Genomic DNA, 115,343 nt, shown 5'->3' with positions numbered 1-115,343 from the left:
CCACTTTCGAGATGTCCAGTATGTCGTTCAGCAGGCCAAGCAGGCTTTCGCCGGCGTTCAGGGCAATTTCCATCCGGTTGCGCTGAGCCGGGTCCAGTTCGCCCTCCAGGGCCAGCCCCAGCATACCGAGAACGCCATTCAGGGGCGTGCGTATCTCGTGGCTCATGCTGGCCAGGAAGTTGGCCCTTGCCCGTGCTCGCCGAACCGCATCCTCCTTGGCTTTCACCAGGGCACGGTTACCCCGTTGCAGGGCCTCGTTCTTCTCCGAGATTTCCCGAGTACGGTCTGCCACTTCCTGTTCAAGCTGGGTGGAGTAGTTCTTCATGGCACTCTCTGCGTGCCGGAGTTGGGCAAGGCTTGAGTCAATGGTCTCAAGATGCTGGTTGATGATGCCAACCATGGTCCCGATCTCGTCTTCCCGATGGTTTGCCGGGATCGGAAGCCTGACTTTCTCGGGAGTGCTGGCCTGCACCTGGCTCAAGGCACTGATAACATTGAGCATGGGGCGGGTAAGCACAAAATAGAAGATGGCAAGCAATGCGGCCGAAAGAATCAGGCTCTTCAAGAGGCCGCTGATCAACGTGTAGCCGGCGCGCTGAAGAAACTGCGCGCCGTAGTGATAGGTATCGATGGTGACGATCAGGTGGCCGAGCGGCAAATCTTCAAGCTGTGGGACCTGCAACTCCTGTCTGAATACCCTGTCGGGGCCGAATAGCAAATCACTGACCCAGCGATAGGACGACACCGGGCTGCTTTTGCTTGCGGCGGCCATGGTCTCGTTGTCGTTGTCGGTAATCCGTGCATCAATGGTGGCGGGGTGGCGAAGCAGGCCATCGAGCAATTCTTCCGCCAGCCGGACATCAATGTTGTAGGCAATCTGTGACGCGGGGCTGTTGCTGATGTCGATCAGGGCGTGGATTTCCTTCTCCATCGACTCCTTGGCGCTGAAATAGTCCAGAGTAATCTGGATAACATTCAGCACCAGCCCAAGTGCCATGGCAACCAGTACCGTGTCCCGGGTCAGTCGATAGGAAAGTCGTTGTTTAAAGCCCTTGCTCACGGGTTTGCACTATCCCTGTTGACGGGTCTGCAATGGCGACCCGTTCGGTGCCTTCAGTCGTCGTAGTCGGCCTTTTTCTTCCACTCGTCGTCGTGGAGGAAGGTATCCCACTCGCGGTCCAGTTTGGACTCTCCCTGAGGGCTTTCCTTACCCTCTGCACTCAGCGCCTCAAGCTCCTTGATGCGGGTACGGAAACTCTTGACCGCTTTCATAGCCAAAGGGTTGTCGCGGGATTTGCCCATTTCGGTACTGGCCAGGTGATAGGCGTGGATGGCCTTGCGAAACTGGTTTTGGCGCACGTAATCCCTGGCCTGAAACACATGCAGGTCCGCGTGGGTCTTGTGGACCAGGAAGAGCACATATTTGAGGTTTTTCTTGGCAGTCGCCGCATCAATTCGGCCACTCTTGTGCATTGCTTCAATCATTTTGAACAGGTTCTGAAGCAACTCTTTGACATAGTTGGACTTTTCGGCTGAATCGATCTTGACGGGAGTGGTCCTGTCCCGCTTTTCGATGATCTCGGCTTTCAGCTCAGCGGCAGCGATCTGCCACTCCTTTACCGGCAGGTTGGACTTGAGCCCGGCAAGCTCCCCACAGGCTTCCTCCATGCGCTTGATCAAAAGCAGCTTCAGATCGGCCGTCAGATACTGGCCGGGAATTTCAGTCAGTAGTCGATTGGCCCTGTTGTAGGCGTCTTCCTGGGCTGTAATCTTGCGAGCCCGCTCAATACGGGCGCGCTCGCGCATCTGGCTGAGCACAATAATGACAATCGAGACGGTAACGATGGCCGCCAGCAGAAGGACGATCGTAGTGGTATCCATTTTGTCAGTAACGACTCCGGCTTCAGGATCAAATGATGGCGGGTCTGTAAACCGGCCTCAAAAATACCGATATTATTCAGCAAGTATCAGAAAGACTAGCAGAAATACCGCCCCAGATCCGTTTTCAAATGTGAAAGTTCGTGTTGCGGATTGATTCCGTGAATCCACTGTATCATGTATATTGTTTTCGTGAATGGTGGTGATTTCCCGTTTCTGGTGCTTCGGAGTTTTTGTGGATATTTCCCGTGTTGATCTGAATTTGCTCGTTTACCTGGATGTGTTGTTGCGCGAGCGGAATGTTACCAAGGCTGCTAACCACCTGGGTATTACCCAGCCAGCCATGAGTAATGGCCTGAGGCGGCTACGGGACCTGTTCAGCGATCCGCTGCTGGTGCGAACGAGCGAGGGCATGACGGCCACGGAGCGCGCGCGGGAGCTGCAACCGCTGGTGCGGGGTATCCTGTCGGATATTGAGCAGGCCGTGCAGGAGAAAACACCGTTCTCGGCCCTGGACAGCCAACGCGTGTTCCGGATCATGGCCAGTGATTATGCCGAGTCCTGCCTGATGCCACGGGTACTGAGGCGGATCCGTCAGGAAGCACCTCACGTTACGCTGGACGTACTTACGCCCAGTGATGTCAGCTTTCTGGATGTGGAACAGGGGCGGCTCGATATGGCAATTAACCGGTTCGACAAGATCCCGCAATCTTTTCACCAGAAGACCTTGTGGACCGAATATTTTGCCTGCCTGATGAACGCCAGAAATCCGGTACTGAAAGAACCCTTCACTCTGGATACCTATCTGGATGCCAGCCATATCTGGGTCAGCAAGACCGGTTTTGGCGTTGGCGTGGGGGTGAACCCCAAGGATGTCCAGCGTCTGGGCTGGGTAGACGAGGCACTCTCAAGAATGGGGCGCAAGCGTCAGATTTCGGTGTTCACCCGGCACTATCAGGTGGCGATGTTGCTGGCCGAGCAGCACGATTTGGTAGCAACTCTGCCATCCCGGGCGGCCTGGCTGCAAAAAGACAATCCGAACCTGGTGGTGAAGGTTCCGCCGTTCGAGATCCCGCCATTTGAATTAAAAATGGCCTGGAGTCCGCTGCTGCAGCACAATGCGGATCACCAATGGTTGCGCAAACTGATTGCCGAGGTGGCCACCGAGGTTGATACCGAGTTTGCTCCGTTCGGTGCCAGATTCGAAGCGCCGGACGCGCCCCAGGCCCATCACTCAGAGCGGTAGTTCCCGGAGTTCCAGGGAAGGGCGCGCCGCATCCCACATGCGCTGGAAATTTTCAGACAGCAGCTTCACCCGGCCGCCGTCCGAAAACTTGGCAAAGCCTTCTGGTTTGTAGAAGTCGTGCCGGTAAACCACACCTTCACGATCCGCGAGGATGAAGGGCTGGTCCTCAACCGGATAGTCCTCATTCACCAGTCTAAGCTCCATTCGGCTGGGTAGTCGGCGCATCAGCTCGACCAGGGCGTGCCGGCGTTTGACCAGAGGCTTGTCGTCATGGATAAGCAACCTGACTTCACTGAGCCGGTGCCGGCGGGCCAGGGCCGAAATCAGTTCCCGGAACCGATGCCGGTCATAAAGATCATGTTCGAGCAGGCGGTCGTACAGCCAGATCCGCTGGCTGGCCTGCCCAACCACTGAATCCATCAGGCCCAGCAGTCTCGATTCGGTATCGAATAGCCAGGAATCCGTATCGCTGCCCAGAATCATGGGGTGATCACTGGCCCCGAGAGTTCCGGCGGCAAGATCCGGCGCCAGACAGCGCATGTCGAAGTGGGGTATGCCGGCGTCGTCATAAACGCCAGAACAGACATGGAAGCCTGAGCGCTGGTAGAACGGAATGGCGTGCTCCTGGGCAGACAGTCTGAGCTCGGAAAATCGATTCGCGGATTCCGCAATCAGGTGCCTCAGCAGTGCTTCCCCAATGCTCCGGCCACGGAATTGGGGCAATATCGCCATGCGACCAATGTGGCCGGTTTCTTCCAGTGTTGAAAACAGCCGGGCTACGCCGGCCGGGGTGTTATCAGGGAGAACAGCGAGGTAATGGTCGGCAATTTCATCGGTTTCATCCCATTCCAGTTCCGATGGGACGTTCTGTTCCTCAATAAACACCTGCTGGCGAATGTCGCGGATGGACCCCGGAGCCAGTTGCCAGCTGTATTTGCGAAACCGGATGCTCATAATGCCTATTCGAAGTAAACGGAGCCCTGATTGTAGAGCGTGGTCAGAAGCCCAAGCAACGCGTCATCGTCAGCAAACCCGGCCAGGGCAGCCATATCCACGCGGGCGGCGGAACACAGTAACGGAGCGAGTGGTCGGGCGTCACCCTTGAGCAGGAACTGCTCGCCATCGACAAACAGCGCGGTTTCGCTGGCGAAGTCGTAGTAGGCGAAACGGGAGCCTTCGTTCCAGCGCAACTGCTCGCCTGCGTGAATCGCTTCCGCAACATCCTCGTTGGACGCGGGCTCGTCAGCAGGAACGACAATATCCATGCTCTTGGGTGCAGTCGAGAACTGGCCAAACCAGAGCGCCAGTTGCCGACGGTCGCCAAGCTTTTCCCGGATCACATTCTCCAGGCGATCTACCACATCAGGCTGGATGGTGCCGGGATTCTCCTGCACCTTCAGGTCCGGATCGTTCAGGTGATCCGCCGCGTCGGAGCGGCTGCAAAGGAAGTCGGTAAAGCCGGTTAGAATATCGTCAATGGTCGGCGCCCGGAATCCCACCGACAGGGTGATGCAGTCATCTTCCGCAACTCCGTGGTGCCCAATGCCCGGGGGAAGGTACAGCATGTCACCAGGTGCCAGGGTAACGGTTTCCTCGCCATCCCAACTGCTCAGAATTCGGAGCGGGGTGCCCTCCACCCTGGGTGAGGTGTGGTCGCAATGCCCACCAAATGTCCACCGACGGTGACCCTGGGCCTGAAGCAGGAATACATCGTACTGGTCGTAGTGCGGGCCGACACTGCCGCCTTTCGGGGCAAAGCTGGCCATGATGTCATCCAGGCGCCAGTTGGGAATAAAGCGGAAATGTTCGAGAAGATCGGCAATATCGGGCACCCAATGGTCCAGGCCCTGCACCAGCAGCGTCCAGTCCTGTTCAGGTAGTGAGCTGAACCGGTCCGGCGAGAAGGGGCCATTGTGGAGCTGCCAGGGCTTGCCATCGTCGTTTTCGATGACAATCCGGGACTCCACGCCTTCCTCGCAGGCAAGGCCTGCCAGTTCATCAGCGCTGACCGGGCACTGGAAGCCCGGAAATGCCTGGCGGATAACCAGCGGCTTTTTCTGCCAGTAGTCTCGCAGAAATTCAGAAGGTGTCAGTCCGCCAAGCATGTCCATGGGTGTTGCTCCCGGTTTCAGATGTTTTGTGCCTGATCGACGGCGTTACCGATATAACGACCCGGGGTCAGGGCCATCAGTTCGGCCTTGGCTTGCTCCGGAATGTCCAGGCTCTCTACGAAATTCTTGATCACTTCCGGGGTCATTGCCTTGCCGCGGGTCAAAGCCTTGAGTTTTTCATAGGGCTTTTCAATGTTGTAACGGCGCATCACGGTCTGGATCGGCTCGGCAAGCACTTCCCAGGCATGGTCCAGGTCCTCATCCAGGCGAGCCGGGTTGATTTCCAGTTTGCCGAGGCCCTTCAATGTTGCTTCGTAGGCAATCAGGCTGTGGGCAAAGCCAACGCCCAGGTTGCGTAGCACGGTGGAGTCGGTCAGGTCCCGCTGCCAGCGTGAAATGGGCAGCTTGGCGGAGAGGTGGCTGAAGAGCGCGTTGGCGATGCCAAGGTTGCCTTCGGAGTTCTCGAAATCGATGGGATTGACCTTGTGGGGCATGGTTGAGGAGCCCACTTCGCCTTCCACCGTTTTCTGCTTGAAGTAGCCGAGTGAAATATAGCCCCAGATGTCACGATCCAGATCGATCAGGATTGTGTTGAATCGGGCGATGGCATCGTACAGTTCGGCGATGTAATCATGGGGTTCGATCTGAGTGGTGTACGGATTCCAGTCGAGGCCAAGGCTCTCGATGAATTCCCGGGCATTCACAGCCCAGTCGATTTCCGGGTAGGCGGACAGGTGGGCATTGTAGTTGCCCACAGCGCCATTGATCTTGCCCAGAAGCTCGGTTTCACGGACCTGCTTTACCTGTCGACGCAACCGATGAACCACGTTGGCCAGCTCTTTGCCAACGGTGGTGGGCGAGGCAGTCTGGCCGTGGGTACGGGATAGCATGGGCTGTTCAGCATGATCATGAGCCAGCTGTGCCAGCTTGTCGACAACACGATCCATGGCCGGCAACAGGCCGTGGTCCAGGCCCTCGCGGAGCATCAGGGCATGGGACAGGTTGTTGATGTCTTCCGAGGTGCAGGCAAAGTGAACAAATTCGGTGACGGCGTGCAGTTCCGGAACGCCGGCAATTTTTTCCTTGATGAAGTACTCGACCGCTTTCACATCGTGATTGGTGGTGCGTTCGATGTCCTTGATGCGCTCGGCGTCTTGAAGGCTGAACTCACTGACCAGACTGTCCAGAACTTTGTTGGCTTCGGCGGAAAACTGGGGTACCTCAGTTACTCCGGGATGAGCGGCCAGCTTTTGCAACCAGCGGATCTCGACGGTTACCCGGTTCCTGATCAGGCCATATTCACTGAAAATTTCACGGAAGACGCTGACCTTGCTGCCATAGCGTCCATCGACCGGGGAAATGGCGGTCAGGGCGGTGAGTTCCATCGAAAACCTCTCAAGTCATCAAAGATTCGGATCAAAAGAAAATAAGGGGTGCGTATCATACACCACCGGAGGCACTGAATCAGCGCCGTCAGTGGTACAGGGAGCGATTGGCTTCCTCGGCCAGTTCGCCGGCGAGCCGGATAACTTTCTTCCGGGCAAAGATCAGCTGCCAGCGGCGGCCGCCAGTCTGGCGCCAGAGCACGGCGGACCGAATGCCCGCAAGCAGCAGGGCGCGCACTTTGGCAGCATTCTCCTCCCGCTGCAGCACCGATGGGTTGCCGCTGACCTGGATCCGCAGTCGGAAGGTGCTGATGGTATCGGCATAGACCGATGCCAGATTGCTAATCAGGTTGGGGTGGGTGTACCCGAAGTGGCTGGCGGTATGCCTGGCCTGATCGATACGACTACCAATCACGTCCAGCATGTCGGAGCGGCGATTCAGTTTGGATTCGAGCTGGATCAGATTGAGGGCGTAGCGCAGTACTTCGATGTCCTGCTGCCGGGATTGCTGGCTGAGCACCGAAGACAGGGTGACAAGGCCTTCACGGATGTCGCGAAGTTCGCCGCCATAGACATCCAGAGTTTTCGCCGGATCGGTGGCAAACAGGGAACGAATAGATGTTTCCAGGCTGGCTTCGTTGCACTGGCCATTGTGGGCAATCTGCTGGACCAGGTTCGCGGCCTGGAACACGCCGGCCAGCGCCAGCGTCTGATCCTTGAGGGAGCGGCTCATGCGGTTTCTTCCTGGTGCCGGGTTCCGGTCAGGCGGTCTGGCAAGGGTTCGCCGTCTCGCCAGGTCTCTTCTATAACGCCGCCGCCGAGACACACATCGCCGTCGTAGAAAACGACGGATTGCCCGGGCGTGACGGCGCGCTGAGCATTGTCGAAGTCCACCCGGACGCCGCCCTCGATAACCTCAACTTCGCAATCCTGGTCTGGCTGCCGGTAGCGGGTTTTGGCCTTGCAGCGGAAGGTTCCTGCCGGTGGTTCGCCGGCTACCCAGTCAATCGGCCCGGACACCAGGCCCCGGGAAAAGAGCAGGGGGTGATGCTTTCCCTGAACTGCAATAAGGACATTGCGACCGAGATCTTTCTCCGCCACGTACCAGGGCTCATCCCCGAATTCACTAAGGCCGCCGATGCCAAGCCCCTGCCGCTGGCCAATGGTGTGATACATCAGGCCCTGGTGCCGGCCAATTTTCTGGCCATCGGGTGTCTCGATATCGCCGGGCTGGGCTGGCAGATATTGCTTCAGGAAATCCTTGAACTTGCGTTCACCAATAAAGCAGATACCGGTGGAATCTTTTTTGTCGTGGGTAACGAAACCCTGCTGTTCGGCAATACGACGGACTTCCGGTTTTTCCAGCTCGCCCACCGGGAACAGTGTCCGTGCAATGCGGTCGCCGGAGACAGCATGCAGGAAGTAGCTTTGATCCTTGTTGGGATCCAGGCCCTTCAGGAGTTGGGCCTTGCCCGGGGAGCCAGCAATCGGGCGCTGACGGGCGTAGTGGCCGGTGGCAATGTAATCGGCGCCAAGAGTAATGGCGTAGTCCAGGAACGCCCGGAATTTCACTTCCTTGTTACACAGGATATCCGGATTGGGTGTCCGCCCGGCCTGGTATTCGGACAGGAAGTGTTCAAACACCCGGTCCCAGTATTCCGCCGCGAAGCTGGCGGTATGAAGCTTGATGCCGATGGCATCCGCCACGGCCTGGGCGTCTGCCAGGTCCGTCATGGCGGTGCAGTATTCGGTGCCATCGTCCTCATCCCAGTTCTTCATGAACAGGCCTTCAACCTGATAACCCTGATCCTTGAGCAGCCAGGCGGCCACGGAAGAATCCACGCCGCCGGACATGCCGACAATGATGCGGGTGTGGGTTGCGCCGTTTGAAGTATGGGTGTCGGATGCGTTGGTCATGACAGCTTTGTTACCGGTTAAAAAGCCGCAAGTTTATCATCTTTCCGGTGGCGCCGTCTGCGCATCCACCACCACGTCCAGCGGGTATCGGCGACCATTTCGGTAATCTTCTATGCATTGAAGCACAAGCGGGCTTCGCAATTGCGTGCCCAATGCGTGAATCTCGTCGATAGTCAGCCAGTGGGCGGCGATAATGCCATCGTCCAGGTGGTCTGTAAGCCGGTTTCGGGCCCTGGCCGCGTAGCAGAATCGATAGTAGGTCACTCCGTTGGCGGGCGCCTTGTAGGTATAGATGCCGAGAAAATGTAACGGCTCTATGTCCCAGCCTGTTTCTTCGAGGGTTTCCCGGCGAACCGCATCGAGAATGGCTTCGTCTTCCTCCACATGGCCTGCGGGCTGGTTGAAAACAACCTTGCCGCCGCTGACTTCTTCGACCATCAGGTAGCGGCCCGCACCATCTTCAACGATAACGGCGACGGTTGCGTGGGGTGTCCAGGTCATGATCTGCGGTTTCTCCCGGGTCGGGCGCCGGCGACTTTGCCGCGGCGGGTTGTTTTTGCTGAAGCTGGAAGATTAACGGTAACAGTCCGGTGGGCTCCTGAATCCAGGCCCTCCAGCGTCCAGTCGCCAATCCGGTACCGGATCAGCCTGAGCGTTGGAAAGCCCACGGCGGCAGTCATTCTTCGGACCTGCCGATTCTTGCCTTCGGTGATGGTCAGCTCAATCCAGCTGGTGGGAACTGTTTCTCGATGGCGCACCGGCGGAACCCTGGGCCAAACTACAGGGGCGGCTATTCCGGTGGCTTTTGCCGGTCGGGTCAGGCCATCTTTCAACTGAACTCCGGCCGCCAGATGTTTCAAGGCGTCTTCCGTAATGTCGCCTTCCACCTGCACCCAGTAGGTCTTCGGCATCTTTAGCGAAGGAGAGGCAATCCTGTGTTGCAGTGGGCCTTCAGAGGTCAGAAGAAGCAGGCCCTCGGAATCATAGTCGAGGCGACCGGCGGGGTAGATACCCGGGATTCGCAGATAGTCCGCCAGGGTGGCTCTCGGTGAGTCACCACCGGAGACGCCATCGTCGGTAAACTGGCTCAAAACCTGGAAGGGTTTGTTAAAAAGCACGAGTTCAGCCATGCGCTGCTGTATTCCCGGGGTTACGATGCGTTTGTTGACAGCAGGGTACTGCAAAGAGGGGCAGTGGCAAAGCGAAGTTGATATCGCTTAATAGGGGATGATTCTGAAAAGCAAGAAGGGATGGCCCACCAGTAGAGTACCGGTGGGTGCGAGTATTCCAATGTCGCAACCGATCAGGCGTTTACGGCACGGGGCGGATAGTTGTCGCGCCCTGATTCCTGCTGACCCGACTTGCCGGCAGATTCGCTCCCGGTACCAGCCTGCGCTTTGCTGGCGGGCAATTCGTCAGGGACGATGTTGACTGCGTGAATGCCTTTGTCACTGGGCTTTTTGTCAAAGGTTACGGCCTGGCCGGCTTTCAGGGTCTTGTAGCCGTCCATTTGCACCGAAGAGAAGTGCGCAAACAGGTCGTCACTGCAGCCATCCTCGATGATGAATCCGTACCCTTTGGCATTGTTGAACCACTTGACCTTGCCTCTTGGCATGATGAACTCCCCTGTTCTTTTGCTGTCTCTATTCTTGTTGATTCTTTGTTTGCCTATCGGTGCCGTCGCACGGTCGGTCCGAATCCTGTTACACAATCCTTGCATGGATTTACATTATTTTACAATGCAACTTAACTTTCGGCCAATCATAGCGATGAGTCAATAGTTTCTATGCCGGGAATGTGTGGTTGAACGCAGTCTGGAAGCGGTATCATGTTCGTATTGATAAATATCTCATGCCCCGCTTGAAAACCCGGGGGCGGACATCCACATTTAACAGGAGCACCGATAAACCGGTAAGGAATGATGCGGACTATCGAGAATTCTCTACTAGTATTTAATCAGGGGGAGGACGAACAACCGGGGCGACAGGATGACCTCAGCGTTGCTCCCGAGAAGCCTGCTCTCAAGCGCCCTGCGCGATACAGGGTGGTGCTTCTGAACGATGATTACACGCCCATGGATTTTGTTGTGGATGTGTTGATGAAGTTCTTCGGAATGAACGAAGAAAAGGCGACGCAGGTGATGCTGCTCGTCCATACACAGGGAAAAGCTGTATGCGGGGTATATACCCGTGACATCGCGGAAACAAAGGCGGCACAGGTGAACCAGTATTCCTCGGAATGCGAACATCCGCTCCTTTGCGAGATTGAACGTGCGGACTGAAAGACGTTGGGGTGGCCCATGCTGAGCAAAGATCTAGAAATTACGCTGAATACGGCCTTCAAAAATGCCCGGGACAAGCGTCATGAGTTCATGACTGTGGAGCATTTGTTGCTGGCCCTACTGGATAATGAATCGGCAGTGGGCGTTCTGAAGGCTTGCGGCGCCGACCTCAAGCGGCTTCAGGAAGAACTCGTCGAATTCGTGGATTCAACCACACCACTCATTCCAAGCAGTGACAGTGAGCGGGAGACTCAGCCAACGCTGGGGTTCCAGCGTGTGCTGCAACGGGCGGTTTTCCATGTGCAGTCCTCCGGCAAGAAAGAGGTAACCGGTGCCAACGTGCTGGTGGCCATTTTCAGCGAACAGGAAAGCCAGGCGGTCTATGTGCTCAAAAAGCAGAGCATTGCCCGGATTGATGTGGTGAACTTCGTTTCTCACGGCATTTCTCGTGTTCAGGGTGCGGAAGACCAGGAAAGCCATGATCAGGCGTCCCATGATGAGGCCGGTGAGGAAGGCGGGCAGTCCAAACCCCTGGAAAGCTATGCCACCAACCTGAATGAGCAGGCCCGTCAGGGCCGTATTGATCCGCTGATTGGGCGCGAACACGAAGTCGAACGGGTCGTTCAGATTCTGGTTCGTCGTCGCAAGAATAACCCGCTGCTGGTGGGGGAGGCCGGTGTCGGCAAGACTGCGATTGCAGAGGGGCTTGCGAAACGTATCGTTGATGGTCAGGTGCCCGACATTATTTCCGATGCGGTGGTTTACTCGCTGGACCTCGGGGCTCTGCTCGCCGGGACCAAGTACCGGGGCGATTTCGAGAAGCGCCTGAAAGGGTTGCTTGCCGAGCTCAAGAAAGAAAACCACGCAATCCTGTTCATTGATGAGATTCACACCATCATCGGAGCGGGTTCCGCTTCCGGTGGCGTGATGGATGCCTCCAACCTTCTCAAGCCCATGCTCAGTTCCGGGGAAATCCGGTGCATTGGTTCAACCACATTCCAGGAGTTCCGGGGTATTTTCGAGAAGGATAGCGCCCTGGCTCGCCGGTTCCAGAAGATCGATGTAAACGAGCCGAGCGTTGAGGATACCTATCAAATACTGAAGGGCCTCAAACCCAACTTTGAAAAGCACCACGATCTCAAGTACACCGACAAGGCCCTGCGCGTAGCCGCCGAACTGTCAGACCGCTACATCACTGATCGTCATTTGCCGGACAAGGCCATCGACGTGATTGATGAAGCGGGTGCCCGCCAGAGGCTGCAGCCTGAAGGCAAGCGCAAGAAAACCGTTGATGTCACCGAGATCGAGGATGTGGTTGCGAACATTGCCCGCATCCCGCCGAAGAACGTCTCTACCAGCGACAAGGATCTGCTGCGGAACCTTGAACGGGATCTGAAGATGACCGTGTTCGGCCAGGATCCGGCGATCGAATCGCTGTCTACCGCTATCAAGCTGGCACGAGCCGGGCTGAAGGCGCCCGAGAAGCCAGAGGGTGCGTTCCTGTTCGCAGGACCGACCGGTGTCGGGAAAACCGAGGTTACCAAGCAGTTGGCCAAGGTTCTTGGCATTGAGCTGGTACGGTTTGACATGTCCGAGTACATGGAGCGCCATACGGTTTCACGGCTGATCGGTGCGCCTCCGGGCTACGTTGGCTACGATCAGGGCGGCTTGTTGACCGAATCGGTCAACAAGCATCCGCACTGCGTGCTCCTGCTGGATGAGATCGAGAAGGCCCATCCGGAAGTGTTCAACCTGCTGCTGCAGGTCATGGACCATGGCACGCTGACCGATAATAACGGTCGGAAAGCGGATTTCCGCCATGTGATCCTGGTGATGACCACCAACGCCGGGGCCGAAAGCATGGCCCGCCGGTCCATTGGCTTCAGTGAGCAGGATCACAGCACGGACGGCATGGAGATCATCAGCAAGACCTTCACGCCGGAGTTCCGTAACCGTCTGGACGGCATCATCCAGTTTGGTGACTTGCAGATGGATACCATCACTCACGTGGTGGACAAGTTCCTCACCGAATTGCAGGCACAGCTGGACGAGAAGCATGTGGTTCTGCATGTGGATGACGATGCCAAAGCCTGGTTGGCCGAGAAGGGATACGACGTCACCATGGGTGCACGCCCGATGTCGCGGCTGATCCAGGACAAGATCAAGCGGCCGCTGGCCGAGCAGATCCTGTTCGGGCGTTTGTCGGAGAAGGGCGGTGATGTCTTCATCCACCTTCGTGATGATGAGCTGGTATTCGAGTACGAGGACGAGCCTGCCGAAGCGGTCTGATCTACTTGAGGAAATAAAAAACCGCTGCCCGGGCAACCGGCAGCGGTTTTTTTTAGCTACAACGAAAAAAGCCCCCGAAGGGGCTTTCAGATGTCACGTGAGCATCAACGGGCGCGGTAGACAATGCGGCCTTTGCTCAGGTCGTAGGGAGTCAGCTCAACCTTGACCTTGTCACCTGTCAGGATGCGGATGTAGTTCTTGCGCATCTTGCCGGAGATATGAGCTGTCACAACATGGCCGTTGCTGAGCTCAACGCGGAACATGGTGTTTGGAAGGGTGTCGATGATAACGCCTTCCATTTCAATGGCATCTGATTTCGGCATTCAGTAGAAACCTCGTTTGGATATGCTTTCCGTAATTTTAAATTGCGCAATTCTGCCTGATTTATCGGCGTTTGGCAAAGTTAGCCTGGGTCCAGTTCACGCCAGTGGCCGTCTCTTAGCGCCTCGATCGGGCGGAAGCGGGTTTTATAGTTCATTTTCCGGCATTGCTTGATCCAGTACCCAAGATACAGGTGGGGCAGCCCTCTGCGGCGAGCTTCCTCGATTTGCCAGAGGATTGCGTAAGTGCCAAGGCTCCTGTCATCAAGATCGGGGTCGAAAACGGTGTAAATGGCCGACAGCCCGTCGTCCAGCAGGTCCACGGCCGCCAACCCCACCAATCGCTCATCCTTGTGGATTTCCAGGAACCAGGAGTCCGTTGCCCCTTCCACCAGGAACGACGTGAACTGCTCCCGGGTCGGCGGATACATGTCGCCATCCTGGTGTCGCTGCTCAATGTAGTTGGCATACAGCTGGTAGTACCTTTCCGCAAAGGTCGCTGGCACCATCGTGCACTTCAGGTCTGAGTTCTTCTTCAGCACCCGCCGCTGGCTTCTGTCCGGGCTGAAATCGTCAACCTTGAGTCGGACCGGGATGCAGGCATTACACTGTTCGCAATGGGGGCGGTAATAATGAGAACCGCTGCGGCGAAAACCAAGAGCGGTCAGTTGGCTGTAAAGCTTTTTATCAATGTGGGCCCGCGGATCCACAAACATGGTGGTTGCCTCGCGGTCTGGCAGGTAGCTGCAATCGTGGGGCGGCGTTGCGAAGAACACCAGGGTTCTGAGATTGCTCATTCACTCCTCCGGCCCGGGCCAACGCCATCTGAAGGTCCAGTCGGTCTGATCCGGTTTCTGATCGATGCTCATCCTGAGTATAGATAAAAACTCTTCCCGTGGAATAGTCCGTGCGCCCATGGTCAGGAGGTGTCTGCTCTCCACCTGGCAATCCATGATCCGATAGCCCCAAAGCTGTAACTGGTGCGCCAGATGAACCATGAGAACCTTGGAGGCATTGGTTTCCAGGGAAAACATGGATTCTCCGAAGAAGCACCGGCCAATGGCCAGGCCATACATGCCACCGGCCAGTTCACCGCGACGGTTCCATATTTCGATGGAGTGGGCGACGCCCATGCGGTGCAGGTCGGAATAGCTGGCAATCATTTCTTCGGTAATCCAGGTGCCCTCGGCCCGGGTTGACGCACAGAGTCGGATAATCCGTCCGAAGTGTCTGTCGGCGGTCACCTCGAAGCGTTGCTGGTTCAGGGTGCGGCGCAGGCTGCGTGACACGTGGATTTCGTTCGGGAACAGGACGCATCTGGGGTTGGGTGACCACCACAGGATGGGCTGGTCGTCACTGTACCAGGGGAAAATGCCGTTGCGGTAGGCAAGGATGAGTCGTTCGGTGGACAGGTCCCCGCCGAGGGCGAGGAGGCCGTCCGGGTCGTCCAGGGCTTCGTTGGCGGGGGGGAACCAGAGTTGGTCCGGGTCTAGCCAGGGTAGTGAGGTCATCCTTCTCCGGTTTTTACTGCCTAGTTCGCGTTGGTCTTGTTGCTTACGGGCCTTGGAGTCGCGCCCGGGAGGGCCAGCCTTCTAAAACACGCTGTGAATACGTCCGTGTACGCTTGGCTCCGCCATCCCTGGCTCCGCACAGTTTTAGAAGGCTGGCCCTCCCAGCCTCGATCAGCTTCCGTATAGTCTTATAAAAGACTAGATCAATCCTGTTGATCCAGAAACTTTTCCGCATCCAGGGCCGCCATGCAACCGAAGCCGGCGGAGGTGACGGCCTGGCGGTAGACGTGGTCGGCTACGTCGCCAGCGGCGAAGACGCCGGGGATGCTGCTCTGGGTGGCCATGCCCTCAAGGCCGGAGCGGATGCGGATGTAGCCGTTTTCCATGTCCAGCTGGCCCTGGAACAGGTCGGTGTTGGGTTTGTGGCCAATGGCGATAAAGACGCCGGCCAGGTCCATCTCCCGGGTGGAGCCGTCTTTGGTGCTCTTGATGCGCATGCCGGTCACGCCGGTGCCGTCGCCGAGGACCTCGTCGAGGGTGTGGTCCCAGACGATGTTCACGTTGCCGTTTTCGGCTTTTTCAAACAGTTTGTCCTGGAGGATCTTTTCGGCGCGCAGGCTGTCGCGGCGGTGTACCAGGGTGACTTCGTCGGCGATGTTCGAAAGGTACAGCGCCTCTTCAACGGCGGTGTTGCCGCCACCGATAACGGCGACTTTCTGTTTCTTGTAGAAGAAACCGTCGCAGGTGGCGCAGGCAGATACGCCCTGGCCTTTGAATTTCTCTTCGGATTCCAGGCCCAGGTACATGGCAGAGGCGCCGGTGGCGATGATCAGGGCATCGCAGGTGTATTCACCGCCGTCGCCCTTTAGGCGGAAGGGGCGGTTGCGCAGGTCAGCCTCGTTGATGGTGTCGTAGACGATGCTGGTCTCGAAGCGTTCGGCGTGTTTGAGCATGCGCTGCATGAGCTCCGGGCCCTGAACGCCGTCGTTGTCTCCGGGCCAGTTGTCGACGTCGGTGGTGGTGGTGAGCTGGCCGCCGACTTCAATACCGGTAATCAGGGTCGGGTTCAGGTTGGCGCGGGCTGCGTAGACAGCAGCGGTGTAGCCTGCGGGGCCGGAACCAAGGATGATCAGTCGGGAATGTTTGGTGTCGCTCATTGGGAATTCTCTCACTGAAAAAGCCGTACGTTGCCAGGCCCTGTTCCGGGCCAGACGCTTCGGGGAAAGGAGCAAAGGCTAACATGAAAGGCGCGGTCTGCCATTCGTTTTGGCCAATTCCGCTTATAAAACCTTGCTATTTACTCAAGCACGGAAACGGTTGCCAGCAGCTGACGAACCCTTTCCGCACTTTTGCCGGACTCGCCCTGTTCGAGGCGGTGGGCTGCTACTGCTGGGAAAACCGCCTGAATGTCGTCGGGCAACACGTGATGCCGTCCTTCCATGAGCGCCCAGGCCTTGGCGGCCCGGACGAGTCCCAGGCCGGCGCGGGGCGAAAGCCCGTACAGAAGGCCCGGCATTCTCCGACTCTGTTCCAGCAACCGCTGCACGTAATCGAGAAGCGCCGGGCTGGCGGTTATCCTGGTTACACCTTCCTGCAGGGTTTTCAGGTCGGCCTGGGAGAGCAGGATGGGAAGCTTTTCGGTCATGGTGCGGCGGTCTTCGCCTTCCAGCAGTTCCCGTTCGGCCCGGGGGTCCGGGTAGCCCAGGTGAAGGCGCATAAGGAACCGGTCCAGTTGGGACTCAGGCAGTGGGTAGGTTCCTCCCTGCTCGATGGGGTTCTGGGTGGCAATCACAAAGAACGGGTGGGGCAGTGGACGGGTCTCGCCCTCAATGGATACCTGCCGTTCTTCCATGGCTTCCAAAAGGGCACTCTGGGTACGAGGTGATGCCCGGTTAATTTCGTCAGCCAGAACCACCTGGGCAAAGATCGGCCCAGGATGGAACACCAGGCTGCCGGCCTGCTTGTCGTACATGGAATAACCAAGCACATCCGCGGGAAGCAGGTCGTTGGTGAACTGGATTCGCTGGTAGCTCAGCCCCATCACCTTGGCCAGGGCATGGGAGAGGGTGGTCTTGCCCATGCCGGGGATGTCTTCGATCAGCAGGTGCCCTCGCGCCAGTAGCCCGCACAGGGCCAAACGCACCTGTTGCTCCTTGCCCAGAAGTATCTGGTTCAGTTCACTGACTACTGTATCAACCAGTTTTTTCATTCCGGCCTCAGTCCCTTACGCGTTTGAGGATGTCGCCATAGGCGTCGATGCGACGATCTCTCAAATACGGCCAGATCCGGCGAATCGATTCACTGCGGGTGCGATCGAGGCTTACAGACAGAATGCACTCGGAGCTGTCATCGCCCCGGGCAAGGAATTCACCCTGCGGTCCGCAGATAAAACTGTTGCCCCAGAAACGAATGCCGTCACTGTGTCCGGAGGGGTCCGGTTCTGTGCCGACCCGATTCGGCGCCACGACAGGGAGATTATTGGCAACCGCATGGCCTCTCTGGACGGTGACCCAGGCTTCCAGTTGACGCGCCTGCTCATCCGGGTCATCGGTCACATCCCAGCCGATAGCGGTGGGGTAGATGAGCATCTCCGCTCCGGCCAAGGCCATCAGGCGGGCAGCCTCGGGGTACCACTGGTCCCAGCAAACCAGCACGCCCAGCCTGCCAACAGATGTATCAATGGGCGTGAAGCCGCTCCTGCCATCATTGAACTGGGCGTCACCCGGGGTGAAGTAGAATTTCTCGTAGAATCCCGGGTCGTCCGGAATGTGCATCTTCCGGTACAGCCCTGCCATTGAGCCGTCTTTCTCAAATACGACGGCAGTGTTGTGGTAAACGCCGTTCATCCGCCGTTCAAAAATGGAGCCAACCAACACTATACCCAGTTCGCGGGCCAGATCGGAGAGGCGATTGCTGGTGGGGCCGGGAATCGGCTCGGCTAATTCGAAAACGGCCGTATCTTCAGTCTGGCAGAAGTAAAGGGTGGCGTGGAGCTCTTGCAGAATAACCAGGTCTGCGCCACTGGCTGCGGCTTCGCGAACCAGTTTTTCGGTAACGGCCAGGCTGGCTGCTTTGTCACTGCTGCAGGCCTGCTGGATGGCAGCAATGTTGATCTGGTTCTTGCGCGCTTCTCTGCTCATTAACTGACTACTCCGGCCGGGATTTGCATGGTCACACAGTGAAGGCTGCCATGCTGGTAAATCAAGGGCCGGCAATCAATCGGTATTATCTCCCTGGACGGGAAAATCTCTTGCACGACAGTAATGGCGTCTTCGTCCTGCGGCACGTCATACACCGGAAGCAATACAGCACCGTTGATGATCAAGAAATTTGCGTAGGTAGCCGGCAGGCGTTCTCCGTCTTCATCATAAATGGCATCGGGCCAGGGCAGAGCCGTCAATCGATAAGGAGAGCCGTCGGCCTGGCGAAACTCCTGGAGCTCTTCTTCCATGGCCGCCAGCGCACTGTAGTGCTCGTCGGCGACATCGGGGCAGGCTACATAACAGATATGATCCGGTGCGCAGAATCGGGCCAGGGTATCGATATGGCTGTCGGTGTCGTCGCCGGCAAGGTAGCCATGGTTAAGCCAGAGAATCCGCTGGACGCCCAATATTTCTGAGAGCAGTTGCTCTATGGCTGTCCGGTCCATGGCAGGATTTCGGGTCGGGGTCAGCAGGCATTCAGACGTTGTCAGCAAGGTGCCCTGGCCATCCGATTCAAAGGAGCCGCCCTCAAGCACGAAGTTCACCTGCTGCATCGCGGTTGTGCCGAATACACCGGCGTTGAACAGGTGAGTGTTCAGCGCATCATCTTTTTCCGACGGAAACTTTCCGCCCCAGGCGTTGAACCGGAAATCCAGCAGTGCCGGCCCATCATCGGTCAGGATGGTAATCGGCCCATGGTCTCTCGCCCAGGTATCGTTTGCTGGCGCTGGAACGGTCTTTACACGGCCAGGGAGCCCGTTCTCCTCAGCGTAGAGATTCAGCTGCTGCTCAAGCTCCTGGAGACGTATCACATGTTCGCAACTTACAACCAGATGCTCGTGTCGGAGAACGGCTTTCGCAATATTTTCGAAGACCGGCTCCACCTCTTCCATAACGCCTGCCCAGTCTGTTCCCGGATGGGGCCAGGTCAGCATCACGGCACTCTGGGGAGCCCACTCGGCGGGCAACACTCGTTTGGTTGTCACTACGTCACCTTGAATCATAAAAGACGGCATTCTAACCAACGATTGGTTGAACGTCAGGACATAAGGAAGGTATTTCCGACCCGAACAGTCCCTCGGGCCCTCAGCGATTATGTTTGAGAACGGTATGGATAACCCGGTTGCCTTCGAAATACACCACGAAGTTCTGGTAATGCCACTGGGTGATCGGTGGCTGGCCTACCGGGCCCTGAATTTCCATGGGCGCACCCCAGGAAGCGCGGACTGACGACTGGCTCATTCCCGAGCCGGGAAAGCTGGCCTGGTCACGATCGGCCTGGGAGCCAACCGGCACGCGGACTTCTTCAGCTACCGCGGACGTCATCGGAAGAAAGGCCAGTGTGGCAGTCACTGCCAGTGCGCCGAACAGGGTAGTTTGTTTTCTCATTGATGGGTCTCCATGAAAACTGGCGTCCTCAGAAGGACATGGATAAAGCGTAATATCCGAAAAAGACTAGCAAAAGTCACCCGTTTTTCCCCAGTCTACTCTTTTTGGCGCTGTCGAATCTGCCACCGCATCACATGCCGTGCGATTTGTTGGCGATCGCCGTCATCAATCCGGGAAAATTCGGTGTGGACCCTTGCCCCGCCTGAGGAATCGGGGTGTACCTCAATCACGCGGGCATGTGCCTGTGGTTGGAAAAGTTCGGGCGGGAGGGTCATCCGGACAGCAAGCCGGTCTCCGGGATGCCAGGCAGGGGTGCTGCTGAAGAATGACAGGCCGCCTTCGCTCAGGGTTACATCCTGCCAGTCCTCAGGTTGCAACGGATTTTGCTCAAAGGCCATAATGCGCGCAAGCGTGTCCAGCTTGCCGTTCAGGGATTTGATCAGTCCGGTAAGCAGTCGGTCTTTTTCGGCAAGACTGGCAAGCTGGGATTTTACGTCCTGGTCCAGCCGCCTGAATTCCGCTTTCAGGCTTTCAAGATGGTCGCCATCGAAGGCATTCCCGTCCAGTGGGGTGCCAGGGGCCAGCTTGCGGATCTCCAGGCCGATCCGGTCTTCAATGCGGTAAAAGTCCCGGCGTTCGGGGGAATAGTCCACCGGTTCGTTTGGAATGTCGGACGACTGCATCGCGGCTCCGGAAAACTGAATTTTTATTGGTACATAACAGTTTAGCAGTTTCCCTCCGTGCTGGAAGACAGAAGGTACCCGGGAAAACCAGACCACGACAGACCGGAAGGTAGCAACAGGCACCTCTTCATGTTCAGACCCTTATCATTTTACATTGGCTTGCGATACACGGCCGCCAAGCGCCGCAATCACTTCATATCCTTTATTTCACTGACTTCGATGATCGGGCTGATGCTTGGAGTGGCCGTGCTGATCATTGTGCTGTCCGTCATGAATGGCTTCGACCGGGAGCTCAAGCAGAGAATTCTCGGGATGGTGCCCCACGCCACCATACAGGGCGCCGGTCCTCTGGATGATTGGCAGTCGGTGGATGCGCGCGTGCAGCAGCATCCCAGGGTGCTGGCCGCGGCCCCTTTTATTCAGGGGCAGGGGATGGTGACCGGTGGCGGTAATGTTCGTGGCGTTATGCTCAATGGTGTTCTTCCAGAAGAAGAGCGCACGGTGTCCATCATTGAGAACCATATGATCGAGGGAGGGCTGGACGATCTGGTCTCCGGCGAGTTTGGCATCATTATCGGTCGCTTGATGGCGGCCAGCCTTCGGCTGCAGGTGGGTGACAAGGTGACTGTCGTGCTGCCGGAAGCCTCGGTGACCCCGGCGGGAGTGCTGCCAAGGCTCAAGCGATTTACGGTGAAGGGCATTTTCAGTGTCGGTGCTGAACTGGATGGCAACTACACGCTGATTCATATGGATGACGCAGCCAAGCTTATGCGAACCGGGGGCAAGGCGGAGGGCGTTCGTCTGCTGGTGGATGATCTGTTCGCAGCACCCAAGGTTTCGCAGCAGGCGGCTGAGGCGTTGGGCGGCCGCTATTACGTATCTGACTGGACCCGCACCCACGGCAATCTTTTCCAGGCCATCCGCATGGAGAAAACCATGATCGGTCTGCTGCTGATGTTTATCGTTGCCGTAGCGGCCTTCAATATCGTCTCCACACTGGTCATGGTGGTCACTGACAAAACCGGAGACATCGCGATCCTCAGGACCATGGGAGCAACGCCGGGTCGGATTATGCGCATTTTTATCGTCCAGGGGGCGGTCATCGGTATCTTCGGAACCATCGTTGGTACAGCGCTTGGAGTTTTTGGTGCACTTAATATCAGTGCCTTTATCTCCTGGCTGGAGGGGGCGCTGGGCCACCAGTTCCTGAGTGCGGACGTTTACTTCATCAGCTACCTGCCATCCCAGTTGCAATGGCAGGATGTTTTCATAATCAGCGGCGCCGGACTTGCCATGAGCCTTTTGGCAACCATATACCCGGCCTGGCGGGCCTCGAGGGTGGATCCGGCGGAGGCGCTTCGCTATGAGTAAGGAACATGCCGCTATGGCGCATTCTGCACCGGTGATCGATTGTCGTCAGGTAACCCGGACCTATAACGAGGGCCCCGGAAAGCTGACCATTTTTTCAGATATTTCGCTGGAAGTTGCCCAGGGCGAGACCGTAGCCATCGTTGGCAGCAGCGGTGCCGGTAAGACAACCTTGCTAAATCTCCTGGGCGGGCTCGACAAGCCGTCGTCCGGCCAGATTGCTATCTGCGGTGAGGACATCCATCGGCTATCTGAAGCTCGGCGGGCAAGGTTCCGCAACGCCCATCTGGGGTTTGTCTATCAGTTTCATCACCTGTTGCCGGAATTTACCGCGCTTGAAAACGTCATGATGCCGTGCGCATTGGGTGGCATGGCCGTCTCGAAATCTCGGGACAAGGCAAGCAGTTTGCTGGAACGGGTGGGTCTTGCAGAACGGCTGGATCACAAACCCGGCGAGCTCTCCGGTGGCGAACGCCAACGGGTGGCCATTGCACGGGCACTGGTAAATGAGCCGGACTGCGTGTTGATGGATGAGCCAACGGGAAACCTCGATGAGCATACCGGCGAGGGGGTCCAGGCCCTGATCGAGTCCCTGAGGGATCAGCTGGGCATTGCCTTTGTCATGGTAACCCATGACATGAAAATGGCCCGGAGTCTGGGGCGGGTCATGCGCCTGGAGCAGGGCCGGCTGATTCAGGAAGCTTGATCAGCAGCCCGGCGGCGTCGCAATCTTGCGGTTCGGCGCACTTGCCAGTCCGAGCGGATTTTCCTGCGCCAGAGATACTGGATGATCAAATAGGCAAGGCAGGCTGATATGGTTGCGACCACCAGTGAGCCGAGGTAGAGCGGAATGCCGATATCCAGCAGCCGCTCGCTGATCCAGGACCAGGACAGTTCAAACTCAAAGCTGAGTACAGGTCGGTCCAGGGCCCAGGCGCCGATTTTGTAGTTGAAATAGAACATCGGCGGCATGGTCACCGGGTTGCTGATCCAGACCAGAACCACCGACAGTGGCAGATTGGCATTGAACCAGATAGCGAAGAAGGCTGCGGCGAGCATCTGGAAGGGCATGGGAATAAAGCAGAACCAGATACCGACCAGAAACGCCCTGGCAACACTGTGCCGGTTGATGTGCCAGAGGTTTGGTTCATGAAGAATATCGCCCAGAAAGCTCAGCGACTGCATCGCTTGCACCTTCTCTGGTGAGGGCAGATAGCGTTTCATGAACTTCTTTGGCATTGGAAGTTCTGCCTTTAAACGGAGTTAGTATACCGGCACATCGGATGTCGCCGGTGTTTATGACAAACAGGAGGACAAGGATTGTCCGGAAGTCTCAACCGACCGGTATGCTCGTATGGCAAGTCCGGTTCCGCAGTAGTGGGCGTTGTCGCCTTCTCTTGTGGCGTTATCTTACTGTATTGGTTGTCGATACTGCCACCTTCCGAGTGGTTGCTCGCCGCGATATTTCTGCTCGCCGTTGCCCTGTCCTGTTCTCTTTCGACGCTTGCCTCTCGGCTAACAGTGTTCGCCCTTGGTCTTTTCCTGGGGCTGTTCTGGGCCTCCTGGCATGCCGGAGACCGTCTTTCGACCGTCCTCCCGGCCAGCCTGGAAGGGGAGCGCCTCTCGGTTTCGGGATACCTGTGCGACATTCCTTCTCCCGGAAGCTTTAACAGTTTACGTTTCAGTCTTTGTGTCACCCACTGGCACAACCTTCCCATCGAAGCCGGGCAGGAAGCAAGGATGCCGGACCTGCTCAGGCTGGCCTGGTATGGTCGCGGCAACCAACACCTTCCCGGCGCCCGGCTGCGGTTGGACGTTGCTCTCAAGCGTCCCCACGGCACGCTGAATCCTGCCGGTTTCCGCTATGAGGACTGGCTCTTCCGGAAAGGGTATCGTGCCACGGGAAGCGTCCGGAATGTTCGGTTGGACACGACGGTAGACTGTTCGCTGCACTGCCAGTACCGGCGCCTGCATCTTTCGCTTGAACGCTGGACGAGGGAGCAGTTTGGCAGCGCCACGCACTTTCCGCTGGTTGCCTCGCTGTTGATTGGCCATCGCGGGCACATGGAGCAGAACCACTGGGATGTGCTCACGGCGACCGGCACCATTCACCTGGTGGCGATTTCGGGCCTACACCTCGGTCTGGTGGCCCTGGGTGCCGGTTTTGTATGCTGGCGGCTGTTACTGGTATGGCCGGCGCGATGGGTCAGCGATGAGGCGAGACGCGGGATCGCATTCACCTCGATTGTGCTTTGTTGTCTGGTTTATGCGCTGGCCGCCGGCTTTACCGTGCCCACCCGACGCGCCCTCATCATGGTTATCGCAGGTGGGTGGCTGATTCTGCTCAGTCGTCAGACGCCGGTGTGGCAGGCGTTTCTGGCTGCTCTTACAGCCGTTCTTGTACTGGATCCCTTTGCGCCCCTGGATCAAGGGTTCTGGTTGTCATTCATCGCTGTCGCCGTGTTGATAGCTGTGTTCTCGGCGCGGCTGGCGGGAACGGGACCGGTGACCGGGCTCGTTGTTGCGCAGCTCGCCGTCTTCGGCGGTTTATGGCCAATCCTCGAAGTGTTCGGCCAGGGTCAGCCTCTGGTTGGTCTGCTGACCAATCTGGTGGCCATTCCGTGGGTATCTCTTGTGGTCATGCCGGTGCTAGTGACCGGAGGGCTGGTTACTGCCTTGGTCCCGGGCGCTGCCCAGGTGTTTGTGCCAGTGTTCGATTGGGCACTGGGCGTGCTCTGGAACGTTCTGACATGGTTCTCGGAGTGGCAGTCGCCGGACATTGAGGCCAGCCTTGCCGAGGTAGTTGGCTGGGGGTTGCTGGCCGTTACGCTGGTATTCGTGCCGTTTACCGGATTCCGGTTGGTTGCCGCTCTGTTGGCGGTGTTCTGGTTAATGGTTCCGGGCCAAGCCTTGATGAAGAACCCCTATCTGCGCACACCGGAAATACGGGTCTGGGATGTGGGGCAGGGCCTGTCGGTACTTATCCGTGATGGCCATGAAGCCCTGGTGTACGACACCGGTCCCGCCGTTCCGGGTGTGTTTTCGGCTGTTGAATCAACCCTGCTACCGAATCTGGCGGCTGAAGGCATACGTCGGATCCACACCCTCCTAATCAGCCACGCAGACAGTGATCATGCCGGCGGGGTAGCCGAACTCACCCAGAAGATCGAAGTCGGGCAAGTTATCGCTGGCGAGCCGGTGGCCGTCAGACAGCAGGTCGCCGATCGGCCTGTTTCGGGCTGCAAGCGCTCAAACCAGAAGCTGGGCGGCCTGGTTCTGGAGTTCTGGCAGGGAGAGGTTGCGAGAGAAGGTAACGATGCGTCCTGTGTGCTGCGGATTTACCATCCAGAATCAGGCACCGAATGGCTGCTGCCGGGGGATATTACCGACCACATGGAAGCCCGGTATCTGGCTTATCTTGCTGATCGAGAGGATTTTCAGGCGCCGGTTACCCGGGTGCTTGTGGCACCACATCATGGCAGCAAAACGTCATCCTCAGAAGCCTGGGTTCGGGCGTTGAAGCCGGATCAGGTTATCTACACTGCCGGGTATCGCCACCGGTACGGCCATCCTCACCCGACGGTAACCGCTCGCTATGCCGCGATCGGAGCCGTTTCGTTCAATACAGCCTGTTCTGGCAGCATAGTGATGACCATCGAGGATAACCGGTTGGTGTTGAAGGAAATGCGCCATGGGACGCCATTCTGGATTGGCGGCCCGGGACTCGCCCGGGACCAATGTAAAATACCGTGACATTGCAGGTGTGGCCTCCACCGGTAGCTATGCTAAAGTAGCGCGGCTTGCAAACAATGAGGGAGACCAAGCGTGTTCGAGCTGTTGAAAGCCGGTGGCATTCTGATGGTGCCAATTGTTGCCTGTTCCATTCTGGCGCTGGCCATCATTCTGGAGCGTATCTGGACTCTTCGCGCTTCCAGGGTAGCGCCTCCCCAGACCATTAACGAATTATGGCGCTGGATCAAGAAAAAAGAACTCAATGGCCGGAAGCTGAAAGCCCTGCAGGGTTCCTCGCCCCTGGGTCGGATTCTGGCCGGTGGCCTGCTCAACGCAAAGCATGGCCGCGAAATCATGAAAGAGAGCATCGAGCACGAGGCCAGCCAGGTCATTCATGATCTCGAGCGCTTCCTGAACCCTCTGGGTACTGTGGCAACCATTACCCCTCTGCTGGGTCTTCTGGGCACCGTTATTGGCATGATCAAGGTGTTTGCCGAGATCCAGCTGGCCGGGGTCGGCAACGCGGGTAACCTGGCGGGCGGTATCTCCGAGGCGCTGATCACCACGGCTGCCGGTCTGAGCGTGGCCATTCCGGCGCTGATCTGCCATCGCTATTTCATCCGCCGGGTGGATGAGCTGGTTGTCGGTATGGAGCAGGAAGCCATCAAGCTGGTTGAGGTAGTACACGGAGACCGCGAAATCGACGTGGAAGGAGCCTGAACGCCGTGAAGTTCAAGCGCCAGAGAAGCCAGGAAGTCGGGGTAGACCTGACACCATTGATTGACGTGGTGTTCCTGCTGCTGATTTTCTTCATGGTTTCCACAACCTTTACACGGGAAAGCCATTTGCAGGTGGAGCTTCCCGAGGCCAGTGGCGAGCCCGCGCCGGCGTCGGAAGTCCAGCAGATTGACGTGGTGATCAATGCCGAGGGGCAATACATCCTGAATGACCGGACGCTGGTCAACAATCGGCGCGAGACCCTTGAGCGGGGTGTGCGTGAGCTGGCTGAGGGCAACAATTCGCTCCCGTTCATTATCACCGCCGATGCCCGCACTCCCCACGAGTTTGTGGTTCGGGCCATGGATGTCGCCGGGCGGCTGGGATTCGCCAAGCTCAGCATTACCACTGAGCGGGAGGCTGAGAGCCCGTGAAGGTAACCGAGCCTCTGCCCGACCCCTCGGCCGGGTTACCGGCAGGTAGTTGGGAAACCTACAAGCGCCTGCTTGCCTATGTTAAGCCGTTCCTCCTGGCGTTCTCCCTGGCGGTACTCGGCAACATCATCTATGCCGCCGCCTCAACCGGCATGGCGGCTGCGATGGAATACGTCATTGCCGCCATCGAGAACCCCACCGACCAGAACCGCCTGATGCTCACCCTGGTCATAGTAGGGGTGTTTGCATTCCGGGGCCTGGGCACCTTCCTGAGCCAGTATTTCATCAGCTATGTCGGTCGCCAGGTCATCAATGCACTACGCAACGATGTATTTGATCGCCTGATGACCTTGCCCTCCCGCTACTTTGACGACAATGCAGCCGGGCGCCTGGTCTCCAAGCTTACCTTCAACGTGGAGCAGGTGGCGGAGGCCACGACCAACGCTGTGACCATCACGCTTCGCGAAGGCCTGACCATCGTTGGTCTGCTGGGCTACATGTTCTACACCAACTGGAAACTCACGCTGATTTTCCTGGCAGTAGGGCCACTTATTGCCGCCGTTGTCAGCTATGCCAGCAAGCGTTTTCGCAAGATCAGCAAGCGCATCCAGGGGTCCATGGGCGACATCACCCACGTGGCCTCGGAATCGATTACTGGCTACCGGGTTGTTCGGACTTTTGGTGGCGAGGATTACGAACGTCAGCGTTTTCAGGAGGTTAATGAAAAGAACCTCAAGCAAAGTCTGAAGATGGCATCGACTCAGGCGATCAGTGTTCCGGTGATTCAGGTGCTGGTGGCCATTGCCATTGCCGGTCTGGTCTGGATGATGCTGGCGCCGGAAATCCGTGGCGAAATGACCACGGGGCAACTGGTTGCTTTTATTACGGCTGCGACCACCATGGCAAAGCCCATCCGGCAGGTGACCTCGGTCCACGCAAAGATTCAGAAGGGTGTTGCTGCGGCCTACGATGTCTTCGAAACCATTGATGAATCCCCGGAGCAGGATCCGGGCACTTACGCACCGGATCGCGTTGATGGCGATATCGAGTTTGATAACGTCGCGTTCAGTTACCGTGATCAGTTGGACAATGTTCTGGAAGGCATCTCATTGAGCATTCCGGCAGGGCAGAGCGTGGCTCTGGTCGGTCGCTCCGGGAGCGGAAAGTCCACGCTGGTGAGTCTGTTGCCGAGGTTCTACGAGTATACCGGCGGCGACATCCGGATCGACGGCCATTCGCTCCGTGATTTTTCCCTGAAAGCCCTGCGGAAACAGATCGCGCTGGTCACCCAGAACGTTGTTCTGTTCAACGACACCATCGCTGCCAACATCGCCTATGGTGCGCTGAGAGATTGCAGCCCCGAGGAAATTCGGGAAGCCGCCGCCAAGGCCCATGCTCTCGAGTTCATCGACCGCATGCCCGAAGGCCTGGACACCATGATCGGCGATAACGGTGTAATGCTCTCGGGTGGGCAGCGGCAGAGGCTGGCCATCGCCCGGGCACTGCTGAAGAATGCACCGATTCTGATCCTTGATGAGGCCACTTCGGCGCTGGATACTGAATCTGAACGCCATATCCAGGAGGCGCTGGAAACGGTGATGCAGGGCCGTACCACACTGGTCATCGCCCATCGCCTTTCCACTATCGAGAAAGCCGACAGGATTCTGGTGATGGATAACGGACGCATTGCAGAGTCCGGGCGCCATGACGAACTCCTTGCGGCTGGCGGCGCTTACGCGCAACTTCACCAGATGCAGTTCAGCGAGCAGCCATGAGTGGGGTGAAATCCGCCCTGAGTTCGCTGGTTGAACGTCTCTGGTATGGCAGCAAACGGCCCTTGTTTTTTCTGACGCCGTTGTCCTGGCTGTACCGAAGCATCGCCGAGGCTCGTCGCCGCGCGGCCTGGGAAGCACGGGATGCCTCACTGCCCGTTCCGGTGATTGTGGTTGGCAATATCACCGCAGGCGGAACCGGGAAGTCGCCGCTCACCGCCTGGCTGGTCTCTGAACTGGCATCTGCTGGCTGGCGGCCAGTGATCCTCAGTAGGGGGTATGGCGGTGATGCGGGCCAATACCCTCTTGAAGTCACGGCGGATACCAGCCCCGTCAAAGCCGGTGATGAGCCGGTCATGCTGGCGCTCAGCACCGGTTGCCCGGTCGTGGTTGATCCTCGCCGGCGACGCGCAGCCGATTACGCTCTCGAGAACAACCTCGGTGATGTGCTGATCTGCGACGATGGGCTCCAGCATTACAAACTGCCCAGGGATCTTGAGCTATCGGTATTTGATGGGCAGCGTGGCATCGGCAACGGCGCCCTGATCCCGGTTGGTCCCCTGCGAGAGCCGGTTTCCCGGCTCGCTTCCGTGGATTTTGTTATCGTAAATGACAAGCAGCTCCCGGAGCAGGCTCTGGAGAGCTTTGCCGGCGTTGACCATCCGGCCATCTATTCCATGGTTCTGGAGCCGACGACCTTGGTCCACCTCAAATCGGGGGCGTCCAGAGCTGTGGGCGACCTGAAGGGAAAAACGGTTAAGGCGGTTGCGGGTATCGGCAATCCGGCCCGGTTTTTCGATACGCTCAGGGCGCTGGGTGCTTCGGTGACCGAGTCGGCTTTTCCGGATCATCACCGGTTCCGCCCGGAGGATCTGACAACCGAGACCGATGAATGGATTGTCATGACGGCAAAGGATGCGGTGAAATGCCGGGAGTTCGCGCCCGAGAATGCGTGGAGCCTGGTGGTCGAGGCCAGGTTGCCGGGGCCGTTCCGGGATGCGTTTCTGGCCCGGGTTCGTCTGTGTTCCGAGCCTATAACTTCGTGATTTCAAGTGAGTAAGCAAGATGGATAAGAAACTGTTGGCAATGCTGGCCTGTCCAGTGTGCAAGGGCGATCTGAAGCTCAACGAGGACAGAACCGAGCTGGTCTGTTACCAGGACGCCATGGCATTCCCGATCCGTGAGGGAATTCCTGTAATGCTGGCCACAGAGGCCCGGACCCTGTCCACCGATGAGCGTCTGCACAAGCGCTAAACCCAAGTCCACCGGGGTAGTTACGTCATGTCTTTTACCGTTGTGATTCCGGCTCGCTATGCCTCCAGTCGTCTGCCAGGAAAGCCGCTGGCGGACATTGCCGGAAAGCCCATGATCCAGCACGTTTGTGAGCGTGCTGCGGAAAGCCGGGCAGACCGGGTGGTTGTGGCCACCGACGATGAACGAATCCGCTCCGCTTGCGAAGGCTTCGGTGCCGAGGTGGTCATGACATCCCCCCATCACGCCAGTGGCACTGACCGCCTCGAAGAAGTCGCTCGGGAACTCGGGTTTGCAGCCGACCACCGGGTAGTCAACGTTCAGGGCGACGAGCCACTGATTCCACCGGAACTGATCAATCAGGTGGCAGACAACCTTGAGTTTCATCCGGAAGCCGCAATTGCAACCCTGTGTGAACGAATCCATGACCCGGAGCAGGTCTTCAATCCCAACATTGTAAAGGTGGTGTTTGATCACCAGGGGATGGCGCACTATTTCAGCCGCGCGCCGATTCCGTGGGCCCGGGACCAGTGGCAGGAAGGAACACCGTTGACGGGCGTCGACAGGTCTCTGCCAGACAACATCGGGTATTTCCGGCACATTGGCATTTACGGCTATCGCGCGTCGGTTCTTGGTGAGTTTGTGAGCTGGGCGCCAGCCCCTACAGAGGTTACCGAATCACTGGAACAGTTGCGGGCGCTATACAATGGCGCCAGGATCCATGTGGATGTGGCCGCCGTGAACCCGCAGGGTGGCATTGATACAGAGGCTGATCTGCAAAGGGTGCGCCACTGGCTGGAAAGGAGAGAGATCGACCATGGCTGAACCGGTAAAGGTGCTTTTTGTTTGTCTGGGGAACATCTGTCGCTCGCCCACTGCCGAGGGTGTGTTTCGTTCCCTGGTCGCGCAAGCCGGACTCGCGGATCAGATATACATCGACTCGTGTGGCACCGGACACTGGCATATTGGCAAGAGCCCGGATACCCGCGCCCAGGAGGCTGCCCTGCGCCGGGGTATCGATATCAGCGGATTGCGGGCACGTCAGTTCAGTCCGGAGGATCTCGATACCTTTGACTACGTACTAGTCATGGATCGCCAGAATCTTGCCGACATCAAGGATGTCTGGCACCAGAACGGCGGCACCCGGCCAGCGCTATTTCTGGAGTATGGCCGCTCGGCCCATCACGAAGTGCCAGATCCCTATTACGGCGGTGAGGAAGGGTTCGAAACCGTGTTGGATCTGATAAACGAGGCTGGCGAAGGCCTGCTGGCGGATATCCGGGGGCGCCTGGCTTGAAGCAGCGGCCGGAAATCCAGGAAAACGTCGAGCTGGAGGCACTGAACACCCTACATGTGCCCGCCAGGGCTCGTTTTTATGTGAAGGTTCACACCTCCGATGAGCTGGTCCAGTCTCTAAACTGGGCTGCCTCCGAAGACCTGGAAGTGCTGATTCTCGGTGGTGGAAGCAACCTAGTATTCGCGGGTGATTTTTCGGGGCTGGTGGTTCGCCTGGCCATTCGTGGTCGCCGCTGGGAGCACATTGAAGATCACAAGGCTACCCTGGTTCTCGGCGCAGGTGAGAACTGGCATGAGGCGGTCCTATATGCCACCCGTGCCGGTTATCGCGGCATTGAAAATCTTGCGCTGATTCCCGGAACGGCGGGTGCCGCTCCGGTCCAGAATATTGGTGCTTACGGGGTCGAACTCTGCGATTGTCTTGAATCGGTTACAGCCCTGGACCGCAAGACTGGTGAGCTGGTCGTTCTCGAGAACGCGGAGTGCCGGTTCGCTTACCGCGACAGCCTGTTCAAACAGACTCCGGGCCGTTACGTCATCACTGAAATTCGTCTGGCTCTGTCGCGCACGCGGCCCCTTGTGCTCGGGTATCGGGATCTGGAGGAATACCTTGCTGATACGGCGGAAACCGCTCTTGGCCCGTTGCACGTGGCGGAGGCTGTGATGGCAATCCGTCGCCGCAAGCTGCCGGATCCAGACATCATTCCTAACGCCGGAAGTTTCTTCAAAAACCCGGTGGTGGATAGCGCAACGTTTGAATCTCTCAGGGAACGTAACCCCGATATTGTGGCTTATCCTCAGGAGCAGGGCGTCAAACTGGCGGCGGCCTGGCTCATTGATCAAAGTGGCTGGAAGGGTTTCCGCAATGCCCGGGTGGGCGTTCATAACCGGCAGGCTCTGGTTTTGATTAACCATTCGGGCGGCACTGGGGCCGACATACTCAAGCTTGCTGAGAAAATTCGTCAATCCGTGGCGGGGCGGTTCGGAGTCACTTTGGAACTTGAACCGGGAATCGTGGGTGGTACGGGAAAAGAAAACCCCTGACAGCACCCTTGCAGCCGGGTGCCGTCAGAGGTTCGCCCGCCGGCGGCGGGCATGTGGTTAAAGCCCTTTGCGAGGCGAGGCGTTTACCAGGAAGGGCAGCGCTTCAGCCACCGGCACATCCTGTTTCTCCGCATCCCTCCGGCCTTTGTACTCAAGCGTACCGGCAGCCAGACCGCGTTCGGACACCACGAACCGGTGCGGGATACCGATGAGTTCCATATCGGCAAACTTCACACCCGGACGCTCTTTCCGGTCATCCAGAAGCACGTCGTAGCCGGCCTGGCGCAGCTGCTCGTAAAGCTTTTCGCCGGCTTCGGCAACCGTGGGTGATTTGTGGGCGTTCAGTGTGACGATGGCCACCTGGAAAGGCGCAATGGCGTCCGGCCAGATGATGCCGTTTTCGTCGTGGTTCTGTTCAATGGCTGCAGCAACAACCCGGGAAACGCCGAGGCCGTAGCAACCCATCTCCATGGTCACGGTCTTGCCGTTCTCATCCAGAACCGTGGCGTTCATGGCGGTACTGTATTTGTTGCCGAGTTTGAAGATATGCCCGACCTCAATCCCGCGCCGGATCTCCAGAGTGCCCTTGCCATCCGGGCTGGGGTCGCCCTCAACCACATTGCGCAGGTCCTCCACGCGATCAAGCGCCACGTCTCGCTCCCAGTTCACGCCAGTCAGATGGAAACCTTCACGGTTGGCGCCGCAGACAAAGTCGGCCAGGTGAGCCGCACTGCGGTCAACAATGACCGGTAAGTTGAGCTTTACCGGGCCGATAGACCCGGCCTTGCAGCCCACGGCCTGTTCGATTTCCTCATCGGTGGCCATGGTCAGAGGCTCGGCGACGCCGGCCAGGTTTTCGGCCTTGATTTCGTTGAGGGTGTGATCCCCTCGGAGAACCAGTGCAACCAGGCCGGAATTGCCGTCTTCGTCCGCCTCGGCCTTCACCAGCAGAGTCTTGACCGTGCGAGTGGGATCAATGCCCAGCAACGCTGACACCGCCTCGATGGTTTTCTGGTCCGGCGTGGCAACTTCCTTCATCTCTTCGGCCGGCGCAGGGCGGGTACCGCTCGGAGCTACCGCCTCGGCTTTCTCGATGTTGGCCGCGTAATCACTGTCTGTGCTGAACACGATGTCATCTTCGCCGGAAGACGCGAGCACATGGAACTCGTGGGACGCACTGCCGCCAATGGCGCCAGAGTCCGCCTGAACCGCACGGTAATCCAGACCGAAACGGTCGAAGATGGCGCAGTAGGTGTGATGCATCAGCTGATAGGTTTCGTTCAGCGATTCTGGGTTAAGGTGGAACGAGTAGGCATCCTTCATCAGGAATTCCCTGGCCCGCATCACGCCGAACCGGGGGCGTCGCTCGTCCCGGAACTTGGTTTGGACCTGGTAGAAGTTGGCCGGCAGCTCTTTGTAGCTGCTGATCTCATTCCGGATCAGGTCAGTAATTACCTCTTCATGGGTCGGCCCGAAGCAGAAATCCCGGCCATGACGATCTTTCATCCGCAGCAGTTCGCCGCCGTACTGGGTCCAGCGCCCAGACTCCTCCCAGAGCTCTGCCGGTTGGACCGCCGGCATCAACACTTCCTGGGCACCACTCTTATCCATTTCTTCACGAACAATCCGCTCAACCTTACGCAGAGTACGCAGGCCCATGGGCAACCAGGTGTACAGCCCGGCGGCCAGTTTTCGGATCATGCCGGCGCGCAACATCAACTGGTGACTGATGATCTCGGCGTCAGCGGGGGTCTCTTTCTGGGTGGCAATCAGGTAACGGCTTGCTCGCATCGTGTCTTCCGTTTGTAAAAAATCTGAAGTGTTAGACTAATGGACAGGCGGCGGTTGGCCCGCCGGAGCCTTTATTTGTCGTAAAGTGGCCATTATTGTACGGAGCCTGTTGCACAAGGTACAGATGATGACCGACGAATCTATTGATGTGGCCCCGCGGCGCCGGCCGGTACAGGCGCGCAGCCGGGAGCGCGTCAACGCCATCCTTCGCCATGCCGCCATGATTTTTCACGAGACCGGCGTTGACGCAGTCAGTATGTCAGCCATTGCCCGGCAGTCCGGAATGTCCCTCGCTTCGCTGTACCGGTATTTCCCCAACAAGGCGGCCATCGTTCATGCCATTGCTGAGCAGCATGTGGAGAAGATGGAGCGCGCCCTGAGAGAGCGTCTGCAGGAACTGAGTCTGGTCGATGCGGTAGATGTTCTCATCGATCAGTTCTACGAGTTCTACCGTCATGAGCCCGCCTACTCAGCTATCTGGAGTGGTGTTGAGGCGATGCCGGAACTCAGGGAGCTGGACCTCAGAGAGCTTTATACCAACGCCCGCGACCTGGATGAGAAGCTCCGAGCGGAATGCCCCCAGATTCCGGAAGACCGGCGCTGGACTGCGAGCCTGCTACTGCCAAGGTCTGCGGGCACTGTGCTTCGGCTGGCCGTGACCCTGCCGGAGGCGCAGGGCCGGCAATTGGTGGAAGAGCTCAAGTGCATGGCCCGGGCGTATGTTCGCGAGCTTGTAGCCTGAATCAGGAGAGATAACCCAGGGGCAGGGCGGTACTGTCGATCACTCTCCGGAGCACAAAGCTCGAATGCACGCCGCTGACCCCCTGAATGCGGGTGATGCGGTTCAGCAGGAAATGGTGGTAGTGGTCCATGTCCGGTACTACCACCTTGAGCATGTAATCGGCGTCCTGGCCGGTGATCAGGTAGCACTCCTGCACTTCCGGGTATTCGGCTACCTGCTCTTCAAACGCTGCAAAACGTTCGGGGGTGTGTCGATCCATCCCGATCAGGATGATTGCCGTCAGCGAGAGGCCGAGTTTCTTGTGGTCGAGAATCGTGACGGTTCTGACAATGATACCGGCATCCTCAAGAGCCCGGACTCGCCGAAGGCAGGGGGAGGGCGACAACCCGACTTTTTCTGCCAGTTCCTGGTTGGTCAGGGAACCATCCTGCTGGATGTGTTCGAGGATTCGACGGTCCATCTTGTCGATTTTGACGAGGGTTTTCTGATTTTCAGCCATAAAATTCTACAAATGATGTTTGGCGAGCAATTTATAAATTACAAAGTACCCATTCGCATCGAAGTTCGCAATCAAATTCCAGCTTTATCGCGTTAACCTGTACACATTGAAAATTTCACTCCGGAAACCGCAAGGAATCACACGCATGGCTTTCGATCATCGCAAATACGTTGCGTTCAAACCTGTTGCCAAAACCGACCGTCGCTGGCCGGACAAGGTCATCGAGACGGCGCCCACCTGGTGTGCCGTGGATCTCCGGGATGGCAATCAGGCGTTGGTAAAGCCCATGTCTGTTGCCCAGAAAACGCGGATGTTCGAGTTGCTGGTCAAGCTGGGCTTCAAGGAAATCGAGATCGGTTTTCCCGCTGCCAGCCAGCCGGATTTCGATTTCTGCCGCAAGCTGATCGAAGAAGATCGCATCCCCGAGGATGTGAAGATACAGGTGCTGACCCAGGCCCGCCCTGAGTTGATCGAACGCACATATGAAGCCTTGGCTGGTGCCCGTAAAGCAATCGTGCATGTCTACAACTCTACCTCCACAGTTCAGCGGGAGCAGGTGTTTGGCCTGGATAGGGATGGCATCAGGGATATTGCCGTCAATGGTGCCAAACTGGTTCGCGACATCGCCGCGCGTCACCCGGAGACCGAGTGGACCTTCCAGTATTCGCCAGAAAGCTTCACTGGTACCGAGCTGGATTTCGCTGCGGAAGTGATTGATGCCGTGAGCGAGGTGTGGCGTCCGGAAGAGGGGCAGCCGATGATCATCAACCTGCCTGCCACCGTTGAAATGGCGACACCGAATGTGTTCGCCGACCAGATTGAGTGGATCTGCGACAACATTAAGCGCCGTGAACACATCAGCATCAGTGTGCATACCCACAACGATCGAGGTTGCGCCGTGGCCGCGGCCGAGCTGGCGGTGATGGCGGGAGCCGACCGGGTCGAAGGTACCCTGATGGGTAACGGCGAGCGTACCGGCAACATGGACCTGGTGACCATGGCCATGAACCTTTACTCCCAGGGCATTGATCCCACACTGGATCTGTCTGGCATGGCGGAGATCACCGAGGTGGTTGAGGCCTGCACCGAGATTTCCACCCATCCGCGGCACCCTTATGCCGGCGAACTGGTGTTCACCGCCTTCTCCGGCAGTCATCAGGATGCCATCCGGAAGTGTCTGGCCCGCCGCAAGGATGGCGAGATCTGGAATGTCGCTTATCTGCCCATCGACCCGTTCGATGTTGGTCGCCGCTACGAGGAAGTGGTGCGCATCAACAGTCAGTCTGGCAAGGGCGGTGTGGCTTATGTGCTGGAGCGGGATTACAACATCAGCCTGCCGCGCTGGCTGCAGATCGAGTTCAGCAAGGTGGTCCAGAGAGAAGCGGAAACCAACGGCGGAGAGATCGACTCCCTGACCATTCATCGTCTGTTCGAGGATCGTTATCTGAAGGTCCATGCCGACTGGGCGCTGCGGTCCTACGACCTGCATCGGGATGAAGAGGGTGTGCATGCCGAGGTGTCGGTGGGTCGCGATGCGTCGCCGGTTCGTCTGGATGGCCACGGGCTGGGCGCGGTGGAAGCCGTATCGGAGGCGCTGGAGAAGCGCTTTGGTATCTCCATTGCTGTCGAGGCTTACGACGAGTTTGCGTTGGGTGAGGGCACCAATGCCAATGCGCTGGCCTGTATTCGCTTGACCGCAAGCGGCAGGCATTGCAGCGCGGCGGCTCTTGCGGAAGACACGACATCCGCCACCCTGCAGGCTTTGTTTTCGGCGGTAGCCCAGGCCGTGGGTGTTGATATGCCCAAGAAAGAAGTGGAAGTTGAAACGGCGGGCGCCTGATAACCCGGTGCCCTGACGACACAAGCCGGCACGAATGCCGGCTTGTTGGTTTTCCGATGCCCGTGAGGGGCAAAGGACGGAGCGTAGTCCCTCAGACCGGGGTTACGTTTTCCGCCTGCGGGCCCTTGGGGCCCTGTGTTACGGTGAACTGCACCTGCTGGCCTTCGGTCAGGGTGCGGAAACCGCTTGCGTTGATTGCGCTGTAGTGAACAAACACGTCGCTGCCACCGTCCTGAGCGATGAAGCCAAAGCCTTTGGACTCGTTAAACCACTTAACGTGGCCGGTTTTAGTATCGGACATTGATCTTTCCTGTCTTCCTGTAATTTGCCCTCACGGGACCTTCAAAATTCCACATGGAATCGGTGCTGAGAAATCCAGAGAGTACTGAGGAAGGGGCAACGAAGAGCACTTCGGCAGGACGTTGAAACGCATTCACCAAATACCGCTGTATTTTCACAGCAATTTCAGTATAGACCGACTTTATGGGGCGTCAACGAAATTTTGCAGCTTTCATGCAGGTTTTATTGTCGGCAAAAACAATGGCTTGGGGTTTGATTGAACAAAAAATGCCCGCTCCCCGTAAAGCGGGGGCGGGCAGGTGATGAACGCCTTTGTCAGTGGCGGAACTGCTGGCTGATTTCTTCAAGAATGGCGGGATCATCAATGGTGCTTGGCACTGTGTACTCCTCACCATCGGCGATTTGACGGATAACCCGTCTCAGGATCTTGCCGGAACGAGTCTTTGGCAGGCGATCCACTACCAGAGCGCGGCGGAAACAGGCTATGGCGCCAATCTTGTCGCGAACCATCTCCACCAGTTCGTCTTCGAGTTCGTCGTGGTCGATGGTTGCGCCGTCCTTGATCAGAACCAGTCCGATGGGGATCTGTCCTTTCATATCGTCGTGCGCACCGACTACGCAGCACTCGGCGATGGCCGGGTGGGAAGCAACCACTTCTTCCATCTCACCGGTGGAAAGACGGTGGCCGGCCACATTGATCACATCATCGGTACGGCCCATCACGAACACATAGCCGTCATCGTCAATAAAACCACCGTCGCCGGAACTGTAGAATCCCGGAATCGGCTCCAGATAGGTTTTTCGGAACCGCTCGTCATCACCCCAGACCGTCATCATGCAGCCTGGCGGCAGCGGCAGTTTCACCGCAATCTGCCCCTGCTCTCCTGCAGGCATCTGGCCGCCGTTCATATCCACGACCTGGACGTTGTAGCCCGGGGAGGGCACAGTCGCCGATCCGGGTTTAGTGGCCATTAATTCGATACCCACCGGGTTGCAGCAGATGGCCCAGCCGGTTTCGGTCTGCCACCAGTGGTCAAGCACTGGCAGACCGGTATGTTCCTTCAGCCATTCATAGGTGGCCGGATCCAGGCGTTCGCCAGCCAGGAACAGGCGTTTTAGCGAGCTGATGTCATAGCGTGACAACTGATCCGCTTCCGGGTCTTCCTTCCGGACGGCTCGGAATGCGGTGGGCGCGGTAAACAGCATATTCACTTTGTGGTCCTGAACTACCCGCCAGAAGGCACCGGCATCCGGCGTTTTCACCGGCTTACCCTCGTAAAGGATGGTTGTGCAGCCGGCAAACAGGGGGGCGTACACAATGTAGCTATGGCCGACCACCCAGCCAACGTCAGAGGCGGCCCAGTAGACGTCACCGGGTTTCGCGTCGTAGACCAGCTTCATGCTGTAGTTCAGCGCGACCGCGTGACCACCATTGTCGCGCACCACACCCTTAGGCTTACCGGTGGTGCCGGAGGTGTAAAGGATATAGAGGGGGTCGGTTGACTTGACGGGCACAGGGTCGGCCGCCTTGGCCGTTTTCATCAGCTCGTTCCAGTCGTGGTCACGGCCATCCTGAAGATCCGCCTGCACCTGAGGGCGCTGGTAAACAATGCAGGTTTCGGGTTTGTGGCTGGCCTGGTCGATGGCTTTGTTGACCAGAGGCTTGTACTCGATCACCCGGGCAACTTCGATGCCGCAGGAGGCGGTAATGACTGCCTTGGGTTTGGCGTCGTCAATGCGAACCGCAAGTTCGTGGGCTGCAAATCCGCCAAAGACCACCGAATGAATGGCGCCAATCCGCGCGCAGCCCAGCATGGCAATGACAGCTTCTGGAATCATTGGCATGTAAATGATGACCCGGTCGCCCTTGGTGATGCCGCGATCTTTCAGGGCACCAGCAAACCGGGCCACTTCATCGGTCAGTTCGTTGTACGTGTAGGAGCGCTGGGTATCGGTAACCGGAGAATCGTAGATCAGTGCTTTCTGCTCGCCGCGCCCCGCGCGGATGTTGGCATCCAGCGCGACATCGCAGGTGTTCAGGGTGCCGTCGGGAAACCATTGCCCATGGCCATTGTCGGTTGGCTGCCAGATGATTTTCGGCGGCTCAATCCAGTCAATTTTGTCCGCCTGCTCACGCCAGAAGTCGTCCGGTTTGTCGATCGACCGCCGGAACTCCGAGTGGTAGTCCATACATTCCACCTCATCGTGCCTGTTGTTGTTTTAGTATGTTTCCTGACAACTTTAGGCCGTTTGAAATCATGGACTAGTAGACCATTGGCTTAGTCTGGGGGCGCTAGGGGCCAGTTTCTTCTGAAGATTTGACCGAAGTCACCTTCGCGGTCATTTCGCCCCGTGCAACTCGGGCTGAGATGGTGTCGCCCGGATTAACGTTTGAGGCATCCCGAAGAATGTTTCCGTTGTTGTCGCGCACGATGGCATAGCCCCGGCCCAGCGTAGCGAGGGGGCTGACAACATTCAGGGTCTGGGCCGCATGTTCCAGGTTGGCGCGGCTCTGTTTCAGATTTTGCTGAATAACGGAAGCCAATCGCTCGCTCACGCGCTGCAGGGCTTCCTGGCCCTCCGTGAGCTGGCGGCGGGGTGATTGCATGGCCAGTCTCTGGCGCAGGTGGTCATTGCGAACGCTAACGGTCGACAGGCGTTGCTGAATGACCTTCTTCAGCCGCAACTCCAGTTCGTCCATGCGCTGGGCCTTTTCCAGAAGCTCCCTTCTTGGGTCCCGCAACCGCGCTCCCAGATGCCCGAGCTGGGTGCTCAGGCGCTTGAGAGCGAGGCCGATGGCGTTGGATAGCCGGGCTTCACGCTCCCCAAGCTGTCTGAGCCAGTCAGACTGATCCGGTGAGATCTTTTCAGCTGCCGCCGAGGGCGTTGGCGCTCGCAGATCCGCCACGAAATCCGCAATGGTGACATCCACTTCGTGGCCGACAGCGCTGACGGTGGGAATCTGGCAGGCGGCAATGGCGCGGGCTACCGATTCTTCGTTGAAGCACCAGAGATCTTCCAGAGAACCTCCGCCGCGACCGATGATCAGCACGTCGGCAACGCCGTGGCTCTGGGCGGCCTCAATGGCGCGGACAATGTCGGCCGTGGCCGCTTTGCCTTGTACGGCCGTCGGATAAAGCGTGATCGGAATGGCGGGGCAGCGACGGGCAAGAACAGTCAGTATGTCGTGTATTGCGGCGCCAGTGGGTGAGGTGACCACCCCGATGTGTCTCGGCAATGAGGGCAGCGGTTTTTTGCGGGCCTGGTCAAACAGGCCCTCGGCCAACAGCTTGCGTTTGAGTTCCTCGAAGGCTTGTTGCAGGGCACCGAGGCCTGCCGGCTCGATGTGCTCAACGATAATCTGGAAATCACCGCGGTTCTCATAGAGTGTAACCTTGCCGCGGATTCGTACCTGATCTCCCTCCTTTGGCAATGTCCGGATACGCTGGTTCATTCCCCGGAACATGGCGCAGCGAACCTGGCATTTCCGGTCTTTCAGGGAAAAATACCAGTGACCGGATGAAGGGCGTGAAAATCCGGACAGTTCGCCTTCCACCCAAACCTGCATGAAGCTGGATTCCAGCAAGTGTCTGGCCTGGTGGTTCAGTTCACTGACGCTCAGTGCCCGGGGGCGGGTGTCCTGGAGGTGCGGCGTTGCCGGTGCTGATCCGTCGTTATACATACGCAATAGCCGAAAAAGGGGAGGGTAAAAATAGCGAAATTTCAAAAAGATGCAATCGAACCTTAAAAACGGGCCGGTTTACTGTCCCCGAGAGCGCCATTATAATAGATCGATTAAGGATTTTGCTTTGCTGTACCGCCGCGGGTACAGCACGGAAATTCCCAACTTAGCACGATCAAAAGGCGGATCCCAATGCTGCGAATTGCCGAAGAAGCCCTCACATTTGATGACGTTCTGCTGGTTCCCGGATATTCAGAAGTTCTGCCCCACGAGGTCAGCCTGCAGACCCAACTGACCAAGGGTATCACCCTCAATATTCCTCTTCTGTCATCCGCAATGGATACCGTTACTGAGGCGGAGTTGGCTATCGCCATGGCCCAGGAAGGCGGTATCGGCATCATGCACAAGAACATGACCGTTGAGCAACAGGCGGCGGCAGTCCGCAAGGTCAAGAAATTTGAAAGCGGTGTTGTGAAGGATCCGATCACCGTATCGCCAGAGACCACCGTTCGCGAGTTGGTCGATATCACCATGGCGAACAGTATTTCCGGACTTCCGGTGGTGGACGGCCACGACCTGATCGGTATTGTCACTGGCCGCGATATACGGTTCGAAAGCCGCATGGATACGCTGGTTCGGGACATCATGACACCCAAGGACAAACTGGTAACGGTCAAGGAAGGGGCCAGTCTGGATGATGTTAAAGAGCTGCTGCATCGTCACCGGATCGAAAAGGTTCTGGTTGTTAACGACAACTTTGAGCTGCGCGGGCTGATCACCGTCAAGGATATCCAGAAGGCGAAAGACTATCCGCTGGCTTGCAAGGACGATCAGGGTCGTCTGCGGGTAGGTGCTGCCGTCAGTACCGGTGGCGACACCGAAGCGCGAATTACGGCACTGGCCGAGGCCGGCGTTGATGTCATCGTGGTGGATACGGCTCACGGGCATTCCCGTGGCGTTATCGAGCGTGTTCGCTGGATCAAGAAGAATTTCCCGGATGTGCAGGTAATCGGCGGTAACATTGCCACGTCTCACGCAGCCATCGCCCTGGCAGATGCCGGCGCAGATGCTGTAAAGGTGGGAATCGGTCCTGGTTCCATCTGCACCACACGGATTGTTGCCGGTATTGGTGTTCCCCAGATTTCTGCGGTTTCCAACGTCGCCGCAGCTCTTAAAGACCGTGGCGTGCCACTGATTGCCGATGGTGGCATCCGGTTCTCCGGTGATATCGCCAAGGCGATCGCCGCTGGCGCCCACAGCGTTATGATTGGCAGCCTGCTGGCTGGTACGGATGAAGCGCCGGGCGAAGTTGAGCTGTTCCAGGGGCGGAGCTACAAGGCTTATCGGGGCATGGGCTCGATCGGAGCCATGGGGCAGGGTTCCAGCGACCGTTACTTCCAGGATGCCAGCAAAGGCATCGAGAAGCTGGTACCGGAAGGCATCGAAGGTCGCGTTGCCTGCAAGGGGCCGATGCGCAACATCGTGCACCAACTGATTGGTGGTCTTCGAGCCTCCATGGGCTACACCGGTAGTGCCACCATGGAAGAAATGCGCACCAAGCCGGAATTCGTGCGGATCACCAATGCCGGCATGCGCGAGAGCCACGTCCATGACGTAACCATTACCAAAGAAGCGCCAAACTACCGTATCGGTTAATCATTGCCTTACCAGACGCGGCCCCCAGAGGGCCGCGTTGTTTATTCAGCTCCGAGGACTCCATGGCCCAGAACATTCACGACCACCGCATCCTGATTCTCGATTTCGGTTCCCAGTACACCCAGCTGATTGCCCGCCGTGTGCGGGAGATCGGCGTTTACTGTGAGATCAAGGCGTTTGATATCACCGATGAAGAGCTCAATGAGTTCAATCCCAAAGGGATTATTCTTGCGGGTGGTCCGGAGTCGGTTACTCAACTGGGCGGTCCCCGTGCCCCGGAAGGGCTGTTTGATCGCGGCATTCCGATTCTCGGCATCTGCTACGGCATGCAGACCATGGCAGAGCAGCTCGGAGGTCGCGTGGCCAGCTCCGAGAAGCGTGAGTTTGGTTATGCCCAGGTGAAGGTGCGCGCCAAGGGCCCGCTGTTGGCGGATATCACCGATCATCTGACGCCTGCTGGCGAGTCCCTGCTGGACGTTTGGATGAGCCATGGCGACAAGGTTGTGGCGATGCCGGAAGGTTTTGAGCTTCTGGCCTCCACTGAGAGCGCGCCAATTTCTGCGATGCAGGATCTCAGCCGGAATCTGTACGGTGTTCAGTTTCACCCCGAAGTAACCCACACTCTTCAGGGCAAGCGGATACTCGAGCACTTCGTCCTCAATATCTGTAACTGTGAGGCTCTTTGGACACCGGCCAAGATCGTGGATGATGCGGTTCAGCAGATTCGTGAGCAGGTCGGCAGTGACAAGGTGCTGCTTGGCTTGTCAGGTGGCGTCGACTCGTCGGTAACAGCTGCGCTGCTGCATAGGGCAATCGGTGATCAGCTGACCTGCGTGTTCGTGGACAATGGCCTCCTGCGTCTTCACGAGGGCGACCAGGTGATGGACATGTTCGCCAGCAACATGGGCGTGAAAGTGATTCGGGTTGATGCCGAAGACCTGTTCCTGTCTAAGCTCAAGGGCGTCAGTGATCCCGAGCAGAAGCGCAAGATCATCGGAAACACCTTCATTGATGTGTTCGACGACGAGGCTGCCAATATCAAGGACGTGAACTGGCTGGCTCAGGGCACGATCTATCCGGATGTGATCGAATCTGCCGCTTCCAAGACCGGAAAGGCCCATGTGATCAAGTCTCACCACAATGTGGGCGGCCTGCCTGAAACCATGAAAATGAAGCTGGTTGAGCCCTTGCGGGAGTTGTTCAAGGACGAGGTGCGCCGGATCGGTCTGGAGCTCGGCTTGCCGTACGACATGGTATATCGTCACCCGTTCCCGGGGCCGGGCCTGGGTGTTCGCATCCTGGGTGAAGTGAAAAAGGAATACGCCGATATCCTGCGCCGGGCGGATGCCATTTTCCTGGAAGAGCTGCACCGGGCGGATTTTTACCACAAGACCAGCCAGGCTTTTGCAGTATTTCTGCCGGTCAAGTCGGTGGGCGTGGTCGGGGATGCACGCCGCTATGAATACGTGGTGGCACTGCGTGCCGTTGAAACCATCGATTTCATGACCGCCCGTTGGGCGCACCTGCCTTACGATCTCCTTGAGACCGTTTCCAACCGGATCATCAATGAGATTACCGGTGTATCCCGGGTGACCTACGATGTCTCGTCCAAGCCGCCGGCAACCATTGAGTGGGAATAAGCGTCAGATGACTGGGTCCGATGTCTGAGGTGGCAGCGGAAGACGAATACTGGATGAGCCGCGCACTGCAACTGGCAGGTGAGGCGTCAGCAAAAGGCGAAGTGCCTGTTGGTGCTGTGGTGGTTCTGGATGGTAAAGAGATCGGTGCCGGATTCAATGCGCCGATTTCCGGATGCGATCCCACGGCTCACGCGGAAATCCGGGCCCTGCGCGATGCTGCTGCCCGAGTCGGCAATTACCGGCTGCCCGATGCCACGCTTTACGTTACTCTTGAGCCCTGTACTATGTGCGTGGGCGCGATCGTTCATGGCCGCATAAGTCGGCTAGTATATGGCGCAGCCGAGCCCAAGGCCGGAGCGATAGAGTCCGCACGCCGAACGCTTGAAGAGCCCCATCTGAACTGGGACGTGACTGCCGTTGGCGGTGTGCTATCCGATCAGTGCAGCCGGGTGATCAGTGAGTTTTTCAGCCGGCGGCGGGCAGAGATCCGGCGTCTGCGCAAACAGAATTCAGGGAAGGAGTAGTTCTCGCCTATGAAAGTCCTCGTTACCGGCGGAGCCGGGTATATTGGCAGTCATGTGGTTCGCCAGCTGGGCCAGGCCGGTCACGACATCGTGGTGTTCGATAACCTCTCCACAGGCTACCGCTGGGCGGTGACTGCTGGCGAACTAGTGGTTGGAGATCTGGCCGATGAAGCGGCAGTGGAGGATCTGTTTTCCCGTCACCGGTTTGAAGCGGTTCTGCATTTTGCGGCCAATATTGTGGTGCCCGAGTCTGTTGCCAACCCATTGAAGTACTACAGCAACAACACCCGCAATACCCTGAACCTCCTGAAAGCGGTCGAAAAACACGACGTACCGTACATGGTGTTTTCCTCTACTGCGGCCGTCTATGGCATGCCTGAGCAAGCGGTGCTCACCGAGGACCTGCCGCTGGCTCCGATCAACCCCTACGGCGCGTCCAAGATGATGAGCGAGCGGATGATTATGGATCTGGCTGCAGCCTCCAGGCTCAACTACGTGATTCTCCGTTACTTCAATGTTGCGGGTGCCAATCCGGAAGGCTTGCTGGGGCAGGCGACACCTGAAGCGACCCACCTGATAAAGGTGGCCTGCGAGTGCGTGACCGGCCAGCGTGACGGAATGAGTATTTTCGGTACCGACTACGATACCCGGGATGGCACCTGCATTCGCGACTACATCCATGTGGAAGATCTGGCCAAGGCCCACGTGATGGCGCTGGACTATATGGCCAATGGTGGTCACTCGAAGGTCATGAACTGCGGTTATGGTCGCGGCTTTACGGTTCGGGAAGTGATTGATGTGGTCAAGGCGCAATCCGGCGTTGACTTCCCGGTTACCGAAACCGACCGGCGCGCCGGCGATCCGGCAGGGCTGATGGCGGACAACACCTTGATTCGCCAGACCCTGGGCTGGCAGCCAGACTACGACAATCTGGATACCATTGTCGGCACCGCTTTGGCGTGGGAAGCGATCTGGCAGAAGAAAAAAGCCGACGACACCGAATAACCTTTCAGTACTTGTATCGGGATTTAAAGGATGAAAATAACGATTTTTGGAACAGGCTACGTGGGCCTTGTAACTGGTGCGTGCCTGGCGGATGTTGGTCATAACGTTCTTTGTATGGACGTGGACCGGGGCAAGATCGAAAAGCTCAAGAATGGCCAGATTCCCATCTATGAGCCAGGCCTGGACAACATCGTCAAACATACGGTGGAAGCGGGTCGCCTGTCCTTCACAACCGATACAGAAGAAGCGGTTCGCCACGGTACCTTGCAGTTTATTGCCGTGGGTACGCCTCCGGACGAAGATGGCTCTGCGGACCTCCAGTACGTGACCGCGGTTGCGCGCTCCATTGGCGAGCATATGGAGGACTACAAGGTGGTGGTCGACAAGTCGACCGTACCCGTTGGCACCGGCGACAAGGTTCGGGCTGCGGTTCGCGCCCAGCTGGATCGGCGTGGTCTGGAGCTGGATTTCGATGTGGTGTCCAACCCTGAGTTTCTCAAGGAAGGCGCTGCGATAAACGATTTCATGAAGCCTGATCGTATTGTTGTTGGTACCGACAGCGAGAGGGCGGCGGAGCTTCTGCGGGAAGTCTACTACCCGTTTAACCGCAATCATGATCGCATGATTTTTATGGATCTGCGGTCTGCGGAACTCACCAAATACGCGGCCAACTCGATGCTGGCCACCAAGATCAGCTTCATGAACGAAATAGCCAATCTGGCAGAGCGGTTGGGTGCCGATATCGAAGCCGTACGCCGGGGTATTGGTTCCGACCCGCGGATCGGTTACCACTTCATCTATCCGGGGTGTGGCTACGGCGGGTCCTGTTTCCCGAAGGATGTTCAGGCCCTGGCCCGAACCGCCAGTGACTGTGGTTATGAAGCCCGCCTGCTGAATGCTGTGGAAGGGGTGAATTACGCCCAGAAACACGTCCTGTTTGACAAGATCAGTCACTATTTTGGTGGCAAGCTGGAGGGCAAGGTCGTTGCGCTCTGGGGGTTGGCGTTCAAGCCCAATACCGATGATATGCGTGAAGCTTCCTCCCGCACCTTGATGGAAGATCTCTGGAAAGCTGGTGCCAGGGTGCAGGCCTTTGATCCCGAGGCGATGGAAGAAACCCAGCGAATCTATGGTGACCAGGATGGCCTGACTCTTTGCGGCACCAAAGAGCAGGCGCTCAAGGGCGCAGACGTGCTGGCGATTTGCACCGAGTGGAAGGAATTCCGTTCGCCGGACTTTGAATCCATTGCTGCGACCATTCGCGAGCCTGTGGTCTTTGACGGCCGCAATCTCTACGAGCCAGAGATGCTGGAACGTTACGGCCTTATCTACTACGCCATCGGCCGTGGCCGCACGCAGTTCCACTCGGAGTAAATCCAGATAATGGGGAGGGAATCATGAGTGAACCGGCGGTTTTCCGGTTACATGAGCGACTGGAGGCCGACACGATGGGCCTTGGAAGCACCTCGCTGTGTGAAATCCGGTTGATGAACGACAGTACCTGGCCGTGGGTTCTGTTGGTTCCGGCGGTTGCCGGGATCCGGGAGATTTACCAGTTATCGGCGGATCAGCAGCACCAGCTGGTCCGCGAGTCCTCGACTCTCAGTGAAGCGATGATGGAGGTTTTTGGCGGTGACAAGATGAACGTTGCGGCCCTCGGCAACATGGTGCCCCAGCTTCATCTTCATCATATCGTGCGATTCGAGGGCGATCCGGCCTGGCCGGGTCCGATCTGGGGCAAGCAGGCGCCGGTACCTTATACCGATGAGGAACTGGAGCAGGTTCGGCAACGGCTGGCGCCGGTGCTGGCGGAACTGAAATCGGGCGTTTAAAGCTCGCTCAGATTACGGGCGCTTTGCCAGAGTCTGGGAGCCGACCAGAATCATCCTGAGCTCGGTTTTCAGCTTGGCCTTAAGCTCTTCGCGTTCTTTCGACGTCGCGTCCAGTGCCTCGGCGCCCTGGTTGAACACCAGTGTCACCATGGCCTCGGCGACCAGCCTTGCCTCGGAAAGCGGTCTGTTCTGCTCATCGGCGATCCGCCGGAGGTCATCCGCCAGTTCCGTGACAAAATGATCGATCTCGGCCTTCACCGCCGTCCGGAACGGCTTGGATACCCCGGTTCTCTCCCGGAGCATCAGCCGGAACAGGTTCGCGTTGTTGCCCAGATACTCCATGAAGGTTTCCACGGAGGTCGAAATGGCGCTGCCACCGTCCCGGGCAATCCGCTTGCGGGCCTGACGCATCAGTTGCCTGAGCGCTACACCGCCCTCATCCACCAACGCCAGCCCAAGTTCATCAAGCTCCGCAAAGTGCCGGTAGAAGGACGTCGGGGCGATGCCCGCCTCCCGGGCGACTTCCCGCAAGCTCAGGCTCCCAAAGCCCCGATCCGCACTCAGTTGCGAAAGCGCCGCATCCATCAGTGCCCGCCGGGTTTTCAGTTTCTGCTCCGCTCTGGTTGCCAAGGTGAGACTCCATCCCTATGCCGTTAAAAATCAGCATTCTAGCCCTCTAAAACTCGGCAGTCATCCTGCCTTCCAATTTACGCTCCAGGGGCGCCTGATTTTCAGCGTCATTGTGTTTATAATGGGCGGCTTTTCGAGTAAGGTCGCGATCTAATTTTTGCGATCCAGACATGCTGCAAGCAAGCTGGTGGCGATGGCTTTCCGAAACACGCTGTGAATACATCCATGTACGTTCGGCTCCGCCATCCATGGCTCCGCACGGTTTCGGAAAGCCATCGCCACCAGCTTGCCCAGACATCTGTGATAAACGAACACATTAAACGTAACGGGAACCGGTATGCGCAGTCATTATTGCGGTGGGATTAACGAATCCCACATCGATCAGGAAGTCACACTTTGCGGATGGGTCCACCGCCGCCGTGACCACGGTGGGGTTATCTTCCTGGATCTGCGGGATCGGGATGGTATGTCTCAGGTGGTTGTTGATCCTGATACCCCTGAGAGCTTTGCGCTTGCGGAAAAAGTCCGTAGCGAGTTCGTGATCAAGGTAACCGGTCGGGTGCGTCGCCGTCCTGCTGGCACAGAAAACAACAACATGCCGACCGGGCAGGTTGAGCTTCTGGGCAAGGAGCTGAGCATTCTGAACGCCGCAGCGACCCCGCCGTTCCCGCTGGATGAGCATGTCGACGTTGGCGAGGACGTGCGTCTGCGCTACCGGTTTGTAGACCTGCGTCGCCCGGAAATGATCAACCGCCTGCGTTTCCGTTCCCGGGTAACCAGCTACATCCGTAACTATCTGGACAGCAACGGCTTCATGGATGTGGAAACGCCCATCCTGACCCGTGCTACGCCGGAAGGTGCGCGGGATTACCTGGTGCCGAGCCGTACCCATGAGGGTTCTTTTTTCGCACTGCCGCAGTCGCCGCAGCTGTTCAAGCAGCTGCTGATGGTGTCTGGTGTCGACCGTTACTACCAGATTGCCAAGTGTTTCCGGGATGAAGACCTGCGTGCGGATCGTCAGCCGGAGTTTACCCAGGTGGACATTGAGGCCTCTTTTATTGACGAAGAGACCCTGATGAAGTTGAACGAGGACATGATCCGTTCGCTGTTCAAGGATGTTCTGGATGTAGAGCTTCCGTCCTTCCCGCAGATGCCTTATGCCGAGGCCATGCAGCGTTATGGCAGCGACAAGCCGGATCTGCGCATCCCGCTTGAGTTGCTGGATGTGAACGATCTGGTTGAAGGCGTGGACTTCAAGGTATTCGCCGGCCCAGCCAAAGATCCGAAAGGCCGTGTAGCCGCTTTGCGTGTACCGAAAGGTGGCGAGCTGACTCGCAAGCAGATTGACGACTACACCAAGTTTGTAGGCATCTACGGTGCCAAAGGGCTGGCTTACATCAAGGTCAATGACCTCTCCAAGGGCGTAGAAGGCCTGCAATCCCCGATCATCAAGTTCCTGGGTGATGACGTTGCGCTCGCTATCATGGAGCGCGTGGGTGCCGAAGACGGTGACATCGTGTTCTTCGGCGCGGACAAGACCAATGTGGTCAACGAGGCCCTGGGCGCACTGCGCATCAAGATCGGTCACGATCTGGACATGCTGACGTCCGAGTGGGCACCGCTCTGGGTTGTGGATTTCCCGATGTTCGAGGAGACTCCGGACGGCGGCCTCACCGCGATTCACCACCCGTTCACCGCGCCCTCCTGCAGCCCGGAAGAGCTGTCTGCAGACCCGGCCAACGCGCTCTCTCGTGCCTATGATATGGTTTTGAACGGCACCGAATTGGGTGGCGGTTCCATCCGTATTCACGATGAGAAAATGCAGGAAGCGGTGTTCCGGATCCTGGGAATCGGTGAAGAAGAAGCCCGCGCCAAGTTCGGTTTCCTGTTGGATGCCCTTAAGTTCGGCTGCCCGCCCCATGGTGGTCTGGCGTTCGGCCTGGACCGTCTGGTCATGTTGATGACCGGCGCTACGTCCATCCGTGACGTCATCGCATTCCCGAAAACCCAGAGCGCCACCTGCCTGATGACTCAGGCGCCGGGCGAAGTGGACGAGAAGCAGCTGCGTGAGTTGCATATCCGTCTGCGCAAGCCGTCAAAGCCGGTTGAAGGCAACAAGGCGGAAGCCGGCGAGGGCAATCAGTAAGTCAATGATTTAAGAGAGGAGCTGTATGGCGGGTCACAGTAAGTGGGCCAACATCAAGCACCGCAAGGCGGCACAGGATGCCAAGCGGGGCAAGATCTTCACCAAAATCATTCGTGAGCTGACCGTAGCTGCGCGCCAGGGCGGGGGTAATCCTGATGATAACCCCCGCCTGCGCGCGGTCATCGACAAGGCGCTCACCGCCAATATGAAAAAAGACACCATCGAGCGCGCGGTAGAACGTGGCGCCGGTGGTGGCGATGATGACAACTACGAAGAGCTGACCTACGAAGGCTATGGCCCGGGTGGTGTGGCGATATTCGTGGAAGTCATGACAGATAATAAAAACCGGTCTGTTGCCGAGATACGCCACGCGTTCAACAAGATGGGTGGCAACCTCGGGACCGACGGATCGGTAGCCTACCTGTTCACCAAACAGGGCATCATCAGCTACGGTCCGGAGTGGGAAGAGGACAGGCTGGTGGAAGCCGTTCTCAATGCTGGCGCCGAAGACCTCGCAGGCCAGGACGACGGATCCTGGGAAATTGTCACCACACCCGAACAGTTTCTGGACGTCAAGGAATCGCTGGTCAATGCCGGGCTGGTACCGGACAATGCCGAAGTAACCATGGTTCCGTCCACGCGGGTTGAGCTGGACCGGGACGGCGCAGAAACCATCCTGAAGCTCATTGATATGCTCGAAGATCTGGACGATGTTCAGAATGTCTACCACAACGCGGATATTTCCGGCGAGATCATGGAATCGCTTTGACCAGTCAGGGGCATTGATGTGGCGATAATTCTGGGCGTTGATCCGGGGTCACGAATTACCGGTTACGGCGTCATTCGGGCGGATGGTCGCCATATCGAGTACATCGATAGCGGGTGTATCCGGGTGGGGGAAAAGCCGATGGCTGAGCGCCTCCAGACCATCTTCCAGAGCCTTGCCACTCTAATCGGTGAGTATCGGCCGGAAGAATTCGCCATCGAGCAGGTGTTCATGGCCCGGAACCCGGACTCTGCACTGAAACTCGGCCAGGCCCGCGGCGCAGCCATCGTCAGTGCCGCCAACAGCGGGTTGGCGGTTCACGAATACTCGGCGAGGCAGGTCAAACAGGCGGTGGTCGGCAAGGGTGGCGCTGACAAATCCCAGGTTCAGCACATGGTTCAGGTGTTACTCTCGCTCTCACGCAAACCCCAGGCCGACGCGGCCGATGCACTGGCCATTGCCCTGTGCCATGCCCACATGAGCCAGAGTATTCTGCGGGTCGCCAGTGGCGCCGGAAAGGTCCGAAGCGGTCGCGTGCGACAACAATAAACCGCTCCCAGGAGCGACAGGAGATTCAGCTTGATTGGTCGTATCCGAGGTATTCTGGTTGAAAAGTCTCCGGGCCAGGCGCTGGTTGAATGCGCGGGTCTGGGCTACGAAGTCGACATTCCCTACACCACCTTCTTTCATCTGCCGGAAACCGGCGATGAAGTGACCCTCCACACCCATTTTGCCGTCCGGGAAGACGCCCAGAGTCTTTATGGCTTTGCCTCAAGCCTGGACCGGGACCTGTTCCGCCTCCTGATCAAGGTTAACGGGGTTGGCCCGAAACTGGCGGTTGGCATTCTTTCCGGTCTGGACGCCCAGCAGTTTATACGATGCGTCGAAAATCGCGATTCCGCCTCACTGGTCAAGCTGCCTGGTGTTGGCAAAAAAACCGCAGAACGGCTTCTTATTGAAATGGCAGACCGGATAGGGCAACTTGAAGGGCAATTTGTGCCAACGTCGCCGGAGACGACAGGATTGGGGCAAGTGGGCGGACAGGGTCCGGTTGGCGGCCCGGCGGCCACCGAGGAAGCGGAAGCCGCATTGATTGCTCTGGGTTACAAGCCACAGGAGGCCGCAAAGGCCATCAGCAAGGTCGCCGAAGAGGGCATGAGCAGCGAAACCCTCATCAGACTGGCCCTACGAAACATGATACCGGCCTGATCGCGAAAACCTGTCGTGAACCTGTAGAGAGCGTAACGTGACACCTGCAAACCCCTTTGTACAATTGGGGCTGCGCTGGAATAGCGGGCAAACGTGAGGCACGATGTTGATTCCCACACTATGGGTGATGCCATGATCGAATCCGACCGGTTGATCTCGGCCCGGGCCGGTGAATACGAGGAAGTACAGGACAGGGCCATTCGCCCGACCCTGCTGGCTGAATACGTTGGCCAGCCCACGGTCCGTGAACAGATGGATATTTTCATATCCGCCGCCCGTGGCCGCCAGGAAGCCCTGGACCACGTACTGATTTTTGGGCCCCCTGGTCTGGGTAAGACCACGCTGGCCAATATCATCGCCAACGAAATGGGCGTGTCCATCAAGACAACCTCTGGTCCGGTGCTCGAAAAAGCCGGTGACCTGGCGGCCATGCTGACCAACCTTGAAGAAGGTGACGTTCTCTTCATCGATGAGATCCACCGTCTTAGCGCCGCCGTCGAAGAAGTCCTTTATCCGGCGATGGAAGATTACCAGCTCGATATCATGATTGGTGAGGGCCCGGCTGCCCGATCCATCAAGCTGGATCTGCCTCCGTTCACCCTTGTCGGGGCTACGACCCGGGCTGGCTTGCTGACGTCGCCGCTGCGCGACCGCTTCGGCATCGTCCAACGGCTGGAGTTCTACAACACAGAAGATCTCACCAGCATCATTCTGCGCTCCGCGCGTCTGTCGTCGGTAGCCGTTGATGAAGCAGGCGCGTTTGAAATTGCGCGACGGTCCCGGGGAACTCCGCGTATCGCCAACCGTCTGTTGCGTCGAGTCCGCGATTTTGCGGAGGTTCGCTCCGACGGTCGCATTACTTCTGACATTGCCGATCAGGCCCTGAACATGCTTAAAGTGGATAATCAGGGCTTCGACCACATGGACCGCCGGCTGCTGTTGGCCATGATTGAAAAGTTCGATGGTGGCCCGGTAGGTGTCGAGAGCCTTGCTGCAGCTATCAGCGAGGAGCGCGGCACCATTGAGGATGTGCTTGAACCTTTCCTGATCCAGCAGGGCTACATGGTCCGGACGCCGAGGGGCAGGATGGTAACCTCCAACGCCTATCAGCATTTTGGTGTCATTCCGCCGAAGTCGGGCAGGGAGGACGATCTTTTTGGTTGAGCAGGCGCCAGAGGCAGGATTCGAGCTGCCGATCCGGGTCTACATCGAGGACACCGACGCGGGCGGCATCGTATTTCACGCCAAATATCTCCATTACATGGAACGGGCCCGCACCGAGTGGGTACGAAGCTGTGGGGTAGGTCTCAGGGCGGGTCTGGCAGACAATATCAGTTACGTCGTCCAGCGGCTGGATATTCACTATGCTGTTGCTGCCAAGCTTGATGACGAGTTGCTTGTCACCGCCGAACCGGTGGCTTTCGGCCGGGTATGGATGGACTTTCGGCAGCGGGTCCTGCGGGCCACCGACCGCAAGCTTTTGAGTGACAGTAATGTCCGGGTCGCCTGCGTTGCGCTGGATACCGGACGCCCGCGGCGTTTGCCCGAAAACATGCAGGAATTGCTGGCCAAGAATGTCCAGCCTAATGAAACGATAAACAGAACGAGCCAGGAGTAAGAAGTGGATTCAGAACTTTCAGTCTGGTACCTCATTGCGAATGCCGGTGTCTTGGTACAGCTGGTCATGCTTTTGCTGGCCCTGGCGTCGATCATGTCCTGGGCACTCATATTCCAGCGCTTGCAGGTATTCCGCAAGGCCAAACGGGCGCAACTGGCGTTTGAAGAGCGTTTCTGGTCCGGTATGGATCTGGGGCAGCTTTATCGGGAGGTGAATGCCGACCCGACGCCGTTTTCCGGCATGGAATCCCTGTTCAGGGCCGGTTTCAAGGAGTTTTCCCGGTTGCGTCAGCAGAGCCGGGACGCCGATGCGGTTATGGAGGGCACCCAGCGGGCGATGCGTGTAGCGTTCTCGCGGGAGCACGAGCGGCTTGAGACAAGCCTGCCGTTTCTGGCTACGGTGGGCTCCACCAGCCCGTACATCGGTCTGTTTGGTACTGTATGGGGCATCATGAATTCTTTCCGCGGCCTTGCTCAGGTTCAGCAGGCAACGCTGGCCACGGTAGCGCCCGGTATTTCCGAGGCCCTGATTGCGACTGCCATGGGCCTGTTTGCCGCAATACCGGCGGTTATCGCCTACAACCGTTTCTCGGCCATGTCCGATGCCCTGTTGAAAAACTATGAAACCTTCGCCGATGAATTTTCCAGCATTCTTCATCGCCGGGTGCACCAGAGCGAAAAGGGCGCCGCATGATGGCACCGAAATTCATGGGAGTAGATCAGCTTAGGAGCGCTGCTTTATGAAAGGCATGGGAATGATGCCGGAAAACAAGCGCAAACCAATGTCGGAGATCAACGTGGTTCCGTACATTGACGTAATGCTGGTGCTCCTGATCATTTTCATGGTCACCGCGCCGATGCTGACCCAGGGGGTCAAGGTGGATCTGCCTCAGACAACCTCGGACCCGATCCAGGCAGATAAGGATGTTGAGTCCATCATTGTTTCCGTGGATGCAAACGGTGCCTATTACGTCGAAATCGGTGATGAGGGCAGCGACCCCATGACACTGGGGGATTTACGGGAACAGATCTCCAAGATTCTTTCGCAGCGCGCTTCAAGTGAGATTCTGGTTCGCGGTGATGAAAACGTTCCCTATGGCACCGTTGTCAGATTGATGGCGGAATTACAGGGTGCCGGGGCGAGCAGTATCGGCCTGATCACCGAATCACCTCGGGACGACAACTGACAGTGGTGCGGGCAGGAGTGTTGTGAGAGATCACGAGCGGGACGTAACCACAACCGGCATGGCACCGTGGAAATCACCGGTGGCGCTCTCGGTCACGCTGCATGCGTTGATTCTGGGTATCGCGCTGGCGGGTTGGTCGTGGACCAGTACCGACCACGAGCCGCCACCCCGAAGCATATCGGCACGTTTGATTACCCAACAGGAGCCGGAGCCCAGCCCGGTTGTTGAACCAGACGATCAACAGAAGCGCGACGAGGAGCGTCGGGCCGAGGAACAGCGACGTCGGGAAGAGGCTGAGCGGCAGAGGCAAGAGGAAAAAGCCCGTCGTATCGCCGAGCAGAAGCGCCAGGAAGAGCAGAAGCGACTGCAGCAGCAGAAGGAGCAGGAACGCCAGGAAGCCGAGGCGAGGGAACGGGAAGCCCGGAAAGCGCGTGAAGAGGAAGCGGCGCGGAAAAAGGCAGAGGCGGAAGCCAAGGAACGGGCGCGACAGAAAGCCGAGGAAGAGAAGCGTCGTCAGGAAGAGGCCCAGCGAAAAGCGGAAGAAGAGAAGCGGCGGCTGGAAGAGCAACGGAAACGCGAAGAGGCTGAGCGCAAGCGCCAGGAAGAACTGGCACGCCAGGAAGCCGAGCGCAAACGTCTTGAGGCGGAGCGCAAGCTTCGCGAACAGCAGTTGGAGGCCCAGGCGCAGGCGGCCCAAAGAGCTCGGGAAGAAGAGGCGCGTCGCCAGCAGGAGGCGGCTGCCGCAAAAGCCCGGGAAGCCCAGATGTTGTCGGAGAGCGAGAAGTACCAGGCATTGATCCGGGAGCGATTGAGTCAGGCGTGGTATCCGCCATCCTCGGCAACGGAAGATATGACCGCGCGGCTGCAGATTACCCTGTTGCCAACCGGCGAGCTCGCCGGGGTGCGTCTGGTCAGTAGCAGTGGTAACACTGCGTTTGATAATTCCGCTCTGGGAGCCGTGCGCTCGCTGAGCCGTTACCCGATACCGAATGATCGGGATACCTTTGAACGGTATTTCCGACAGTTTACGATTGAATTCAACCCACGTCGGTTGAGATAAGGATGCGGATAACACCATGACACATCGGATTTGGCACAAACCGTCCAGAATGCTACTTGTCGCCTTCGCCCTGATCTTTGCCGCAGTTTCAGGAGCCCGTGCCGAGCTGTTGATCCGGATTACCGAGGGGGCGGATTCCGCCATTCCCGTGGCAGTGGTGCCCTTCGCCGAATCCGGGCAGATGCCCGCTGGAGACAAGGTTGGCAGCATTGTCCAGGCCGATCTGACCATGACGGGCGAGTTCCGTACTCTGCCTCCAGAAAAGATGCTGAGCCTGCCGTCCCGGCGGGAAGAAGTGTATTTCCGGGATTGGCGTCTGCTCGGTCAGCGCTATGTACTGGTCGGCTCGCTCACCCGAAGCGGCGACCGTGTGGAGGCGCGGTATGAACTGTTCGATGTGAACCGCGAGGAGCGGATTCTCGGGGAGACGGCGGCGGCGCCTGCTTCCAACACACGTTCTCTGGCCCATTACATCGCCGACAAAGTGTATGAGGCGATCACCGGTGTACCCGGTGCCTTTTCCACAAAGCTTGCTTACGTGACGCTGGATACCGCTAACGGCAAGCCCCGGTACCGGCTGCAGGTGAGCGATGTTGATGGAAAACGTGCCCGTATACGCCTTGAAAGCCAGGAGCCCATTCTGTCCCCCGCCTGGTCCCCGGACGGTAAAAAATTGGCTTATGTCTCTTTTGAAACCGGAAAGCCGGTAATCTTCGTGCATGAACTTGCAACCGGCCAGCGCACCAAGGTGGCTGATTTTCCGGGCCTGAATTCGGCCCCAGCCTGGTCCGACGACGGCAGGTCTCTGCTGATGACCCTTTCGAAGGACGGTAACGCCGAAATCTACCGGATGAATCTCGATAGTCGGCAACTGACCAAGTTGACCAACCACTGGGCCATTGATACCGAACCGAGCTACGACGCCAGTGGCAAGGGTATTTTCTTCACTTCGGATCGCTCAGGCGGGCCCCAGATTTACCATATGGAAACACCGGGTGCTGAGCCCCGTCGTATCACCTTTGGCAGCCGCTACAATGCCCGGCCCAGGCCCGATAACGAAGGCAAATACGTCTATTACGTGCACCAGCGGGATCGGGCGTTCCACATCGCCCGTACCGAACTGAAAACCGGAGAGGAAACGATCCTCACCCGTACGGAATCTGATGAGTCTCCCAGCGTTGCACCCAACGGCAGGATGCTGATCTATGCCACGCGGCAGAATGGAAGTAACGTGCTCACGGTTATATCCGCGGATGGCGGGGCAGCCTACAGCTTGCCGGCATCCGAAGGCGATGTCCGTGAGCCGGCCTGGGGACCTTTAGTTCGCTGATCGCCGGGCTTTATCGGCGTTGGCAATTTTCAAACTGATCACATGACCTAACTGAAAGGAAGAAACTATGAATTTCTCGGCTCAATCAAAAGCATTCGCACTGTTGTTGTCCGTTGGCCTGGTAGCTGGCTGTAGCTCCACCGGTGGCACCTCTGAGGAAGGCGGTGAGTACGGTTCCGATGTCGCTGCTGTTGATCAGGAAGGTGGTTCCACGGTTTATGGTGGTGATGACCAGGGTGGTGTTTCCTCTTCAGCCATGACCGAGGAAGAGCGAATGGCCGCCCGTGAACAGGCTGAGCAGCAGGCGCTTCGCGAAATTACTGTGTTTTACTTTGATTTCGACACTGCTGAAATCAAACAGGAAGCCCGTGACGTGCTGGTAGCCCATGCCCGCTTCCTCGCCAATAACCCGGGTCAAAATGTGCGTATCGAGGGTCACGCCGATGAGCGCGGCACCAAGGAATACAACCTGGCTCTGGGCGAGCGTCGTGCCAACGCGGTACAGCGCTTCCTGATCGTCAATGGCGCTTCACGTGGCCAGCTCGAAACCGTAAGCTATGGTGAAGAGAAGCCGGCAGTGATGGGTTCCAGCGAGAGCGCGTGGGCCCAGAACCGTCGTGTGGAACTCGTATTTGAGTAATCACACAGGAAGGACCATGAGACAATTCCTCATGGCGACAGTGGTTCTCCCGCTTGCCCTTGGGCAGGCGGGGGTTACCCTGGCGCAATCAGCTCAGGACACTCAGCGAAACGCGAATAACAGTCAGGCGACGGCTGAGCTCTTCTACATGATCCAGCAGCTTCAGGGCGAAGTCAGGCGGCTTCAGGGTGAAGTGGAGGAGCAGAGACACCAGATCGAACGCCTGCAGCAGCAGGGGCGCGATCGTTACATTGATCTGGACCAGCGTATTCTGGACCTGTCGGAAAAGATTGCATCGCAGCCGGCGCCGGAAGCCAGCAGTCCTGGTTCGACAGCGTCTGCTCCGGAGGCCAGGGATTATCGTCAGCCGAGCGCTGAAGAGCGAAAGGCCTACGAACAGATTCAGGACCTGATCCGTAACCAGAAGAAATACGATGAGGCCATCAGCCGGATATACGAGTTTATCGATGAGTATCCGGAGGGCGATCTCACGGTAAACGCCTATTACTGGTTGGGTGAGGTATATCTGGTCAAGCCTCAACTCGAGCAGGCAAAACAGGCGTTCACCATTGTTGCCACCCGTTTCGCTGATCACCGCAAGGCACCGGATGCTGTCTACAAGCTGGGCGTGACTCACGATCGTCTGGGGGAAAAAGAGCAGGCACGGCGCAGCATGCAAACGGTGATCGGGGATTACCCGTCCAGCAGCGCTGCGGACCTGGCCCGGAAGTTTCTGGAGTCCCGGAACAGCTGATTGCCGAGTGTGGCAAAAATGTTGAGAAACCTGAGAAAAAGGGGTTGATCAACGGCCAAAAATCATTACTATATGCGCCTCGTTTGGGTCGTTAGCTCAGTTGGTAGAGCAGTTGGCTTTTAACCAATTGGTCGAAGGTTCGAATCCTTCACGACCCACCAAATACGAAATACCGGGTGGGCTGAGTCATTCGGTATGGATTGGAGCTCAGGCTTCAGTCGCAGTTCAGGGTCGTTAGCTCAGTTGGTAGAGCAGTTGGCTTTTAACCAATTGGTCGAAGGTTCGAATCCTTCACGACCCACCAAATAACAGAAACCTGCGGGTTTTTGTGAAAAAAGAGCCTCCGGGCTCTTTTTTTTTGCGTATACGTTCCTACCTAGGTAAACAGGTGACAGAAAACGAAATCACAACTTTGTGATAGCCCTGTTTCAGAAATATTAAGGCCGGGTTCGAATGCTATAATGCCCCGGTTAACGCAACACAGAGACGCAGTAATGACATACGCCGAAGACCGTATCCTCGTTCAAGAACACCTGGCCCATGCCGCCGAGCCGAAGCCGCTCAGCGAGGACGAAAAGTCCGAACTGGAAGCTCGTATCAAGTCGGCCCTGCGGGAGCAGGATGCGGTGCTCGTAGCTCATTACTATACCGATCCGGATATCCAGCGTCTTGCCGAGGAAACCGGTGGCTGTGTTGCGGATTCCCTCGAAATGGCCCGGTTTGGCAATCAGCACCCAGCTTCGACCATCGTGGTTGCTGGCGTACGTTTCATGGGTGAGACGGCGAAAATACTGAACCCGGAGAAGCGTGTTCTGATGCCAACCCTTGAGGCTACCTGCTCTCTGGACGTGGGTTGTCCTGCCGACGAATTCGCCGAGTTTTGCGATCAGCACCCGGACCGTACGGTTGTGGTCTACGCCAACACATCGGCGGCGGTGAAGGCGAGGGCAGACTGGGTGGTTACTTCAAGCTGTGCCCAGGCAATTGTTGAAGACCTCGACACCCGCGGCGAGAAAATTCTCTGGGCGCCGGACAAGCACCTGGGGCACTACGTTCAGAAAACCACGGGCGCTGATATGCTGCTCTGGGATGGTTCCTGCATCGTCCATGAAGAGTTCAAGTATCGCGGGCTTGAGGATCTCAAGGCCCTGTATCCCGATGCAGCGGTGCTGGTCCACCCGGAATCCCCGGATGCCGTCGTTGAGATGGCGGATGTCGTAGGATCAACCTCGCAGCTGATTCACGCAGTGCAGACGTTACCCAATGAAAAGTTCATTGTTGCCACAGACAACGGCATCTTCTACAAGATGCAGCAGCTTGCTCCGAACAAAACGCTCATTGAAGCGCCTACCGCAGGCAATGGCGCTACCTGTCGGAGCTGCGCCCATTGCCCCTGGATGGCCATGAATGGCCTGCAGAATCTGCTGCACGTACTGGAGCAGGGTGATCAGGAAGTGCTTGTGGACCCTGGCTTGCGGGAAAAAGCGCTGCAGCCGCTTCAGCGTATGCTGGATTTTACCGCCAACATGAATCTCAAGGCGGCAGGTAACGCCTGATCAGCTGTTGGCCCGGGCGTGCAGGCGGCTGGTGATTTCGGCCAGCCGCTCAGTCACAACCTGTCGCTGAGGTGCCCCTGCTGGCAACTTCTCCTGTGCCTGCCGGAGCTGACGCTGGGCAGACTCCAGATCACCCATCAAGACATCGTACTCCGCCCGTGCGCGATGCACGCCGACGATGTTTCTTGCCATACCCTCTGCCTCGGCCAGTTTAAGCCACAGATGTTCCTGCGCCGGGAATTGGCGAGTCAGCTGTTTGAGGTACTCAGCCGCTGCGGCACCATTGCTGTCAGCTATTTCGGTGCGTGCCAGGGTATGGGTGATCGGGTAGTTACCCGGATTTCTTGCCAGCGCGTCTTTCAGTAGAGCCCGCGCATCGTCCATACGATTCTGCGCCAGCCTTACTTCTGCCAGAGTCACCTGGAAGGTGATCCGGCCGGGATTCCTGGCCAGAAGGTCTTCCAGTATATCCACCGCCTTGTCGTACTGCCTGTTCTCAAGATAGGCCACGGACAAGCCGTACCGGATAGCGTCATTCCTCTGAACATCCGTTCTATCCAGGTAGGCTTCGAAGGTTTCCACCGCGACATCGGCTGAGGGTGCGTAGTGCACCTGTAGCCGACTGCGCATCAGGTGATATTCCTGGCCATCACGGATCTTTTCGTCCGGATACTGTTCGGCTCGGCTGCGGGTGTCGGCCACACGGCTCTGGGTCAACGGGTGCGTCGACAGATATTCAGGTAGGCGATTTCCCTGCATCCGGTTCTGCCTCATCATGATTTCGAACATTTCCGGCATGCCGCGGGGATCCATGCCGGCACTGGCCAGAATGTCGAGGCCGACCCGGTCGGCTTCCTGCTCATGGGCCCGGCTATAAGCCAGCATGTTCTGGGCCGCCAGAGCCTGGGTTCCTGCAATGGCCGCAAAACCGATATCCGACTGGGTGACCGCCGACAACACAATGCCGGCAATCATGCCTGCCAGTGTGAGCGGCGCACTGGTTTCCTGCTGTTCCATGCGCCGGGCAAAGTGCCGCTGGCTAAGATGGGCAAGCTCGTGCGCCAGTACCGAGGCAAACTGTTGCTCGGTAGCGGCATTCAGGAACAAACCCCCGTTGACGCCAACAATGCCACCGGGCACGGCGAAGGCGTTGATTGCCGGGCTATCTATCAGCGCCAGGGTCAGGTCCCGATTCTGCAGGGGCGCCGAGGGAACCAGGCGATAGGTGATAGCGCTGAGGTAGTCATAAACCAGGGGGTCGCTTATCCGGGGTGCTGATCGGCGGATAGACACCATGACCTGCTGGCCGATATCCGATTCCTGCTGGCCTGCAATCAGGCCTCCGCCACTGCCACCTATGCTAGGTAGTCTGCTTTCCTGGGCATGGCCCGGTAATGCAGCAAACAACAGTGCCAGAAAGGCGGTTACCGCCAGTCCCGCTAGCGTTCGGGGTCGGGGTTGATTAACAATCATGTAGTGCCGGGTGCCTGTGGTCTGAGTCGCCGGTTTGACAGCGGTTTACGATAAAAAGTTCTGATCCCCTGCTTGAAGAGGATTGTGATGCAATACATTATCACTGTCGGCATAATGCCCGCTTGTTAAATCCGCTTATAATTTTCGCGAGAGTGTATCGCTAGTATGGTTGATCGAACGCTTGACGCCTCCGGGTTGCGCTGCCCGATGCCTTTGCTGAAAACAAAACTGGAGCTTAACAGCATGGCGCCCGGTGAAGAACTCGAGGTGATCGCAACAGACGCGGGTTCCGCACGGGATATTCCGGCCTTTCTGCAACTGTCTGATCACAAGCTAATGAGCAGTTCCGAAACCGCCGGGCAGTACCGGTTTGTGATAAAGTGCGGCGGTTAAGAATTCGGAGCTGTAAATGATCAGGACATTACGCGGTCTCGCGCACAAATACTTCTCGGATGAAGAAGCGGTCATCCTGTTCCTGATACTGGTGACAGGAACCGTTTTTGTTATCTGGTTCGGTGCCATGCTTGCGCCGGCCATTGCCTCGCTCATTGTCGCCTTTATTCTGCAGGGCCTGGTTACCAAGCTCAACAAGCTCGGCGTGCCGGAGACGGTTTCGATCATTGGCGTGTTCCTGGTTTTCCTCGGCGTACTGGTCGGCTTCCTGTTTGGCCTGCTTCCGCTGATCTGGACGCAGCTGAGTAACCTGGCAGGTGAAGCACCGCGTATCATCCGGGAGCTCCAATCCTATCTTGAGCTGCTGCCGGAACAATACCCCCACCTGATCTCTGGAGAGGCTGTCAGCACCGTATACAGTCAGGTTAGCACCGAAGTGGGGCACATGACCCAATGGTTGGTGTCGTTCTCGCTGTCCAGCATTCCGGACCTTGTGGCGCTACTGATTTACATGGTGCTGGTACCGATTCTGGTGTTCTTCTTCCTGAAGGACAGGGCAGTGCTGCTGAATTCCATTGCCCGGCTTTTGCCACCCCAGCGTCCGATGATGCTGCAGATTTGGCACGAGGTGAACCTCCAGTGTGCCAATTACGTGCGCGGCAAGGCGGTTGAGATCCTGATCGTGGGGGGCGCCACCTACATTGCCTTCAAGTTACTGGGCATGCCCTACGCTGCGTTGCTTTCCCTGCTGGTGGGGCTGAGCGTGGTCATTCCCTACATTGGCGCCGCTGTTGTCACCATCCCTGTTGCGGTCATTGCACTGTTCGCCTTCGGCTGGGGCAGCCAGTTTATCTGGGTGATGGTAGTGTACGGTGTTATTCAGGCGCTGGATGGTAACGTCCTGGTTCCGATTCTCTTCTCTGAAGTAAACAATCTGCACCCGGTCGCCATTATCGTTGCAGTATTGTTCTTCGGAGGCATCTGGGGCTTGTGGGGTGTTTTCTTTGCTATTCCGCTGGCAACCATGCTCAAGGCCGTATTTGCCGCCTGGCCGGTGAAGGAGTCTGCGCCGCTGGCCGAAACCAGCGATACCTGACAGGCGCCTAAAGCGCCTGTACGGCCTCCAGAACCTCGTCCGCATGGCCTTTGACCTTCACGCCACGCCATTCCGCCCTCAACACGCCGTCCTTATCAATCAGGAAGGTGCTGCGGTCGACGCCCATGTACTCCTTGCCGTAGAGCTTTTTCAGCTTGATCACGTTAAAGAGGTTGCAGAGGGCTTCGTCCTTGTCTGAAATCAGGTGGAAGGGAAACTCATGCTTGGCCCGGAAGTTCTCGTGGGCTTTCAGGCCGTCCCTGGATACTCCAAGAATAACCGTGTCCAGCTCTTCGAACTGTTTCATCCGATCCCGGAAGTCCTGGCCCTCGGTGGTGCAGCCAGGGGTGTTGTCCTTCGGATAGAAGTAAATTACCACATTCTGACCCTTCAGATTGTCCAGCCTTATGGTCTGATCTCCGGTAGCCGGCGCTTCAAAATCCGGAACGGGTTTGTTTAACTCAACGGATGGCATGACATCTCCTTTAATTCCCTTGTGTCAGTTCGTGCCCAACATTACCATATCGGTTTTATTCGGACGGAGCTTTTATGATTACGGGTAGCCTTGTCGCACTGGTCACGCCCATGCATCCAAACGGTGATATTCACTGGGAGGATCTGGACAAGCTGGTAGACTTTCATATTGAAAACGGCACGCACGGCATTGTGGCTGTGGGCACCACTGGCGAATCCGCAACGCTCGACCCGGAAGAGCATTGCCAGACCATTGGCCACATCATCAAACGCGTTAATGGTCGCATCCCGGTTATTGCGGGCACGGGCGGTAACAGTACCCGTGAGGCCATTGAACTGACGGCCGAAGCCCATAAGCTTGGCGCCGATGCCTGTCTGCTCGTTGTTCCCTACTACAACAAGCCGACCCAGGAAGGCCTGTACCAGCATTTCAAAGCCATCGCCGAAGCCGTCCCCGACATGAACCAGATGCTGTACAACGTGCCCGGCCGGACTGCCTGCGACATGCTGAACGAGACCGTGCTGCGGCTTGCTGATATCCCGAACATCGTGGGTATCAAGGACGCCACGGGCAATATTCCCCGCGGTGCTGAACTGATCGAAGCCTTGAATGGCCGTCTTGCGGTTTACTCCGGTGATGATGCCACCGCGGCTGAGTTGATGCTCGCGGGTGCCAAAGGCAACGTCTCTGTGACTGCCAACGTAGCTCCGAAAGCCATGGCCCAGCTCTGCGAAGCTGCCGTAGCAGGAAACCGCGAAGAGACCGAGCGTCTGAACGAACTGCTCATGCCGCTCAACCGGAAGCTGTTCCTTGAGGCGAACCCGATTCCGGTTAAATGGGCGCTTCACCGAATGGGAATGATCGGGGAGGGCATCCGCCTGCCGCTGACACCGCTCAGCGAAAAGTTCCATAGCGAAGTGGAAGATGCCCTCAAGGCCTCAGGTGTACTCTGAGTTTGCTTAAATCATCCCAGCCCCGGAGTAACCTGATGCAGGTTCTAAAAGGAACCGGTAGTAACCTGATGTTGAAACCCGCTGTTATGGTATCCGGGCTGCTGCTTCTCGCAGCAGCTTCAGGATGCAGCTTCGTTGAAGATCGTTCCGAGCGCTACGTAAATGCGACGGAAGGGAAGCCGCTGGAACTGCCTCCAACCGCCGACGATTCCCGTTTCAGCCAGACCATGCCAATCCGTGATGTCCAGCCGGCCGATGCCAGCAAGATGTACCCGTCCGATATACCGCGTCCGCCGGACATGACCTCGGACATCCTGGATGAAAACTATGTGATTGAAGAGCTCGATGGCCGGCTTTGGCTATTGGTGAACGATGTGCCCGGACGAATCTGGCCCGCGGTGAACAGCTACCTGTCGGACCGTGGCCTGGGCGTTGGTTTTGACAGCCCCCAGCTCGGCCTCCTGCAGACTGAGCTTGCCAACTTCAGCAAGCGCGCCAGGGAACTGGTGGAGCTTTCCGATAATCCGTCTGCTGGCGAACAGAAAGTCGTCCTCCAGCTGCGTATGGCTCCCGGCGTTCGTCGTAAGACCACCGAAGTGCAGGTGCGCAAACTGGAAGTGGCGGATCAGCCAGACGAACTGATCCCCTGGAGCGGTGTGTCCGACCCCTCGGAGCAGGCGTTGGAGCTTCAGCGACGCCTGTTGTCAGACCTGGGAGATTTTCTCAGGGCCCGGGAGGAAACCAAGTCCTTTTCCCGAGCAGCATCCGGCATGGTTAGCGATCCGCTTGTTCGCCTGATCTCGGAAAACGATGAGGCGGTCTCGATCCGCATGGAGCTTGATTATGGTCGTTCCTGGGCTGAAGTAAGCCGGGCGCTGACAGACTCGGGCATTCCTGTTGTTGATCTGAACCGCAGTGAGGGTTGGTTCCATGTCGATTTCCGGACCGAAGACGAGCGGGATCCGGGTTGGTTCAGCTGGTTCAGTGATAAAGAGGCGCCGCAGCATACCCACACTGTAAACCTCAGCCAGCAGAGCGACGCCATTGTCATCTCCGCCGACGAGGTTCCGGACTACACTGGCAGCCGCACGACGGCGGATCTGCTCGCGCAACTATTCGATTACCTATACTGATTCAGGAAGAGGCCGCTCAGGGCGGCCGCTTTTCGGAGACCCCCAATGGAAAAACGCGAAGAACTGTACGCCGGCAAGGCTAAATCCGTCTACCGTACCGACGACCCCGAGCGGTTCGTGCTGGTGTTCCGTGACGACACATCCGCCTTCGACGGCGAGAAAAAGGAACAGCTTAATCGCAAGGGCATGGTGAACAACAAGTTCAATGCGTTCATTATGGAAAAACTCGAGGCGGCGGGCGTACCGACCCATTTCGAGGGACTCTTGTCGTCGACCGAATCGCTCGTGAAGAAACTGGACATGATCCCGGTTGAATGCGTGGTCCGCAACGTCTCGGCAGGCAGCCTCTGCCGTCGGCTTGGCGTCGAAGAAGGGCAGGAGCTGAATCCGCCCACGTACGAACTGTTTTTGAAGAACGATGCGCTCCACGATCCCATGGTCAACGAATCCCTGGCCGTCAGCTTTGGTTGGGCCTCAGCCGACGAACTGGAGCAGATGAAAGCCCTGACCTACCGGGTAAATGACGTGCTCAAGGCCCTGTTCGATGACGCCGGCATGCTGCTGGTGGACTACAAGCTGGAGTTTGGTCGCAGCGAAGGCAAGATCGTGCTGGGCGATGAATTCAGCCCGGACGGTTGCCGGATCTGGGACAAGGAAACCCGCAAGAAAATGGATAAGGATCGTTTCCGCCAGGGGCTTGGCGAAGTGATCGAAACTTACGAAGAAGTCGGGCGCCGTCTGGGAATCCAGTTCGACTGATAGAAACAGACAACAAATAGAAGGTGTGTCATGCGTAAACTGATGCTTGCTGTAGGTGGTTCACTGATCCTGGTGGCGCCTCTGTCACAGGCAGATGTGGTTGGTCTGGGTGCCAGCGTAAGTTACTGGGATTCGGATCTTTCCGGTAAGGCTGCCACCAACAATGACGTTGTGGATGTTGAAAACGATCTGAATCTCGACAGCGACTCCAACGCCAATGCTTCGTTGTATCTGGAGCATCCGGTGCCGCTATTGCCTAATGTTCGACTCAATTACACGTTGGTTGAACAAAGTGGCCGTGGCGATGTCGGTCTCGCCGGCTTCGACGGCGTCTCGGGCGAGGTGCAGTCCAATCTGGATCTGGAACAGCTGGATCTGACCCTCTATTACGAAGTTCTGGATAACTGGGTAAATCTCGATCTTGGTCTGACCGCTCGCGATTTTTCCGGCGATCTGATCGTGCAGCAAGCGAATGGGTTGGCATCAAGCGAGACCAGCGTCGACGCAGTTATCCCGATGGGCTATCTGGCAGCACGATTTGATCTGCCGTTGACTGGCCTGTCCGTGGGTGCCGAAGGCAACTTCATCAGCTTCGACGGCGATTCGCTGCACGATTTCAACGCCTACGGTCAGTACGAGATATCGCTGATCCAGTTCCGTGCAGGCTATCGCCAGATGTCCATTGATTACGAGGACGACAGCGACCGCCTGGATGTCGAGATTGGCGGGCCGTTCGTGAGCGCCGGCGTATCCTTCTGAGTCCGGCATTCATTTCAGGGAGAGACACGTGAAGATTCTTGTTACCGGCACGGCCGGCTTTATCGGTTCACACCTGGCTCATCGCCTGCTTGACCGGGGGGATGAAGTCATTGGGGTTGATAACGTCAACGACTACTACGATGTGAACCTGAAGGAAGCGCGGCTGAAACGCCTGACCGACAAAGCCGGTTTTACCGAAGTCCGCCAGGATGTAGCAGATCGGGCCGCCATGGAGGCGCTTTTCGCCGAGCATAAACCGGAGCGGGTGGTGCACCTCGCTGCCCAGGCAGGCGTGCGGTATTCCATTGAGAATCCTCACGCCTATGTGGATGCCAACCTTGTTGGCTTCATGAATATCCTTGAAGGTTGCCGGCATAATAAGGTGAAGCATCTGGTATACGCCTCCAGCAGCTCGGTATACGGCGCCAACGAGACCATGCCTTTCTCGATTCACGACAACGTGGATCACCCTCTGAGCCTCTATGCCGCCTCCAAGAAGGCGAATGAGCTCATGGCCCACACATACAGCCACCTGTATAACCTGCCCACCACTGGCCTCAGATTCTTCACGGTCTATGGTCCCTGGGGCCGGCCGGATATGGCGTTGTTTATCTTCACCAAGAAGATCCTCGCCGGCGAACCCATCGACGTCTTCAACCATGGCCGCCATCGCCGGGATTTCACCTACATCGACGACATCGTGGAGGGCGTGATCCGCACCCTCGACCATGTTGCTGAACCCAACGGCGAGTGGAGCGGCGAGAACCCGGATCCAGGCACCAGCAAGGCGCCATACCGGTTGTATAACATCGGGAGTAACAACCCGGTTGAGCTCTCCCGGTTTATCGAGATTATCGAGGAGCGGGTTGGCAAGAAAGCCGAGAAAAACCTGCTGCCACTGCAGCCCGGGGACGTACCCGCCACCTACGCCAATGTCGATGATCTGATCGAAGACGTCGGCTATAAACCGGCCACGCCCGTAGAGGAGGGCATTGCCAGGTTTGTAGACTGGTATCGGGACTTCTACAAAGTATGAAACAAGGGCCAGCAACTGCTGGCCCTTGTCGTTTCTGATATTCGAAAACGGAGCGTTCGAGATGATAGCCGTTGTCAAAAGATGGTCCTTGCTAGTCGGGCTTATTGCTGTCGATGGCTGTACCGGTCTTCCCGAGGACATTGAGCCGGTCACCGGTTTCGAGAGTGACCGGGCACAACAGGGACTATCTCTGGTTCCTCTCACGTACGCCGGAAGTCAGCGAAAAGGCGATAGAGTCACTCAAGGATCGGGCCAGGGCAGAAGGGTTTGATTTGGAGGAGCTGATAGTCGTCGAACAGGAAAAGCACCGTTCGCAGCGGTGAGAGTGTCTGAGAGGTTATTTCGGGCACAAAAAAAGCCAGTTCTTACGAGGCACGTAAGCAACTGACTTTCTTGCAGAATTGGTAGGACCACCCAGATTCGAACTGGGGACCTCTACCATGTCAAGGTAGCGCTCTAACCAACTGAGCTATGGTCCTGTGTCCTGCAACGGGGACGAAATATACTGATTCAGCCGATGCCGGTCAACCTCTTTTATGCGGTTTTCCGATTCCGTAGTTTCTCTTTGATCAGTTTGCTCAAAACTGCCCAGCGGTTGACGATCAATGCGGCGAAGATCAGGCCACAGCCGGCCAGTTGAATGCTGGTCATGGTCTCGCCAAACCAACCTGCCGCGAAAAGAGCAACCCACACTGGTTCCAGCACCAGAATCACGACGCCATGGCTGTTTGCCGACAGGCTCTGGGCCAGTGTCTGAAGCAGGAAGCGGCCGGCCGTTCCAATCACGGCACTGGCCACCACCCACCATACCAGCATTGGTGAGAGGTTATTCAGGGTAGGCCGCCAGGGTTCCATAATCATGGATTCGATCAGCGTCAGCATACCTACTGTGAGCAGGGCAATGGCTGTCAGGGGCAGGGCTGGCACTCGATGTTTCTCTACAGTCTTGCCCTGCCGGTTGATCACCGTTCTCTGATTGGCCGCCCGGGTATTGAGATTGAAATACAGGGCGAAGATCGTCGCGGCTATAACAAAGAAGATCTGGCCCGCTTCGGGGCGAAATCCGTTTTCGAGGGATAGAAATGCAAGCCCGGCAACGGCAATAGGAATGGCCAGCCAGGTACTCGGAGGCTGGGCCTCCTTGAACACCAAACGGGCGATGATGGGAACAATGACAACCCCCAGACTGGTCAGAAAAGCTCCTTCGCCCAGACTGGTAATATGAACCAGTCCCATCACCCAGCAGGTCATGGCCGTGCCAAACACAAGGCCGACCCCCACGCTTCTGCGGAGTTGATCCAGGCTCAGCTTCATCAGCGCGCGCCGGGCGAAAAAAGCCAGGACCGTGCCAGCAATCAGAAACCTGGCGGCCATGAACATCAGCGGGGGCATCAGCAGCACGGCTTCTTTGGAGAACATCCAGCTGATGGCAGCGAACAGGGTGACAATAACCAGAAGAAGATCAGATTTGTGAGTGTCAGACATCGGTTATGGCTTGCCGGCAATGAGTGAATCAAACGGGGAAAGCGAACCAATGTATAGTTTGCGAACTAAAAAGGAAAGATGGGTAGAATTACCGAGGCGGGATAAGGCTCTTCCCTGAGCCTTTGGTTTGATCTGTCCAGGAGCAGTCAGTTGTTCAGGGTGGTGTAAACCAGACTGGACATATCCGTCTGGTCCGAACCCGGCACTTCGATGTATCGGTCACCGGAACCCCACCACTGCCACCATGCACGCTTGTTATAGGTGCGGCTGGCGAAATCAACCTGCAGGCCGCCAAGGGTGGTGTTGTTGACCACCGGCACGGAGATGTTGCCTGTCTCGGAACCGAGCACACCGCTGTGGGTGACACCCTCGTTCATCAGTACCGGGTAGTGATTGAAGTACAGAGCACTTGGGCCATTCTGGCTGGTTACCTTCCCCGCGAGGCTGATACTTGAGGAGCAGGAATCAATTCCGGATGCGGAGGTTGCACCGCAGGCAGAATGGGTGGGGACCACGCCATCGTCGGTACCAGCAATGAACGGCTTGGTGATTCCGCCGTAGGACGATCCACCGGCCACAAAGCGCAACCTGGGGATCGAATTCGGGCTCACCGCCAGGTTGCGCGCTGCATTGGTCTGAAGGTCGTTTACCACGCCCAGTTTTCCTGGTTCCGGCTCAATGCCTGTGAACGCTTCGACCGCCGCCCTGAGGGGCCAATTGTACCAGCTGTCGTTGTAGGCAAGGCTCAAGGCCAGGTTGGCCAGTTCTGTGCCCCCGCCTGCGCCGGAGTAGTCGAGGGACGCCAGGATTTTCAGCGGTTGAAGGCCCTCAGACTGAAGCCAGCGAGCCTGGTTTTCCAGCAGATAGCGCGTAACCAGATCACCGGTGGAGTGGGAAACGACAATGCAGTAGTCATTGCACAGCCCTTGCTGACTGATCTGCCGCATCTGTTCATAGGCCTGCTGGGCAATGCCACCCTCAACGCGCCCGTCACTGCCCCAGTCGATGCGGGCCTCCGCACGGGAGAGCCAGAAGGTGCGCCAGTAGTCCTCACCGGCGCTCTTCACTTCCTGAAGGTTGGCGGGAGGGTTGGCCAGGTCTTCCTGTTGGAAGCCGTGCACCAGGATCACATTGTGCCCGGCCAGTTGGGCCTGGGCGGTTCCGGCAAAGAGGCTGCCGGTGATGGCGACCGCCAGGGCGGCCTTACAGGCACTTCCGATCTTTGTTGTTTTCATAGTTGCTCCGTCTTTGCTGAGTTATTGTTGTCACAAGACGTTTCTCCGCCACTCTGTGGCGGTACAGCCCGGCGTCAGCCGGCGCAAAGCTCACGCTCTGCCATCAGAACTTGTCGGCAAGCTGCCTGAGCAGCGCCGCCCGTTGTTCCGATTCGGGGTCCACCGCCGGGGTATCGGTCAGGCTCTCGAGGTCCGGCGGTGTGAATGAGTAGCCCTCGTCGGGGCCGAAAGCGTAGTTGGTTCTGTCACCTGGCCTGGCTGGGAGCTGGCGAATCTGCAGGTTCTTCAGCTGAAGTTGACCGTCCACGGTCTGGTTCGCCAACACTGTGCCGTGGGCCCTGAGGTTGATGGTGTCCGAAGTGCTGTCCAGCCGTTTCTCCACCTGCAGCTGGGCAACCGGACGCTGGCCGACGTAAAGCTGGGCCGAGAGCGCATAAAAGCCGGGATCTTCCGGAGAGAACCGAACGGGGATAATCAGGTTGTTGCCGCTGACCCGGGCATTGCCCAACCCCTCAAAGTCCCCCAGGTAGGGCTCGACGGTCAGCGTTGAGGCGTGGCGAACTGGTTTGCCGTCGAGCCGGGCTTCGACGATCAGGCGGTATTCCCCCGGTGACTCATTGGCGGCCAGAACGCCCTCGAAGTAACCCGGCGAACCGGCTTGCTCCAGTGTGGTGCTGGCGACGGCATCACGGCTTTCGGGTCTCTCCAGGGTTGCGGAAAGAGAGCGGTCAACTACCTGAGGGCTTTGAATGGCCGCAGCAACAAGAATCTGTTCGCCTTCTGTAAACCGGTATTTTTCAAGCGTGACTGTGAATTGCCCGTTACCCTCCAGAGGCAGGCTGACAGGCTCGTAGTGATTGCCACGGTAGGCGCGGGCCTGTTCCGGGCTTAGAGGCACCGACCAGGCTGGATATCGTGTGGCTTCAGCGTACTGATCGGCAACACTGGCCAGCATAAAGCCAAGGGCGTTGTCCGATGGTGGCTCGGGTTGATGCACGGGATCGGGTGACGGCTGGACTGTCTCAATTGGGCTCTGAGAAGAAGCGGACCCGATGTCGCTGGCCGGCTTCGTGAACCAACTGAATCGGGTGTGGTTGTCGGCGGAAAGCAGATACCCCGTGCCAACCACAACGGCAGTTATGATTGTGAAAAGAATAATAGCCTTACCGGGCATGCGGCAGGTCCCTTGATTATTGTTGTAGTTCTAAACATAACGGGCTTTGCGCCGCAGCCCAAAAATCCGGCCCGATCCTGTAACAGAATGTGTCCGCGTTGTGCAGCGGGTCACATTATCGCCACTGACAAATCAGAACATGCCGGACTCACGTATCGCCTCGAAACCGAAATGCAATTTGACCTCATCGCCGACCATTTCACCATCCAGACCATAGGTCATACCCCATTCACTGCGTTTCAGTGTGGTGGAAGCGCTGATCCCCAGCGTGTATTCCTCGTGGCCAAAGGGGTAAACGTCGGATTTGTTCAGGGTTACATCCAATACCACGGGCCGTGTCTGGCCAAGTAGCTCCAGATCTCCCGTTACTTTGCCAGTGTTTTCGCCGGTTGTTTCAAAGTCGGTAACAGTGAAAGTGATCTCGGGGTATTCGTCAGAGTCGAGAAAGTCCTCGTTGCGAACGTGTTCATCACGCTTCTTGTGATTGGTGAACACACTGTCGCTCTGGAATACCAGTTGGCCCGACTTCAGCTCCATGGTTTCCTCGTCGTAAACGAACTGGCCCTCCACTTCTCGGAACATGCCCATGACCGGGGCGTAACCAATGTGCATGATCTCGAAGAACATAGAGAAGTGTTCGTCGTCGACGATGAAATCTTGCGGCTCGGCCGAGGCTGCAGGGCTCAATGCGAGGACCGCAGGCAAGGCAAGGGCAGAACGGGTAATGGTTTTCCGGTTATTGAACATCATGGTGATGTCTCCTTTGATAAAGCCAGTGAATATCCACGAAAAACGACCACACCAGCAGAGCAAGTGCGGTTGCCAGGGTGGTGCTGGCAAACAGCGAATTGATTGGCGGAAGTACCGCCACGAGCAGGGTAACGATCTGCCAAACGCAAATCGTCTTCCGTCGGAAACTGTCTGGCAGTGGCGCATTCAGCCAATCCGCAAAGTGGCCAGCGGCAACGAAAGCGTAGCGAATCAGGCCGAGGGCAAGCACCCAGATGCCTGCCTTTCCCAACGCCAGCACGGCAATACTGAGCCCGAGGATGAACAGGGCATCCATCTCCATATCGAATCTGGCGCCAAAGTCGCTCTCGGAGCCGGTTGCCCTGGCAACTTTTCCGTCCACGCCATCCAGAATGAGTGCCAACAGTGCCATCCAGCCATACAACCAGAGGTTGTCAGTCAGATGTTCTGCAAAGGGAGCCAAGGCGAAGAGGACAATCACGAGGCAACCCCTCAACAGGGTTGCCCGGTTCGCCCAGCCGAAGTCGCGGTTTTCGGGCCAGGCCCGGGAAACCAGGCCGCAGACGCAAAGGTAGAGTGCGACTGTCAGCAGATAGAAAAGAACGGGAGGCCCGGCCAGCCAGCCTGTAGCCAGACATAAGAGGGTTACAAGGACAAAACCCCAGGCGAGGTCCAGCGGGAGGGCGACCCAATGTGAAGCTGAACGGCCGTTAGAATCCATCACTGAACTCCAGCGTATAGGTTTGCAGGCATCAAACACCCCGGGCGCACTGTACACTGACTATAGTTGATATGTATGAGTGTGCTTACGAGCATTGACCGCGTTCAGACCTGATGGTTCAGGCAGGAAAGGCCGTTTCCAATGCCGCGCAAAACAACGCCAGGAAAGGAGCTCCCTTTGCAACGTGATCCAGAGAATTCCAATACAGAGACCGTCGCCCGGGCCTGGTGGGTAACCGGCGCTGGAAAGGGCGAAATTCTGGAAACGCCTCTGGAGCCGGCGGGTGATGGGGAGGCAGGAGAGACTGTCACGGTCCAGGCCCTCTATTCGGGGATAAGTCGGGGCACCGAATCACTGGTCTTTCACGGTCGTGTTCCCAGAAGCGAATACACCGCAATGCGGGCACCCTTCCAGGCCGGTGAATTCCCCTGGCCGGTGAAGTACGGCTATGCCAACGTAGGAAAGGTGATTGAAGGGCCCGTGGAACTGGTCGGTCAAACGGTGTTTTGCCTGTACCCGCACCAGGATTATTATCGGGTGCCGGCGTCGGCCGTCACCCCCTTACCGAAAGACCTGCCCGCCGAGCGAGCGATTCTTGCTGCCAATATGGAAACCGCCGTCAACGGTCTCTGGGATGGATCGCCAGCGGTCGGCGATCGAATCGCGGTGGTTGGTCTTGGAGTGGTTGGTCTGCTTGTCGCCTGGCTGGCCAGTCGCATTCCGGGCACCCGGGTTACCGCTATCGATACAAACCCGGAGAGACAGACCGTTGCCGAACAACTGGGGCTGACCTTTAGTGCCGAACCTACCGCCGACGATCACGACCTTGTGATACATGCCAGCGGCCACCCATCGGGCCTGGAAACGGCTCTGGGGCTGGCGGGGCAGGAGGCGACACTGATTGAAATGAGCTGGTACGGGGATCAGTTGGTCTCCGCACCATTGGGTGCTGCATTTCATCCGCGTCGTCTGACCCTGAAATCCAGTCAGGTCGGGCAGATTGCGCCCTCCCGGGTTCCCAGGTGGGACTATCGCAAGCGCCTGGCGCTGGCGTTGGAACTACTGAGTGAGGATGCCCTGGATGCGCTGATTACCGGTGAGTGCCGGTTCGAGGACCTGCCAAAGTCCATGGCACGGATTCTGATCGATGGCCGGGAAACACTCTGCCATCGCGTTGTTTACTGATAATTCATAATGATCTGCTAAGGAGAGTTTATGTTCGGCTTGACGGTCCGGGACCATATGATGATTGCCCACAGTTTCGATGGAGAGATCTTTGGCCCAGCGCAGAAAGTGCATGGTGCCACTTATGTGGTGGATGTGACCTTCGAGCGTCACCAGTTGGACAAGGACGACCTGATCGTGGATATCGGCCTGGCCTCCGACCTTCTCAAGAATGTTCTCTCAGAGTTCAACATGCAGAACCTCGACGAGCTACCGGAACTGCGAGGCCGGAACACCACTACGGAGTTTATGGCGAAGCTGGTGTTCGACCGGATGGCGGCGGCCATTCATGGGGGCCGATTGGGGGAGACGGGAAAGGGTATTGTCAGCCTGAAAGTTACCCTCTCTGAATCTCACATTGCCTGGGCCAGCTACCATGCCGGAATCTGACGTACCGGGAGTGGTCGAGTTTCTCGTTCCGGGCGACCCGGAACAGAACACCGGCGGTTACCGGTATGTTCGTAAGTTGGTAGAAGCACTTTGCAAAGACGGTTGCACGGCCCGGGTGAGCGGTTTGGCCGGGCAGTTTCCGCGTCCGGACAGTGTCGCCTGCGAAGCGATGGATCAGAAACTCGCGAGTTTGCCCGCTGGCACGTCTGTGGTCCTTGATGGCCTTACCATGGGCGGGCTGCCGGAGATCGTGGAAAAGCATTCCCGACGTTTAACTCTGTTTGGGCTGGTTCATCATCCGCTTGCTGACGAGACCGGCCTCAGCGAGGCAGACAGGCAATGGTTTCTGGAATCCGAAAAGCGGGCCCTCGGCTTCGTGGAAGGCGTTATTACCACCAGTCAACACACGGCCGCCCGCCTTGCGGATTACGAGGTTCTGCCGGAGGCCATTCGAGTAGCTGAGCCGGGTGTGGCCAGGGCTGAAACAACGCGAGTCCGGAGCAAGCCCGCTGAAAGCAGTGGCCCTCACATTCTATGCGTCGCCCATCTGTCCCCGAGAAAGGCCCAACATCAGTTGGTGGAAGCGCTGGGAAAACTGAAGGCTCTACCGTGGCGCTGCACACTGGCCGGGTCTGACAGCCGTGATCCGGGGTACAGCCACCAGGTCCGTCGGGCGGTTGCCGCGGCCGGCCTTGAAGACAGGATTGTCCTGGTCGGTGAAGTGGACGACTCAGGGCTTGCCGATCTCTACACTCAGGCCGACTTTTTTGTCATGCCTTCGCTCTATGAGGGCTACGGCATGGTGATCGACGAGGCGTTGGCGGAAGCACTGCCGATTATTTCCTCCGATGGCGGCGCCCTGGCGCAAACCTCCGCCAGACCGGGCGTGGTGCAGTATTGTGCCGGGGATATCAGGGCTCTCGAGGCCCGACTCAGGAACTGGCTGGTGGATCCGGACCAGCTCGAACATGCGCGCAAACTGGCTGCGAGGGAATCCAGGCGGGTTCGATCATGGGCCGATACCGCCCGGGATTTTTGCGAGGCATTAGCATACTTCAGGGGATTTCCTGCAAACCCGCACCAGCATTCAGAATTCGAGAGCGAATGGCTGGCAGCCCGGGAACCGGCAGATCATCGGGCTCGCTCGATAGAACTGACCGCGGAACTGAACCGGTGGCTGCTCGACCGTTACGATAGCCTGCCGCCTGAAATTCATTGCCCCATGCAGATTGTCGACATTGGCACCGGCCGTGGTTCCAACGCCCTGTTTCTGGTGCCTGCACTTCAGGTACCTCAAGCCTGGCTGGCCCTGGATCAGGACGCGGCGCTGCTGCGCGAGGCCCGGCAACGGGTAAATGTGCTGGATGTACCCTTTGAAACGCGCGCGGTGCAATTGTCACCGGAGAATATTGAGCAGCACCTGCCCCCCGAGGTGTCCCTGATCACGGCGTCAGCACTGATTGATCTTGTTTCCGAGACTTGGTTGAAAGCCCTCAGTCAGGCGGCGTGGCGCAGGAATTCAGCAATACTGATCGCGCTGAGCTACGCAGGGCAATTTGAACTGTCCCCCGGTCATCCCGATGATGAGCTGATTCGAACTCTGGTGAACCAGCATCAGCATGGGGACAAAGGCACCGGTACGGCGCTTGGGCCAGAGGCCCCCATTACGCTGAAGCAGCTGCTTGACGCAGACGGTTACCAGGTGAAATTGGCGGAATCGCCCTGGACCCTGGGCAGCGAGGATCAGGCGTTGGCCCGGATGCTGATGGAGGGATGGACCGAGGCGGCGATCGAGCAATCTCCGGGAGACAGGGACCGCCTTAACCTCTGGCTGGAAACGCGGAACCATCAGTTGTCTGAGGGCAGCCTGAACGTCGTCGTACGGCATCTCGACCTTTTGGCTCTGCCAACCGGGCAGCTGGCTTGAGGGAGGTGCGTCAAAAGCGGGTTCGGTTGGTGGCCCGGTGGTTGATCACGGTTTTGGTCATTGGATTCGTGATTCGCTCTGTCGATACCAGCGCGCTCTGGCAGGAGCTTGTCCGCTTTTCTCCTTTTGTTCTGATACCCGCGCTGGTACTCACCGTAGTGCAGGTGCTGCTCTCTGCCTGGCGTTGGCGCTTCACCTCAAAGAGGCTTGGATTGTCCCTGGACTATGGCGTTGCCGTGCGAGAGTACTATCTGGCGACATTCCTGAACCAGGTTCTGCCCGGTGGCGTCCTTGGTGATGTTAACCGGGCATGGCGCCACGGTGAGGGTGCCGGTAAACGTCTCGCGGCTGTCCACGGGGTCGCCATCGAGCGGCTCTCGGGCCAGTTGGTGCTGGCGTTGGTTGTCGCAGTTTCCATCGCGTGGCTGTTTGGTTCGGGGCAGCTTACTGCCGGCTTTTGGAATGGCTGGGCGTGGCTTGGAGTTGGCATTCTCTTTGTTGCCATAGCCCCATGGCTAGCACGGAAAGCGGGCCTTGCCGATTACCTGCAGCGCCTTCGGCGTGATCTGTATCTGTCGTTGTTGGATTGCTCAGTATTGCCGGTTCAGATCGGTTCTTCACTGGTGGTGTTGTCGAGCTATCTGGGGGTGTTTCTCTGCCTGGCCTGGGGTGCGGGTTACGTTGATACCTGGGCGGAGGCAGGGTTGATTGTCGGCCTGGGCAGTATTCTGCTTCTGAGCATGGTCATACCTCTGACGGTTGCCGGCTGGGGAATCAGGGAGGGCGCCGCAGCGCTGATCTGGCCCATGGCCGGATTGCCAGCGGAGCAGGGGGTAGCGCTCAGTGTGGGGTACGGGGCGCTGGTGCTGGTTTCGAGCTTGCCCGGGGTTGTGTTTTTGTTCACCAGTCGCTAAATCGGCCTATGCCTCTCGGGAGAAATCCAGGGCGAAGAGCATATCGCTTCCAAGGTTGACCAGCTGCGCTCTTGGCCGCAGCGCATCGTCCAGAAAATCGATTTCCGGGAGCGAAAAGGCGGGTCTGCCGCTGCCGATGATCATGGGGGCGACCATTACGTGAAGCCGATCCAGCAAGCCGGCGTTGAGGAATGATGAGACGGTGACGCCGCCACCTTCCACGAACACCTTTTTTAGCCCGAAATCCGACAGTACCTGAAGAATCAGCTTCGGATCGACGGGGGCTTTGGCGTCCGCATCTCCAAGACAGGGGATTTCGCTAACAGCGGATTCAATAGACGGATTCCTGTCTTTGTCATAGCGACCGGCCACCAATCGTAGGGTAGGGGCCGCACCATCGGTAAACAGGTGATGGCTGTCCGGCACGCGGTGATGACGATCAATAACCACGCGTACCGGGTTGCGACCGTTGGTGCGCCGTACGGTCAAACGGGGGTTGTCGGTGGCGGCGGTGCCGGCACCAACGATCACGGCATCGGATACCGCACGGATCCGGTGCAGGTGCGTAATCCCATCGTCGCCGTTGATGAAGCGCGAGCGTCCCGTCACCGTCGCAATTCGCCCATCGAGGCTTTGGCCGAGCTGGCCGATAACTTTGGGGCGACCATCCGCTGGCACCGGCCGACACAGGGGAAGAAACACCGAGAGCAGATCCTTCGCTTCACCCGTGGCCGGTTGCATCAGGTGCCAAGCGCCGTGTCCATTGAGTTTTACTGCTTCTTTGTCGGTTCCCGGCAACGGCAGTGTCACATTGCTGCGGTTTACTGCGCTAAGCACCAACTCCCATGCCGAGTCGATATCCAGTGTTCTTGCCGCCATAAATAGCCTGTTGGTTGTTGCCCAGGAGCTGCGAAGACTCCTTTAGTATAGGCAGATTGTGTGCAAAGCTATATGTACGTTACATTTCCGGATTGATTCACTTCGCAGGGCATTATCGGGACAGGTTTCCCGGTTTGGATGACGAGGTAAGTGGCCATGCAACATGCGCAACCCATGCAGCATTGGGAGCCAGAGAAGCCCGAGGACCACGGGCAACTTGAACTTCCCGGTATTGCCCTGGATAAGAGTGATGAGCTTTTGGCATCGGTGGCCGAGCTGGAAGAAGTACTTGAGAAGGTACAACTGACCGGAGAAGAGGTGGAGCTGCTTCGCCGGTTCCGCAGGACAAGCGCGGAAAACCGGCGAATGATTCTTCAGATCCTGGGCAACTGATACCGCCCCGGATTCCTTACTTGCCTTTCTTGTAGATGTTCTCGTAAACGTAGTTGGTGGCTTCCACAAAGCCATCAATACTGCCGCAATCAAACCGGCGTCCCTTGAACTGGTAAGCCAGTACGCAGCCGTTTTTCGCCTGTTCGAGTAGGGCGTCGGTAATCTGGACTTCACCGTTCTTACCGGCGGGAGTCCGCTCGATAATGTCGAAGATGTCCGGCGTGAGAATATAGCGGCCGATGATTGCCAGATTACTCGGGGCGTCTTCCGGGGCCGGCTTTTCCACCATATCGGTAATCCGGTAAAGCCCGTCCTTCATGGATTCACCGGCAATCACACCGTATTTGTGGGTTTCGTCGGCCGGAACCTCTTCGATCGCAACAATGGAGCAACGGAACTGGTTATACAGTTTCACCATTTGCGCCAGTACGCCGTCTTCACCTTCCGGGCCAATGCAGAAGTCATCGGCCAGCACAACCGCGAAGGGACTATCGCCTACGAGGTTGCGACCGGTGAGAATAGCGTGGCCGAGCCCTTTCATTTCATTTTGCCGGGTAAAAGCGAAACTGTTGTGGTCGATCAGATCACGGATGGAGGTCAGCAGGTCTTCCTTGCCGGAGCCCGCAATCTGGTGTTCAAGCTCGTAGCTGATGTCGAAATGGTCCTCGATAGCCCGCTTACCCCGGCCGGTAACAAAACCAAATTCATGGATACCGGCTTCCGCGGCTTCTTCAACGCCATACTGAACCAGTGGTTTGTTCACCACTGGCAGGATTTCCTTCGGCATCGCCTTGGTGGCCGGGAGAAAGCGAGTGCCGTAGCCGGCAACGGGAAACAGGCATTTTCTGATCATATCATTCGTCCTTTAATGGTCGTTTTCACGCCCTCGAGTCTGCTCAACGCCTCTGCGCAAGCCTATGAACGGTTGTACTTTCACAAAGTGTGCCGAGTTTACCCAAGTTAATACCACAAATGCAGGGGGCTACATGGATTTGTTGCCTACTATGAGCCAAGGCGTGCTTTTGCCGTAACTTATATCAAGGCTTCGTAGTCTTGAAATTGGAGATCTCGTCTAATGTTTAGCTGGAGCGTGGTTCAGATAATGCACCAGATTGGTGCGAAGGTGGTCAGGCATAGGCAAGAGAAACGATGATAGCGCGAAGAACACTGCTAAAGGTGTTGCTCTCTGCGTTCGGTGTGGGTGCTCTGCCTTTATCAGCTTTCGGTTCCGGAATCTCCCGTGCGGCAGGCGGCTCTATGCCGGGGTTCAGCTATGCCTGGCTAAAGGGCCGAGCTCGGGCGCTGGCAGGCGAGGCTCATGTTTCCATCGAAGGCCAGTTGCCTCGAACCCTTAAAAACATTTCCTGGGACGATTACCAGGCCATCGCTTTCCGAGCCGACCAGGCCCTTTGGCGTGGCGATAATACTGCTTTCCAGATTCAGCTGTTTCATCTTGGGCTGTACTTTCAGCAGCCGGTCAGAATTTATGAAGTCGTCGAGGGAGAGGCCAATGAACTGGCCTATCGACAGGAGCTTTTTCGATACAGGGGAGAACAGCCTCTGGGCGATCTGCCCGAGGATCTTGGTTACGCGGGCTTTCGGGTTCACTACCACAACAACTTTGCCCTGGATCTGGCTGCCTTCCTGGGCGCCAGCTATTTCCGGGCAGTGGGCTCGGAGATGCAGTATGGTCTTTCTGCCCGGGGATTGGCGATAGATACCGGCATGAACCGGAAGGAGGAATTCCCTCGTTTCTCGGAGTTCTGGCTGGAGAAGCCGGCACCGGATAGCCAGCTGCTGCGGGTCTGGGCCTTGTTGGATTCACCGAGCACCACCGGTGCCTACGCGTTTGTGCTGGACCCCGGACGGAACATGGTTATGGATGTCGATGTGGCGCTGTACCCGAGAACCGAAATCACCCGGGCCGGCATCGCGCCGCTGACCAGCATGTACCAGGTGGGCGAAAATGACGATCGCATGGGCTACGACTGGCGCCCGGAAATACACGATTCCGACGGCCTGGCCATGCGCAACGGCAACGGTGAATGGTTGTGGCGACCACTGGTGAACCCCGCCAACCTCCGGTTCAACAGTTTCGAGGATAACAATCCCGCAGGCTTTGGCTTGATGCAACGGGACAGGAATTTTGACCACTACCAGGATGACGGTGTGTTCTACGATCGGCGTCCCAGCCTCTGGGTGGAGCCTCGAGGAGATTGGGGACGTGGCAGTGTTGACCTGGTGGAAATTCCCACCGTGGATGAAACCTTCGATAACATCGTTGCTTTCTGGCACCCCGAAGAGCCTCTGTTGCCAGGCAGGGAGTACCTCTACAGTTACCGCTTGCACTGGGGGGAGCAGGCGCCGGTGCGGCCCTATGAGTTGGCCACGGTGCAGGCAACCCGGACCGGGCTGGGCGGTGTAGTGGGCCAGGAGCGCACCTATTTTTCAAGGCGTTTTGCGGTTGATTTTGCTGGCGGTGCCCTGGAGATGCTCAGCAAGGGCGCGGATGTGGAGCCGGTTATCAGTGTGAGCCGCGGAGAGGTTGAAATCACGTCCGCCAGACCATTGTCTGCAATCGACGGTTACCGGGCCATGTTTGACCTGGTGCCGGATGACTCGGTTGAACCCGTCAATATTCGCCTGTACCTCAGGCTGGGCACCGAGGCGCTTACCGAAACCTGGCTTTATCAGTACACCCCGCCACCTGTCGCTGAGCGAAAGCTCTATTGATTGATTGGATCTATTGTAAACAATCAGAGGCTCAATTTAGCCAATATTGTTGACAATATGGCCGCTCAGGCGTAGCTTTTCTCAAAATCAATCAGGTTTTGTTGACAAACTATGTCTGAGTTACTGTCTCCTACCTACACCCGCGCCGATGAGGCCTTCGATTGTCTGCAAACGGCAATCGTGAAAGGCGAGCTGGCCCCGGGCGAAAAGATCGGTGAACTGGAGCTTTGTTCCCGGTTCGATCTCACCCGCGGCCCGCTCCGGGAAGCCCTGGGCCGCCTTGAGTCCCGCGGCCTTCTGGTGCGCCGCCCCCATGCCGGCGTCAAGGTGGTTTCCGTCAGCGCCTCCGAGCTGATGGAGCTCTACCGCATACGTGAAGTCATGGAAGGACTGGCCGCGCGCCAGGCAGCCGAGCGCATGACCGATCAGGAAATCGCCGACCTCCAGGCGACACTCGACACCCACGAACGCATGATCGACGAAGCCCAGGGCCAGGCCTATTACCAGGCCGAAGGCGACTACGACTTCCACCACCGGATCGCCACCGGGAGCCGCAACACCAAACTGGCCCAGATGCTGTTGGGTGATCTTTACTACATGGTGCGCATGTACCGTTACCGGCTAAGCACCTCCACCGGGCGTCCGAAACGGGCACTCGGCGAACACCGGCGAATCGTGGAAGCCATCGCCCAGCGCGACGGCGAGCTGGCGGAGTTCCTGATGAAGCGACATATCAATGCCGCCAGACAAAACATCGAAAAGAAAATCCAGGAAGGCGAAATCACCATCTAACGTAGGTCGGATTAGCCAAAGTCATAATCCGACAACAAGAATCCAAAAGAGAAGAGGCCAACACCATGACCAACAAACTCAGCCCCGGCGCCCGCTTCCGCAAGGCGCTCAAAGACAACCAGCCCCTGCAGATTGTCGGCACCATCAACGCTTATGCCGCCATGATGGCCGACAAAGTGGGCCACCAGGCCATTTACCTGTCTGGCGGCGGTGTCGCCAACGCCTCCTACGGCCTGCCGGATCTGGGCATGACCACCATGAACGATGTGGTCGAGGATGTTCGCCGTATTACCGCAGCTACCGACGTACCGCTGCTGGTCGACATTGATACCGGCTGGGGTGGCGCCTTTAACATCGCCCGTACCATTCGAGAGATGGAACGTGCCGGTGCAGCCGCTGTCCATATTGAGGACCAGGTTGCCCAGAAGCGCTGTGGCCACCGTCCGAACAAGGAAATCGTATCCCAGGAAGAAATGGTCGACCGCATCAAGGCCGCTGTGGATGCCCGTGAAGACAAAGACTTCTTCATCATGGCCCGCACCGACGCCTTCCAGAAAGAGGGCCTCGAAGCTGCCATTGAGCGTGCCAAGGCCTGCATCGAAGCTGGCGCTGACGGCATCTTTGCCGAAGCAGTCACCGAGCTTGAGCACTATAAAGCCTTCTCTGAAGCCCTGGACGTGCCCATCCTGGCCAACATTACCGAATTCGGTGCCACGCCTTTATACAACCGTAAGGAACTGGCTGAAGCCGGCGCAGATATGGTTCTGTATCCGCTCAGCGCCTTCCGAGCGATGAACAAGGCCGCTCTCACTGTTTACCAGAACATCCTGGAAAAGGGCGACCAGAAAGACGTGGTTGACCTGATGCAGACCCGCATGGAGTTGTACGATTTCCTGAACTACCACGATTTCGAGCAGAAGCTGGACCAACTGTTTCAGCAGAGTAAAGGTTAATCCGACAGACACCCCAAACAAGATAACGATGGGAGACAACAATGGCTGAAGCAAAACAACTGAGCGGCGCAGGCCTCCGAGGCCAGGTAGCTGGCGAAACTGCACTTTGTACGGTAGGCAAAAGCGGCGCCGGCCTGACATACCGCGGCTACGACATTGCCGATCTGGCTGAAAAAGCCCAGTTTGAGGAAATCGCCTACCTGCTGCTGCGCGGCAAACTGCCCAACCGCCAGGAACTGGACGCCTACACCAAAAAACTTCAAAGCCTGCGCGGCCTGCCGGCTGCCCTGAAAACCGTGCTTGAGCAGATCCCCAAAGACGCCCATCCGATGGATGTAATGCGTACCGGCTGCTCCATGCTGGGCAACCTGGAAACCGAAGAAGATTTCAGCGAGCAGGACGACAAGATCGACCGCATGCTGGCGGTGTTCCCGTCCATCATTACGTACTGGTACCGCTTCGCCCACGAAGGCGTTCGTATCGAAACTGAAAGTGATGTGGACTCCATCGGCGGCCATTTCCTCGAGCTGCTGCACGGCAAGAAGCCCAGCGAACTGCACGAGCGCGTCATGAACGTGTCGCTGATCCTGTACGCAGAGCACGAATTCAACGCTTCCACCTTCACCGCCCGCGTGTGTGCCTCCACGCTGTCTGATATCCACAGCTGTGTGACCGGCGCCATCGGTTCGCTGCGCGGGCCTCTGCACGGCGGCGCCAACGAGGCGGCCATGGCCCTGATCCAGAAGTTCAAGACGCCGGAAGAGGCCGAAGAAGGCCTGATGGGCATGCTGGAGCGCAAAGAGAAGATCATGGGTTTCGGCCACGCGATCTACAAAGAGTCCGACCCGCGCAACGCCATTATCAAGCAGTGGTCCAAGAAGCTGGCGGACGAAGTGGGCGATACCGTGCTGTATCCGGTCTCCGAGCGTTGTGAAGAAGTCATGTGGCGCGAGAAGAAGCTGTTCTGTAACGCCGACTTCTTCCACGCATCCGCTTATCACTTCATGGGCATTCCGACCGAACTGTTCACCCCGATCTTTGTGATGTCCCGGGTTTCCGGCTGGACCGCCCACGTGAAAGAGCAGCGCGCCAACAACCGCATCATCCGCCCAAGTGCCGATTACACAGGCCCGGCGGATGCCAAGTGGGTACCGATTGAGGAGCGCCCATGAACACCGAATATCGTAAACCGTTACCAGGCACCGACCTGGATTATTTCGACACCCGCCAGGCCGTGGAAGACATCCAGGCCGGCGCGTACGAAAAGCTTCCGTACACCTCCAAGATCCTGGCGGAGCAACTGGTTCGCCGTTGCGATCCGGAGATGCTCACGGACTCTCTCAAGCAGCTGATCGAGCGCAAGCGCGACCTGGACTTTCCCTGGTACCCCGCTCGCGTTGTGTGCCACGACATCCTCGGCCAGACCGCCCTGGTGGACCTGGCCGGCCTGCGTGATGCCATCGCAGAGAAGGGTGGTGATCCTGCGAAGGTCAACCCGGTAGTGCCGACCCAGTTGATCGTGGATCACTCCCTGGCCGTCGAACACGCCGGTTTCGAAAAAGACGCGTTCGAGAAGAACCGCCAGATCGAAGACCGCCGCAACGACGACCGTTTCCACTTCATCAACTGGACCAAGACCGCGTTCATGAACGTAGACGTGATTCCTCCCGGCAATGGCATCATGCACCAGATCAACCTGGAGAAAATGTCCCCGGTGGTTCAGAACCGCGATGGTGTTGCTTTCCCGGATACCTGTGTCGGCACTGACAGCCATACGCCGATGGTTGACGCCCTGGGCGTTATTTCCGTTGGTGTAGGCGGCCTGGAAGCCGAGAGCGTTATGCTTGGCCGGGCTTCCATGATGCGCCTGCCGGATATCGTGGGCGTTGAACTGACGGGCAAGCTGCAGCCTGGCATTACCGGTACCGATATGGTGCTGGCCATCACGGAGTTCCTGCGTAAGGAGCGCGTAGTTGGCGCCTACCTGGAGTTCTTCGGTGAAGGCGCTGACAGCCTTACCGTTGGCGACCGTGCCACCATATCGAATATGACTCCGGAATACGGCGCCACCGCCGCGATGTTCTACATCGACGGCCAGACCATCGATTACCTGAAGCTGACCGGTCGTGAAGACGAGCAGGTCGCTCTGGTAGAGAAGTACGCCAAGGAAACCGGTCTCTGGGCCGACAGCATGAAGAACGCTGAATACGAGCGCGTGCTGAAGTTCGACCTGTCCAAAGTGACCCGTACCCTGGCTGGCCCCTCCAACCCCCATGCGCATCTGCCAACATCCGAATTGGCAGAACGCGGCATCGCCGGTGAATGGGAGCAGGAAGAGGGCAAGATGCCGGATGGCGCGTGTATCATCGCTGCTATCACCAGCTGTACCAACACCAGTAACCCCCGCAACATGGTGGCTGCAGGCCTGATCGCCCGTAACGCCAACAAGCTGGGGCTGACCCGCAAGCCATGGGTGAAGACCTCCCTGGCGCCGGGCTCCAAAACGGTCAAGATGTACCTGGAAGAAGCCAAACTGCTGCCGGAACTTGAGCAACTGGGCTTCGGTGTGGTGGCCTTCGCCTGTACCACCTGCAACGGCATGAGTGGTGCCCTGGACCCGAAAATCCAGCAGGAAATCATCGACCGAGACCTGTATTCCGTGGCGGTGCTCTCCGGTAACCGGAACTTCGACGGCCGGATTCACCCCTATGCCAAGCAGGCGTTCCTGGCCTCACCCCCGCTGGTGGTTGCCTACGCGATCGCGGGCACGATCCGTTTTGATATCGAGAAAGATGCGCTGGGCTACGACCAGGATGGCAATCCTGTCACCCTTAAGGACATCTGGCCGGACGATGCGGAAATCGATGCCATCGTGAAATCCAGCGTCAAGCCGGAGCAGTTCCGCAGCACCTACATCCCGATGTTCGACATCACCCGGGATGCCCAGGCCAACACCAACCCGCTGTATGAGTGGCGTCCGCAGAGCACTTACATCCGTCGCCCGCCGTATTGGGAAGGCGGTATGGTAGGTGAGAAGACCCTCAAGGGCATGCGCCCTCTGGCGGTGTTGCCGGACAACATCACCACCGACCATCTGTCGCCCTCCAACGCGATCCTGATGAATAGCGCAGCCGGTGAATACCTCCACAAGATGGGTGTGCCTGAGGAAGACTTTAACTCCTATGCGACACACCGTGGCGATCACCTGACCGCCCAGCGCGCCACCTTCGCTAACCCGAAACTGTTCAATGAAATGGTCCGGGACGAAAACGGCAATGTGAAGCAGGGTTCCCTGGCGCGGATCGAGCCGGAAGGCAAGGTCACCCGCATGTGGGAAGCCATCGAGACCTACATGGAGCGCAAGCAACCGCTGATCATCATCGCCGGCGCCGACTACGGGCAGGGCTCCTCCCGCGATTGGGCCGCCAAAGGCGTTGCCCTGGCGGGTGTAGAAGCGATTGTCGCCGAAGGCTTTGAGCGGATTCACCGTACCAACCTGATCGGTATGGGCGTGATGCCGCTTCAGTTTGAGGAGGGTACTACCCGCAAGACACTCGGCATCGACGGCACCGAAACCTACGACGTGGAAGGCACCCCGGCGCCCCGCGCGGAGCTTACGCTGGTTATCCATCGGAAGAACGGTAGCACTGAGCGCATTCCGGTTATCTGCCGCCTGGATACTGCTGAAGAAGTGTCCATCTACAGCGCGGGCGGTGTGTTGCAGCGGTTTGCCGAGGACTTCCTGCAATCGGAAGGTGCGGCATGACACACCAGCCACAAATCAAAATCCCCGCCACGTATATGCGTGGCGGCACCAGCAAGGGCGTCTTTTTCCGGCTGAAAGATCTGCCGGAGGCGTGCCAAACCCCGGGCGAAGCCCGGGATAAACTCCTGCTGCGAGTCATCGGCAGCCCGGACCCCTACCAGAAGCAAATCGACGGCATGGGCGGCGCTACCTCCAGCACCAGCAAAACGGTGATCCTGGCCGATCCCACGCAGCCGGATCACGATGTGGACTACCTGTTCGGCCAGGTCTCCATCGACAAGCCGTTTGTGGACTGGAGCGGTAACTGCGGCAACCTTACTGCGGCTGTCGGCGCTTTCGCCATCAACAGCGGTTTTGTTGCCAAAGAGCGGATTCCGGAGAACGGCACGTGCACTGTCCGCATCTGGCAGGCCAATATCCAGAAAACCATCGTTGCCCACGTTCCCATCACCAACGGTGAAGTGCAGGAAACCGGCGATTTCGAGTTGGACGGCGTGACCTTCCCGGCCGCCGAAGTGCAGGTGGAATTCATGGACCCCGCCGATGGCGAAGGCTCCATGTTCCCCACCGGCAACCTGGTGGACGACCTGGAAGTGCCCGGTGTGGGCATCCTGAAAGCCACCATGATCAACGCCGGAATCCCGACCATTTTCGTGAACGCTGAAGACATCGGGTACAAGGGCACCGAGCTGCAGGACGACATCAACTCCGATCCCAAAGCCCTGGCAAGGTTCGAAACCATCCGGGCCCACGGTGCGGTGAAAATGGGGCTGATCCAGAATATCGAGGAAGCGGCCAACCGCCAGCACACGCCGAAAGTCGCCTTCGTGGCGAAGCCTTCGGATTACTTATCCTCAAGCGGCAAGAACATCGGGGCAGGGGACGTAGACGTTCTGGTTCGCGCGCTCTCCATGGGCAAGCTCCATCACGCCATGATGGGCACGGCTGCAGTGGCTATTGCAACCGCTTCGGCGGTTCCTGGAACCCTGGTGAACCTGGCTGCGGGCGGTGGCGACCGAACCCATGTGACCTTCGGGCATCCCTCCGGCACATTGCGCGTTGGCGCGGAAGCGAAGGAAGTGGATGGCCAATGGACCGCAACCAAAGCCATTATGAGCCGCAGTGCGCGGGTTTTGATGGAAGGTTGGGTGCGGGTGCCTGGCGATAGCTTCTGACCGAATCTATAGTGGGGGCAAGGAGGCCCCCTATGTCTGCAACATTTGATCTCAACGAACGTCCCGATTACGACGAAGTTCTGCAACAAATTGCGGACTACGTTCTCACCTATGAAATAACCAGTGAAGAAGCCTGGAGCACCGCCCGCTATTGCCTGATGGACACCCTGGGATGTGGCCTTCTGGCTCTCCGCTTTCCCGAATGTACCAAACACCTCGGCCCAATCGTCGAAGGTACAGTGGTCCCTCATGGTGCCCGTGTGCCCGGAACGCCATTTCGCTTGGACCCGGTGAAGGCCGCCTGGGACATCGGTTGCATCGTTCGCTGGCTTGACTACAACGACACATGGCTGGCGGCTGAATGGGGGCATCCATCGGACAACCTGGGCGCTATCCTGGCTGTTGCAGACCACCTTTCGCAGAAACGGGTTGCTGAGGGCAAAGAACCGTTAACCATGCGAACCGTTCTGGAGGCCATGATCATGGCCCATGAAATCCAGGGTGTTCTGGCCTTGGATAACTCCTTTAATCGTGTCGGCCTGGACCATGTGGTGCTTGTCAAAGTGGCCTCAACGGCGGTGGCTTGCCGGTTAATGGGCGCGGACCGAGAGCAGCTGCTTTCTGCGCTGTCCCATGCCTGGGTAGACGGACAATCCCTGAGGACTTACCGCCATGCCCCCAACGCCGGCTCGCGGAAGTCCTGGGCAGCGGGTGATGCCACGTCACGGGCGGTCCGACTGGCGGATATTGCGATGCGAGGTGAAATGGGGGTTCCGGGAGTGCTGACAGCACCTCAATGGGGTTTTTACGACGTTCTGTTCAGTAAAACCAATAAAGACCAGAAGTTAAAGCCCGAAAATAAGCGCCAGTTCTCGCTCCCCCAGGATTTTGGATCCTACGTAATGGAAAATATTCTGTTCAAGATATCGTTCCCGGCAGAGTTTCATGCTCAAACCGCAGCAGAAGCGGCTGTTATCTTACATTCGGAAGTTAAAGACCGACTGAACGAAATCAATAAGATCGTGATCACCACTCATGAATCTGCGATCCGAATCATTTCCAAGGTCGGGAAGCTTGCAAACGCCGCAGATCGTGATCATTGCCTGCAATATATGGCTGCCGTGCCACTCGCCTTTGGTAGTCTCACCGCGGAGCATTATGAAGACGGCTTCCATCTAGCTAATCCGATAATCGATGAACTTCGGGACAAAATGGAAGTTGTGGAGGACGAGAGGTATACCCGCGAATATCTGGAACCTGACAAACGCTCCATCGCTAATGCCATTCAGGTGTTTTTCAATGATGGTTCGAGCACGGACAATATTGCTGTCGAATATCCGATAGGTCATCGTCGTCGCCGGAAGGAGGGTATGCCGCTTTTGGAAGAAAAGTTCCGCTCCAATCTCGAGACGAGATTTCCGGCTCGGAGGTGTAACACTATCGTCAGTCTATGCAAGGAGCAGGAAAAACTGGAAAGCACACCTGTTCATGAGTTCATGAATTTAATGTTGATTTGACGGTCTTCGGGGCAGATTAGGAAAACCTCTATTTTCGCCCCGGAGCCAGCGGCTTCACATTGCTTGAGGTGCTATAGCGGTCCTCATTGTCCTTTGGGTCTGACGTCATCTGCGAAAGCCTTCTGTCTATACTCTCCAGAGCTTCAGCGATTCTCAAAAGTACCTGAGACGAGTCAGCTTCTGCCTCGTTTTGATGCCGCTTACGCTGCCTAGTCTCCACCATGTCTTTCTTAGGTCGCTGACGGCTTGGTTTTTGATCAGCTAGCTCATCGGTATCGTCCTCACCAAGTAGGTCCTTTCGGATACCTTTCAGGTCGAAAGGATCTATGAACGGCCGATCTTCCGAGTAAGCGCACATCATCATTCCGTCACAGAGTTTATTAATCAGTCGAGGAATGCCATGGCTGAGCTTGTGAATATCACGAACTGTGTCGTCATCAAACAGCTTGTTACCGCCGTGCCCCGAAACAAGTAGTCTGTAATCAATGTATTCAGCCGTTTCCGCAGCTGTCAGCCCCTCCAGGTGAAAGAACAGTTTTACACGCTGGGAGAGCTGCGGGATTGCAGACACTGCAGTCTTTAGCTCTGGCTGTCCCAGAAGTATTACACGCATTGAAGGTCCGCCCATACTCTCCATGCCGGTCAGCATTCGAATGTCTTCAAGGTTTTCTCGGGTAAGGTTCTGGGCTTCATCAATCGTCAGAACTACGGGCGTTCCCGCTGCCGCCATTCGCTCCAGGTACTCTGTGATCTGAAAGAGCATGGCGACCTTGCTGTCATCCTCGACTTTCAAGCCTGCTTTGCGAAGGATTAATCCAAACAGATCTTTCGACTCAAGATTGGTGTAGGAAATATTGAGTAGCTTCAGATCACCCTCGAGGTTTCTGATAGTTTTCTTGAGTAAGGTAGTTTTTCCGGAGCCTATCTCACCGCTAATTACGACAAAACCTTCTGAGCTCCAGATAGCCGAAGACATATAGACATATGCACGGGAGTGCTGCTGACTCATGTAAATAAAATCGTCTTCCGGAGTAATTCGAAAGGGGTGCCTGTGCAGTCCAAAAAATTCAAGATACATGGCTAACGACGTCCTTTGCCCGGCTAAGCCAGGCGCACCATTTGGGAGTTTCGAGTCAGAGATTCGTCAGGATCGTAGGCATTGTAACTTTCACTGACCGTGCCAAATCGGAAGTCCTGTAGGAGCGTTTCCAGGCGACCATAACACTGGTCAAGGTTCGTGTAGTGCCTGAACCTTGAGAACCAACTGGCATTGTTGTATCTCGGTTGGTCAGGATCTATCTCCCAAGGATGCAGGTAAAACATTTGCGGGCGCGTTCCGAAGCCGGATGCGTTACGGAAAAGGTAGCGGAACAATGGATAGGGGAACTGCCTGAAGTAACCTCCGCCTGCAGCGGGAACCGAGAGGCCAAATACCTTGGCCGTGGTCAGTGGGAACTCCCTGATAACGTTGCCACTCTCCGTTTGAATCGAATAGGGCGCTTTTGGCGAATCTGGAATTCCATAGCGATCATGTCGGATCGGAAAGATGCTTGAGTCCCAATTGAAGCCGGCCTCACAGAGAATGTCGAGGGCCCAAAGTGACTCCCTTGTGATCGAGTAACTGGCCGCTCGGTAGCCGTGAACGGGATTACCGGTAATGTCTTCGAGGAGTTTTTTGGACCGGATGGTTTCCTCCCGGAAAATTTCCCGAGATTGATTGTAGATCAGTTGGTGGCTATATCCGTGGGAAGCAATCTCATGGCCGTCGTCAGAAAGTTTTCTGATGAGGTCTGGAAAGCGTTCTGCAACCCAGCCGAGAACAAAAAATGTTGACTTGACGTCATACTGTTTGAACAGTTCTAGCAGCCTTTCGGTATTTTGGACCACTCGACTGGGCAGGCTGTCCCACTGGCTGGGTTTTATTACGTGAGAGAGAGCGGCAACGTGAAAGTAATCTTCCACATCAATACTCATTGCATGAAGCGGTGATCTTGCGTCCGGGCTCGGCATGGGTACTCCTTCCCAACTAACACCAATGGTCTGATTTTCTCCCAGATAGTTGCCGATTACAATCAGTCTTCACTCGGAAACCGTGGGAGGCATAAAACAATGTAAAAGTATGTTACATAAAGATACAATCTGTTGAGATTGCGCCGTGTTCAGCGCAGAATGCCTCCTGAGAGGTCGTGGCTGGTAGCAAAGGGCAGAAGGCTGCCAGAATAATTTGATGTTAGTCTGTCGCTGATTGTCGAGCAGACGACAAGGAAGTTCAGCGTGTCGTATATACGGTTTCGCAAGCATTACATACACATACCGCACTTGGTACTCGGCATTCTGGAGTTCGTGGTCCTTTTTGCCGTTTTCTCTTTGCTGACCCTGATTCTTTCACTTGTAGGGGTCAATCATGCACCCTTCCATACCGACATCTTGTCTGCGTTTCTGTTTGCACTTGTCCTGAGTTGCGGAACGCTGGCTATGGGTGGATACCTGGTTATGGTGCAGGAAAGTATCTCTTCTCTTTTTTTCAGAACTTTGGTTGCCTACTGTTTTGTAGGAGGCATTGGGCTGACCATTCTTTATGTCATTGTTCCCTCTGCGGACCCCGGAAGCTCCAATCTTTTTTGGGCGGTAATGCTGGCTTCGCTCGTCGTTGTTCTCATGAGATTGATCTTCCTCAGGATCGTGGACTCTGAGCAACTGGTTCGCCGGGTGGTGATTTTGGGGGCTGGAGATTTCGCTAGAGGTTTGCTGGCGGAGTACGAACAGAATATGCGGGCGCTGGGAGTCCGGATTGTAGGATGTATTTCCGATAGCCCAGAGCCTACCGTGGCAAAAGAGAAGCTTCTTTCCACGCCTTACGACTTCTATGAGTTTTGCCTTAAGAATCGAATTTCGGAAATAGTCGTCGCGCAGCAAGAACGCCGCAAAGCCGAGGGTGGTTGGCTGCCTGTACCAGATCTAATGGAATGCAAGCTACGCGGAGTTGAAGTAACAAGCGCTCTGGACTTTTATGAGCGGGAATTAAAGAAAGCAAAGCTCGCTATGGTGCACCCATCCTGGATTGTTTTTTCTGAAGGCTTTAAAGCGTCCAGGAGCAGAGCCTTTGCCAAGCGCTTCCTGGACCTCGCTATCAGCCTGACTTTGCTGGTGCTTATGTTGCCGTTCATCGTCCTAACAGCACTGGCGGTCTTTCTGGAGACTGGAAAACCGATTCTGTATAGCCAGAAACGTGTAGGCATGCTTGGCCGCGAGTTCAGGATCTACAAATTCCGTAGTATGCGGCAAGATGCTGAAAAAGACGGCAAAGCTCAGTGGGCTTCTGCCAACGATAGCAGAGTGACCAAAGTTGGCGCTTTTATCCGAAATACTCGCCTGGATGAACTTCCTCAAATCTACAATGTTCTCAAAGGGGAAATGAGCATCGTTGGCCCTCGGCCTGAGCGCCCTGAATTTGTCTCTGAATTGAAAGAGAAAATTCCGTTTTACGACACGAGGCATTACGTAAAGCCTGGATTAATGGGGTGGGCACAACTTAAATACCCCTACGGCGCATCTATTGAGGACGCGAAAGGCAAACTTGAGTACGACTTATACTATTCTAAGAATCATAGCCTGATGATGGATGTCTTGATCATGATACAGACCGTTGAGGTCGTGTTGCTTGGTAAGGGTGTTCGCTAGAAGCTGCTAAGAATAAACTGAATCTGGAGAAAGCTCATGGGAAACGCGCAGTTGTTTAAGGGAGTCCTTCTTGTCGCTTTGGTTTCGTTTTTGGCAGCCTGCTCGGGGCTTCCGTCCACGAAGTCAATGCCTACCGCCACTGAACCGCAATCAGAGCCCTATGAAATAGGTGTAGGAGATACAGTATCGGTTCATGTTTGGCGCAATCCCGAGCTTTCACAAACCATCGTTGTCCGCCCTGATGGAAATATTTCGATGCCATTGACTGGTGATGTCATTGCAGAGGGCAAACGTCCCGAGGAGCTGGCCTCAGAGATACGAGTGGCACTGAGTGAACTGGTGCGAAGCCCGGAAGTTACTGTAATGGTTGTTAATCCCGCCAGCAAGGAGTATCGCAATCGGGTCAGGATTACAGGCCAGGTGGAAGCGCCGCAGTCGGTTGCATTTCAGCCGGGCATGACGGTTCTGGATTTGGTTCTTTTGGCTGGCGGATTGACAGATTTCGCCGCTGATGGTCGGGCGACGCTGAATCGCCAAGTAGATGGCGAGTATAAAACCTTTGGCCTTGATCTCGGCGAACTGATTTCCGAAGGGAATATGGACTTCAATCATGTCCTCCAGCCAGGAGACGTGATCAGTGTTCCCAGAAAACAGATCTTCAGAGGTGAGCTATAAATGGATCTGCAGTTTATCCTCGATACCCTTCGAGCAATAAAGCGAGAGTTGTACCGATACCGAGTTTCGGCCGCTATCGTATTCATGCTTGCTACTGCCGGTGTATTGGGTTGGGGATACGTAACTCCAAAGACTTACACATCAGAGGCTCTGCTTTACGCCGATCAATCAAACATCCTTGAGCCACTTCTTCGCGGGCAGGCCGAAGTTACGCAGATTGATCGGATTAATGAAGCGCGTGAGTTAGTTGAGAGTCGCTCGTTCCTTGAACAGATAGCGCTCGATAGCGAGCTTCTCACCGGGGCAGAGAGCGATCAGCAAAAGAATGTTGCTATATCGAGTCTCCGCAAGCAGATATCTCTTAGGGTGTCCAATCGAAATTTTCTTGAGCTTTCCTATTCGAGCAAGGATCCGAATCAGTCTTTTACCGTTCTGAGTTCCGTACTCGACAGGTTTATTGAGCGAACGATTAACAAAAAGCAGGGGGAAAGTCAGGCGGCCTTTGAATTTATTGATTCACAGGTCAAGTCCTATCAGCGCCAACTCGAAGAGGCTGAACAGAAACTAAAAGTCTTTAAATCGAATAATCAGGATGGTACCGAAGGTAATGTACGTGGCCGTATTGAAAACCTCCGAGCTGAGATAGAAAACCTCAAGCTTCAGATCCAGCAGACCGAATCAGAAGTCAGGCTTACTCAGCAGCAGTTAGCTCAAGAGGAGCCAGTTCGGCGGGTTACCGTTGATCCGGGCCGATCCGCTGCCGAAAGACGGCTGGTGGCATTGAGACAGGAGTTGGATGAGTTGCTCCTGCGTTACCATGAGCGTCATCCCGATGTGGTGAGTATCAAAGGGCAAATTGAAGATCTTGAACAACAGGTGTCAACCCAGAGCGATGATTCACGCGAAGGCAGTGTAACTGAAGTTCTTGAGAATCCTGTCTATGAAAACCTCAAGTTACGTTTGTCCGAAGGCCGCACCGACCTTGAGGTTCAAAAGAATCGTCTGGCCTCTTTGGAACGTTTGCTGGAGGAAGCCTTCGCCCGGGCTGAGCGTGTCGCGGAGAATCAGGCCCAGTTGTCTGAACTGACTCGCGATTACGACGTAACTCGTGATGTATATGAGGACATGCTGCAGCGGCGCGAGCGCGCCAGGCTTTCCATGACTCTGGATGTTCAGGGTGAGGGCGTGAGCTATAAGATTCAGGAACCTGCAACATTCCCAACCCAGTGGGACGGGCTTCAGCTCTACCAGATTGGACTTGCCGGACCATTCCTTGGTAGTGCTTTGGTGCTTGGCCTGATAACAGCACTCGTTATGTTTGACCAACGAATTCGTTCGCCTCGGGAGCTCCATCTGGCGCTTCCCGAGTCGATTCCGGTTATTGGCACGATCCCCCACTATCGGAGTACCTGGAAAGATAGGCTTTTGCGAAAAGACGTCCTGCTACTGCTCAGTGCCCTCGGTGTTTTTATTGCAGCATATCTCGCCATTCTGGTTTTCAGCGTGATGGGTATCAGCCCGGAACGGATAATGTCTAAATTGGCAGAGATATTTGGGGCGGGAGTAGGGAATGGACGATAATAAACTCTACAACGCACTTCTTAAAAGCCAGCAACAGCGCAAAGAGGGCAAGTACGGCGACGGCGAGGCTAATCCAGATGATCAGTTCAGGAAGGAACGGCCATTTGCGGGAGAGCGCCTGCAACCGCCCAACTGGACGCGAGTCGAGACGGAAACCGATGGATATCCACCCTCTGTCTACGACTCGTCTGTTTCATTGGGGCTGATATCAAATCCCCGGCCCTGGACGAAGGTAGAGTTGCGGGCTCGCAAGATCGTATTTCCCGGCATGGCAGATAAAGCGGTTCTGGATGCTTACCGCGAGATTCGCATTCAATTGCGCAACAATGCTAACAACAGACCCAGTTTTACAGTTCTTTATTCCTGTATTGGCAAGTCAGAGTGTCCTGTAAGAACGGCGTTTAACCTGGCGGCTGCGTTTGCTTCGGATTCTGGCACTTCCGCGCTATTGGTTGATTGTGATCCTCACAACAGTGGGTTATCCGAGTTGGTTTCCGTGCCGATGGATGAAGGGGTGACGGACTATATTCTCGATCCCAAGTTGCCGATCAAAAAGATTATCTATCCAAGCGGCGTCGACAGGCTCAGTGTTATTCCGGCAGGGAACCACCCAGCTTCAGCTGTGGAGCTCTTTTCCTCAATAAGGATGCGAGACCTCATCGAAGAATTAGAAGGGCGCTATCCGGATCGTTGCATCATTATCAACTCGCCACCATTCCAGGAGAGTACTGAGGCCAGGATTCTTGAGAGGTTTTCCGATCAGGTCATATTAGGAGTACCTTTCGGTCGTTTAACAGAGGATGAAATTCTGGAGTCCGTGGAATCCTTTGATGCCACCAAATTCTCAGGCTTGGTCTTTCAGGAATGAAACTGTCAACGTTCAGTGGTGGAATCATGGATCGCTTCACCGGAGTTTTGGGGTTTCTTGCTCTGATAACGCCTATTGGTCCGGCCTTTGCTCAGGCCCTTGAGGAAGACTTGGCCCGTTTTGAGGGAGATGCGTCTGTTTTTACCGCGTTGACTCAAAATCGCGCGGATACGGCTGCGGGTACGGACAGTGAGACGGAAGGTCGGCTCGGATTGGAAGGCGGGCTTGCGGGCGAGTGGGTCAGTGGAAGTAACAGTGCATTGCTGGACTATTCAGCCAGAGTCGAGACATCACGGAATTCAGATATAGGTAGTGGCGGAGACAATAGTTCAATAACCGGGTTGTCTCGGTTTGCCCACGCGGACCCCTCCAACCCATTCGAATTCAATGCAGGCCACACCGTACGGACAGTGCGGAACAACACCGGCTTTCTCATCGACCCGACGAATTATGATACTCAGAACATAGTCAACGCCGGGGCGGGTCTGAGGTTGACCCCTGGCGCTTTGACCACTGTCAGGGTCTCGGCAGATGGAGCACGGGCTTATGGCGATTCAGATGAAGGCGATACGGACTCCTACACTGCAAGGGTCAATCTTGAGAGAAGGCTATCCCAGAGGTCCTTTGGACTTGTGAATGGCAGCCGGAGTTGGTCCGATGAAGGTGACACAGAGGTAACGATTGATGCTTACCAGGTTGGGTACCGCACCGCTGATGATTTTGGCACTTTTTCCATTGGCGGCGGTGTCAGTGAGGCCGAGACCGAGCTACCTTCGGGACTCGTCACAGAGAGTGACGGCGTAACTGCTTTCCTGACAAAGGATTGGGTAACGACAGATTGGACGACCTCTTTCTCCTATAATCGCACGCTGTCTGATAGCGCCATCGATCTAGTCTTGAATCCGCAATCACCCGATGACTTTTCAGAGAACGTTCGGCTGACTGAAGTGGTCTTGTCTGATCGGTTTGATTTACGCCACACCCGTCGAACTTTGTGCGATGTTTGTGATTTTTCGGTTCAGGTATCCGGAGAAATCCGAGAGTCCCAGGAAAGCGGCGAGACGACCCACGAGCTCGGCGCCGGATTTGACCTCGGAGTTCAAATGTCGAATCTACAACGCTTGGAGTTTCGTTATCTGTGGCAAGCAGAAACTGAGGAAAATGCCTCAGAAGTGCAGGAACAGGTGCACCGATTCAACTCGCGCTGGGTTCGCCAGCTCGCTGAGTTCACGTCATTTGCAGTGGAATTTAACCAAGCCTATTTGAGAAGTAAGCGCCAGCGGCCTGATGAAGAGGAGTTTGAACTCCGGCTGGTTTTATCTCATGGATTTTCTCTCATTGGCCAGGGCCGTTAGTCAGATATCTGCTGTCAGGAAAGGATTCAATGTTCAAAGACTGCAAGGAAATCAGATTGCCGGCGGATTCTCCACCTTATCTGGTCGTGGTCGTCGACGCCGAAGAAGAGTTTGATTGGAGTGCGGCACCGGATTCTCGAGAGAATTCTGTTTCCGCCATGGAGTACATCGGCAGGGCCCAGGCGATCTTCAGGGAATACGGAATAACTCCTTGCTATGTAATAGATTATCCAGTTGCAAGCCAAAAGGAAGGGTTCGGCCTTCTCAAACAATACTATGACCGCGGTGAGTGTGATATTGGGGCTCAGTTGCATCCCTGGGTGAATCCGCCCTTCAAGGAAGCTCTTACCCGATCCAATATGTATCCCGGAAATCTGCCCAGAGATCTGGAGAAAGAAAAGCTCAGTAATCTCAAGGATCGGATCGCCGAATCTTTCGGCTTTCAGCCCACTATCTACAAGGCTGGGCGTTATGGTTTTGGGGAGAATACCCAGGAAATTCTTGCTGAACTGGGGTTCACTATAGACCTTTCGGTCTGTCCCCCGATGGATGGCAGCGAGGATGGTGGCCCTGACTATTCGCACTTTGGGCCAAATCCTTTCTGGTTTGGAGATCCGGACCGGCCGCTGCTGGAAATTCCCTGTACTGGTGCATTTTTGGGGTGGGCTGCTTCGTTTGGCAGACCTCTGCATAACGTAGCGTGGTCGTTGCGACAATTCCGGTTGCCAGGGGTGCTGGCTCGTCTCGGAGCGGTTGATCGTTTAATGCTTTCTCCCGAGGGGTACTCTTCAAACGAGCATTTAAGGCTAACCAAATCTTTGTTGGGACGCGGCACCCGGGTTTTCACCTGGAGCTTTCACAGTCCCAGTGTCGTTCCAGGCAATACCACTTATGTTCGAAACGAGGCTCAACTGGGGGAGTTTTTGGAGCGTTTCCGGCGCTTCTTTGATTTCTTCTTTAACGAAATGGGTGGCAAAGCGATTTCGCCGACGCAACTGCGTTTGCTGGCGGAGCAGGCTGAATGCTAGCCGAGAATATTTCTGTAGCAGTAAACATGGTCACTTTCTCCCAGGCGAATATCGAGTCACTGGAAGAAAAGTGGCAGAGGTTATATGCGAATTCAGATGCCTGCTTTTTTCTATCATGGCGGTGGATAGGGAACTGGCTAACAACATACAAACCAAATCTGCTCGTCCTTGAAGCAGTGAAGTCAGGTCACTTGATTGGCCTTGGGTTGCTTTCGATGACGGAAGAGCGTCGGCATGGATTCGTGATCTCTAATTGCATGAGGCTTCACCAAACCGGTGAGCCATATGAAGATCAAATCTGGATAGAGTACAACGATTTTCTGATAAAACGGGGCGAGGAACAGGCAGTGAGCAAAGCCTTTCTGGACGCACTCAAACGGAATGAAATCCAATGGGATGAACTCATTGTGAGTGGGATTGACGTTGGTCGAGCCTCCGAATTATCCAGGGCTAGTGGTATGCGTGCTTTGATTCGATGGCAAACGCCTTGTGTGGGTGTCGATCTGGGTAAAGTCCGACGTTCTGCGTCCAGCTACTTGCAAACGCTGTCCTCCAACGCTCGCCATCAGATAAATCGTTCCACTCGCTTGTATTCAGGGTTTGGAAATGTGGCGGTGCACCGCCCATTGAATGTTTTAGAGGCCCTCGAGTGGTTCAATGGATTCGGCGAGCAGCATATTAGAAAGTGGGGGAGGCTGCCGGGACAAAGTGGGTATGCCAACCATGAGTTTGTTCGTTTTCATCATGGTCTGATTCGATCCGGATGGGAAAAAGGTGAGGTGGATATCGCTGTTGTGAAAGCCGGTGAAGAACTACTCGCGGGTTTCTACAACTTCATCCAGGGGAAGCGAGTTTACTTCTATCTGGGAATAACCAGCGAAACCAATGATAACCGCCTGAAACCGGGGCTGGTTGGGCACTCCATGATGATTCAGGATTACATAGAGAGAGGCCAGGATTTCTATGACTTTATGGGTGGTGAAGATCGCTACAAGAAGAGTCTTGGGCGTGAACATGGAAGCATTGTAAAAATGGTGTTGCAGCGTCCACGGCTTACCCTATTTGTCGAAAATGCGCTCCGGTCGGCTCGCAACCTTTTGTCCCGCGGAGTTCAATAATGTCATTAGAGATTCGCGCCTTCAGACTGGCTCAGTGTCCGAGGGAAGAGCTTGACAGCTATCTGAAGGAATCTGGAGAAGCGGGTCCATATCATTACATGGAGTGGTTGGAGGCGGTCGAAAAGGCCTATCAACACGAGGGCAGGGTTATCGTCGCCTATCGAAACAACGAAGTTTGTGGAGTATTGCCTCTCGTGAGGATCAAGCCTCCCTTCCTTGCTCCTCAATTGATTTCTCTGCCCTTTTGCGATTACGGCGGCCCTGTTGCGGACGATAACAGGATTCGGGAGCAACTTCTCTCGACCGCAAAAGATTTGAAAACCAGAGAAGGCATGAACTCCGTCGAGATTCGTGTCAGAGACCCGGCCGTAGAATCAGACAACTGGATCACTGGCGAGAAGGTTCGCATGATTCTCTCTCTGCCGGGCAGCAGTCAGGCTTTGTTTACGAGTTTCAAACCAAAACTTCGAAGCCAAATTCGCAAGGCTGAAAAGAACGGACTTGTTTGCAGTGTTGGAATGGAAGAGGAGCTTCTCAGGCGATTCTATAGCGTCTTTTGCGACAATATGAGGCGGTTGGGTTCGCCGGTTCACAGTTTGTCTTTTTTCCAGGCATTGAGAGAAGCCTATGGCCCGAGGATGGTGGTCGCTGTTGTCGATCTGGATGGCTTGCCTGTTGGGGCAGGTATCGTTCTCTTGGGCAACAAGGAAGCTTGCATTCCCTGGGCATCCACGCTGTCGGAATATAATCACCTTGCACCGAACATGCTCCTTTACTGGCGATTGCTTGAGTGGGTAAGCGATAGGGGCACGAAAACTTTCGATTTTGGTCGTTCTTCCTTCGGCGAAGGCACATTTCGCTTTAAAAAGCAGTGGGGGGCCGAGCCAGCGGCGCTCGGGTGGTACCGTTTAGGGGATGCTCCCGATTTTGACAACCCCTGGGTTGTTCCCACCGACCTAAAATCAAGGATTAGGCAATGGATAGTCGCCGGCTGGCAATGCTTGCCCCTTGATTTGGCCAATTGGCTTGGTCCGAAGATAAGACGATATATCAGCCTATGAGCGCGATTCTGATTGCAACCCTTATATGTTTCCTGGTTCCGGCCTACGTCTATGTCGGGTACCCGCTCGTGCTTTGGGTACTGTCGTCATTGAAAAGCTTGGAAGAAGTGGCGATGCAGCCCGATGACAAACTCCCAACGGTGACACTCGTTGTTTCCTGTTTTAATGAGGCCGATGTGATTGAAGAGAAACTCAACAACGTGATGGAGCTCGATTACCCAGAGGATCGACTTTCCGTTTTGGTGGTGTCTGATGGTTCAACCGACGGCACAGACGAGATTGTTGAGCGATTCGCAGGGCAAGGGGTTCAACTGATCCGGCAGGAGGGGCGTCTTGGGAAAACCATGGGGTTGAACCTCGCCATGGAGTCTGTGCGCTCGGATATTACGGTGTTTAGCGACGCCAATGCCATGTATGCGCCAGATGCCGTACGTCAGTTGGTTCGCCACTTCCAGAGACCAGATGTGGGCTATGTGGTTGGTGCGGCCCTCTATACGGATGGAGAGGCCGGAGCCAGTGCTCAGAATGAAGGGCTCTATTGGAGATATGAACTGGCAATCAAAACCATGGAATCGCGCCTTTCGTCGGTTGTCGGAGGTGATGGCGCTATTTACGCCATAAGAAGTGCTTTGTGGCAGCCTCTGGATCAAAAAGACATCAACGATTTTGTGAATCCCCTTCAAATTGTGCTTAAGGGCTACCGCGGCGTTTTCGAGCCGAAAGCTCAGTGTTTTGAGGAGACTGCCGGAGAGTTTGATAAGGAAATCGCCCGCAAAGAACGCATTGTAAATCGGAGCATTCGAGGGCTTTTCCGGGTTCGGGGTGTTATGAATCCTTTTAAAACCGGGCTTTTTTCCTTCATGGTGATTTCTCACAAACTGTTGCGTTGGTTGATCCCTCTTTTCCTCGCTTTGGGTGGTTTCGGGAGTCTGGCACTTTCTCTTTTTGGTTTGACCGTGTTCAAATTGATTGCGCTCGGCGGTGTGCTAACCCTTGGGTTGGCTGCCATTGGTCATTTTTCTTCCCACAAGAACGCCCTTCCAATCTGGATTTCCTTTCCCTACTACTTCGTCGCAGTGAATTGGTATGCCGTTCGAGGCATTCTCAGGGCGATTCAGGGTGAAACCCAAGTGACCTGGGACAGCGCAAGGCAGGGGAGGGAAGGTCGTTAGATGTCGAAATTTGCGCTTCTTTTCCTGCTGGTGTTTTTTGGTGGCGTTGTTGCTGCCCTTGCATACAGCGGTACCGCCGCATTTGTGGTTTACCAGATGGTTTATTTTTTTAACCCAGACAATCGCTGGTGGGCCAGCAGTATTCCCGGGTTGCGCTATTCGTTAATCGCCTCCCTGCTGATGCTATCCGTTCTTGCAGCAAAATACCGTCATTACTCAGAAATGAGCCCTTGGGGAGAGATGGCGCCGTTCAAGTGGATGCTTGCAGTTCTTGGTATGTATTACGTTGCTTACATCTTTGCCCTTGACCTCCCAAACCATAAACGCTTTACGTTCGAATTCCTCAAGCTGATTATTATTGTTTTGGTTGCTTACAAGCTTATTTATTCGGAGAAAGCACTCAAAGTATGCCTGTGGGTATACATCATGGGGTGCGCTTACATCGGTTATCTCGCCCATGTGACAGGTCGGAATGCGCAAGGGAGGGTGGAGGGAATCGGAATGGTGGATTCCCTTGATGCCAATGATACAGCGGCGGCTCTAGTCCCTTCGGCAGTCCTGTTGCTTTATTTCGCCTGGATGGGTGACAAAAAAATCCGGGTTCTCTCTGTTGTGTGTGGTGCGCTGATTGCCAACGGCCTCGTTCTGATCAACAGCCGGGGGGCGTTTCTTGCCTGCGTAGTCAGTTTGGGCATTTTTATACTGTTCATGATTTTTTCCAGCCAGCAGCGCAAAGGACAGCGATTCACGGCTGTGCTCATCGTTGTTGTCGGGCTCTCGGGCGCGATCTACGTCACCGATGACTTGTTCTGGGAACGTATGGGAACGCTGAAAGAAATCGAAGACAAGGAATCCAGTGGCTCCAGTCGTATGGTGTTCTGGTGGACAACGTTTGACATGCTTGAAGATCATCCGATGGGGATGGGGATCAACGGATATAACAGGCTCGCCCCTATATACATGGACGATGATACCCGCGGAGGAGTGGAGCATCGCTCTGTCCACTCAATGTGGTTCCAGGGTTTGTCGGAGCTGGGCTGGCTTGGCTTTGGTTTCTTCTGCTGCATGTTGCTGTCGTTGTATCGTCTGTCTCGCAAAGCCAAGAAATATGTTATGTCCCTGGATAACGCCAAAGCGTATTTTCAGATACTGGCGCTGGAGTGTGCGTTCATCGGATATCTTGCCGCGGGCACTTTCATAAACAGATTCCGGGCCGAAATCCTTTATTGGATGATTCTTTTTCTGGCTGTTGCGATCAAGGTCTATTACTTGCAGGCCAAGAAAGCAAATGCTGATGCCGCCGGAGAAGGCGACGCAGCATCGTACAAACAGGCCAAATTTACACGCAAAAGCAGGGACGTATATACGTGAGTCAGATCAAGGTGCTTCAGTTTATCTCACCTTCGGGTTTTTACGGGGCCGAAAGATGGGTACTGGCATTTGCCAACAACATTGATCCGCAGCGAATGCGATGCGATCTGGCGGTAACGAGGGAAAGCCCGAACCAAGACCTGCGCGTAGCAGATTTCCACCCCGACTCGGCTGGCCAGGTCCATTACGTTGATATGGCTGGTCGATTCGATATCAGAAGCGTAAAAACGCTGGTGAACATTATCCGGGAGCGGGAAATCGATGTCATTCTGACCCATGGCTATAAATCCGACATTCTGGGCCTGATCGCCGGCAGGATTGCAGGCATCCGTTGCGTGAGCACACCCCACGGCTTCTCCGGCAATGTCGGCTTTAAACTTAAAATGTTTATCAGGCTTGGAACCTCAATCCTCAGGTACTTTGATGCTGTAGCCCCCTTGTCCGAGGAATTGATAGAGGACATGCACCGTTTCAGGGTGCCGTCATCAAAGATTCGCTTTATCCGGAATGGTGTCGATATCAAGGACATAGACGCCACACTCGCAAATCCCAGTATCCGGGAAAAGGAGGTAGCCGGTATCCGGCCAATCGGATTTATTGGACAACTTATTCCCCGCAAAGGACTACTGGACTTATTGAGCGCGTTTGAGGGGCTGCACGAACATCACCAAGGCCTGGAGCTACAGCTCATAGGTGAGGGACGGCAACGTCCACAATTGGAGGAAACGTGCACCCTCATGAAAGCAGGGCGGGCTGTCAGATTTCTGGGCTTTCGCGAAGATCGCCTGGAGCTGCTTTCCAAGTTTGAGATGTTCGTGATGACCTCTTCGTTGGAGGGGATTCCCAGGTGCTTGATGGAATCGATGGCTGTCGGTGTTCCGGTCGTTGCCTACGATATTCCTGGGGTAGATCAACTGATTGAAGATGGAGTTACTGGGTTATTGGTGCCACACGGCGATGTCGGTGCATTAGTTAAAGCCTGCAATAAACTGCTTGATGACCCTGAACTCAAGGCCACACTGACTGCGAATGCCAGGACCCGAGTAGAAGAAGTCTATTCGGCGCGACGAATGGCTGATGAGTATCTTGAACTCTTTCAGCAGCTTATGTCCTCCCGTAATTCAACGGTAACCGGGGGGGCCGACTAATCATGTGTGGCATCGCAGGATTTTTGCGCACCGGTACGTTGCCGGATCGAGAACACCACCACCTATGGGCCCAACGGATGGGGCAGGCCATTGCTCATCGAGGTCCGGACGCGAACGGCGTCCACATCGATCAGGACGTCGCTCTTGTTCATCAGCGCCTGAGCATCCTGGATTTATCATCCGCCGGTAACCAGCCGATGGCATCGTCGTGCGGGCGGTACATTATCGTTTTCAATGGCGAAATCTATAATTTTCGCTCTCTTCGCGAGGGCTTGGAGCAAGACGGTTTTTCGTTCAAAACCCAGACAGACACGGAAGTGCTTCTCGCTCTGTACGCCAGGCATGGTGAATCCTGCCTAAGGCAGCTGAACGGGATGTTCGCATTCGCCATTTGGGATGCCAAGGCCAAGACACTTTTCATCGGACGGGATCGGCTCGGTAAAAAGCCTCTTTATTACACCGACACGGATGGACAGTTCCTCTTTGGTTCTGAAATTAAAGCGTTATTCGCTACACCCGTTGTGCGCCCCGCGCTGAGGCCGGATGCGATCAAGGACTTCTTCGTCTATCAATACATCCCTGACCCCAAGACGATCTATACGAACGTACACAAACTACCGCCTGGGCATTGTATGGAAGTTTGCGAGGGTCGTATTTCCGTAAGGAGATACTGGGATCTTTCCTTCAGGCCGGTAGAGGGTCGGACGGTAAGTGATATAAAAGCCGGACTCTACGATGTCATTGACGAAGCGGTACGCTTGAGAATGATCAGTGATGTTCCCTTGGGCGCTTTTTTGAGCGGTGGTATCGACTCGAGCGCTGTTGTAGGTCTTATGGCGGGCCGGTCTTCTCAGCCCGTTACTACCTGCACTATCGGATTTGATGACGAAAAGTTCGATGAAATTAAGTACGCGGACCATGTCGCCAGGCAATTCAAGACAGACCATCACGTATTCACGGTCAAAGAGACGGTCGCGGATAACCTCGTTGGTATTAGTCGATTCTTTGATGAGCCCTTTGCAGATCCTTCTTTTGTGCCCACGTTTTTCGTTTCACAGCTTGCGCGCACCCAGGTTACTGTTGCGCTCGCCGGGGACGGAGGCGATGAGAATTTTGCGGGTTACTCCAAGTATCGGACAGATGCCATTGAAAACCGAATCCGGTCTTTGTTCCCCCCGGCACTGCGGCATTCTCTTTTTCCCGGGTTATCCCGACTGGCAGGCCGTATCCCGGGCCAGTTGGGCAAAAAGGCGTCGTCGCTTTTCGGGACCGTAGCACTCGATCCAGATCGCGGGTTCTTCACGAGCAACTGCTTTTTTAATCCCAGGGTTTGGAAAAGAATTGTCTCCCCTGAGTTTGCCGCGCTAACTGATGATTACGATCCTGCTGAGATTACCCGGCATCACTATCAGGAGGCACCTGCGGAAGATCATCTTTCCCGCATTCTCTATACGGATATCAAGACCTATTTACCGGGGGACATCCTGGTGAAGGTTGATCGAATGAGCATGGCGAATTCCCTGGAAACCCGTGCTCCGCTCCTTGATTACCGGGTAGTGGAGTATGCCGCTGGCATTCCTTCTGCGCTGAAGCTGAAAGGCAAGAGTAAGAAGCACGTTCTAAAGGAATGTTTCTCTGATTTGCTTGATGAAGACATACTCTACCGGAAGAAAATGGGGTTCTCGGTGCCGCTCGCCCAATGGTTGAGATCAGAGATTCGGGGTATTGCTGAACCGCTTTTGACGGGGCCCGATAGCGGTTTGTCCCGTTATTTCAGAATGGAGCAGGTTAGGGCGCTATGGCAGGCACACCTTTCAGGTGATAACCGTTTCACTCAGGAGCTCTGGAGCATGGTGGTCTTCGCCCTCTGGTATCAGCACTACAAAGATTTCATACGATGACAGCCCGCTCAATCAAAGTACTCCATGTCACCTTCAATATGGCTATAGGTGGCACGGAACAGGTAATCAATCAGCTGGTGCGGCACTCCAGATCACGCGAGGTCCACCATGAGATCGCGTGCATCGATAGTTTTATCGGGGAAATCGGTCAGGCCCTGGAAAATGAAGGTTTGCCGGTGTTTTGCCTGAATCGCCAGCCAGGCTTTGATCTGGCGTTGGTCAAATCACTGAGAAAACGGATTCGGCAGGGACAGTTTGATATTGTTCACTGCCACCAGTATACGCCCTATGTTTACGGGTGGCTGGCATCTTTTGGCACCGGTACCAGAGTGGTCTTCACTGAACATGGACGGTTTTTTCCCGACAGGTACCGTTATAAGGCCCTAATGATTAATCCTTTGATGGCTCTGATGACGCCTGCGATTATCGCCATCTCAGAGGCGACCCGAGAGGCGCTTTCGCGACACGAGTTTATCCCTAAAGCCAGGATAAAAGTGATCTATAACGGTATTCATCCCCTTGAACGTGATGAGGAACAATTTTCAAAGATACGCTCAGAACTGGGCATTTCAGAAAAGGCTCCGGTTCTCGGTACAGTTTCCCGACTCGATAAGGTCAAGAATCAGAGAATGATGATTGATGCTTTCGCAGAATTGTTGGAAGCCCATCCTGCTGCCGTTCTTCTTATGGTCGGCGATGGCCCGGAAAGACCGGCACTGGAAAAGAGAGTGGCTGCCCTGAATATTGCAGAATCGGTCAGGTTTACAGGGTTTATCAACAGGCCCGCCCAGTATCTGGGTTTGATGAATGTCTTCCTGTTGTCGTCTTTCACGGAAGGAACATCAATGACTCTGCTAGAAGCCATGAGTCTCGGAATTCCCGCAGTTGCGACCCACGTTGGGGGAAATCCTGAAATCGTCGTAGATGGTCAGACGGGGTTTCTGACCGAGAACAACAATAAAAAGGCATTTCTGTCAGCGATGTTAAAACTTATTGAAAACCCGGGGCTTTGGCAGTCGTGCTCAAGGTTGTCCAGAGAACGCTTCAATGAAAATTATTCGATAAACCATATGGCAAGTCAGTACACCGCCATTTATCACCAGTGCAGAGGCAACTGAGCCACCCATGTCAAAAGTTCGCCGTGCGCTGCTGTTTTCTTTTCTGACCCGATATGGAGGGATGCTAATAGGCTTGGCGTCCACGATGATTGTGGCTCGCCTCCTTACGCCGGACCAGATTGGCACCTTTGCGATTGCCAGCGCCATTGTAATGGTGATAAGTGAATTCCGCTTGTTGGGCGCGGGGATGTATCTGGTCAGAGAGTCCGAGATGACCGAGGAAAAGGTCAGGGCAGCTCTTGGTCTCACTATGCTGATCTCCTGGGGCATGGGTATCGGGATCTGGCTTTCCGCGATTCCAGTTTCTGAGCTTTACGACCTACCGCCAGTTGCAACAATCTTCACGATTCTGTCGGTCAGCTTTTTTCTTGCCCCGTTCATCAGCATTCCTGCAGCGATGTTAACGAGAGAATTCCGGTTCCGCGAGCTCTTCTTCATTCGCCTGGGTACGTCACTTTCGAATCTGATTTCTACTGTCGTGCTCATTCACATGGGCTACACCTATTACGCATTGGCGTGGGGTTATACATTCTCTGTTGTCGTCGAATTTCTGATAATTTTGACGTTTATGCCGGCCCGTATCCGTTGGCAGCCCTCGTTCAGAAACTTGAAGCCGATAGCGAGCTTCGGAATCTACAACTCACTTGCCGGCTTTTTCAGGCGGGGCGTGGTCACGGCCCCGGATATGATCATTGGCAAGCTCGGCACAACGGCTCAAGTTGGTCTGTTTTCACGGGGCCTTGGGTTCATTGAATTCATGTCACAAATTCTCCTCATGGGGGTAAAGCCAGTGGTTTTGCCTTTCTTGTCTGAAGTACAGCGGACCGGCAAGGACGTTAACCAGGCTTACATTGGTGCTACTGTATTGCTCGGCGGGTTCGTTTGGCCGGTTCTTGCCGTAGCGAGCGTTGTCAGCCTACCCGTCATCCGCCTTTTTTTTGGAGATCAATGGGACGCAGCAGCTCCGTTTGCGACCATGTTGGCCTATTGGGCCATGTTCCGAACGGTTCATTGGTTTTCGAGTGACCTGCTTGTGGCCCGTGGAAAGGAACGGCTGATGGTGTTAAAAGAAGGCGTGATGTTTGTCCTGTATTGTATTGGGATAGTAGCAGCTTATCCCCACGGCTTGGTTTACGTAGCAGGAAGCTTTGCGGTTGTGGGTTTCCTTGATTTCATGTTCACAACAATTTTGCTGGGAACTTTCCTTAATCTGGAGATCATTGCGTTCTTCCATGCCTGGATAGGTAATACTCTGATCACGGGAGTGTGTTGGTCTTCCGCTTGGGGAATCTATCAGATTGGTAAACAATGGTTTGATGGAACCGCTATTCCCTTTTTGGCCGTTGCTTGCCTTTTGCCCCTGATCTGGGTAAGCAGCATCTTCCTTATAAGGCACCCTCTTAAAAATGAAGTTGTTAACGGTTGGATGTGGTTTATCAACAAGTTTCGATCGGGAGCCTTTTAGAACCGCACCCTATTTGTGTGGCTTTTTAATTGCCAATCATTACATCGTTTGCGTGGCGTGATTCAGTACCTGTGACGATACTGACTATTCGAGACTAAACACTCCTTTCTCAGGTATTGGAGTCTGCCATGGCAACTGGAAAGTTTGTTCCGTTAACCTTGACTGCCCTTTTCCTATCAGGATGTCAGTCCTGGACCATGAGAGGTGTTGATTCACTACCTCCAACCGCTGCCCTCCCAGAGTCCAGCGAAGCAGGTTGGGCTGAGCTTCGTTATTTCGACGGAGTGTCTGGGAATTCACTAGCGCAGCTAACCAGTCTGAGCCGGTACCCGGATAATCCGGATCAAGTTCTGGAACTAACGCGCTTGTCGGTTAGCCCTAATCGCGCAGACAACTATGGCAGCCTGGTTCGTGGTTTTATCGAGGCCCCAGCGAGCGGGCTTTACAAGTTCTATGTGTCTGGTGATGATGAAACTCAGTTCTTGCTAAGCCCAAGTCAGAATGCTTCGGATGCAAGGGTTATCGCCTCTGTTACCGGCTGGACATCTGCAAGAGACTACTCAAAGTACAGTTCCCAGGTGTCTGCAGTTCAGGAATTGACGGCAGGCAAGCGTTACTATTTTGAACTGAGACACAAAGAAGGCGGCGGAGGTGATCATTTCAGCGTGGCCTGGGAGGGACCGGGTTTTGGAAGATCCGTTATTGACTCCCAGTACCTTTATTCTCCTCGGCAAGAAAGCCAGTTGTATCCTGATACTGCAGACGCCAGGCGGGGCTTCTCAGCAGGGTACCGCGTGGGCTTTTTCGACGGTGAGCATAATCTGCCTTTCAATGATGCATACCCGCCTCTTGATGAAGATCAGGACGGTCTGTATGACAACTGGGAGGTACAGGCAGGCCTGAATCCGGCCGATCCGGAGGATGCTAATGCAGACCCGGACAATGATCTGTTAACAACTGCGGATGAATATCAGCTATGGATTGATCCCACATCTGCAGATACGGACGGCGACTCCATACCCGATGGAGCAGAATTCGCGTACGGGCTAGATCCTGCAGACCCGCTTGACGCTGAAAGGGACGCGGACGGGGACGGTTATTCCAACCTCAGGGAATACAACGAAGGAACGGATCCGAGCAATCCTGACGACAAGCCTGTTGAGCCAGAGGCTCCAGTGGATGTGCCGTATACCCAGGGTCTGGTGGGCCAGTATTTTTCCGGAAGGAACTTCGAAACCTTCGATTTCGCACGCCTGGATGAAAGCCCCACGAATAGCTGGGGTGGTGGTTCACCGGGTGGGAACCTCCCTAATGATCGATTTAGCGTTCGTTGGTACAGCACTCTGGTTCCAGCATTTGATTCTGGGCAACGAAATTATGAATTTCGTATTAGTCGCGATGACGGTGCGAGGCTTTACGTTGGTGGCGATTTAATAATTGATGCATGGACCGGGATGAACAGTACGACATACCGGGGCCAAAAAGTACTTCTTTCTGGAGAATCCTATCCAGTTACTGTCGAATATAATGAAGGCTATGGAGGAGCCAGCATCACACTCCAAGTGGTCGATTTAAGTAGCGGTCAAACTCTGACTCCATCAGATATTTTCAGGGTCACTCCTCTGGATTCGAGTATTTCCGCAGACACAGATGGAGACAGTATTCCGGATACGTGGGAGATGAAGTACGGATCAGATCCTTGGGAAGATGATAGCAACCAAGTGCTAAATAATGAGGGATTGTCGGTCTTGGAAGCCTTCAATAGTGGCGTTAGCCCCCGTGCCCCTGATCAGCCGGCAGCTTGGGAGGGCGCCATCGTCAGTAGTGATGACTCCACAACCAGTGAGCCATCTGCTCCTGAGCCGGAGCCAGAACCCACGCCTTCACCGATTGTTACATTAAGCTGGACTGCTCCGGGAACACGGATAGACGGAAGTTCAATCGCCTTGAGCGAAATTGCTTCCTATCGGATTAATTACGGGCAGAGCGAGACAAACCCCGAAAATGTAGTGACAGTACCCAGCGAACAAACGTCATTCGAATTCAAGGACCTTGGTTCAGGTGTGTGGTATTTTTATTTGAGGACCGTAGATCAGAACGGATTGTTAAGTCCTCCCTCGAATACGGTGCAGTATCGAATTCAGTGAGGACAAGTAAGGCCCGACAATGAGTGTCGGGCCTCATCATTCTTCAGCGAAAAGAGTCTCAATATGTTGAGATAGAACTTCAGAAATTCGAGTAATTTCAAATTCGTCTTTGTTTTTGTAGCCAGAAAATGATCTAAAATTGAAATCGTTAGCATATTTTATAAGAATCTCGACCAGTTGCTCCTCCTGATTGAAATCAACTAAATCTCCCAGCCCTTTCCGAGTTACCAACTTTCCTAAGGCACCATCCGGCGATGTGATATTCAGTATAGGTTTATTAATTGCGAGGTAATCGTAAAGCTTGGAAGGTATTTGCGTTCGAGTACCCGGCTGTACATTAACAACTACATCGGCAGACGAAAGCGCAGACAGGCATTCTCGGTATGGTCGAGTCGCGTCGAGAATCAGACTCCCATCATCTAACAAATCTTTAAACCGCTCACTCAGATCATAGGCTAAATTTACATTCCCAATTTGGCGGAACACAATTTTCGTTCCTGCCTCGTTTAGTTGTATGTTCGCTGCTCTAATAGCTCTAAGCAAAATGTCTGGATCGCGTACACCGTATAGAAATCCAGCATGACAAAGTAATATAGTTTTATCGTCCCCCGCTCTTGGTTCAGCTTCGATATCATAAAATTCATTGGAATCGAAGCCGTTAGGCATCACGAAAAATTTGTCGTGTGGTTGATCAGGGTAACGGTCCAGGAATTCCGAGAGAAGGGGGTCAGTATTCAGGGATACTGCAGACGCCTTTTCAACTACGCGGCGTTCAAGACGTGAATTCCAGGAATCAAGAAGCTTACCTTTGGATTGATGAAATGGGTTGTTCATCCAAGGGTCTCTAAAATCTACTATTAGCGGTTTCTTGGTTATAGCACTGATGAGGTATCCAACGACCAATCCGGACCAAGGTGACCCTGTGGCAAAAACAATGTCAATGTTGTTTTTCTTAACTAGCCGAACTCCTCTGATGGTTGCTGGTATTAACCACGGACCGGCTTGATCTGGGAAATAGCATAGGTCATAGATGAAATCTTTTATTTTTTGAGAAATCCCACGATAGTGACGGGCTTTAAAAGCGCTATCATTTAAAACAGTCTTAACAGTATTTTTCGAAGTTCGTTTATCCTTTGATATGAGGGCATTTTTGACCTTTTTTCGGATGCCAAGTAAAATTCGAAAAAAGTCCAGGCTCGGTGTTTCTTCAATCGTTTCGTTGTTTACTGGAAGCTTTAAATGTTTAAGAGCATTATCGTTATCAGTGGGCTTTTTCTTGGAGGTTAAAACTATGCTAGATCCAGCTGGAAAAGATCGCACAAACTTTACAGTGCGCATTGCGCCGGGAACACCAGTGCTTTCAATCGGCGGGTAAAAGAATGCGACAAAAAGTATTTTTCGATTAAAATTCTGTATTGAGTTAAGGTTCATCGGCAAAACCAATATCTATATTTTAGTTCGGTGTGGGGGTTCACGAACCGCTATTTTATCTTTTTAAGTGAAACTAACCTAAAATTCCAAAATCTTTTTTTATTTTACGCGGAGAACCTTGGGTTTTTATCAGCATCTTGATTGTCTTTTTAAGTTTCCTGTCCCAAGTATTGCAATAAGCTGCATTGCTAATGTTTTCGCCATTGTCTCTGACATACATGACTAATCGTTCTTCAGGAGTTGCAATAGACAGCCCTTGTTTTTCCATATGTTTCTTCATGTTCACATGCGAAACATCACCAAAAGGGGTTGCTCTAAAGGACTGTCCCTCAATGCTTTTGGGGATATCAAATGTGCTGGATGAAATTACAGCGCTCGAGCCGCAGTAGGCGCTAAACGAGTCAGATTTGTTGATTATCCCGGTATTTTTGAAGAAGAAATAACCTCTGTCGAAAATTATGCCATCTCTTTCTGATAAATCTGAACAGCTTTTAACAAAATCTTTATGTATCAAGTCATCTGCATCAAGTGCATACCAGTGCGTAATTGGATAAAGGTTGTTAAGGTGTACAATACCCTCTAAAATTTTAGTGCATCGATCCGCCTCATATTTAAGCTGGTTCTCAGATTCATTATTACCCACTTCGGGCGGAGGCATCGTTGTGAACTGATAAAATTCAATCTGTTCTGAAGCTTTGTCGAAAAAGGGCGGCTTATCGTGCCCCACCACTACGCACCTAAAATTTCGGTCTGTTTGGTTAACAATGCTGGTGAGGGTCGCATCAAGGTTTTGGCAAGTAGTAGTCCAGTTCTTGGACACTGATCTTGCTTTTAGAGGTATGACTATTCCAAGTGCATGTTTCTCTTTCAGATTTTTCACATTTTAGCCTTCTTAGACATTCCAGTTTGTCTTTACTGCTCGTCGCATTATTTTAAAAAAAATCTTTCCGGTCAATAGGGGAGGGCGTCGGAAAGTCCTTGTTCGAAATAACTTTTTCGAAAATGGAGGCGCCAGCTATGAGTAATCAGTGCTGCACAACCGTAGGGTTGAGACGGCTATGTTATCTTAAAAAATTATTAAACGATTTCTTTTGGTTCAGAAAGAGATATCGATGCTGAAATTTCACAGTTGAAAGAATTAAATCTGTGAAATTGATATTCTTTCTAATGTTAGAACTACGGTACAATTGGAGATTGTATGATCTGAGTCGAGGTGAATCATGAATTCGTTTACATCCCGGTGGGCGGCTGGTTTGTTTGCCGCATTCATTCCGCTTACGTCAGCTCCGCTAGGTGCAGAAGTTATTTTCAAAGAAAACTTCGATGACCAGCCAGACTGGCACAGCGGTTTACCAGAAAACAATACCGGCGCTTTCCCGGTAAATGGTGCCGGGCCCGACCGCGAGCAGCGTCGGGATACGCATATCGTTCCGGAGGATTGGGATAGCGTTTACCAAGATCCGCTTTTCGCTCCGTCTGTAGGTTTTCCCAATTTTCATGAGACGATAGAAATTTTGGCGGCCAATGCCGACAAAGCGAGAGGCGGGACGGGTAAAAGCTTTGTGCAGCGCCGCGATGCGAAGTCGGAAACAAGTAGTTGGACTTCCGATGGCCAACTACTCAAGCTTCTGGGTAACGGCTACGATTCGATCTATGTCGAGTTTTATATTTCGTTCGATCCCGATTGGACTTACGCACCCAGCAATGATCAATCGAAAATTCTCAGAATTGGTAGCTGGTCAGGGATTGGTAGCGAGTTTCAAGCTTTCGGGGGTGGGGAGCAAGGCCCGCTGTATCTGTTTGACTGGAAACGAGACAGCTACGGGGTCCGCAATCTGTTTACCGTACGTGGCGGACCTCATGGGGATAATTATATTCTCAGTAA

110 protein-coding genes and 3 tRNA genes (2 of these 113 only partly in view) are annotated in these 115,343 nt (G+C 55.9%); 73 read left to right on the top strand and 40 right to left on the bottom strand.

The window, feature by feature from the left end; all coding sequences use genetic code 11:
• Together GJU83_RS01600 and GJU83_RS01595 are read right to left on the bottom strand one after the other, a co-directional pair.
• Window positions 1-1,060 carry the beginning of a hybrid sensor histidine kinase/response regulator gene (locus GJU83_RS01600; RefSeq protein ID WP_174804999.1) on the bottom strand. It extends 1,289 nt beyond the left edge of the window, so 1,060 of the gene's 2,349 nt are visible here — the first part of the coding sequence; the start codon lies at window positions 1,058-1,060; its stop codon lies off the left edge, out of view.
• A gap of 53 nt (window positions 1,061-1,113) precedes the next feature.
• Entirely contained in the window at window positions 1,114-1,881 is a 768-nt protein-coding gene (locus GJU83_RS01595; RefSeq protein ID WP_153633531.1) for a hypothetical protein, read from the bottom strand.
• A gap of 232 nt (window positions 1,882-2,113) precedes the next feature.
• Here GJU83_RS01595 and GJU83_RS01590 point away from each other — a divergent pair, with 232 nt between their 5' ends.
• Window positions 2,114-3,124, top strand: a complete 1,011-nt coding sequence (locus GJU83_RS01590) for a LysR family transcriptional regulator (RefSeq protein WP_069183377.1) — start codon at window positions 2,114-2,116, stop codon at window positions 3,122-3,124.
• On the opposite strand, the gene GJU83_RS01585 is transcribed toward GJU83_RS01590, so the two are convergent.
• The 8 genes from GJU83_RS01585 to GJU83_RS19150 form a co-directional block, all read right to left on the bottom strand.
• Window positions 3,113-4,078, bottom strand: a complete 966-nt coding sequence (locus tag GJU83_RS01585) for a GNAT family N-acetyltransferase (RefSeq protein ID WP_153633530.1) — start codon at window positions 4,076-4,078, stop codon at window positions 3,113-3,115. The two genes, GJU83_RS01590 and GJU83_RS01585, sit on opposite strands and share 12 nt — an antisense overlap.
• Window positions 4,079-4,083: 5 nt before the next feature.
• Window positions 4,084-5,235: a ribosomal protein uL16 3-hydroxylase gene (locus GJU83_RS01580; protein WP_153633529.1), complete on the bottom strand. Its 1,152-nt coding sequence runs from the start codon at window positions 5,233-5,235 to the stop codon at window positions 4,084-4,086.
• A 17-nt stretch (window positions 5,236-5,252) separates the two neighbouring features.
• Window positions 5,253-6,620: an adenylosuccinate lyase gene (gene purB, locus GJU83_RS01575; protein ID WP_153633528.1), complete on the bottom strand. Its 1,368-nt coding sequence runs from the start codon at window positions 6,618-6,620 to the stop codon at window positions 5,253-5,255.
• Between the two features lie 88 nt (window positions 6,621-6,708).
• Window positions 6,709-7,353 carry a high frequency lysogenization protein HflD gene (hflD, locus tag GJU83_RS01570; protein ID WP_153633527.1) on the bottom strand — a complete coding sequence of 215 codons (645 nt, stop codon included), beginning with the start codon at window positions 7,351-7,353 and terminating at the stop codon, window positions 6,709-6,711.
• On the bottom strand, window positions 7,350-8,537 hold the full coding sequence (mnmA, locus tag GJU83_RS01565; RefSeq protein ID WP_153633526.1) for a tRNA 2-thiouridine(34) synthase MnmA: 1,188 nt from the start codon (window positions 8,535-8,537) through the stop codon (window positions 7,350-7,352). Before mnmA ends, hflD begins: the two co-directional genes overlap by 4 nt.
• 36 nt (window positions 8,538-8,573) lie before the next feature.
• Window positions 8,574-9,038: an NUDIX hydrolase gene (locus tag GJU83_RS01560; protein WP_069183383.1), complete on the bottom strand. Its 465-nt coding sequence runs from the start codon at window positions 9,036-9,038 to the stop codon at window positions 8,574-8,576.
• The gene (locus GJU83_RS01555; protein ID WP_153633525.1) at window positions 9,035-9,667 is read right to left on the bottom strand and encodes a pseudouridine synthase; all 633 of its coding nucleotides are present in this window, start codon (window positions 9,665-9,667) and stop codon (window positions 9,035-9,037) included. The genes GJU83_RS01560 and GJU83_RS01555 overlap by 4 nt, the downstream gene beginning before the upstream one ends.
• A gap of 173 nt (window positions 9,668-9,840) precedes the next feature.
• The gene (locus GJU83_RS19150) at window positions 9,841-10,152 is read right to left on the bottom strand and encodes a cold shock domain-containing protein (RefSeq protein ID WP_153633524.1); all 312 of its coding nucleotides are present in this window, start codon (window positions 10,150-10,152) and stop codon (window positions 9,841-9,843) included.
• A gap of 306 nt (window positions 10,153-10,458) precedes the next feature.
• Here GJU83_RS19150 and clpS point away from each other — a divergent pair, with 306 nt between their 5' ends.
• Entirely contained in the window at window positions 10,459-10,818 is a 360-nt protein-coding gene (clpS, locus tag GJU83_RS01545; protein WP_008169202.1) for an ATP-dependent Clp protease adapter ClpS, read from the top strand.
• An 18-nt stretch (window positions 10,819-10,836) separates the two neighbouring features.
• Window positions 10,837-13,107, top strand: a complete 2,271-nt coding sequence (clpA, locus tag GJU83_RS01540; protein WP_136631785.1) for an ATP-dependent Clp protease ATP-binding subunit ClpA — start codon at window positions 10,837-10,839, stop codon at window positions 13,105-13,107.
• Window positions 13,108-13,211: 104 nt separating this feature from the next.
• Here the strand turns inward: clpA and infA are convergent, their stop codons facing one another.
• The 9 genes from infA to GJU83_RS01495 all read right to left on the bottom strand — a co-directional run bounded on the left by infA (window position 13,212) and on the right by GJU83_RS01495 (window position 20,213).
• On the bottom strand, window positions 13,212-13,430 hold the full coding sequence (gene infA, locus GJU83_RS01535) for a translation initiation factor IF-1 (protein WP_008169200.1): 219 nt from the start codon (window positions 13,428-13,430) through the stop codon (window positions 13,212-13,214).
• A gap of 80 nt (window positions 13,431-13,510) precedes the next feature.
• Window positions 13,511-14,224 (bottom strand): arginyltransferase, encoded by a 714-nt coding sequence (locus GJU83_RS01530; RefSeq protein ID WP_136631784.1) that lies wholly within the window; start codon window positions 14,222-14,224, stop codon window positions 13,511-13,513.
• Entirely contained in the window at window positions 14,225-14,938 is a 714-nt protein-coding gene (aat, locus tag GJU83_RS01525; protein WP_153633523.1) for a leucyl/phenylalanyl-tRNA--protein transferase, read from the bottom strand.
• A 203-nt stretch (window positions 14,939-15,141) separates the two neighbouring features.
• Window positions 15,142-16,095, bottom strand: a complete 954-nt coding sequence (trxB, locus tag GJU83_RS01520) for a thioredoxin-disulfide reductase (protein ID WP_069183389.1) — start codon at window positions 16,093-16,095, stop codon at window positions 15,142-15,144.
• 140 nt (window positions 16,096-16,235) lie between these two features.
• The gene (locus tag GJU83_RS01515; RefSeq protein WP_153633522.1) at window positions 16,236-17,147 is read right to left on the bottom strand and encodes an AAA family ATPase; all 912 of its coding nucleotides are present in this window, start codon (window positions 17,145-17,147) and stop codon (window positions 16,236-16,238) included.
• Between the two features lie 7 nt (window positions 17,148-17,154).
• Entirely contained in the window at window positions 17,155-18,078 is a 924-nt protein-coding gene (locus GJU83_RS01510; RefSeq protein WP_153633521.1) for a carbon-nitrogen hydrolase, read from the bottom strand.
• The gene (locus GJU83_RS01505; RefSeq protein WP_228715139.1) at window positions 18,078-19,127 is read right to left on the bottom strand and encodes an agmatine deiminase family protein; all 1,050 of its coding nucleotides are present in this window, start codon (window positions 19,125-19,127) and stop codon (window positions 18,078-18,080) included. The genes GJU83_RS01510 and GJU83_RS01505 overlap by 1 nt, the downstream gene beginning before the upstream one ends.
• Before the next feature lie 100 nt (window positions 19,128-19,227).
• On the bottom strand, window positions 19,228-19,530 hold the full coding sequence (locus GJU83_RS01500) for a hypothetical protein (protein WP_069183393.1): 303 nt from the start codon (window positions 19,528-19,530) through the stop codon (window positions 19,228-19,230).
• 95 nt (window positions 19,531-19,625) lie between these two features.
• Window positions 19,626-20,213 carry a PilZ domain-containing protein gene (locus tag GJU83_RS01495; protein WP_069183394.1) on the bottom strand — a complete coding sequence of 196 codons (588 nt, stop codon included), beginning with the start codon at window positions 20,211-20,213 and terminating at the stop codon, window positions 19,626-19,628.
• A gap of 129 nt (window positions 20,214-20,342) precedes the next feature.
• On the opposite strand from GJU83_RS01495, the gene GJU83_RS01490 reads away from it, so the two are divergent.
• Window positions 20,343-21,584 carry a lipoprotein-releasing ABC transporter permease subunit gene (locus GJU83_RS01490; RefSeq protein WP_069183395.1) on the top strand — a complete coding sequence of 414 codons (1,242 nt, stop codon included), beginning with the start codon at window positions 20,343-20,345 and terminating at the stop codon, window positions 21,582-21,584.
• Between the two features lie 13 nt (window positions 21,585-21,597).
• On the top strand, window positions 21,598-22,287 hold the full coding sequence (lolD, locus tag GJU83_RS01485) for a lipoprotein-releasing ABC transporter ATP-binding protein LolD (protein WP_069183396.1): 690 nt from the start codon (window positions 21,598-21,600) through the stop codon (window positions 22,285-22,287).
• Here the strand turns inward: lolD and GJU83_RS01480 are convergent.
• Window positions 22,275-22,820 (bottom strand): DUF2062 domain-containing protein, encoded by a 546-nt coding sequence (locus GJU83_RS01480; protein WP_069183397.1) that lies wholly within the window; start codon window positions 22,818-22,820, stop codon window positions 22,275-22,277. The two genes, lolD and GJU83_RS01480, sit on opposite strands and share 13 nt — an antisense overlap.
• Before the next feature lie 81 nt (window positions 22,821-22,901).
• On the opposite strand from GJU83_RS01480, the gene GJU83_RS01475 reads away from it, so the two are divergent.
• The 9 genes from GJU83_RS01475 (at window position 22,902) to murB (ending at window position 31,827) form a co-directional block, all read left to right on the top strand.
• Window positions 22,902-25,334: a DNA internalization-related competence protein ComEC/Rec2 gene (locus tag GJU83_RS01475; RefSeq protein ID WP_069183398.1), complete on the top strand. Its 2,433-nt coding sequence runs from the start codon at window positions 22,902-22,904 to the stop codon at window positions 25,332-25,334.
• A 72-nt stretch (window positions 25,335-25,406) separates the two neighbouring features.
• On the top strand, window positions 25,407-26,033 hold the full coding sequence (locus tag GJU83_RS01470; protein ID WP_069183399.1) for a flagellar polar localization protein PocA: 627 nt from the start codon (window positions 25,407-25,409) through the stop codon (window positions 26,031-26,033).
• A gap of 5 nt (window positions 26,034-26,038) precedes the next feature.
• Window positions 26,039-26,464, top strand: a complete 426-nt coding sequence (locus GJU83_RS01465) for an ExbD/TolR family protein (RefSeq protein ID WP_069183400.1) — start codon at window positions 26,039-26,041, stop codon at window positions 26,462-26,464.
• The gene (gene msbA, locus GJU83_RS01460) at window positions 26,461-28,239 is read left to right on the top strand and encodes a lipid A export permease/ATP-binding protein MsbA (protein WP_083231777.1); all 1,779 of its coding nucleotides are present in this window, start codon (window positions 26,461-26,463) and stop codon (window positions 28,237-28,239) included. Before GJU83_RS01465 ends, msbA begins: the two co-directional genes overlap by 4 nt.
• On the top strand, window positions 28,236-29,282 hold the full coding sequence (lpxK, locus tag GJU83_RS01455) for a tetraacyldisaccharide 4'-kinase (protein ID WP_069183401.1): 1,047 nt from the start codon (window positions 28,236-28,238) through the stop codon (window positions 29,280-29,282). Before msbA ends, lpxK begins: the two co-directional genes overlap by 4 nt.
• Before the next feature lie 19 nt (window positions 29,283-29,301).
• Window positions 29,302-29,490, top strand: a complete 189-nt coding sequence (locus GJU83_RS01450) for a Trm112 family protein (protein WP_064230163.1) — start codon at window positions 29,302-29,304, stop codon at window positions 29,488-29,490.
• A gap of 27 nt (window positions 29,491-29,517) precedes the next feature.
• Window positions 29,518-30,312, top strand: coding sequence for a 3-deoxy-manno-octulosonate cytidylyltransferase (gene kdsB, locus GJU83_RS01445; RefSeq protein ID WP_069183402.1), 795 nt, complete (start codon window positions 29,518-29,520; stop codon window positions 30,310-30,312).
• On the top strand, window positions 30,305-30,784 hold the full coding sequence (locus tag GJU83_RS01440; protein ID WP_069183403.1) for a low molecular weight protein-tyrosine-phosphatase: 480 nt from the start codon (window positions 30,305-30,307) through the stop codon (window positions 30,782-30,784). The genes kdsB and GJU83_RS01440 overlap by 8 nt, the downstream gene beginning before the upstream one ends.
• Window positions 30,781-31,827: a UDP-N-acetylmuramate dehydrogenase gene (murB, locus tag GJU83_RS01435; RefSeq protein ID WP_069183404.1), complete on the top strand. Its 1,047-nt coding sequence runs from the start codon at window positions 30,781-30,783 to the stop codon at window positions 31,825-31,827. The genes GJU83_RS01440 and murB overlap by 4 nt, the downstream gene beginning before the upstream one ends.
• A 57-nt stretch (window positions 31,828-31,884) precedes the next feature.
• Here the strand turns inward: murB and GJU83_RS01430 are convergent, their stop codons facing one another.
• On the bottom strand, window positions 31,885-33,618 hold the full coding sequence (locus GJU83_RS01430; RefSeq protein WP_069183405.1) for a proline--tRNA ligase: 1,734 nt from the start codon (window positions 33,616-33,618) through the stop codon (window positions 31,885-31,887).
• Window positions 33,619-33,745: 127 nt separating this feature from the next.
• Between GJU83_RS01430 and GJU83_RS01425 the strand changes: the two genes are divergently transcribed.
• Complete coding sequence (locus tag GJU83_RS01425; RefSeq protein ID WP_069183694.1) at window positions 33,746-34,360, top strand: TetR/AcrR family transcriptional regulator; 615 nt, start codon at window positions 33,746-33,748, stop codon at window positions 34,358-34,360.
• A gap of 1 nt (window position 34,361) precedes the next feature.
• Here the strand turns inward: GJU83_RS01425 and GJU83_RS01420 are convergent, their stop codons facing one another.
• A complete protein-coding gene (locus GJU83_RS01420) occupies window positions 34,362-34,859 on the bottom strand; it encodes an Lrp/AsnC family transcriptional regulator (protein WP_069183406.1) in 498 nt (165 codons plus the stop codon).
• Window positions 34,860-35,004: 145 nt separating this feature from the next.
• On the opposite strand from GJU83_RS01420, the gene leuA reads away from it, so the two are divergent.
• Complete coding sequence (gene leuA / locus GJU83_RS01415; RefSeq protein ID WP_069183407.1) at window positions 35,005-36,699, top strand: 2-isopropylmalate synthase; 1,695 nt, start codon at window positions 35,005-35,007, stop codon at window positions 36,697-36,699.
• 91 nt (window positions 36,700-36,790) lie between these two features.
• On the opposite strand, the gene GJU83_RS01410 is transcribed toward leuA, so the two are convergent.
• The 3 genes from GJU83_RS01410 to xseA all read right to left on the bottom strand — a co-directional run bounded on the left by GJU83_RS01410 (window position 36,791) and on the right by xseA (window position 40,681).
• The gene (locus tag GJU83_RS01410) at window positions 36,791-37,000 is read right to left on the bottom strand and encodes a cold-shock protein (RefSeq protein WP_008169155.1); all 210 of its coding nucleotides are present in this window, start codon (window positions 36,998-37,000) and stop codon (window positions 36,791-36,793) included.
• Window positions 37,001-37,314: 314 nt separating this feature from the next.
• Window positions 37,315-39,189, bottom strand: coding sequence for a propionyl-CoA synthetase (locus GJU83_RS01405; protein ID WP_069183408.1), 1,875 nt, complete (start codon window positions 39,187-39,189; stop codon window positions 37,315-37,317).
• A 103-nt stretch (window positions 39,190-39,292) separates the two neighbouring features.
• Window positions 39,293-40,681 (bottom strand): exodeoxyribonuclease VII large subunit, encoded by a 1,389-nt coding sequence (gene xseA / locus GJU83_RS01400; RefSeq protein WP_069183409.1) that lies wholly within the window; start codon window positions 40,679-40,681, stop codon window positions 39,293-39,295.
• A 192-nt stretch (window positions 40,682-40,873) separates the two neighbouring features.
• Between xseA and guaB the strand changes: the two genes are divergently transcribed.
• The 6 genes from guaB (at window position 40,874) to GJU83_RS01370 (ending at window position 47,338) form a co-directional block, all read left to right on the top strand.
• Window positions 40,874-42,337, top strand: coding sequence for an IMP dehydrogenase (guaB, locus tag GJU83_RS01395; RefSeq protein ID WP_069183410.1), 1,464 nt, complete (start codon window positions 40,874-40,876; stop codon window positions 42,335-42,337).
• A gap of 62 nt (window positions 42,338-42,399) precedes the next feature.
• Entirely contained in the window at window positions 42,400-43,977 is a 1,578-nt protein-coding gene (gene guaA / locus GJU83_RS01390) for a glutamine-hydrolyzing GMP synthase (protein ID WP_069183411.1), read from the top strand.
• A gap of 20 nt (window positions 43,978-43,997) precedes the next feature.
• Window positions 43,998-44,501: a tRNA adenosine(34) deaminase TadA gene (gene tadA / locus GJU83_RS01385; protein WP_069183412.1), complete on the top strand. Its 504-nt coding sequence runs from the start codon at window positions 43,998-44,000 to the stop codon at window positions 44,499-44,501.
• 9 nt (window positions 44,502-44,510) lie between these two features.
• On the top strand, window positions 44,511-45,506 hold the full coding sequence (gene galE / locus GJU83_RS01380) for a UDP-glucose 4-epimerase GalE (RefSeq protein ID WP_069183413.1): 996 nt from the start codon (window positions 44,511-44,513) through the stop codon (window positions 45,504-45,506).
• 30 nt (window positions 45,507-45,536) lie between these two features.
• Window positions 45,537-46,880, top strand: a complete 1,344-nt coding sequence (locus GJU83_RS01375; RefSeq protein WP_069183414.1) for a UDP-glucose dehydrogenase family protein — start codon at window positions 45,537-45,539, stop codon at window positions 46,878-46,880.
• Between the two features lie 23 nt (window positions 46,881-46,903).
• Complete coding sequence (locus tag GJU83_RS01370; protein WP_069183415.1) at window positions 46,904-47,338, top strand: HIT domain-containing protein; 435 nt, start codon at window positions 46,904-46,906, stop codon at window positions 47,336-47,338.
• A gap of 12 nt (window positions 47,339-47,350) precedes the next feature.
• On the opposite strand, the gene fabR is transcribed toward GJU83_RS01370, so the two are convergent.
• The gene (fabR, locus tag GJU83_RS01365; RefSeq protein WP_069183416.1) at window positions 47,351-47,968 is read right to left on the bottom strand and encodes an HTH-type transcriptional repressor FabR; all 618 of its coding nucleotides are present in this window, start codon (window positions 47,966-47,968) and stop codon (window positions 47,351-47,353) included.
• Between the two features lie 337 nt (window positions 47,969-48,305).
• On the opposite strand from fabR, the gene aspS reads away from it, so the two are divergent.
• From aspS to nadA, 15 genes are all read left to right on the top strand, one after another.
• Complete coding sequence (aspS, locus tag GJU83_RS01360; protein WP_069183417.1) at window positions 48,306-50,114, top strand: aspartate--tRNA ligase; 1,809 nt, start codon at window positions 48,306-48,308, stop codon at window positions 50,112-50,114.
• A gap of 25 nt (window positions 50,115-50,139) precedes the next feature.
• A complete protein-coding gene (locus GJU83_RS01355) occupies window positions 50,140-50,883 on the top strand; it encodes a YebC/PmpR family DNA-binding transcriptional regulator (RefSeq protein ID WP_069183418.1) in 744 nt (247 codons plus the stop codon).
• 18 nt (window positions 50,884-50,901) lie between these two features.
• Complete coding sequence (gene ruvC / locus GJU83_RS01350) at window positions 50,902-51,429, top strand: crossover junction endodeoxyribonuclease RuvC (RefSeq protein ID WP_069183419.1); 528 nt, start codon at window positions 50,902-50,904, stop codon at window positions 51,427-51,429.
• 30 nt (window positions 51,430-51,459) lie between these two features.
• The gene (gene ruvA, locus GJU83_RS01345; protein WP_069183420.1) at window positions 51,460-52,089 is read left to right on the top strand and encodes a Holliday junction branch migration protein RuvA; all 630 of its coding nucleotides are present in this window, start codon (window positions 51,460-51,462) and stop codon (window positions 52,087-52,089) included.
• 132 nt (window positions 52,090-52,221) lie between these two features.
• Entirely contained in the window at window positions 52,222-53,253 is a 1,032-nt protein-coding gene (ruvB, locus tag GJU83_RS01340) for a Holliday junction branch migration DNA helicase RuvB (RefSeq protein WP_008169131.1), read from the top strand.
• Complete coding sequence (locus GJU83_RS01335) at window positions 53,246-53,707, top strand: YbgC/FadM family acyl-CoA thioesterase (protein WP_069183421.1); 462 nt, start codon at window positions 53,246-53,248, stop codon at window positions 53,705-53,707. The genes ruvB and GJU83_RS01335 overlap by 8 nt, the downstream gene beginning before the upstream one ends.
• A 3-nt stretch (window positions 53,708-53,710) precedes the next feature.
• Window positions 53,711-54,400 (top strand): protein TolQ, encoded by a 690-nt coding sequence (gene tolQ / locus GJU83_RS01330; RefSeq protein WP_069183422.1) that lies wholly within the window; start codon window positions 53,711-53,713, stop codon window positions 54,398-54,400.
• 46 nt (window positions 54,401-54,446) lie between these two features.
• Entirely contained in the window at window positions 54,447-54,893 is a 447-nt protein-coding gene (tolR, locus tag GJU83_RS01325; protein WP_069183423.1) for a protein TolR, read from the top strand.
• A gap of 79 nt (window positions 54,894-54,972) precedes the next feature.
• Entirely contained in the window at window positions 54,973-55,953 is a 981-nt protein-coding gene (gene tolA, locus GJU83_RS01320; protein WP_069183695.1) for a cell envelope integrity protein TolA, read from the top strand.
• 49 nt (window positions 55,954-56,002) lie between these two features.
• The gene (gene tolB / locus GJU83_RS01315) at window positions 56,003-57,283 is read left to right on the top strand and encodes a Tol-Pal system beta propeller repeat protein TolB (protein ID WP_069183696.1); all 1,281 of its coding nucleotides are present in this window, start codon (window positions 56,003-56,005) and stop codon (window positions 57,281-57,283) included.
• Window positions 57,284-57,350: 67 nt separating this feature from the next.
• Window positions 57,351-57,923 (top strand): peptidoglycan-associated lipoprotein Pal, encoded by a 573-nt coding sequence (pal, locus tag GJU83_RS01310; protein WP_069183424.1) that lies wholly within the window; start codon window positions 57,351-57,353, stop codon window positions 57,921-57,923.
• 16 nt (window positions 57,924-57,939) lie between these two features.
• Window positions 57,940-58,677, top strand: coding sequence for a tol-pal system protein YbgF (gene ybgF, locus GJU83_RS01305; protein WP_069183425.1), 738 nt, complete (start codon window positions 57,940-57,942; stop codon window positions 58,675-58,677).
• Window positions 58,678-58,762: 85 nt separating this feature from the next.
• Window positions 58,763-58,838 (top strand) — tRNA-Lys (locus GJU83_RS01300).
• A 67-nt stretch (window positions 58,839-58,905) separates the two neighbouring features.
• Window positions 58,906-58,981: transfer RNA gene (locus tag GJU83_RS01295), tRNA-Lys, on the top strand.
• A 190-nt stretch (window positions 58,982-59,171) separates the two neighbouring features.
• The gene (gene nadA / locus GJU83_RS01290; protein WP_153633519.1) at window positions 59,172-60,233 is read left to right on the top strand and encodes a quinolinate synthase NadA; all 1,062 of its coding nucleotides are present in this window, start codon (window positions 59,172-59,174) and stop codon (window positions 60,231-60,233) included.
• On the opposite strand, the gene GJU83_RS01285 is transcribed toward nadA, so the two are convergent.
• Entirely contained in the window at window positions 60,234-61,706 is a 1,473-nt protein-coding gene (locus tag GJU83_RS01285) for a M48 family metalloprotease (protein WP_069183427.1), read from the bottom strand.
• A 165-nt stretch (window positions 61,707-61,871) separates the two neighbouring features.
• Here GJU83_RS01285 and GJU83_RS01280 point away from each other — a divergent pair, with 165 nt between their 5' ends.
• Both GJU83_RS01280 and GJU83_RS01275 read left to right on the top strand, forming a co-directional pair.
• Window positions 61,872-62,099 carry a sulfurtransferase TusA family protein gene (locus GJU83_RS01280; protein ID WP_069183428.1) on the top strand — a complete coding sequence of 76 codons (228 nt, stop codon included), beginning with the start codon at window positions 61,872-61,874 and terminating at the stop codon, window positions 62,097-62,099.
• 16 nt (window positions 62,100-62,115) lie between these two features.
• On the top strand, window positions 62,116-63,195 hold the full coding sequence (locus GJU83_RS01275; protein WP_069183429.1) for an AI-2E family transporter: 1,080 nt from the start codon (window positions 62,116-62,118) through the stop codon (window positions 63,193-63,195).
• Between the two features lie 7 nt (window positions 63,196-63,202).
• Here GJU83_RS01275 and GJU83_RS01270 read toward each other — a convergent pair whose 3' ends face one another.
• Window positions 63,203-63,670, bottom strand: a complete 468-nt coding sequence (locus tag GJU83_RS01270) for a peroxiredoxin (protein ID WP_069183430.1) — start codon at window positions 63,668-63,670, stop codon at window positions 63,203-63,205.
• A 74-nt stretch (window positions 63,671-63,744) separates the two neighbouring features.
• Between GJU83_RS01270 and dapA the strand changes: the two genes are divergently transcribed.
• The 6 genes from dapA (at window position 63,745) to GJU83_RS18935 (ending at window position 68,633) form a co-directional block, all read left to right on the top strand.
• Entirely contained in the window at window positions 63,745-64,623 is an 879-nt protein-coding gene (dapA, locus tag GJU83_RS01265; RefSeq protein ID WP_069183431.1) for a 4-hydroxy-tetrahydrodipicolinate synthase, read from the top strand.
• Between the two features lie 35 nt (window positions 64,624-64,658).
• Entirely contained in the window at window positions 64,659-65,756 is a 1,098-nt protein-coding gene (gene bamC / locus GJU83_RS01260) for an NlpB/DapX family lipoprotein (protein WP_069183432.1), read from the top strand.
• Window positions 65,757-65,801: 45 nt separating this feature from the next.
• Window positions 65,802-66,515, top strand: coding sequence for a phosphoribosylaminoimidazolesuccinocarboxamide synthase (gene purC / locus GJU83_RS01255; RefSeq protein WP_069183433.1), 714 nt, complete (start codon window positions 65,802-65,804; stop codon window positions 66,513-66,515).
• Window positions 66,516-66,545: 30 nt separating this feature from the next.
• Window positions 66,546-67,274 (top strand): TIGR04219 family outer membrane beta-barrel protein, encoded by a 729-nt coding sequence (locus tag GJU83_RS01250; protein ID WP_069183434.1) that lies wholly within the window; start codon window positions 66,546-66,548, stop codon window positions 67,272-67,274.
• A gap of 28 nt (window positions 67,275-67,302) precedes the next feature.
• Window positions 67,303-68,310, top strand: coding sequence for an NAD-dependent epimerase (locus tag GJU83_RS01245; protein ID WP_069183435.1), 1,008 nt, complete (start codon window positions 67,303-67,305; stop codon window positions 68,308-68,310).
• Window positions 68,311-68,474: 164 nt separating this feature from the next.
• Window positions 68,475-68,633, top strand: a complete 159-nt coding sequence (locus GJU83_RS18935) for a lipocalin family protein (protein WP_167352694.1) — start codon at window positions 68,475-68,477, stop codon at window positions 68,631-68,633.
• Between the two features lie 79 nt (window positions 68,634-68,712).
• On the opposite strand, the gene GJU83_RS01235 is transcribed toward GJU83_RS18935, so the two are convergent.
• The 6 genes from GJU83_RS01235 to GJU83_RS01210 form a co-directional block, all read right to left on the bottom strand.
• A tRNA-Val gene (locus tag GJU83_RS01235) sits at window positions 68,713-68,789 on the bottom strand.
• Between the two features lie 55 nt (window positions 68,790-68,844).
• The gene (locus tag GJU83_RS01230) at window positions 68,845-69,795 is read right to left on the bottom strand and encodes a DMT family transporter (RefSeq protein WP_069183437.1); all 951 of its coding nucleotides are present in this window, start codon (window positions 69,793-69,795) and stop codon (window positions 68,845-68,847) included.
• 146 nt (window positions 69,796-69,941) lie between these two features.
• Window positions 69,942-71,030, bottom strand: a complete 1,089-nt coding sequence (locus GJU83_RS01225; protein ID WP_069183438.1) for a hypothetical protein — start codon at window positions 71,028-71,030, stop codon at window positions 69,942-69,944.
• A gap of 103 nt (window positions 71,031-71,133) precedes the next feature.
• Complete coding sequence (locus GJU83_RS01220; protein WP_153633518.1) at window positions 71,134-72,204, bottom strand: AsmA family protein; 1,071 nt, start codon at window positions 72,202-72,204, stop codon at window positions 71,134-71,136.
• Between the two features lie 132 nt (window positions 72,205-72,336).
• Window positions 72,337-72,954, bottom strand: coding sequence for a YceI family protein (locus tag GJU83_RS01215; RefSeq protein WP_153633517.1), 618 nt, complete (start codon window positions 72,952-72,954; stop codon window positions 72,337-72,339).
• The gene (locus tag GJU83_RS01210; protein WP_069183440.1) at window positions 72,941-73,675 is read right to left on the bottom strand and encodes a CDP-alcohol phosphatidyltransferase family protein; all 735 of its coding nucleotides are present in this window, start codon (window positions 73,673-73,675) and stop codon (window positions 72,941-72,943) included. Before GJU83_RS01210 ends, GJU83_RS01215 begins: the two co-directional genes overlap by 14 nt.
• Before the next feature lie 177 nt (window positions 73,676-73,852).
• On the opposite strand from GJU83_RS01210, the gene GJU83_RS01205 reads away from it, so the two are divergent.
• The 4 genes from GJU83_RS01205 to GJU83_RS01190 are packed head-to-tail and all read left to right on the top strand — an operon-like array spanning window position 73,853 to window position 78,130.
• Window positions 73,853-74,860: a zinc-dependent alcohol dehydrogenase gene (locus GJU83_RS01205; RefSeq protein WP_069183441.1), complete on the top strand. Its 1,008-nt coding sequence runs from the start codon at window positions 73,853-73,855 to the stop codon at window positions 74,858-74,860.
• Window positions 74,861-74,890: 30 nt separating this feature from the next.
• Window positions 74,891-75,289 carry a 6-pyruvoyl trahydropterin synthase family protein gene (locus tag GJU83_RS01200; protein WP_069183442.1) on the top strand — a complete coding sequence of 133 codons (399 nt, stop codon included), beginning with the start codon at window positions 74,891-74,893 and terminating at the stop codon, window positions 75,287-75,289.
• On the top strand, window positions 75,276-77,216 hold the full coding sequence (locus GJU83_RS01195) for a glycosyltransferase family 4 protein (RefSeq protein ID WP_069183443.1): 1,941 nt from the start codon (window positions 75,276-75,278) through the stop codon (window positions 77,214-77,216). The genes GJU83_RS01200 and GJU83_RS01195 overlap by 14 nt, the downstream gene beginning before the upstream one ends.
• Before the next feature lie 29 nt (window positions 77,217-77,245).
• Window positions 77,246-78,130: a lysylphosphatidylglycerol synthase transmembrane domain-containing protein gene (locus tag GJU83_RS01190; RefSeq protein WP_227514494.1), complete on the top strand. Its 885-nt coding sequence runs from the start codon at window positions 77,246-77,248 to the stop codon at window positions 78,128-78,130.
• A gap of 6 nt (window positions 78,131-78,136) precedes the next feature.
• On the opposite strand, the gene GJU83_RS01185 is transcribed toward GJU83_RS01190, so the two are convergent.
• Window positions 78,137-79,009, bottom strand: a complete 873-nt coding sequence (locus tag GJU83_RS01185; RefSeq protein WP_069183445.1) for a RibD family protein — start codon at window positions 79,007-79,009, stop codon at window positions 78,137-78,139.
• A 156-nt stretch (window positions 79,010-79,165) separates the two neighbouring features.
• Between GJU83_RS01185 and GJU83_RS01180 the strand changes: the two genes are divergently transcribed.
• Window positions 79,166-79,402, top strand: a complete 237-nt coding sequence (locus GJU83_RS01180) for a hypothetical protein (RefSeq protein WP_069183446.1) — start codon at window positions 79,166-79,168, stop codon at window positions 79,400-79,402.
• 16 nt (window positions 79,403-79,418) lie between these two features.
• Here the strand turns inward: GJU83_RS01180 and galU are convergent, their stop codons facing one another.
• Window positions 79,419-80,255 carry a UTP--glucose-1-phosphate uridylyltransferase GalU gene (gene galU / locus GJU83_RS01175; RefSeq protein ID WP_064228337.1) on the bottom strand — a complete coding sequence of 279 codons (837 nt, stop codon included), beginning with the start codon at window positions 80,253-80,255 and terminating at the stop codon, window positions 79,419-79,421.
• A gap of 299 nt (window positions 80,256-80,554) precedes the next feature.
• On the opposite strand from galU, the gene GJU83_RS01170 reads away from it, so the two are divergent.
• The 7 genes from GJU83_RS01170 to prpD all read left to right on the top strand — a co-directional run bounded on the left by GJU83_RS01170 (window position 80,555) and on the right by prpD (window position 90,338).
• Complete coding sequence (locus GJU83_RS01170; protein WP_205632658.1) at window positions 80,555-82,135, top strand: OpgD/OpgG family glucan biosynthesis protein; 1,581 nt, start codon at window positions 80,555-80,557, stop codon at window positions 82,133-82,135.
• 111 nt (window positions 82,136-82,246) lie between these two features.
• Window positions 82,247-82,927 (top strand): GntR family transcriptional regulator, encoded by a 681-nt coding sequence (locus GJU83_RS01165; protein ID WP_069183448.1) that lies wholly within the window; start codon window positions 82,247-82,249, stop codon window positions 82,925-82,927.
• A gap of 65 nt (window positions 82,928-82,992) precedes the next feature.
• The gene (gene prpB / locus GJU83_RS01160; RefSeq protein ID WP_069183449.1) at window positions 82,993-83,880 is read left to right on the top strand and encodes a methylisocitrate lyase; all 888 of its coding nucleotides are present in this window, start codon (window positions 82,993-82,995) and stop codon (window positions 83,878-83,880) included.
• Window positions 83,881-83,921: 41 nt separating this feature from the next.
• Window positions 83,922-85,052, top strand: a complete 1,131-nt coding sequence (prpC, locus tag GJU83_RS01155; RefSeq protein WP_069183450.1) for a bifunctional 2-methylcitrate synthase/citrate synthase — start codon at window positions 83,922-83,924, stop codon at window positions 85,050-85,052.
• Window positions 85,049-87,646, top strand: coding sequence for a Fe/S-dependent 2-methylisocitrate dehydratase AcnD (gene acnD, locus GJU83_RS01150; RefSeq protein WP_069183451.1), 2,598 nt, complete (start codon window positions 85,049-85,051; stop codon window positions 87,644-87,646). The genes prpC and acnD overlap by 4 nt, the downstream gene beginning before the upstream one ends.
• Complete coding sequence (gene prpF, locus GJU83_RS01145) at window positions 87,643-88,821, top strand: 2-methylaconitate cis-trans isomerase PrpF (RefSeq protein ID WP_069183452.1); 1,179 nt, start codon at window positions 87,643-87,645, stop codon at window positions 88,819-88,821. The genes acnD and prpF overlap by 4 nt, the downstream gene beginning before the upstream one ends.
• Window positions 88,822-88,853: 32 nt before the next feature.
• On the top strand, window positions 88,854-90,338 hold the full coding sequence (gene prpD, locus GJU83_RS01140) for a 2-methylcitrate dehydratase (RefSeq protein ID WP_069183453.1): 1,485 nt from the start codon (window positions 88,854-88,856) through the stop codon (window positions 90,336-90,338).
• Window positions 90,339-90,366: 28 nt separating this feature from the next.
• On the opposite strand, the gene GJU83_RS01135 is transcribed toward prpD, so the two are convergent.
• Window positions 90,367-91,416, bottom strand: coding sequence for an ExeA family protein (locus GJU83_RS01135; RefSeq protein WP_069183454.1), 1,050 nt, complete (start codon window positions 91,414-91,416; stop codon window positions 90,367-90,369).
• A 23-nt stretch (window positions 91,417-91,439) separates the two neighbouring features.
• A complete protein-coding gene (locus GJU83_RS01130; protein ID WP_069183455.1) occupies window positions 91,440-92,348 on the bottom strand; it encodes an XrtA system polysaccharide deacetylase in 909 nt (302 codons plus the stop codon).
• A 264-nt stretch (window positions 92,349-92,612) separates the two neighbouring features.
• On the opposite strand from GJU83_RS01130, the gene GJU83_RS01125 reads away from it, so the two are divergent.
• The 15 genes from GJU83_RS01125 (at window position 92,613) to GJU83_RS01055 (ending at window position 112,027) form a co-directional block, all read left to right on the top strand.
• Complete coding sequence (locus GJU83_RS01125) at window positions 92,613-94,019, top strand: TIGR03013 family XrtA/PEP-CTERM system glycosyltransferase (protein WP_069183456.1); 1,407 nt, start codon at window positions 92,613-92,615, stop codon at window positions 94,017-94,019.
• 36 nt (window positions 94,020-94,055) lie between these two features.
• Window positions 94,056-94,694: an XrtA/PEP-CTERM system exopolysaccharide export protein gene (locus GJU83_RS01120; RefSeq protein ID WP_069183457.1), complete on the top strand. Its 639-nt coding sequence runs from the start codon at window positions 94,056-94,058 to the stop codon at window positions 94,692-94,694.
• Window positions 94,695-96,275 (top strand): XrtA system polysaccharide chain length determinant, encoded by a 1,581-nt coding sequence (locus GJU83_RS01115; RefSeq protein WP_069183458.1) that lies wholly within the window; start codon window positions 94,695-94,697, stop codon window positions 96,273-96,275. It begins immediately after the preceding gene.
• Window positions 96,265-97,143: a P-loop NTPase family protein gene (locus GJU83_RS01110; protein ID WP_069183459.1), complete on the top strand. Its 879-nt coding sequence runs from the start codon at window positions 96,265-96,267 to the stop codon at window positions 97,141-97,143. The genes GJU83_RS01115 and GJU83_RS01110 overlap by 11 nt, the downstream gene beginning before the upstream one ends.
• Window positions 97,144-97,169: 26 nt before the next feature.
• Complete coding sequence (locus GJU83_RS01105; RefSeq protein ID WP_083231780.1) at window positions 97,170-98,498, top strand: hypothetical protein; 1,329 nt, start codon at window positions 97,170-97,172, stop codon at window positions 98,496-98,498.
• Between the two features lie 29 nt (window positions 98,499-98,527).
• On the top strand, window positions 98,528-99,526 hold the full coding sequence (locus tag GJU83_RS01100; protein WP_069183461.1) for a polysaccharide deacetylase family protein: 999 nt from the start codon (window positions 98,528-98,530) through the stop codon (window positions 99,524-99,526).
• A complete protein-coding gene (locus GJU83_RS01095; protein WP_083231781.1) occupies window positions 99,520-100,644 on the top strand; it encodes a GNAT family N-acetyltransferase in 1,125 nt (374 codons plus the stop codon). The genes GJU83_RS01100 and GJU83_RS01095 overlap by 7 nt, the downstream gene beginning before the upstream one ends.
• Complete coding sequence (locus tag GJU83_RS01090; RefSeq protein ID WP_069183462.1) at window positions 100,644-101,705, top strand: FemAB family XrtA/PEP-CTERM system-associated protein; 1,062 nt, start codon at window positions 100,644-100,646, stop codon at window positions 101,703-101,705. Before GJU83_RS01095 ends, GJU83_RS01090 begins: the two co-directional genes overlap by 1 nt.
• Window positions 101,702-102,877 (top strand): glycosyltransferase family 2 protein, encoded by a 1,176-nt coding sequence (locus GJU83_RS01085; protein WP_069183463.1) that lies wholly within the window; start codon window positions 101,702-101,704, stop codon window positions 102,875-102,877. The genes GJU83_RS01090 and GJU83_RS01085 overlap by 4 nt, the downstream gene beginning before the upstream one ends.
• A complete protein-coding gene (locus GJU83_RS01080; RefSeq protein ID WP_069183464.1) occupies window positions 102,878-104,248 on the top strand; it encodes an O-antigen ligase family protein in 1,371 nt (456 codons plus the stop codon). It abuts the gene before it with no gap.
• Complete coding sequence (locus tag GJU83_RS01075; RefSeq protein ID WP_069183465.1) at window positions 104,245-105,396, top strand: glycosyltransferase; 1,152 nt, start codon at window positions 104,245-104,247, stop codon at window positions 105,394-105,396. Before GJU83_RS01080 ends, GJU83_RS01075 begins: the two co-directional genes overlap by 4 nt.
• 2 nt (window positions 105,397-105,398) lie before the next feature.
• Complete coding sequence (gene asnB, locus GJU83_RS01070; RefSeq protein WP_069183466.1) at window positions 105,399-107,297, top strand: asparagine synthase (glutamine-hydrolyzing); 1,899 nt, start codon at window positions 105,399-105,401, stop codon at window positions 107,295-107,297.
• Complete coding sequence (locus GJU83_RS01065) at window positions 107,294-108,415, top strand: glycosyltransferase (protein WP_069183467.1); 1,122 nt, start codon at window positions 107,294-107,296, stop codon at window positions 108,413-108,415. Before asnB ends, GJU83_RS01065 begins: the two co-directional genes overlap by 4 nt.
• A 7-nt stretch (window positions 108,416-108,422) precedes the next feature.
• A complete protein-coding gene (locus tag GJU83_RS01060) occupies window positions 108,423-109,880 on the top strand; it encodes a lipopolysaccharide biosynthesis protein (protein ID WP_069183468.1) in 1,458 nt (485 codons plus the stop codon).
• Between the two features lie 128 nt (window positions 109,881-110,008).
• Window positions 110,009-112,027, top strand: coding sequence for a PA14 domain-containing protein (locus tag GJU83_RS01055; protein WP_069183469.1), 2,019 nt, complete (start codon window positions 110,009-110,011; stop codon window positions 112,025-112,027).
• 36 nt (window positions 112,028-112,063) lie between these two features.
• Here the strand turns inward: GJU83_RS01055 and GJU83_RS01050 are convergent, their stop codons facing one another.
• Both GJU83_RS01050 and GJU83_RS01045 read right to left on the bottom strand, forming a co-directional pair.
• Window positions 112,064-113,458 carry a glycosyltransferase gene (locus tag GJU83_RS01050; RefSeq protein ID WP_069183470.1) on the bottom strand — a complete coding sequence of 465 codons (1,395 nt, stop codon included), beginning with the start codon at window positions 113,456-113,458 and terminating at the stop codon, window positions 112,064-112,066.
• Window positions 113,459-113,531: 73 nt separating this feature from the next.
• Window positions 113,532-114,338, bottom strand: a complete 807-nt coding sequence (locus tag GJU83_RS01045; RefSeq protein WP_069183471.1) for a hypothetical protein — start codon at window positions 114,336-114,338, stop codon at window positions 113,532-113,534.
• Between the two features lie 340 nt (window positions 114,339-114,678).
• Here GJU83_RS01045 and GJU83_RS01040 point away from each other — a divergent pair, with 340 nt between their 5' ends.
• A protein-coding gene (locus GJU83_RS01040; RefSeq protein WP_153633516.1) for a hypothetical protein crosses the window boundary here: on the top strand, window positions 114,679-115,343 show its 5' portion. Its footprint extends 493 nt past the window's final position; only the first 665 of its 1,158 coding nucleotides appear in the window; it begins with the start codon at window positions 114,679-114,681; its stop codon lies beyond the right edge, outside the window.

It is taken from the genome of Marinobacter salsuginis, from assembly GCF_009617755.1.
Classification (GTDB): domain Bacteria; phylum Pseudomonadota; class Gammaproteobacteria; order Pseudomonadales; family Oleiphilaceae; genus Marinobacter; species Marinobacter salsuginis.
Note: the sequence above shows the minus strand (reverse complement) of the source record. Positions and strands in the feature narration are given on the sequence as shown.

Coding starts and splice junctions, on each gene's coding strand:
- GJU83_RS01595 (WP_153633531.1), bottom strand. CDS start 1,881: ATGGATACCACTACGATCGTCCTTCTGCTGGCGGCCATCGTTACCGTC.
- GJU83_RS01585 (WP_153633530.1), bottom strand. CDS start 4,078: ATGAGCATCCGGTTTCGCAAATACAGCTGGCAACTGGCTCCGGGGTCC.
- GJU83_RS01580 (WP_153633529.1), bottom strand. CDS start 5,235: ATGGACATGCTTGGCGGACTGACACCTTCTGAATTTCTGCGAGACTAC.
- purB (WP_153633528.1), bottom strand. CDS start 6,620: ATGGAACTCACCGCCCTGACCGCCATTTCCCCGGTCGATGGACGCTAT.
- hflD (WP_153633527.1), bottom strand. CDS start 7,353: ATGAGCCGCTCCCTCAAGGATCAGACGCTGGCGCTGGCCGGCGTGTTC.
- mnmA (WP_153633526.1), bottom strand. CDS start 8,537: ATGACCAACGCATCCGACACCCATACTTCAAACGGCGCAACCCACACC.
- GJU83_RS01560 (WP_069183383.1), bottom strand. CDS start 9,038: ATGACCTGGACACCCCACGCAACCGTCGCCGTTATCGTTGAAGATGGT.
- GJU83_RS01555 (WP_153633525.1), bottom strand. CDS start 9,667: ATGGCTGAACTCGTGCTTTTTAACAAACCCTTCCAGGTTTTGAGCCAG.
- GJU83_RS19150 (WP_153633524.1), bottom strand. CDS start 10,152: ATGCCAAGAGGCAAGGTCAAGTGGTTCAACAATGCCAAAGGGTACGGA.
- clpS (WP_008169202.1), top strand. CDS start 10,459: ATGCGGACTATCGAGAATTCTCTACTAGTATTTAATCAGGGGGAGGAC.
- clpA (WP_136631785.1), top strand. CDS start 10,837: ATGCTGAGCAAAGATCTAGAAATTACGCTGAATACGGCCTTCAAAAAT.
- infA (WP_008169200.1), bottom strand. CDS start 13,430: ATGCCGAAATCAGATGCCATTGAAATGGAAGGCGTTATCATCGACACC.
- GJU83_RS01530 (WP_136631784.1), bottom strand. CDS start 14,224: ATGAGCAATCTCAGAACCCTGGTGTTCTTCGCAACGCCGCCCCACGAT.
- aat (WP_153633523.1), bottom strand. CDS start 14,938: ATGACCTCACTACCCTGGCTAGACCCGGACCAACTCTGGTTCCCCCCC.
- trxB (WP_069183389.1), bottom strand. CDS start 16,095: ATGAGCGACACCAAACATTCCCGACTGATCATCCTTGGTTCCGGCCCC.
- GJU83_RS01515 (WP_153633522.1), bottom strand. CDS start 17,147: ATGAAAAAACTGGTTGATACAGTAGTCAGTGAACTGAACCAGATACTT.
- GJU83_RS01510 (WP_153633521.1), bottom strand. CDS start 18,078: ATGAGCAGAGAAGCGCGCAAGAACCAGATCAACATTGCTGCCATCCAG.
- GJU83_RS01500 (WP_069183393.1), bottom strand. CDS start 19,530: ATGAGAAAACAAACTACCCTGTTCGGCGCACTGGCAGTGACTGCCACA.
- GJU83_RS01495 (WP_069183394.1), bottom strand. CDS start 20,213: ATGCAGTCGTCCGACATTCCAAACGAACCGGTGGACTATTCCCCCGAA.
- GJU83_RS01490 (WP_069183395.1), top strand. CDS start 20,343: ATGTTCAGACCCTTATCATTTTACATTGGCTTGCGATACACGGCCGCC.
- lolD (WP_069183396.1), top strand. CDS start 21,598: ATGGCGCATTCTGCACCGGTGATCGATTGTCGTCAGGTAACCCGGACC.
- GJU83_RS01480 (WP_069183397.1), bottom strand. CDS start 22,820: ATGCCAAAGAAGTTCATGAAACGCTATCTGCCCTCACCAGAGAAGGTG.
- lpxK (WP_069183401.1), top strand. CDS start 28,236: ATGAGTGGGGTGAAATCCGCCCTGAGTTCGCTGGTTGAACGTCTCTGG.
- GJU83_RS01450 (WP_064230163.1), top strand. CDS start 29,302: ATGGATAAGAAACTGTTGGCAATGCTGGCCTGTCCAGTGTGCAAGGGC.
- kdsB (WP_069183402.1), top strand. CDS start 29,518: ATGTCTTTTACCGTTGTGATTCCGGCTCGCTATGCCTCCAGTCGTCTG.
- GJU83_RS01440 (WP_069183403.1), top strand. CDS start 30,305: ATGGCTGAACCGGTAAAGGTGCTTTTTGTTTGTCTGGGGAACATCTGT.
- GJU83_RS01430 (WP_069183405.1), bottom strand. CDS start 33,618: ATGCGAGCAAGCCGTTACCTGATTGCCACCCAGAAAGAGACCCCCGCT.
- GJU83_RS01425 (WP_069183694.1), top strand. CDS start 33,746: ATGACCGACGAATCTATTGATGTGGCCCCGCGGCGCCGGCCGGTACAG.
- GJU83_RS01420 (WP_069183406.1), bottom strand. CDS start 34,859: ATGGCTGAAAATCAGAAAACCCTCGTCAAAATCGACAAGATGGACCGT.
- leuA (WP_069183407.1), top strand. CDS start 35,005: ATGGCTTTCGATCATCGCAAATACGTTGCGTTCAAACCTGTTGCCAAA.
- GJU83_RS01410 (WP_008169155.1), bottom strand. CDS start 37,000: ATGTCCGATACTAAAACCGGCCACGTTAAGTGGTTTAACGAGTCCAAA.
- GJU83_RS01405 (WP_069183408.1), bottom strand. CDS start 39,189: ATGGACTACCACTCGGAGTTCCGGCGGTCGATCGACAAACCGGACGAC.
- xseA (WP_069183409.1), bottom strand. CDS start 40,681: ATGTATAACGACGGATCAGCACCGGCAACGCCGCACCTCCAGGACACC.
- guaB (WP_069183410.1), top strand. CDS start 40,874: ATGCTGCGAATTGCCGAAGAAGCCCTCACATTTGATGACGTTCTGCTG.
- guaA (WP_069183411.1), top strand. CDS start 42,400: ATGGCCCAGAACATTCACGACCACCGCATCCTGATTCTCGATTTCGGT.
- tadA (WP_069183412.1), top strand. CDS start 43,998: ATGTCTGAGGTGGCAGCGGAAGACGAATACTGGATGAGCCGCGCACTG.
- galE (WP_069183413.1), top strand. CDS start 44,511: ATGAAAGTCCTCGTTACCGGCGGAGCCGGGTATATTGGCAGTCATGTG.
- GJU83_RS01375 (WP_069183414.1), top strand. CDS start 45,537: ATGAAAATAACGATTTTTGGAACAGGCTACGTGGGCCTTGTAACTGGT.
- GJU83_RS01370 (WP_069183415.1), top strand. CDS start 46,904: ATGAGTGAACCGGCGGTTTTCCGGTTACATGAGCGACTGGAGGCCGAC.
- aspS (WP_069183417.1), top strand. CDS start 48,306: ATGCGCAGTCATTATTGCGGTGGGATTAACGAATCCCACATCGATCAG.
- GJU83_RS01355 (WP_069183418.1), top strand. CDS start 50,140: ATGGCGGGTCACAGTAAGTGGGCCAACATCAAGCACCGCAAGGCGGCA.
- ruvB (WP_008169131.1), top strand. CDS start 52,222: ATGATCGAATCCGACCGGTTGATCTCGGCCCGGGCCGGTGAATACGAG.
- tolR (WP_069183423.1), top strand. CDS start 54,447: ATGAAAGGCATGGGAATGATGCCGGAAAACAAGCGCAAACCAATGTCG.
- tolB (WP_069183696.1), top strand. CDS start 56,003: ATGCTACTTGTCGCCTTCGCCCTGATCTTTGCCGCAGTTTCAGGAGCC.
- pal (WP_069183424.1), top strand. CDS start 57,351: ATGAATTTCTCGGCTCAATCAAAAGCATTCGCACTGTTGTTGTCCGTT.
- ybgF (WP_069183425.1), top strand. CDS start 57,940: ATGAGACAATTCCTCATGGCGACAGTGGTTCTCCCGCTTGCCCTTGGG.
- nadA (WP_153633519.1), top strand. CDS start 59,172: ATGACATACGCCGAAGACCGTATCCTCGTTCAAGAACACCTGGCCCAT.
- GJU83_RS01285 (WP_069183427.1), bottom strand. CDS start 61,706: ATGATTGTTAATCAACCCCGACCCCGAACGCTAGCGGGACTGGCGGTA.
- GJU83_RS01280 (WP_069183428.1), top strand. CDS start 61,872: ATGGTTGATCGAACGCTTGACGCCTCCGGGTTGCGCTGCCCGATGCCT.
- GJU83_RS01275 (WP_069183429.1), top strand. CDS start 62,116: ATGATCAGGACATTACGCGGTCTCGCGCACAAATACTTCTCGGATGAA.
- GJU83_RS01270 (WP_069183430.1), bottom strand. CDS start 63,670: ATGCCATCCGTTGAGTTAAACAAACCCGTTCCGGATTTTGAAGCGCCG.
- dapA (WP_069183431.1), top strand. CDS start 63,745: ATGATTACGGGTAGCCTTGTCGCACTGGTCACGCCCATGCATCCAAAC.
- bamC (WP_069183432.1), top strand. CDS start 64,659: ATGCAGGTTCTAAAAGGAACCGGTAGTAACCTGATGTTGAAACCCGCT.
- purC (WP_069183433.1), top strand. CDS start 65,802: ATGGAAAAACGCGAAGAACTGTACGCCGGCAAGGCTAAATCCGTCTAC.
- GJU83_RS01250 (WP_069183434.1), top strand. CDS start 66,546: ATGCGTAAACTGATGCTTGCTGTAGGTGGTTCACTGATCCTGGTGGCG.
- GJU83_RS01230 (WP_069183437.1), bottom strand. CDS start 69,795: ATGTCTGACACTCACAAATCTGATCTTCTTCTGGTTATTGTCACCCTG.
- GJU83_RS01225 (WP_069183438.1), bottom strand. CDS start 71,030: ATGAAAACAACAAAGATCGGAAGTGCCTGTAAGGCCGCCCTGGCGGTC.
- GJU83_RS01220 (WP_153633518.1), bottom strand. CDS start 72,204: ATGCCCGGTAAGGCTATTATTCTTTTCACAATCATAACTGCCGTTGTG.
- GJU83_RS01215 (WP_153633517.1), bottom strand. CDS start 72,954: ATGATGTTCAATAACCGGAAAACCATTACCCGTTCTGCCCTTGCCTTG.
- GJU83_RS01210 (WP_069183440.1), bottom strand. CDS start 73,675: ATGGATTCTAACGGCCGTTCAGCTTCACATTGGGTCGCCCTCCCGCTG.
- GJU83_RS01200 (WP_069183442.1), top strand. CDS start 74,891: ATGTTCGGCTTGACGGTCCGGGACCATATGATGATTGCCCACAGTTTC.
- GJU83_RS01195 (WP_069183443.1), top strand. CDS start 75,276: ATGCCGGAATCTGACGTACCGGGAGTGGTCGAGTTTCTCGTTCCGGGC.
- GJU83_RS01185 (WP_069183445.1), bottom strand. CDS start 79,009: ATGGCGGCAAGAACACTGGATATCGACTCGGCATGGGAGTTGGTGCTT.
- GJU83_RS01180 (WP_069183446.1), top strand. CDS start 79,166: ATGCAACATGCGCAACCCATGCAGCATTGGGAGCCAGAGAAGCCCGAG.
- galU (WP_064228337.1), bottom strand. CDS start 80,255: ATGATCAGAAAATGCCTGTTTCCCGTTGCCGGCTACGGCACTCGCTTT.
- GJU83_RS01165 (WP_069183448.1), top strand. CDS start 82,247: ATGTCTGAGTTACTGTCTCCTACCTACACCCGCGCCGATGAGGCCTTC.
- prpB (WP_069183449.1), top strand. CDS start 82,993: ATGACCAACAAACTCAGCCCCGGCGCCCGCTTCCGCAAGGCGCTCAAA.
- prpC (WP_069183450.1), top strand. CDS start 83,922: ATGGCTGAAGCAAAACAACTGAGCGGCGCAGGCCTCCGAGGCCAGGTA.
- acnD (WP_069183451.1), top strand. CDS start 85,049: ATGAACACCGAATATCGTAAACCGTTACCAGGCACCGACCTGGATTAT.
- prpF (WP_069183452.1), top strand. CDS start 87,643: ATGACACACCAGCCACAAATCAAAATCCCCGCCACGTATATGCGTGGC.
- prpD (WP_069183453.1), top strand. CDS start 88,854: ATGTCTGCAACATTTGATCTCAACGAACGTCCCGATTACGACGAAGTT.
- GJU83_RS01135 (WP_069183454.1), bottom strand. CDS start 91,416: ATGTATCTTGAATTTTTTGGACTGCACAGGCACCCCTTTCGAATTACT.
- GJU83_RS01130 (WP_069183455.1), bottom strand. CDS start 92,348: ATGCCGAGCCCGGACGCAAGATCACCGCTTCATGCAATGAGTATTGAT.
- GJU83_RS01120 (WP_069183457.1), top strand. CDS start 94,056: ATGGGAAACGCGCAGTTGTTTAAGGGAGTCCTTCTTGTCGCTTTGGTT.
- GJU83_RS01115 (WP_069183458.1), top strand. CDS start 94,695: ATGGATCTGCAGTTTATCCTCGATACCCTTCGAGCAATAAAGCGAGAG.
- GJU83_RS01110 (WP_069183459.1), top strand. CDS start 96,265: ATGGACGATAATAAACTCTACAACGCACTTCTTAAAAGCCAGCAACAG.
- GJU83_RS01105 (WP_083231780.1), top strand. CDS start 97,170: ATGGATCGCTTCACCGGAGTTTTGGGGTTTCTTGCTCTGATAACGCCT.
- GJU83_RS01100 (WP_069183461.1), top strand. CDS start 98,528: ATGTTCAAAGACTGCAAGGAAATCAGATTGCCGGCGGATTCTCCACCT.
- GJU83_RS01095 (WP_083231781.1), top strand. CDS start 99,520: ATGCTAGCCGAGAATATTTCTGTAGCAGTAAACATGGTCACTTTCTCC.
- GJU83_RS01090 (WP_069183462.1), top strand. CDS start 100,644: ATGTCATTAGAGATTCGCGCCTTCAGACTGGCTCAGTGTCCGAGGGAA.
- GJU83_RS01085 (WP_069183463.1), top strand. CDS start 101,702: ATGAGCGCGATTCTGATTGCAACCCTTATATGTTTCCTGGTTCCGGCC.
- GJU83_RS01080 (WP_069183464.1), top strand. CDS start 102,878: ATGTCGAAATTTGCGCTTCTTTTCCTGCTGGTGTTTTTTGGTGGCGTT.
- asnB (WP_069183466.1), top strand. CDS start 105,399: ATGTGTGGCATCGCAGGATTTTTGCGCACCGGTACGTTGCCGGATCGA.
- GJU83_RS01065 (WP_069183467.1), top strand. CDS start 107,294: ATGACAGCCCGCTCAATCAAAGTACTCCATGTCACCTTCAATATGGCT.
- GJU83_RS01060 (WP_069183468.1), top strand. CDS start 108,423: ATGTCAAAAGTTCGCCGTGCGCTGCTGTTTTCTTTTCTGACCCGATAT.
- GJU83_RS01055 (WP_069183469.1), top strand. CDS start 110,009: ATGGCAACTGGAAAGTTTGTTCCGTTAACCTTGACTGCCCTTTTCCTA.
- GJU83_RS01050 (WP_069183470.1), bottom strand. CDS start 113,458: ATGAACCTTAACTCAATACAGAATTTTAATCGAAAAATACTTTTTGTC.